This is a genomic window from Patescibacteria group bacterium (assembly GCA_024238995.1).
Lineage (GTDB): Bacteria > Patescibacteriota > Minisyncoccia > Minisyncoccales > JANBVM01 > JANBVL01.
In genome coordinates, this window is record JANBVL010000001.1 from 1 (window position 1) to 115,343 (window position 115,343).

At 32.5% G+C, this 115,343-nt stretch carries 118 protein-coding genes and 3 tRNA genes (1 of these 121 running past the window's edge); 70 read left to right on the top strand and 51 right to left on the bottom strand.

From position 1 onward, the window contains the following. The 3 genes from KJI70_00005 to KJI70_00015 all read left to right on the top strand — a co-directional run. Window positions 1-287, top strand: a 287-nt coding sequence (locus KJI70_00005; protein ID MCP6717918.1) for a hypothetical protein, incomplete at its 5' end; no start/stop codon positions are given. 894 nt (window positions 288-1,181) lie between these two features. Beyond that, window positions 1,182-1,817, top strand: a complete 636-nt coding sequence (locus KJI70_00010) for a hypothetical protein (GenBank protein ID MCP6717919.1) — start codon at window positions 1,182-1,184, stop codon at window positions 1,815-1,817. Between the two features lie 149 nt (window positions 1,818-1,966). Continuing rightward, on the top strand, window positions 1,967-2,296 hold the full coding sequence (locus tag KJI70_00015) for a hypothetical protein (protein MCP6717920.1): 330 nt from the start codon (window positions 1,967-1,969) through the stop codon (window positions 2,294-2,296). A gap of 64 nt (window positions 2,297-2,360) precedes the next feature. Here KJI70_00015 and KJI70_00020 read toward each other — a convergent pair whose 3' ends face one another. Continuing rightward, window positions 2,361-2,681: a phage holin family protein gene (locus tag KJI70_00020; GenBank protein ID MCP6717921.1), complete on the bottom strand. Its 321-nt coding sequence runs from the start codon at window positions 2,679-2,681 to the stop codon at window positions 2,361-2,363. Window positions 2,682-2,811: 130 nt separating this feature from the next. On the opposite strand from KJI70_00020, the gene KJI70_00025 reads away from it, so the two are divergent. The 8 genes from KJI70_00025 (at window position 2,812) to rplL (ending at window position 9,486) form a co-directional block, all read left to right on the top strand. Next, on the top strand, window positions 2,812-4,422 hold the full coding sequence (locus KJI70_00025) for an efflux RND transporter periplasmic adaptor subunit (GenBank protein ID MCP6717922.1): 1,611 nt from the start codon (window positions 2,812-2,814) through the stop codon (window positions 4,420-4,422). Window positions 4,423-4,434: 12 nt separating this feature from the next. Beyond that, window positions 4,435-5,136: an ABC transporter ATP-binding protein gene (locus KJI70_00030; protein ID MCP6717923.1), complete on the top strand. Its 702-nt coding sequence runs from the start codon at window positions 4,435-4,437 to the stop codon at window positions 5,134-5,136. After that, on the top strand, window positions 5,124-6,350 hold the full coding sequence (locus tag KJI70_00035) for an ABC transporter permease (protein MCP6717924.1): 1,227 nt from the start codon (window positions 5,124-5,126) through the stop codon (window positions 6,348-6,350). The genes KJI70_00030 and KJI70_00035 overlap by 13 nt, the downstream gene beginning before the upstream one ends. 22 nt (window positions 6,351-6,372) lie before the next feature. Then, a complete protein-coding gene (locus KJI70_00040) occupies window positions 6,373-6,675 on the top strand; it encodes a hypothetical protein (protein ID MCP6717925.1) in 303 nt (100 codons plus the stop codon). Window positions 6,676-6,693: 18 nt separating this feature from the next. After that, window positions 6,694-7,314, top strand: coding sequence for a protein-L-isoaspartate O-methyltransferase (pcm, locus tag KJI70_00045; GenBank protein MCP6717926.1), 621 nt, complete (start codon window positions 6,694-6,696; stop codon window positions 7,312-7,314). A gap of 6 nt (window positions 7,315-7,320) precedes the next feature. Next, window positions 7,321-8,358 (top strand): endolytic transglycosylase MltG, encoded by a 1,038-nt coding sequence (mltG, locus tag KJI70_00050; protein MCP6717927.1) that lies wholly within the window; start codon window positions 7,321-7,323, stop codon window positions 8,356-8,358. 150 nt (window positions 8,359-8,508) lie between these two features. Next, the gene (gene rplJ, locus KJI70_00055) at window positions 8,509-9,024 is read left to right on the top strand and encodes a 50S ribosomal protein L10 (protein ID MCP6717928.1); all 516 of its coding nucleotides are present in this window, start codon (window positions 8,509-8,511) and stop codon (window positions 9,022-9,024) included. A gap of 114 nt (window positions 9,025-9,138) precedes the next feature. Next, window positions 9,139-9,486 (top strand): 50S ribosomal protein L7/L12, encoded by a 348-nt coding sequence (gene rplL, locus KJI70_00060; GenBank protein ID MCP6717929.1) that lies wholly within the window; start codon window positions 9,139-9,141, stop codon window positions 9,484-9,486. Window positions 9,487-9,488: 2 nt separating this feature from the next. Here the strand turns inward: rplL and KJI70_00065 are convergent, their stop codons facing one another. Then, complete coding sequence (locus KJI70_00065) at window positions 9,489-10,676, bottom strand: hypothetical protein (GenBank protein ID MCP6717930.1); 1,188 nt, start codon at window positions 10,674-10,676, stop codon at window positions 9,489-9,491. A 34-nt stretch (window positions 10,677-10,710) separates the two neighbouring features. Then, window positions 10,711-12,753: a hypothetical protein gene (locus KJI70_00070; protein MCP6717931.1), complete on the bottom strand. Its 2,043-nt coding sequence runs from the start codon at window positions 12,751-12,753 to the stop codon at window positions 10,711-10,713. 61 nt (window positions 12,754-12,814) lie between these two features. Between KJI70_00070 and KJI70_00075 the strand changes: the two genes are divergently transcribed. The 19 genes from KJI70_00075 to KJI70_00165 all read left to right on the top strand — a co-directional run bounded on the left by KJI70_00075 (window position 12,815) and on the right by KJI70_00165 (window position 26,433). Continuing rightward, window positions 12,815-12,886 (top strand) — tRNA-Val (locus KJI70_00075). 27 nt (window positions 12,887-12,913) lie between these two features. Beyond that, window positions 12,914-13,264 carry a hypothetical protein gene (locus KJI70_00080; GenBank protein MCP6717932.1) on the top strand — a complete coding sequence of 117 codons (351 nt, stop codon included), beginning with the start codon at window positions 12,914-12,916 and terminating at the stop codon, window positions 13,262-13,264. Between the two features lie 139 nt (window positions 13,265-13,403). Beyond that, window positions 13,404-13,679: an acylphosphatase gene (locus tag KJI70_00085; GenBank protein MCP6717933.1), complete on the top strand. Its 276-nt coding sequence runs from the start codon at window positions 13,404-13,406 to the stop codon at window positions 13,677-13,679. An 11-nt stretch (window positions 13,680-13,690) separates the two neighbouring features. Next, window positions 13,691-13,912, top strand: coding sequence for a DUF167 family protein (locus KJI70_00090; GenBank protein MCP6717934.1), 222 nt, complete (start codon window positions 13,691-13,693; stop codon window positions 13,910-13,912). Further along, on the top strand, window positions 13,912-14,907 hold the full coding sequence (rlmN, locus tag KJI70_00095) for a 23S rRNA (adenine(2503)-C(2))-methyltransferase RlmN (protein ID MCP6717935.1): 996 nt from the start codon (window positions 13,912-13,914) through the stop codon (window positions 14,905-14,907). The genes KJI70_00090 and rlmN overlap by 1 nt, the downstream gene beginning before the upstream one ends. A gap of 142 nt (window positions 14,908-15,049) precedes the next feature. Next, the gene (locus KJI70_00100; protein MCP6717936.1) at window positions 15,050-15,385 is read left to right on the top strand and encodes a hypothetical protein; all 336 of its coding nucleotides are present in this window, start codon (window positions 15,050-15,052) and stop codon (window positions 15,383-15,385) included. A 110-nt stretch (window positions 15,386-15,495) separates the two neighbouring features. Then, the gene (locus tag KJI70_00105) at window positions 15,496-16,269 is read left to right on the top strand and encodes a hypothetical protein (GenBank protein MCP6717937.1); all 774 of its coding nucleotides are present in this window, start codon (window positions 15,496-15,498) and stop codon (window positions 16,267-16,269) included. Then, on the top strand, window positions 16,270-16,869 hold the full coding sequence (locus KJI70_00110) for a hypothetical protein (protein MCP6717938.1): 600 nt from the start codon (window positions 16,270-16,272) through the stop codon (window positions 16,867-16,869). Window positions 16,870-17,144: 275 nt separating this feature from the next. Continuing rightward, window positions 17,145-17,375 carry a DUF5652 family protein gene (locus tag KJI70_00115; GenBank protein MCP6717939.1) on the top strand — a complete coding sequence of 77 codons (231 nt, stop codon included), beginning with the start codon at window positions 17,145-17,147 and terminating at the stop codon, window positions 17,373-17,375. Beyond that, complete coding sequence (locus tag KJI70_00120) at window positions 17,365-17,904, top strand: MBL fold metallo-hydrolase (GenBank protein MCP6717940.1); 540 nt, start codon at window positions 17,365-17,367, stop codon at window positions 17,902-17,904. Before KJI70_00115 ends, KJI70_00120 begins: the two co-directional genes overlap by 11 nt. An 8-nt stretch (window positions 17,905-17,912) precedes the next feature. Next, window positions 17,913-19,112: a pyridoxal phosphate-dependent aminotransferase gene (locus tag KJI70_00125; GenBank protein MCP6717941.1), complete on the top strand. Its 1,200-nt coding sequence runs from the start codon at window positions 17,913-17,915 to the stop codon at window positions 19,110-19,112. Continuing rightward, window positions 19,112-19,372, top strand: a complete 261-nt coding sequence (locus KJI70_00130) for an MGMT family protein (protein MCP6717942.1) — start codon at window positions 19,112-19,114, stop codon at window positions 19,370-19,372. The genes KJI70_00125 and KJI70_00130 overlap by 1 nt, the downstream gene beginning before the upstream one ends. Continuing rightward, entirely contained in the window at window positions 19,369-19,968 is a 600-nt protein-coding gene (locus KJI70_00135) for a phosphatase PAP2 family protein (GenBank protein ID MCP6717943.1), read from the top strand. Before KJI70_00130 ends, KJI70_00135 begins: the two co-directional genes overlap by 4 nt. After that, a complete protein-coding gene (locus KJI70_00140; protein ID MCP6717944.1) occupies window positions 19,946-20,767 on the top strand; it encodes a restriction endonuclease in 822 nt (273 codons plus the stop codon). Before KJI70_00135 ends, KJI70_00140 begins: the two co-directional genes overlap by 23 nt. A gap of 4 nt (window positions 20,768-20,771) precedes the next feature. Further along, a complete protein-coding gene (locus tag KJI70_00145; protein MCP6717945.1) occupies window positions 20,772-21,749 on the top strand; it encodes a HemK family protein methyltransferase in 978 nt (325 codons plus the stop codon). 38 nt (window positions 21,750-21,787) lie between these two features. After that, on the top strand, window positions 21,788-22,120 hold the full coding sequence (locus tag KJI70_00150) for a hypothetical protein (GenBank protein MCP6717946.1): 333 nt from the start codon (window positions 21,788-21,790) through the stop codon (window positions 22,118-22,120). Then, window positions 22,117-22,512 (top strand): hypothetical protein, encoded by a 396-nt coding sequence (locus tag KJI70_00155; protein MCP6717947.1) that lies wholly within the window; start codon window positions 22,117-22,119, stop codon window positions 22,510-22,512. The genes KJI70_00150 and KJI70_00155 overlap by 4 nt, the downstream gene beginning before the upstream one ends. Beyond that, entirely contained in the window at window positions 22,490-25,030 is a 2,541-nt protein-coding gene (locus tag KJI70_00160; GenBank protein MCP6717948.1) for an ATP-dependent Clp protease ATP-binding subunit, read from the top strand. The genes KJI70_00155 and KJI70_00160 overlap by 23 nt, the downstream gene beginning before the upstream one ends. A gap of 14 nt (window positions 25,031-25,044) precedes the next feature. Beyond that, a complete protein-coding gene (locus KJI70_00165; protein MCP6717949.1) occupies window positions 25,045-26,433 on the top strand; it encodes an NAD(P)/FAD-dependent oxidoreductase in 1,389 nt (462 codons plus the stop codon). Window positions 26,434-26,540: 107 nt separating this feature from the next. Here the strand turns inward: KJI70_00165 and KJI70_00170 are convergent, their stop codons facing one another. Then, on the bottom strand, window positions 26,541-26,813 hold the full coding sequence (locus KJI70_00170) for a hypothetical protein (protein MCP6717950.1): 273 nt from the start codon (window positions 26,811-26,813) through the stop codon (window positions 26,541-26,543). Between the two features lie 273 nt (window positions 26,814-27,086). Here KJI70_00170 and KJI70_00175 point away from each other — a divergent pair, with 273 nt between their 5' ends. The 13 genes from KJI70_00175 (at window position 27,087) to KJI70_00235 (ending at window position 40,107) form a co-directional block, all read left to right on the top strand. After that, window positions 27,087-27,995, top strand: coding sequence for a glycosidase (locus KJI70_00175; GenBank protein ID MCP6717951.1), 909 nt, complete (start codon window positions 27,087-27,089; stop codon window positions 27,993-27,995). 272 nt (window positions 27,996-28,267) lie between these two features. Then, the gene (gene mraZ, locus KJI70_00180) at window positions 28,268-28,699 is read left to right on the top strand and encodes a division/cell wall cluster transcriptional repressor MraZ (GenBank protein ID MCP6717952.1); all 432 of its coding nucleotides are present in this window, start codon (window positions 28,268-28,270) and stop codon (window positions 28,697-28,699) included. Beyond that, a complete protein-coding gene (rsmH, locus tag KJI70_00185; protein ID MCP6717953.1) occupies window positions 28,700-29,566 on the top strand; it encodes a 16S rRNA (cytosine(1402)-N(4))-methyltransferase RsmH in 867 nt (288 codons plus the stop codon). 6 nt (window positions 29,567-29,572) lie between these two features. Next, window positions 29,573-29,887, top strand: a complete 315-nt coding sequence (locus KJI70_00190; protein ID MCP6717954.1) for a hypothetical protein — start codon at window positions 29,573-29,575, stop codon at window positions 29,885-29,887. 19 nt (window positions 29,888-29,906) lie between these two features. Beyond that, on the top strand, window positions 29,907-31,538 hold the full coding sequence (locus KJI70_00195) for a penicillin-binding protein 2 (GenBank protein MCP6717955.1): 1,632 nt from the start codon (window positions 29,907-29,909) through the stop codon (window positions 31,536-31,538). Beyond that, the gene (locus KJI70_00200; protein ID MCP6717956.1) at window positions 31,531-32,574 is read left to right on the top strand and encodes a Mur ligase family protein; all 1,044 of its coding nucleotides are present in this window, start codon (window positions 31,531-31,533) and stop codon (window positions 32,572-32,574) included. The genes KJI70_00195 and KJI70_00200 overlap by 8 nt, the downstream gene beginning before the upstream one ends. 39 nt (window positions 32,575-32,613) lie before the next feature. Further along, window positions 32,614-32,685 (top strand) — tRNA-Glu (locus KJI70_00205). 463 nt (window positions 32,686-33,148) lie between these two features. Continuing rightward, complete coding sequence (locus KJI70_00210) at window positions 33,149-35,797, top strand: HAD-IC family P-type ATPase (protein ID MCP6717957.1); 2,649 nt, start codon at window positions 33,149-33,151, stop codon at window positions 35,795-35,797. After that, window positions 35,790-36,941, top strand: a complete 1,152-nt coding sequence (locus KJI70_00215; protein MCP6717958.1) for an amino acid permease — start codon at window positions 35,790-35,792, stop codon at window positions 36,939-36,941. Before KJI70_00210 ends, KJI70_00215 begins: the two co-directional genes overlap by 8 nt. Beyond that, on the top strand, window positions 36,941-37,894 hold the full coding sequence (locus KJI70_00220) for a hypothetical protein (protein MCP6717959.1): 954 nt from the start codon (window positions 36,941-36,943) through the stop codon (window positions 37,892-37,894). The genes KJI70_00215 and KJI70_00220 overlap by 1 nt, the downstream gene beginning before the upstream one ends. Window positions 37,895-38,156: 262 nt before the next feature. Then, window positions 38,157-39,161 (top strand): DNA recombination protein RmuC, encoded by a 1,005-nt coding sequence (locus tag KJI70_00225; protein ID MCP6717960.1) that lies wholly within the window; start codon window positions 38,157-38,159, stop codon window positions 39,159-39,161. A gap of 1 nt (window position 39,162) precedes the next feature. Beyond that, window positions 39,163-39,471, top strand: coding sequence for a 50S ribosomal protein L21 (gene rplU, locus KJI70_00230; GenBank protein ID MCP6717961.1), 309 nt, complete (start codon window positions 39,163-39,165; stop codon window positions 39,469-39,471). A 366-nt stretch (window positions 39,472-39,837) separates the two neighbouring features. After that, complete coding sequence (locus KJI70_00235; protein MCP6717962.1) at window positions 39,838-40,107, top strand: hypothetical protein; 270 nt, start codon at window positions 39,838-39,840, stop codon at window positions 40,105-40,107. Between the two features lie 45 nt (window positions 40,108-40,152). Here KJI70_00235 and recR read toward each other — a convergent pair whose 3' ends face one another. Then, window positions 40,153-40,755: a recombination mediator RecR gene (gene recR / locus KJI70_00240; protein MCP6717963.1), complete on the bottom strand. Its 603-nt coding sequence runs from the start codon at window positions 40,753-40,755 to the stop codon at window positions 40,153-40,155. A 6-nt stretch (window positions 40,756-40,761) separates the two neighbouring features. After that, on the bottom strand, window positions 40,762-42,114 hold the full coding sequence (dnaB, locus tag KJI70_00245) for a replicative DNA helicase (protein ID MCP6717964.1): 1,353 nt from the start codon (window positions 42,112-42,114) through the stop codon (window positions 40,762-40,764). Between the two features lie 82 nt (window positions 42,115-42,196). On the opposite strand from dnaB, the gene KJI70_00250 reads away from it, so the two are divergent. Continuing rightward, on the top strand, window positions 42,197-43,420 hold the full coding sequence (locus tag KJI70_00250; protein ID MCP6717965.1) for a glycosyltransferase family 4 protein: 1,224 nt from the start codon (window positions 42,197-42,199) through the stop codon (window positions 43,418-43,420). On the opposite strand, the gene cysS is transcribed toward KJI70_00250, so the two are convergent. After that, on the bottom strand, window positions 43,417-44,820 hold the full coding sequence (gene cysS, locus KJI70_00255) for a cysteine--tRNA ligase (protein MCP6717966.1): 1,404 nt from the start codon (window positions 44,818-44,820) through the stop codon (window positions 43,417-43,419). The genes KJI70_00250 and cysS overlap by 4 nt on opposite strands. Before the next feature lie 101 nt (window positions 44,821-44,921). Beyond that, window positions 44,922-45,881, bottom strand: coding sequence for a cysteine synthase A (cysK, locus tag KJI70_00260; protein ID MCP6717967.1), 960 nt, complete (start codon window positions 45,879-45,881; stop codon window positions 44,922-44,924). A 222-nt stretch (window positions 45,882-46,103) separates the two neighbouring features. Here cysK and KJI70_00265 point away from each other — a divergent pair, with 222 nt between their 5' ends. The 6 genes from KJI70_00265 (at window position 46,104) to KJI70_00290 (ending at window position 51,496) form a co-directional block, all read left to right on the top strand. Continuing rightward, window positions 46,104-46,724, top strand: a complete 621-nt coding sequence (locus tag KJI70_00265; protein MCP6717968.1) for a GtrA family protein — start codon at window positions 46,104-46,106, stop codon at window positions 46,722-46,724. 2 nt (window positions 46,725-46,726) lie between these two features. Then, window positions 46,727-47,851 (top strand): DNA polymerase III subunit gamma/tau, encoded by a 1,125-nt coding sequence (gene dnaX / locus KJI70_00270; protein ID MCP6717969.1) that lies wholly within the window; start codon window positions 46,727-46,729, stop codon window positions 47,849-47,851. Between the two features lie 5 nt (window positions 47,852-47,856). Further along, window positions 47,857-47,927 (top strand) — tRNA-Gln (locus KJI70_00275). 179 nt (window positions 47,928-48,106) lie between these two features. Continuing rightward, entirely contained in the window at window positions 48,107-49,687 is a 1,581-nt protein-coding gene (locus tag KJI70_00280) for an ATP-binding protein (GenBank protein MCP6717970.1), read from the top strand. 16 nt (window positions 49,688-49,703) lie between these two features. Then, window positions 49,704-50,480: a hypothetical protein gene (locus KJI70_00285; protein ID MCP6717971.1), complete on the top strand. Its 777-nt coding sequence runs from the start codon at window positions 49,704-49,706 to the stop codon at window positions 50,478-50,480. Beyond that, window positions 50,477-51,496, top strand: coding sequence for a hypothetical protein (locus KJI70_00290; protein MCP6717972.1), 1,020 nt, complete (start codon window positions 50,477-50,479; stop codon window positions 51,494-51,496). The genes KJI70_00285 and KJI70_00290 overlap by 4 nt, the downstream gene beginning before the upstream one ends. 75 nt (window positions 51,497-51,571) lie before the next feature. Here the strand turns inward: KJI70_00290 and obgE are convergent, their stop codons facing one another. Further along, a complete protein-coding gene (obgE, locus tag KJI70_00295) occupies window positions 51,572-52,510 on the bottom strand; it encodes a GTPase ObgE (protein ID MCP6717973.1) in 939 nt (312 codons plus the stop codon). A gap of 149 nt (window positions 52,511-52,659) precedes the next feature. Between obgE and yihA the strand changes: the two genes are divergently transcribed. The 5 genes from yihA to KJI70_00320 all read left to right on the top strand — a co-directional run bounded on the left by yihA (window position 52,660) and on the right by KJI70_00320 (window position 58,145). Continuing rightward, window positions 52,660-53,250: a ribosome biogenesis GTP-binding protein YihA/YsxC gene (gene yihA, locus KJI70_00300; GenBank protein ID MCP6717974.1), complete on the top strand. Its 591-nt coding sequence runs from the start codon at window positions 52,660-52,662 to the stop codon at window positions 53,248-53,250. 77 nt (window positions 53,251-53,327) lie between these two features. Further along, the gene (greA, locus tag KJI70_00305; protein MCP6717975.1) at window positions 53,328-53,783 is read left to right on the top strand and encodes a transcription elongation factor GreA; all 456 of its coding nucleotides are present in this window, start codon (window positions 53,328-53,330) and stop codon (window positions 53,781-53,783) included. A 90-nt stretch (window positions 53,784-53,873) separates the two neighbouring features. Continuing rightward, window positions 53,874-54,284, top strand: a complete 411-nt coding sequence (locus KJI70_00310; GenBank protein ID MCP6717976.1) for a hypothetical protein — start codon at window positions 53,874-53,876, stop codon at window positions 54,282-54,284. A gap of 18 nt (window positions 54,285-54,302) precedes the next feature. Next, window positions 54,303-57,230 (top strand): UvrD-helicase domain-containing protein, encoded by a 2,928-nt coding sequence (locus KJI70_00315; protein ID MCP6717977.1) that lies wholly within the window; start codon window positions 54,303-54,305, stop codon window positions 57,228-57,230. 156 nt (window positions 57,231-57,386) lie between these two features. Then, window positions 57,387-58,145, top strand: a complete 759-nt coding sequence (locus tag KJI70_00320) for a prohibitin family protein (protein MCP6717978.1) — start codon at window positions 57,387-57,389, stop codon at window positions 58,143-58,145. Window positions 58,146-58,200: 55 nt separating this feature from the next. On the opposite strand, the gene KJI70_00325 is transcribed toward KJI70_00320, so the two are convergent. Next, on the bottom strand, window positions 58,201-58,392 hold the full coding sequence (locus KJI70_00325) for a hypothetical protein (protein ID MCP6717979.1): 192 nt from the start codon (window positions 58,390-58,392) through the stop codon (window positions 58,201-58,203). Window positions 58,393-58,605: 213 nt separating this feature from the next. Between KJI70_00325 and KJI70_00330 the strand changes: the two genes are divergently transcribed. The 9 genes from KJI70_00330 to KJI70_00370 all read left to right on the top strand — a co-directional run bounded on the left by KJI70_00330 (window position 58,606) and on the right by KJI70_00370 (window position 67,067). After that, window positions 58,606-59,823 carry a replication-associated recombination protein A gene (locus tag KJI70_00330; protein MCP6717980.1) on the top strand — a complete coding sequence of 406 codons (1,218 nt, stop codon included), beginning with the start codon at window positions 58,606-58,608 and terminating at the stop codon, window positions 59,821-59,823. Between the two features lie 79 nt (window positions 59,824-59,902). Next, complete coding sequence (locus tag KJI70_00335; GenBank protein MCP6717981.1) at window positions 59,903-60,592, top strand: NUDIX hydrolase; 690 nt, start codon at window positions 59,903-59,905, stop codon at window positions 60,590-60,592. 124 nt (window positions 60,593-60,716) lie between these two features. Beyond that, window positions 60,717-61,793, top strand: a complete 1,077-nt coding sequence (locus KJI70_00340) for a hypothetical protein (protein MCP6717982.1) — start codon at window positions 60,717-60,719, stop codon at window positions 61,791-61,793. Beyond that, window positions 61,777-62,676, top strand: a complete 900-nt coding sequence (locus KJI70_00345; GenBank protein ID MCP6717983.1) for a succinate--CoA ligase subunit alpha — start codon at window positions 61,777-61,779, stop codon at window positions 62,674-62,676. Before KJI70_00340 ends, KJI70_00345 begins: the two co-directional genes overlap by 17 nt. Before the next feature lies 1 nt (window position 62,677). Next, window positions 62,678-63,385, top strand: coding sequence for a citryl-CoA lyase (locus KJI70_00350; GenBank protein ID MCP6717984.1), 708 nt, complete (start codon window positions 62,678-62,680; stop codon window positions 63,383-63,385). Between the two features lie 50 nt (window positions 63,386-63,435). After that, complete coding sequence (locus KJI70_00355) at window positions 63,436-64,251, top strand: hypothetical protein (GenBank protein ID MCP6717985.1); 816 nt, start codon at window positions 63,436-63,438, stop codon at window positions 64,249-64,251. A gap of 404 nt (window positions 64,252-64,655) precedes the next feature. Beyond that, on the top strand, window positions 64,656-65,378 hold the full coding sequence (gene thyX / locus KJI70_00360) for an FAD-dependent thymidylate synthase (GenBank protein MCP6717986.1): 723 nt from the start codon (window positions 64,656-64,658) through the stop codon (window positions 65,376-65,378). A gap of 20 nt (window positions 65,379-65,398) precedes the next feature. Then, window positions 65,399-66,730, top strand: coding sequence for a serine hydroxymethyltransferase (locus KJI70_00365; protein ID MCP6717987.1), 1,332 nt, complete (start codon window positions 65,399-65,401; stop codon window positions 66,728-66,730). Between the two features lie 154 nt (window positions 66,731-66,884). Beyond that, window positions 66,885-67,067, top strand: a complete 183-nt coding sequence (locus KJI70_00370) for a hypothetical protein (GenBank protein MCP6717988.1) — start codon at window positions 66,885-66,887, stop codon at window positions 67,065-67,067. Between the two features lie 180 nt (window positions 67,068-67,247). Here KJI70_00370 and KJI70_00375 read toward each other — a convergent pair whose 3' ends face one another. Both KJI70_00375 and KJI70_00380 read right to left on the bottom strand, forming a co-directional pair. Continuing rightward, a complete protein-coding gene (locus tag KJI70_00375; protein ID MCP6717989.1) occupies window positions 67,248-68,711 on the bottom strand; it encodes a DUF5667 domain-containing protein in 1,464 nt (487 codons plus the stop codon). Next, entirely contained in the window at window positions 68,701-69,249 is a 549-nt protein-coding gene (locus tag KJI70_00380; protein ID MCP6717990.1) for a sigma-70 family RNA polymerase sigma factor, read from the bottom strand. Before KJI70_00380 ends, KJI70_00375 begins: the two co-directional genes overlap by 11 nt. Window positions 69,250-69,411: 162 nt before the next feature. On the opposite strand from KJI70_00380, the gene KJI70_00385 reads away from it, so the two are divergent. Beyond that, entirely contained in the window at window positions 69,412-69,603 is a 192-nt protein-coding gene (locus tag KJI70_00385) for a hypothetical protein (GenBank protein ID MCP6717991.1), read from the top strand. 181 nt (window positions 69,604-69,784) lie between these two features. Beyond that, the gene (locus KJI70_00390) at window positions 69,785-70,378 is read left to right on the top strand and encodes a hypothetical protein (GenBank protein ID MCP6717992.1); all 594 of its coding nucleotides are present in this window, start codon (window positions 69,785-69,787) and stop codon (window positions 70,376-70,378) included. Between the two features lie 139 nt (window positions 70,379-70,517). Here KJI70_00390 and KJI70_00395 read toward each other — a convergent pair whose 3' ends face one another. The 30 genes from KJI70_00395 to thpR form a co-directional block, all read right to left on the bottom strand. Then, window positions 70,518-71,474 carry a tyrosine-type recombinase/integrase gene (locus tag KJI70_00395; GenBank protein MCP6717993.1) on the bottom strand — a complete coding sequence of 319 codons (957 nt, stop codon included), beginning with the start codon at window positions 71,472-71,474 and terminating at the stop codon, window positions 70,518-70,520. Window positions 71,475-71,583: 109 nt separating this feature from the next. Then, a complete protein-coding gene (locus KJI70_00400; protein MCP6717994.1) occupies window positions 71,584-71,772 on the bottom strand; it encodes a hypothetical protein in 189 nt (62 codons plus the stop codon). A gap of 90 nt (window positions 71,773-71,862) precedes the next feature. Next, window positions 71,863-72,471: a hypothetical protein gene (locus tag KJI70_00405; GenBank protein MCP6717995.1), complete on the bottom strand. Its 609-nt coding sequence runs from the start codon at window positions 72,469-72,471 to the stop codon at window positions 71,863-71,865. A 17-nt stretch (window positions 72,472-72,488) separates the two neighbouring features. Then, the gene (locus KJI70_00410; protein MCP6717996.1) at window positions 72,489-73,538 is read right to left on the bottom strand and encodes a DUF262 domain-containing protein; all 1,050 of its coding nucleotides are present in this window, start codon (window positions 73,536-73,538) and stop codon (window positions 72,489-72,491) included. Between the two features lie 135 nt (window positions 73,539-73,673). Beyond that, window positions 73,674-74,438, bottom strand: coding sequence for a hypothetical protein (locus KJI70_00415; GenBank protein MCP6717997.1), 765 nt, complete (start codon window positions 74,436-74,438; stop codon window positions 73,674-73,676). A 5-nt stretch (window positions 74,439-74,443) separates the two neighbouring features. Further along, complete coding sequence (locus tag KJI70_00420; GenBank protein ID MCP6717998.1) at window positions 74,444-75,055, bottom strand: dockerin type I domain-containing protein; 612 nt, start codon at window positions 75,053-75,055, stop codon at window positions 74,444-74,446. Between the two features lie 33 nt (window positions 75,056-75,088). Beyond that, window positions 75,089-81,256 (bottom strand): DUF5011 domain-containing protein, encoded by a 6,168-nt coding sequence (locus tag KJI70_00425; GenBank protein MCP6717999.1) that lies wholly within the window; start codon window positions 81,254-81,256, stop codon window positions 75,089-75,091. A 438-nt stretch (window positions 81,257-81,694) separates the two neighbouring features. Next, window positions 81,695-82,228 carry a hypothetical protein gene (locus KJI70_00430; GenBank protein ID MCP6718000.1) on the bottom strand — a complete coding sequence of 178 codons (534 nt, stop codon included), beginning with the start codon at window positions 82,226-82,228 and terminating at the stop codon, window positions 81,695-81,697. Beyond that, window positions 82,225-82,410 (bottom strand): hypothetical protein, encoded by a 186-nt coding sequence (locus KJI70_00435; GenBank protein MCP6718001.1) that lies wholly within the window; start codon window positions 82,408-82,410, stop codon window positions 82,225-82,227. Before KJI70_00435 ends, KJI70_00430 begins: the two co-directional genes overlap by 4 nt. Window positions 82,411-82,508: 98 nt before the next feature. Further along, window positions 82,509-82,928 (bottom strand): hypothetical protein, encoded by a 420-nt coding sequence (locus KJI70_00440; protein ID MCP6718002.1) that lies wholly within the window; start codon window positions 82,926-82,928, stop codon window positions 82,509-82,511. A gap of 98 nt (window positions 82,929-83,026) precedes the next feature. Then, the gene (locus tag KJI70_00445) at window positions 83,027-83,929 is read right to left on the bottom strand and encodes a DUF2806 domain-containing protein (GenBank protein ID MCP6718003.1); all 903 of its coding nucleotides are present in this window, start codon (window positions 83,927-83,929) and stop codon (window positions 83,027-83,029) included. Window positions 83,930-84,259: 330 nt separating this feature from the next. Next, window positions 84,260-84,817, bottom strand: a complete 558-nt coding sequence (locus tag KJI70_00450; GenBank protein ID MCP6718004.1) for a nitroreductase family protein — start codon at window positions 84,815-84,817, stop codon at window positions 84,260-84,262. 16 nt (window positions 84,818-84,833) lie between these two features. Then, complete coding sequence (locus tag KJI70_00455) at window positions 84,834-84,989, bottom strand: hypothetical protein (GenBank protein MCP6718005.1); 156 nt, start codon at window positions 84,987-84,989, stop codon at window positions 84,834-84,836. Window positions 84,990-85,259: 270 nt separating this feature from the next. Further along, complete coding sequence (locus KJI70_00460) at window positions 85,260-85,682, bottom strand: hypothetical protein (protein ID MCP6718006.1); 423 nt, start codon at window positions 85,680-85,682, stop codon at window positions 85,260-85,262. Beyond that, window positions 85,679-87,268, bottom strand: coding sequence for a glutamate--tRNA ligase (gene gltX / locus KJI70_00465; protein MCP6718007.1), 1,590 nt, complete (start codon window positions 87,266-87,268; stop codon window positions 85,679-85,681). The genes KJI70_00460 and gltX overlap by 4 nt, the downstream gene beginning before the upstream one ends. A gap of 21 nt (window positions 87,269-87,289) precedes the next feature. After that, complete coding sequence (gene murG, locus KJI70_00470) at window positions 87,290-88,444, bottom strand: undecaprenyldiphospho-muramoylpentapeptide beta-N-acetylglucosaminyltransferase (protein ID MCP6718008.1); 1,155 nt, start codon at window positions 88,442-88,444, stop codon at window positions 87,290-87,292. Further along, window positions 88,445-89,563 carry a putative lipid II flippase FtsW gene (gene ftsW, locus KJI70_00475; protein MCP6718009.1) on the bottom strand — a complete coding sequence of 373 codons (1,119 nt, stop codon included), beginning with the start codon at window positions 89,561-89,563 and terminating at the stop codon, window positions 88,445-88,447. It abuts the gene before it with no gap. Further along, window positions 89,553-90,866, bottom strand: a complete 1,314-nt coding sequence (gene murD, locus KJI70_00480) for a UDP-N-acetylmuramoyl-L-alanine--D-glutamate ligase (protein MCP6718010.1) — start codon at window positions 90,864-90,866, stop codon at window positions 89,553-89,555. The genes ftsW and murD overlap by 11 nt, the downstream gene beginning before the upstream one ends. 67 nt (window positions 90,867-90,933) lie before the next feature. Then, window positions 90,934-92,331, bottom strand: coding sequence for a hypothetical protein (locus tag KJI70_00485; protein MCP6718011.1), 1,398 nt, complete (start codon window positions 92,329-92,331; stop codon window positions 90,934-90,936). Window positions 92,332-92,335: 4 nt separating this feature from the next. Next, window positions 92,336-93,418, bottom strand: coding sequence for a hypothetical protein (locus KJI70_00490; GenBank protein ID MCP6718012.1), 1,083 nt, complete (start codon window positions 93,416-93,418; stop codon window positions 92,336-92,338). Continuing rightward, a complete protein-coding gene (locus KJI70_00495; GenBank protein ID MCP6718013.1) occupies window positions 93,415-94,335 on the bottom strand; it encodes a serine hydrolase in 921 nt (306 codons plus the stop codon). Before KJI70_00495 ends, KJI70_00490 begins: the two co-directional genes overlap by 4 nt. Next, window positions 94,332-95,735, bottom strand: coding sequence for an aspartate--tRNA ligase (gene aspS / locus KJI70_00500; GenBank protein ID MCP6718014.1), 1,404 nt, complete (start codon window positions 95,733-95,735; stop codon window positions 94,332-94,334). Before aspS ends, KJI70_00495 begins: the two co-directional genes overlap by 4 nt. 51 nt (window positions 95,736-95,786) lie before the next feature. Then, window positions 95,787-96,173 (bottom strand): response regulator, encoded by a 387-nt coding sequence (locus KJI70_00505; protein MCP6718015.1) that lies wholly within the window; start codon window positions 96,171-96,173, stop codon window positions 95,787-95,789. Next, entirely contained in the window at window positions 96,130-97,779 is a 1,650-nt protein-coding gene (locus tag KJI70_00510; protein ID MCP6718016.1) for an ATP-binding protein, read from the bottom strand. The genes KJI70_00505 and KJI70_00510 overlap by 44 nt, the downstream gene beginning before the upstream one ends. Continuing rightward, complete coding sequence (locus tag KJI70_00515) at window positions 97,779-98,618, bottom strand: histidine decarboxylase, pyruvoyl type (GenBank protein ID MCP6718017.1); 840 nt, start codon at window positions 98,616-98,618, stop codon at window positions 97,779-97,781. Before KJI70_00515 ends, KJI70_00510 begins: the two co-directional genes overlap by 1 nt. 129 nt (window positions 98,619-98,747) lie before the next feature. Continuing rightward, the gene (locus KJI70_00520; protein MCP6718018.1) at window positions 98,748-99,551 is read right to left on the bottom strand and encodes a hypothetical protein; all 804 of its coding nucleotides are present in this window, start codon (window positions 99,549-99,551) and stop codon (window positions 98,748-98,750) included. A gap of 93 nt (window positions 99,552-99,644) precedes the next feature. Continuing rightward, window positions 99,645-99,896, bottom strand: a complete 252-nt coding sequence (locus tag KJI70_00525; protein MCP6718019.1) for a hypothetical protein — start codon at window positions 99,894-99,896, stop codon at window positions 99,645-99,647. Between the two features lie 151 nt (window positions 99,897-100,047). Continuing rightward, window positions 100,048-100,344 (bottom strand): hypothetical protein, encoded by a 297-nt coding sequence (locus tag KJI70_00530; protein ID MCP6718020.1) that lies wholly within the window; start codon window positions 100,342-100,344, stop codon window positions 100,048-100,050. A 46-nt stretch (window positions 100,345-100,390) separates the two neighbouring features. Continuing rightward, window positions 100,391-101,686, bottom strand: coding sequence for a UDP-N-acetylmuramate--L-alanine ligase (locus KJI70_00535; GenBank protein ID MCP6718021.1), 1,296 nt, complete (start codon window positions 101,684-101,686; stop codon window positions 100,391-100,393). A gap of 8 nt (window positions 101,687-101,694) precedes the next feature. Next, on the bottom strand, window positions 101,695-102,252 hold the full coding sequence (thpR, locus tag KJI70_00540; GenBank protein MCP6718022.1) for an RNA 2',3'-cyclic phosphodiesterase: 558 nt from the start codon (window positions 102,250-102,252) through the stop codon (window positions 101,695-101,697). Between the two features lie 80 nt (window positions 102,253-102,332). Here thpR and KJI70_00545 point away from each other — a divergent pair, with 80 nt between their 5' ends. From KJI70_00545 to KJI70_00560, 4 genes are read left to right on the top strand one after another with little or no spacing between them, the layout of a single operon-like run. Then, complete coding sequence (locus tag KJI70_00545) at window positions 102,333-103,502, top strand: hypothetical protein (GenBank protein ID MCP6718023.1); 1,170 nt, start codon at window positions 102,333-102,335, stop codon at window positions 103,500-103,502. 1 nt (window position 103,503) lies between these two features. Beyond that, a complete protein-coding gene (locus KJI70_00550) occupies window positions 103,504-103,803 on the top strand; it encodes a hypothetical protein (protein ID MCP6718024.1) in 300 nt (99 codons plus the stop codon). Further along, window positions 103,800-104,468: a hypothetical protein gene (locus tag KJI70_00555; GenBank protein ID MCP6718025.1), complete on the top strand. Its 669-nt coding sequence runs from the start codon at window positions 103,800-103,802 to the stop codon at window positions 104,466-104,468. The genes KJI70_00550 and KJI70_00555 overlap by 4 nt, the downstream gene beginning before the upstream one ends. A 7-nt stretch (window positions 104,469-104,475) precedes the next feature. Then, complete coding sequence (locus KJI70_00560) at window positions 104,476-105,036, top strand: elongation factor P (protein ID MCP6718026.1); 561 nt, start codon at window positions 104,476-104,478, stop codon at window positions 105,034-105,036. Between the two features lie 76 nt (window positions 105,037-105,112). Here KJI70_00560 and KJI70_00565 read toward each other — a convergent pair whose 3' ends face one another. The 9 genes from KJI70_00565 to KJI70_00605 form a co-directional block, all read right to left on the bottom strand. Further along, complete coding sequence (locus KJI70_00565) at window positions 105,113-105,448, bottom strand: hypothetical protein (GenBank protein ID MCP6718027.1); 336 nt, start codon at window positions 105,446-105,448, stop codon at window positions 105,113-105,115. Window positions 105,449-105,571: 123 nt separating this feature from the next. After that, entirely contained in the window at window positions 105,572-107,305 is a 1,734-nt protein-coding gene (locus KJI70_00570) for a cohesin domain-containing protein (protein ID MCP6718028.1), read from the bottom strand. Continuing rightward, a complete protein-coding gene (locus KJI70_00575; GenBank protein MCP6718029.1) occupies window positions 107,306-108,610 on the bottom strand; it encodes a cohesin domain-containing protein in 1,305 nt (434 codons plus the stop codon). It abuts the gene before it with no gap. Between the two features lie 36 nt (window positions 108,611-108,646). After that, a complete protein-coding gene (locus tag KJI70_00580) occupies window positions 108,647-110,074 on the bottom strand; it encodes a cohesin domain-containing protein (GenBank protein ID MCP6718030.1) in 1,428 nt (475 codons plus the stop codon). After that, window positions 110,071-111,429 (bottom strand): cohesin domain-containing protein, encoded by a 1,359-nt coding sequence (locus KJI70_00585; protein MCP6718031.1) that lies wholly within the window; start codon window positions 111,427-111,429, stop codon window positions 110,071-110,073. The genes KJI70_00580 and KJI70_00585 overlap by 4 nt, the downstream gene beginning before the upstream one ends. Before the next feature lie 15 nt (window positions 111,430-111,444). Continuing rightward, a complete protein-coding gene (locus KJI70_00590; GenBank protein ID MCP6718032.1) occupies window positions 111,445-112,692 on the bottom strand; it encodes a cohesin domain-containing protein in 1,248 nt (415 codons plus the stop codon). Beyond that, a complete protein-coding gene (locus KJI70_00595) occupies window positions 112,649-113,617 on the bottom strand; it encodes a hypothetical protein (protein ID MCP6718033.1) in 969 nt (322 codons plus the stop codon). Before KJI70_00595 ends, KJI70_00590 begins: the two co-directional genes overlap by 44 nt. 32 nt (window positions 113,618-113,649) lie before the next feature. Then, window positions 113,650-114,735 carry a DUF4215 domain-containing protein gene (locus tag KJI70_00600; protein MCP6718034.1) on the bottom strand — a complete coding sequence of 362 codons (1,086 nt, stop codon included), beginning with the start codon at window positions 114,733-114,735 and terminating at the stop codon, window positions 113,650-113,652. Between the two features lie 26 nt (window positions 114,736-114,761). Further along, a protein-coding gene (locus KJI70_00605; GenBank protein MCP6718035.1) for a hypothetical protein crosses the window boundary here: on the bottom strand, window positions 114,762-115,343 show its 3' portion. Its footprint extends 456 nt past the window's final position; the window shows 582 of its 1,038 coding nt (coding positions 457-1,038); the start codon falls outside the window, past its right edge; the stop codon is at window positions 114,762-114,764.

The window sequence follows — 115,343 nt, forward strand, 5'->3', positions numbered from 1 at the left end:
TAACTAATTTCAGGGGTGATGATCATGCTTGGTTTCCTAGATGTTCAGTTTATAATTCTAGATTTTCCAATCAAGTTGAACTATTTGAAAGGATGGCTTCCTCACAACATTTTAATCGTATAAAAGAGTTATTCCAAGTCAAAGATCTCTCTTCTTTCAGGAAAAAATACCAAGACTACTTATCTCGCATCGAAGAGGGAAGCCAGAAATATCACGTTTCTTTTGAGTATCAAATTCCACCCATGGAGAAAGTTATTAATATAGGCAAAATAGGAACCATTGAATAATTTTTTCTACGTGAAGTGTGAAAATTTTTCCTGGTTCGCATTAAAACCATTTAACTTTCCCATCAAGCAGGTTCTAACATCGTCCACGACCCGCAATATTTTTAAATATATAGTGAGTAGCGGGGTAGGGCAAACTAATCAATAAACTAAATCTACTGGTGTGAGAAGAGGTCTGGAATGTAAATATGTTCATCTGACTGCTGAAAAATAGTTCTAACGTTGTTCACGATGCCCTGCAATTTTCAGTTAAAAAAAAGCCCGAGATGTTTATTTCGGGTTTTGAGTTTAGAGGTGTCTGTAGATAGTAGTCTTTGACTTGTGTATAACTTTTTAGTATAAAAGTTGTATAATGTTTATAGTATCAATTTAAGAAAATTACTTGTAAATAATATTTAAAATTATTATAAAAAAAACAATAAAATTACTACGCCCTTAATCTTATCTTTTGTCAATAATAATCTTGATTATTTGTAAAATAATTAAGATTATTTTTTTAATAAAATTAATATTCTTTTGCTTTTTTCTCTGTTCTGTCATTTCTATTCATTCGGTAATTTATAGCCTGACGACCTTTGACTAATTAATTCAGGCCTGTGTATTTCCTGTTTTAACTAATCTAATCATCAGAAGCAAAAGTGGGCGTAGAATTTTACTGTTTGACTTTAATTTGATTAAAGTCACTAACATTATAATGATAAATCAATACAACGTCAATTTTCTGAATCCTTTTGTTTCTCAATTATATTAAATTGTCTTGGCTTAAGCAGCTAAAGCTTCATTTTCAACCACAATCTTGGTTCGAACATCCTCTACGAGCCCCTGCAATTTTAGGAAATCGCTCTCTGAGCGGTTTTTTGATAGAATAAAAATAGGATAATTAATAAATAAAAAAATATGGACTTCCGTAATACATTTTCATACCACCTTATTATAGCTTTAATGTCACTTCTTTTAGTATTTGTTCTTTTTTCCTCTGGGATTAATCTCAATAGAGCTACAGCAGGAGTTGCCTTTTTCCTCCTTTTCCTAACTCTTATCATAGGCCCCATAATGAGGTTTTGGAAACCGACTTTAGAGGCTCTGCCTTGGAACTTACCTTGGAGTTTGAGGGGTGAACTCGGTATTTGGTTTACGATTGTATCAATTGTCCACATATCCCTTGTTTTTTCCAGCAGGCAATGGGATGTAGTAGGCTATATGGCTGGGATGCGACTTTCGGACCTCGTCGCCTTTGTAGCTATTTTTTTAGCTTTTATTTTAACAATTACCTCTTTTGGCAAGGTAATTAAGTTTTTGGGTATAGCATCTTGGAAGTGGCTTCATAGCTTTTCTTACGTTGTTTTTTATCTTATAGGTGCTCACGTTATCAATCATGCTTTTCTCCGACCGGGTCGTCCCGAAGATTGGCTTCACTGGTCGTATTTAGTTATGATGCTTATTGTTATTACATTACAGGCAGGCGCTTTTGGAAAAACTGTTATAAATTACCGCAAGACTTTAAAGACTAAAAATAATAAAGATTTATCCTAAACCATAAACTTGGTTACCCCTATTTTTTCTAAATCCAATAACTTAATTTTTCTTTTTTGTTTAATTTAGCACAAAAGAGGTTCTAACGTCATTCATAATGCCCTGTATTGAGATTTGATAATGTTTTTTAATTATTGTAAGATTAATTTATGAAAAGATTTAGAATTAAATTACCCAAATTCTTATTAGGAGCTTCTTTGGCCTTATTATCTTTAAAAGTTTTCTTTGGAGGACTTTTTGGATATCTGTTAGCCCAGTTTTTATCAGGGAAAATGAATTCTATCATTTTAAGCTTAGGAAATTTCAAGCTTCATTTTCATCATTGGATAATGAGCGCTTTAGTTTTAGGACTTATTCTTTTATATGAAGTTTCTCCTTTCATGGACCAGTTGTTTTATGGTTTTTTAGGAGGAGTGATTTTTCAAGGGGTTTCAAGTTATTCTGACTGGCATAAGATATTTTTTAAAAAAAATAAATAGTAGTTATTTAATAGAACAAAAAACACACTGATTAATCGGCGTGTTTTTTGTTTTGCTATGTTTCCTATTTTTTTAAATATGCTGGCAATCTTAATCCTAGTCTTGATAAATTATTTAAAATTGAGCCAGTTAAAGCCAAAAGTACAAGTATATACGCGAATTGGCTTATTCTAGCCAAGGATGGAATTGCTGTTGGAACCAACATTAAGATTCCAAAACCTAAGACATAAGCTAAAACAGGTCTGAACATAAAGTCAGCTACTTTTCCTAAACGAAAGTCTTTTTTCACTAGGGCGGCAATAATTCCCAGCAGTACATCAACTGCTATTAAGGTAATAACCCACTTCATTTCAGATGTTTTAAGCAGAGTAAGTATATCTACCATAGTTTTTAACAGTTTATTTTTAAAGAGAGTAATCGCTTCGACCTTTAGAACATTAGTATATTGTAGAACATTATTTTAAATTTGCTAAATCAATTTTCCACAGCCCTAAAGTTATGATAAAATTATCAGCATGGAGAAGAAAAAAATTATTGGAATTATAGTTATTGTTTCTTTGTTAATAATTTTTGCTTATAGAACTATTTTTAAAAAAGCAGAAGATGGCTTTGTTTTTGCTGAAGTCAAAATTGGAAATGTCATTCAGGAAATTTCAGAAACTGGTCAGGTTAAAAAAGGAGAGCAAATTGAACTTAATTTTAAAACCTCAGGAGTACTTGAAAAAATTTATGTTGAAATAGGTGAAGAGGTAAAGGAAAAAGACATCTTAGCAAAATTAGAAGATGCTCAACTAAACATTCAGCTTGCAGAAGCTCAGGCAAGTTTGGAATTATATCAAGCTCAGCTTGACAAGCTGTTGGCTGGCGCTACTTCTGAAGAGATACAGGCCAGTCAAACTGATGTTGATAATGCCCAGATTAGCTTAAATAATGCAAAACAAACTTTAGAAGATATTGAGACTCAAGGGCAAGAAGATTTAAAGTCTGCTTATGAAGATGCCTTGAATGTTTTAGATGATTCATATATTAAAATCTTCAATTCTTTCAATGCGGCTGATTCAATTCAGAGAACTTATTTTACAAGCAATGATCAACAGTCAATTTCGGTAAGAGAAAATAAGGATAAGATTAAAAGTGTTTTAGATGGTGTAGAATCATATTTAGATACAGCAAAAACGACTCAAGAAAATAATGATATTGATATTACTATTGCTGACATGAAAAGCGCTCTAAATGACACTTCTGATGCTTTAAAAATTATTAGAGAGAATTGCGAGGCACTTAATTATAGAAATACAATTTCTTCAGCTGATAAAACCTTATTAGATACTCACAGGGGATACATTAATACAGCTTTAACAAACACTGTTAATTCCCAGCAAACTATTTCTTCAATCAAATTAGATAATAGCGTTAATACTAATACTTATTCTGCCAAAGTTGACACAGCTCAGGGCAGTTTAAAAACAGCTCAAGATGATTTAGCCAAGCTTGTTGCTCCTGCCAGAGATGAAGATGTTAGCTTATACCAGGCTCAAGTAAAACAGGCTCAAGCTCAGCTTTGGCTTTTACAAAAACAAATTGCAGACACTACTTTAAAAAGCCCTATTAATGGACAGATTGCTAAAATAGAGAAAAGAGTGGGCGAGTTAGTTCAGTCAGCTTTAGCAGATGCTATCATAACCATTCTTCCTGATGATCCTTTTAAAATTGAAGTTGATATTTATGAAGAAGATGTGACAAAAATGGATATTGGTAATCCAGTAAACATCACTTTAGTTGCTTTTTCAGAACAAGTTTTAACAGGAAAAGTAATTTCCATTGACCCTGCTGAAAAAATAATAGATGGAGTAGTTTATTATGAAGTTTCTGTTTCTTTGGATAACCCACTTGAAGGCGTAAAACCTGGCATGACTGCTGATTTAGTTATTAGGACAGCTTTCAAAGAAAATGTCTTAACTGTTCCGAAAAGAGCAGTAAAAAAGAAGAATGGAAAAACAATAGTTCGAGTTTTAGAAAATACAATTATTACAGAACGTGAAATAGAAATTGGGCTTAAAGGCACTAATGATGTTACAGAAATTGTTTCTGGACTTGAACAAGGTGAGCAAGTTATTTTACCTTAAATGTCAGAAAAAATTATTGAACTAAATAATGTTTGGAAGATTTATCAGTTAGGAAAAGTAGAATTAACAGCCTTAAAAGGAGTAAGCCTCGATGTAACTCGAGGTGATTTTGTAAGTATTATGGGACCATCAGGTTCTGGTAAATCAACTCTTTTAAATATGATAGGTTGCTTGGACATTCCAACTAAAGGAAAAGTTGTTTTAAATGGAAAAGATATTTCAAAATTAACAGATGATCAGCTTTCTCAGCTTAGAGGGGAAACTATTGGCTTTGTGTTCCAGACATTTAATTTAATGCCTCACTTAACGGCTCTTGAGAATGTAATGCTGCCAATGGTTTTTCAGGGTAAATTGTTAAAACAAAGAAAGACAAGGGCAAAACAGCTTTTAACATCAGTTGGTTTGGAAAAAAGAATTAATCATCATCCAGCTGAACTTTCAGGCGGTGAAAGGCAAAGAGTAGCTATAGCCAGAGCTTTTGCTAATGACCCAGAAATTGTTATTGCTGATGAGCCAACAGGTAATTTGGATTCAGTAACTGGCAAGAAAATTATGCAGCTTTTAAAACGATTTCATAAAGAAGAGAAGAAAACTATTATCGTTGTGACTCATGATCCTAATATTGCTGATTATAGTGAGAACATAGTTAATATTAAAGATGGTGAACTTATTATTAATCATCAAAAAGCATCCAAGTTTTTATGGAAGAAATGAGAGAATATTTCTATATTGCCATAAGAAATCTTAGAACAAGATCCTTAAGAAGCTGGCTTACTATTTTTGGTATTGTTATAGGGGTGTTTTTGATTATTAGTTTATTGTCTTTGTCAGAAGGGATTAAGGATAGCATTACACAGCAATTAAGGTCTTTAGGGGGAGAAACGATTTTTGTAATGCCTGGAGATATGTCTAATCCACTTATAGCTATGATGGGGAGTGAAAAGTTGGAAAAAGCAGATATTGAAACTATTAAAAGAACAGATGGAGTAGAAGAAGTAGTTTCTATGTCACATGCCAGCAGTATTATGAGATATGAAGAAGAAAGTAAACAAATTATTTTAATGGGTGTTGACTGGGAAGAAAGTTTAATAATTTTAGAAGGTTATCAAGGATGGAGTTTGGATAAAGGCAGATGGCCTACTGCAGGCAAGAGAGAGATTGTAGTGGGTCAACAAGTAGCTTATGAAATATTTGAACAAGAGATTGAAGTTGATTCCAGCGTAGTGGTTAAGGGTAAAACTTTTAAAATAGTAGGAATAATGAATTCTTTGGGCAGTCAAACTGATGATAGTGGGGTATATGTTGATATGGTAATTTATGGAGGCTTGACTGGAGAAAAAAAGGGAAGCGCTCAAATGGCAATGGTTAAAATAGAAGAAGGAGTTTCTTTAGATGAAACAGCTGAGAATATTAGAGAAAATCTTCGAAAAACAAGAAAAAGAAGAGCTGGAACAGATGAAGCTGATTTTAGTGTAATTACATCTGATACGATAGGAGATATTGCAGGCAATATATTAGCTGTTATTCAGTTAGCTATAATAGCTTTTGCCAGCATTGCTATCATCGTTGGAGGCATTGGAATAACAAATACGATGTTTACTTCAGTTAGAGAAAGAACTAAAGAAATAGGAATTATGAAAGCTATTGGCGCTAAGAATGTAGCTGTGCTGTCCATCTTCTTATTTGAATCTGCAATTATTGGTCTTAGCGGAGGAATAGGAGGTACATTGTTAGGCGTTGGTTTTGCCAAAGCGATTGAGTTATATGGATTAGCTAATCCATCGTTTTATTTCAGAGCATCAATAAGTATTGGTCTTATTGTTTTTGGTTTAGTTTTTTCTTTTTTAATTGGTTGCTTGGCAGGGTTTTTCCCAGCTAAACAAGCTGCAAAATTAAAACCAGTAGAAGCGTTAAGAAGGTTAGAATAATTAATTCATCTTATAATAATATATGAGCTATTTAATTTTAGGCGCAGGATTTTTAGGCGGAGCAGTTAGAGGGCTTACAGGTTTTATTAAACATCAATTTGCATATAAAAATGTGTCCTTTAAGTTGGGGTATTTTTTAGGAACAGTTGTAATTTCTGGAATGATTGGATTTGCATCAGCTTATGCAGTACAAAATGTGGGTTTTAGTTTAGAAGGTGCATTTAGCCCAGCTCTAAGCTTTATCGTTGGTTATGCCGGAGGTGACTTTATTGAAAATATTTACAAGATCCTTATTAAAAAATCTTCTCTTTATTCTGAAAAATAATTACAGTAGGGTAGTTATATGGCTTTGATTGATAATTTAATTAAACAAGGTTGGTTAAAAACGGCTAGAATTGTTGAAGCCTTCAGAAAAATTAAAAGAATTGATTTTTTACCTGAAGATTCAAAAAACTTAGCTGAATTAAATCAAGCCTTGCCTATTGGCTATGGCCAGACAATATCTCAACCAATGGTTGTGGCTTTTATGTTGGAACAGCTTCAACCTCAGAAAGGTGATAAGATTTTAGATATTGGTTCTGGTTCTGGCTGGACAACTGCTTTGCTTTCTGAAATAGTAGGAGAGGATGGTAGAGTTTTTGCCATCGAGTTTGTAAAAGAATTAAAGGATTTTGGAGAGAGAAATACAGTTAAATATAATTTTGTTAAAAAAGGAATTGCTAAATTTGTTTGTGCTGACGGTTCAAAAGGTTATGAAAAAGAAGCGCCTTTTGATAGAATTTTAGCTTCAGCATCAGCTAAAAAAATTCCTTTAGCCTGGAAAAAACAACTTAAAATAGGCGGCAAGATCGTTACTCCAATAAAAACTTCAATCTGGGTATTTACTAAAAATTCTGAAACTGACTTTGAAGAAGTTGAGCATTCTGGATTTGTATTTGTACCTCTTGTTACAGACGATGAATAAAAGAATATGATAAAAACAAAAAAGATAACAATTTATTTTCTTTTTTTTATTTTAATAATTTTTCTATTTGGAATTTTTTCCCCTAAAAATTCTATTGATACTGAAAACAAGTTTTTTTTAGTTGAAAAAGGACAAAACCTTTTTGAAATAGCTAATAACTTAGAAGACCAGGAAATAATAAAAAATAAATTCTTTTTTAATTTTTATGTGCTTTTAAAAATGAGTCAAAACAAACTTAAAGCAGGAGAGTATTTTTTGAGTTCTTCAATGAATATTAGAAGCGTTGCAGATAAAATTATTTCTGGAGATACAGCAAAAACCATAATAACAATTCCTGAAGGGTGGAATCTAAGAGATATTGGCTGGTATTTTGAAAATGAAGGCATGTTTCAAGCAGAAGAGCTTTTTGAATTAATTGGTTTTCCTTTGATCAATTATTCAATAAATACTGATCTGCCAAAGCCAAAAGATTTTAGCTCTGACTATATTTTTTTAAACGATAAGCCTAAAAACATTAGTTTAGAGGGTTATCTTTTTCCAGATACTTATGAGATTGCTTATGATGAAGAGCTTGAGGGGATAGTTGAAAAAATGCTTGATAATTTTAATAAAAAACTGAGTCAAAGCTTAAGAAATGAAATTACAAAACAAGGAAAAACAATTTTTGAAATTATTACAATGGCTTCTTTAATTGAGAAAGAAGTTCAAAGTTTAAATGATAAAAAAATAGTTTCTGGTATTTTATGGAAAAGGTTAAGCGCTGGAATGGGCTTACAAGTTGATGCTACTATTACATATATTACTAACAAAAAAAGCAGTAAAGTCTCAAAACAGGAAACTGAGATTGATTCTTTATACAATACCTATAAGTATCGGGGCTTACCCTTAGGCCCAATATCTAATCCTGGGCTAGAAAGCATTGAGGCTGCCATATATCCTCAAAATAGTGACTATTGGTATTATCTATCTGCTCTTGATGGTGAAACTATTTTCAGTAAAACTTTAGAAGAACACAATATTGCCAAGGCAAAATATTTAAAGTAAGAATTGACAGATTATTTAAACAATATATACTTAAAACATCCACAGACAGTAGGCATTTAAGTCCTGCCGAGGAAAAAATAGAATAAGCTTTATTCAGTCTGTGGTTCGCGCACAGATTTTTGCGTTAATAGATTCACATTTTTTAAAAAAATGGTAAAAACAAAAAAAGAAAAAAAGAAAGAATTAGAAAGCTTAAAGGAAAAGATTAAGAAACAAAAAACAATGATATTCGTTGATTTTTCTGGTTTAAAAGTAGAAAATATGTCTAAATTAAGAAGAACTTTAAAAAAATCAGACAGTGAATTAAAAGTTGCTAAGAAAACTTTGATGAAATTAGCTTTGAAAGAGGCTGGAATGGAAAATGATATTAGTGGATTGAAAGGTGAAATCGCTCTTGTGTTTGGCTATGAGGATGAAATTGTTCCTGCAAAGTTGGTTTATGAGTTTTCAAGAGGAAACCCTAGTCTAAAGATATTAGGAGGATTTTTTGAAAACCAGTTTAAATCTGCAGAAGATTTCATAGTTTTAGCTCAACTTTCATCAAGGCAAGAGCTTTTAGCAAGATTGGTTGGGAGTATTTCCTCTCCAATTGCTGGTTTTGTTAGAGTATTAGAAGCTAATTTAAAAGGTCTGGTTTGTGTATTAAGCGCAATTAAAAAACAATAATTAATAATATTTAAAAATATGGCTGAAGAAACAAAAAAACAAGAAGAAAAAAAAGAAGAGAAAAAAGTTGAAGTGCCAACAAAATTCAAGAAATTAGTTGAAGAAGTTGAAAAAATGAGTGTTTTAGAACTGTCAGAACTAGTTAAGGTTTTAGAAGATAAGTTTGGTGTTTCAGCTGCTCCTCAGATGGCAGCTGCAGCTCCAGTTGCAGATACTCCTGGCGATGCTCCTGCTGAAGAAAAGGCAAGTTTTAATATTGTCTTAACAGCAGTGGGTGATAAAAAGATTGAGGTAATTAAAGCAGTAAGAGATATTACCCAAAAAGGATTAAAAGATTCAAAAGATTTAGTTGATGCTGTTGCAACAGGCGAGCAAATGGTTAAAGAAAACGTTAAAAAAGAAGAAGCTGAAGAAATGAAAAAGAAGTTTGAAACAGCTGGTGCAAAAGTTGAATTAAAGTAAAGTTAGCTTTTTTTCTCTGGAAGTTTTGGATAAAAAGCATCTTTTTTCCAATAAAAATCTGAATTGACAAAGCTTTTATTGCAGGGCAGTTGATATAGTCCCACTGGTTTCTCTGATTTTTTTGGGGTAACTTCTAATTTTTTGCACTTTGAACAATATTTGATTTTACAATTCTCTGGACAATAAATGCATTTGAAAGATTCTATGAAATGAGAACAGCTTGTTTGGAGCTGTTTTCTTCTTTGTTTTACGCCCATGTACCTTTCCTTTTTTTCAGCATATTGTTTTTGCACTTCTTCAAAAGCAGTGGTTTTATCAACTTCAAACTTTTTACCAATTTTTGATTCAAACCATTGTGATTGCTCCTTTTCATAATCTTTAAAATTTTTAATGCTTGTCAGACCTAAGTCATTTAAAATGGTCATAAATCTTTTTTGAAGCTTTAAGGAATTTTTGTATTTTTGAGCAAGAATAGTGCCGTAAAGCCCTAGATTCAATTTGTTCTCCTCTTTTGCTTTTTTTTTGGTTCTTTCAATCCACCAGCTTGGCAAGTATATATATTTCACCTTGCCCTCTGTTAGGAATCTGATTAATCTGGTTAACCCATAAAAACTTGCCCTTATTCTGCCATAATCAAAATACCTATTATTAGGACTGTTTAGTGTAATTACGCCAACTGCGCTTATGGTGTCTCTTAAAGCTTTGTCAGTATGATAAAGGACCCAATATCCCCCTTTTTCTTTTGGCACTAATACTATTTCATTAATTGTTATGTCTCTGCTCTCTAATATTCTCCTAATCATTCTTTCATTTTCAGGAGTGCCTTTTATTAGTTCAATATCCCGATTATTCAGTTCAAACTCTATTGTTTTTAGTTTTTCTGTTAATTGTTTAGTTTTTTGAGTTAATGCTGGCAAACTTTTATTTTTTGTTCCAGTAAAGGTAAGAATTAAATCAATATCAGGCAATTCATCTTTTTCATTTTCCAAAGCCATATTTTTTTTAATTTTTCCTTCGTTTTTGAGAATCTGACCCAAGATTGCTTTGGCAAAGCCGCCTTTAATTATCATATTTTTTTCTTGGGATAAAACTTCTAAAACCTTGATAATCTTTTTAGGAAATAAACTTAAGGATTCTTTTTTGTCTATTTCAATTCTTGATATTTTTCTTTTGAGGGGTAAAAGATACATATTAATTTTATTGTTATATCACTTTAAAGATTATTTACAAGTTTATTTTATAAACTTTTAAACCATTTAACAGATAAATGGTTTCTCCATTTTCAGAGACTGAAAAATCTAATAAGTTATCAAATTTCTCACTTTGCAATTGCTTTATTACCTGGCCGTCTTTAGCTAAAACAATTATTCTTTTTTGCAAGGGTTCTAAGATATATAAATAAGGAATATTGGGCGAGGTGTAGATTTTACTAAGGTCTTTTGTTTCAGGAAAAATATTAATTTTAAATTCCTGATTAAATTCTCCTTTATAATATTTATAAATTAGGTTTTCTTTTAAAATCCAGATTGAAGAATCAATGGTCATTGATTGAGCTCTAATTGTTTTTTCTGGTTTTTTATTCAGCCATGATAGGGGATTATCCCAGTTGAGATTTTTTAAAAATCCATATTTAATTATTTGGCCCGTTGTTCTATCAAGAAAATAAAGATTATTATAAAAAGGAACAAGACTATTAAAATTAGGCTCTTGATAGGCTGGTTCAAGTTGGGATTTTAAAACTTGATCATCTTTCAAAACAATCAATTTGTCCGGCTCTAAAAAGAACAATATTGAATCATTAAGGCGTGTTGCTAAGTTTACTCCCTTTTCAGTTTCAATAATCTTTTTTTGGTTATCTGATTTTAGAATAAAAACATTGGCTAAATAAGGACTGAAAAAATAAAGATCATTGTTCTGGCTGATTAGGTTATTGGGGACAAATTCTTTTCTATTAAACTCAAAAAGCAATTCAGGGCTTTCAATGTTTTCTAATTTATTTAATTCATAAAGCTTGCTTAAAATTTCATTCTCTAACTCAATAACTTGATTGCTGAATTCTTTTGGTAAAAAAGACAGGTTTTTTGAAAGAGGCAGAATTTTATTCCAGCTTTCTTCTAAAAGGGAATTTGATTTTTTAAATGCTTCTGGGCTTGTGTCTTTTAAAATCAAAAAACTTTCTGATAGTTCTAATATTCCTTGGATTTCTTTTAATTTTTGAGCATAAATATCAATTTTTCTTTTTTGTTCAAATTTAGAAAAAGCAAAGCCTAAAATTAAAATAATTATTAAACCAGAAACTAATATTGTGTTTTTATGAAACGGTAATCCTTTTTTTTGATTTAATTTGTTTATCTTTAACAAAGCACGATTTTTTTTTGGCAGTTCTAATTTAATTTTTGGAACTTCAAATTTAATTTTGGGAATTCGAAAACTTTTTAATCTCTTTCCCCCTGTTGATTTTTTTCTGGACGCAATTGGTTTTTTAAAAGATAGTTTTGGTAATTTTTCAAAAACTTTTAAAACAGGGCTGAATATTTTTTTGAAAGAAAAAGCTTTCAAATCATCTTGAGAAATTGTTTGTTTTTCTCTCAAAGATTTTTCTCTAATAAAATGGATTGTTAAAAAAATACCGCTTGATTCATTTAGAGATTGTTTTTTTTCATTTAAAATTCCTTTTAATTGGTCATTGTTAAAGGAACTTAGCTTTGTGATTTTCTTTAATATTTTTTCTTGTTCGAAAAACTTAAAAAGCTCATTTGTCAAAATACAAAGAAGATCATTTTCAGCTAATTTTCCTGAAACAATGTTGGCAAATATTTTTAAAGGATAGGGCTCTAAGCCTTCAAGCTGGACTTTTTCTTCAATGTCTGTTATTTGACCGTCTCTTATTAAAAGAGGCTTTATATCTCCTACTTTGGAAAAGTTTAATTTAGAATCTTTTATTGAGAGAATAAAGAAATCTAAATTTCCCAGCCAGCTAATATCTCCTGATTTTGATATTTTATCCAAGAACTTGTTAGCTTCTTTTAAACTATTTTTTAACGCTCTTTCAGCGCTTCCAGTTCTTGAACTGTAATGTTTCTCTTTTATAACTTCTGCCAATTTTTTTAATAGTCTTTTATTCTGAGGCAAAGCATTTTTTAAAGAACCCACTATATACAGATTTCCCAGTTTTTTCTCATAGCCTTTTTCCGGCTCATAACAAAAACTATCTAAGATTAAATCCTCTTTTAATTTGGGATTAAAATGAAACTCAAAAACTTTCATATTAGACCTATTTTAACAAACTTTACCTGCTTAATGAAATTGATTACTATTGAAAATACTTGGGCTCGTGGCTCAGTGGCAGAGCGTACGGTTCACATCCGTAAGGTCATAGGTTCAATTCCTATCGAGCCCACAATTTTATTTACAAAGCATTTTAGATATGACATTATTAATAAAGATGAGAAAAAAGGCTTTTTTCGATCAAGAATTATATTCCAGAGTCTCTATTAATGACTTAATTGTTTTTGCAATGCATTCAATTAAAAATAAACAAAAAGAATGCAATTTTGAAGATCTAGTTAATGAATGCTTTAATTTTTTTCCAAAAACCTTTGCTTTTTTTAAATATCCTGATTGGCCTGACAGCAGAAAATTAGACAGACCCCTAAGAAATTTGAGGAAAAAAGGATTAATAAAAGGAGGTCCGCAGGTTCATTTTTCTTTAACCCAGAAAGGAATAAAAAAGTCCCTAGAAATTGTTAAGGCTTTTCGCCAAATAAAATTATTGTAATTAAAAATAATTACTATGTTAGAGCTTATAGTTAGCACAGTTGATTCAATAGCTTTTTACGCTTTAATAATATTGCTTACTTTTGCATTTATTGGTGCAGTTTTTTATGTGATTATGAAAAACTTACGAGGTTTTTAGCATGGAAAAAGTTAGGGCTCATATCATTGTTTCAGGCAGAGTGCAGGGGGTGGGTTATAGAAACAACACTTTTCAACAAGCTCAAAAGATTGGATTAAGCGGTTGGGTTAAGAATTTAGAAGATGGAAGAGTTGAAGCTGTTTTTGAGGGAGAGAAACAAGAGGTTGAAAAAATAATTAACTGGGCAAAAAAAGGTCCTTTATTGGCCAATATATCAGATTTTAAGATTGACTGGCAGGAGCATAAAGGAGAATTTAGTAATTTTGAAATTAAATAAAAAACAAGGTAATGTTGCTTAAGGTTAAGGTTTTTCCTGGTTCAAAAAAACAAGAAATAATTGAAAAATCAAAGAATAATTTAGAGATTAGGGTAAAGGAAAAGCCAATTCAGGGAAAAGTAAATAAAAGATTAATTTTTCTTTTGTCCTTATATTTTAAAACAGAGCAGTCAAAAATAAGACTGATTAAAGGTTTTAGACAGAAGAATAAGATTTTTGAAATATTGGAATAATGAATCTTTCTTGCATTGAAAAAGTTTTAAAAAATGAACCTAAGTTCCGTTTAAAACAAGTAAAAAGGCTTGTTTTTTTTGATTTGATTGATAATTGGAGCAAAGCAACAACACTATCTCTTGATTTAAGAGAAAAATTAAATGAAAAGTGCTCTTTAGAAATTAATTCAAAGATGTTTTTTTCAAAAGATAAAAAAACCATTAAAGCACTTGTTGAATTAAAAGACGGATTAAAGATTGAGTCAGTACTTATGAAGCATAAAGATCAAAGAAATACGGTTTGTGTGTCTTCTCAGGTTGGCTGTGCTTTGGGTTGTTTATTTTGTGCCACAGGGAAAATGGGATTTAAGAGAAATTTAGAGGCTGATGAAATTATTGAACAAGTAGTGCTTTTCGCCCGTTATTTAAAAAAGAAAAAACAAAAAATTACAAACATTGTTTTTATGGGAATGGGAGAGCCCTTTTTAAATTATGATAATGTCATTGAATCAATCAAGGTTTTAAATGATAAACAAGGTTTTAATTTAGGGGCTAGGAGTTTTTCAATTTCAACTGCTGGGATTATTGATGGAATAAATAATCTGGTTAAAGAAAAACTTCAAATTAATCTTGCCATATCTTTACATGCTCCTGACGATAAACTACGTTTAAAGATTATGCCAATGAGCAAAAAATATCCACTTTTTAAAATTTTAAAATCAGTTGATAATTATATATTGAAAACCAAACGTAAAGTAATGTTTGAATATTTAATGATTGATAACGTTAATGATAAAGATGAGCATGCCGAAAGGCTAGCAAAGCTAATGAAAAAACCATTATATTTTGTAAATTTAATATCATATAATCCAACAGGAGATTTTAAGCCGTCTTCAAAACAAAGAATTAAAAAATTCAGAGAAATTCTAGAGAAAAAGGGGGTGCATGTAAGTCAAAGATATAGTTTTGGACAAGACATTAAAGCTGCTTGCGGTCAGTTAGCAGTAAAGATGTAATCTTTATTAAAAAAAATCGCCGAAGATAATTTGGCGGTTTTTGGTTGACAAACGTTGATATATATGGCAATAATAAATAGTTCAATAGAAGGAACAAACAAGAGTTCTTTTTAAGAACAAAGAAATAAGGGATGAAATCAAAATGTCAGCAATGCAAGAATTATGGAATGAACTTCTTAGACGAAATTCAGACAATGACTATCTATGTCATGTTATTGGATGCGCAGAATCTCTAAAAAAAGAAGCCTGGCAGAAACTTCTTGGGCAAGATCCAAGCAATGACAACCTTCATTTTATTATTGATAACGCAATATCTCTAAGAAAAGAAGTAGGAAAGAAATTTCTTGAACAAAACCCAGGCAATCACGATCTGCGTGATATTATTCAATACGTAGAACCTCTAATAGAGGAGACAGAAAAACTATTAAAAAGATCAATAAACGAAATCTTAAAAGGTAAGAGTAATGGAAAAGGATAAGTTTTCTTAACCACATTACTCTTTTTTTATTTAAACTTTGACTGAAAGAAGTTCTTCGGTTTTACTCAGTATAATCGCCTTATTAGCGGTTTTTTGATAAGATTAAATACATGGTCCCTAATTATTTTAAATCAAAACATGGTTATGAGATAAGTGGTATTTGGTATCCACGGGTAACTTCAATTTGTAATATTATTGCCAAACCTGCCCTTGAAAGATGGATTGCCAATCAACCCAGCTTTGCTGTTATGGAAAAAAAGAAAGAAAAGGCAGCTCAGTGGGGTACACTGGTTCACAACACAATAGAAGAAATACTTTTAGAAAAGAATCCAAAAATTGAAAATATGATACAACCTTCAATACAAGCTTTTTCTGATTGGTTAGATAATAATAAAGTCAAAGTTAAAGAAATAGAAAAAAGAGTTGTCAGCAATAAAAATACTTATGCTGGAACTTTTGATATTTTAGCAGAAGTTAATAATGAATTAGGAATTTTAGATTTAAAAACCAGTAGAGAAATTTGGGATAATCATTTTATTCAAAATTCAGCATATTTTAATGCATACAATGAAAAAAACAGAAAAAAAGCCAAAACTCACTGGATTTTAAGAATTGACCAGTATCAAAAATGCAAGGTTTGTGGTGGAAAAAGAAGAAATAAATTGGGTGAGATTAATATTAAAGGCGCGAAAAGGCTCTGCAGACATGTCTGGGATAGTCCTAAAGGCGAGTGCGAACTTCAAAAAGTCAAAAGTCATAGATCTTTTATTGATACTTTTTTAGCTGCAAAGAAATTATGGGAATTTTCAAATAGGAAGTTACTTTCTCGGATAAGTAATTATCCAAATAAAACAAAAACACATTTAACACTTTTTAATGTTTAAATGCAGGAAATAATTACAAAACAACTTGCTGATGAATTAATGAGAATAAAAGGAGAGGTGAGAGGAATTGCGCCCAAAGCTCATGTCCAGTTTGTAGTTGAAGAGAAAGGAGAAAGTATTTTTGAAAAAGTAGAGGATAAAATGGCAGAACTTGGTCATCCTGTAAACTATAAAAGCCTAAGACCAATGAATTTTTATCCAATAGGAATAGAGGCTATAACTTTATTAGTTATTAAGCAATTGTTTAATTATGATGATGAGAAGTTTAAAGAAATTGGTAAATATCAATCAAAGATTTCATTAATAATAAAGTTATTTACGAAATATTTTGTTTCTATAAAGATAATAGCTCAAAAAGCGCCAGAAATGTGGAGGAAGTACTATACAGTCGGAGATTTAAAAGTAACAGAGTTAAATGAAAAAGAAAAATATACTGTTGTAGAAGTTAAAGATTTTAAAATGCATGAACATCACTGCAGGATGCTTGAAGGCTATTTTGCCAGTGTTATAAAAATGGTAGTAAAAGAAAATACAATCTGCAAAGAAACAAAATGTATTTTTAAAGGCGATGATTATCATGAGTTTTTGATAAAATGGTAAATTAAAACAGCCATGCATTGCACGGCTGTTTTTGGTTAATCCTTTCTTCTTTTTTGAACCCGCAATCTAAAGGTGATTTTTAAAAAGTACTGATTAAGATTAAACTACGGGCTCGAAAAAGAAGAAACTATTTTAATTATAATTTCATTATAACATATTACTATGATTTGTCAATAGTTATGCCAAGTGTTTTTAACTATTTTTTAAGAAATGATATAATAAACAGGCCGCATTAAACGCTCTAAAAAGCAATAAAACTTACGAAATATATTAATATGATGAACGAATTAACATTGTCACTTTTAGACAATCCATGGTTTCTGTTTTTATTTCTTGCATGGACCATGCCTTGGAAAGCAGTAGCCATGTGGAGAGCATCAAAAAACAATCACAGGAGATGGTTTGTTGTTTTGCTTGTATTAAACACTTTGGCAATTGTAGAGATTATATACATTTTCTTTTTTAGCAAGCCAAAGAAAATTGAATTAAAAGAGCATGAAGGTTAAGCAATTGGCAGTAGGCGAGCTAGCAGGTAATTGCTATTTACTGGCTTCAGAAAATGAATTAATTGTTATTGATCCTGGAGATGAAGCAGAAAGGATTTTAAAAGAGATTGAACAGTTAAAAGCAATTCCAAAGTACATTATAATTACACATTGTCATCCTGATCATGTTCTGGCTATGCCAGAAATTAAAAAACAAACAGGAGCCAAGGTTTTAATCCACGAACAAGAAAAGCAGTTTGGGAATTGTGAAGCTGATGGGTTTTTGAAAGAAAAAGATGAAATAAAGATTGGGAATACTGTTTTAAAAGTTATTCATACGCCAGGACATACTCCTGGAAGCATATGTTTATTGGGAGATAACTTTATTTTTACTGGTGACACGCTTTTCGAAAATGGTTATGGTAGAACTGATTTGCCTGGTGGTTCATATGAAGAAATGGAAAATTCTCTTAACAGATTATCACAATTATTAAAATCAAAAATGGTGGTTTACCCTGGTCATGGTAGACCTTTTGATGTTAAAAAATAACATAATTTATGGTTAAAAAACTTAAAACTTCATTAAGGGCATTTAATACGCCACTATCTCCAATAAGAAAATTTGTGCCACTTTTACAGCTTGCCAAGAAAAAAGGATTAAATGTTTTTGAACTTCACATTGGTCAGCCTGATTTAAAAACGCCTTCTCAGATTTTAAGCAAAATAAGGAATTTTAATGAGAAAATAATAAGATACACTCCTTCTAATGGGATTCCTGAAGTTCAGTCTGCCTGGAAAAAGTACTTTAAAGGTTTTGGTATTAATTTTAATGAATCTGAAATTGTTGTTACGATCGGAGGAAGTGAAGCAATATTTTTTGCTCTTTCTGCGATTTGTGACCCAGAAGAAGAAGTTATTGTTTTTGAGCCGTTTTATACAAATTACAATGGCATTGGATCAATAGTTAACGTGAAGTTAGTTCCTGTTAGAACCTTTGTAAAAACTGGCTTTCATTTACCTGATAAAAAATCTATTGAAAAAAAGATTAGTAAAAAGACAAAGGCAATTTTAATTTGCAATCCATCTAATCCTACTGGCACTGTTTACAGTAAAAAAGAACTTCAAATGATTGTTGATATTGCCAATAAGCATAATCTTTTCATCTTAGCTGATGAAGTTTATCGTGAGTTTGTTTACGATGGACAAAAGCATTTTTCAATAATGGACTTTAAAGCAGCTCATAACAAAGCAGTGATTCTTGACAGTATTTCAAAGAGATTTAGCGCTTGTGGTGCCAGGATAGGATGTCTGGCTTCAAAAAATAAAGACATTATTGCTGGAGTGACAAAGTTTGCCCAGGCAAGGTTGTCTTTACCAATGGTTGAGCAAATTGCAGCAGTTCCACTTTTATTGAATTCAAAAGCATATACTAGGAAAATTGTTAAAGAGTATAAAAAAAGAAGAGATGCTGTTTATGAGGGCTTGCAGGAAATCCCAGGGATCCAGTGTTTAAAACCAAAAGGAGCATTTTATATAACAGTCAAACTTCCTGTTAAAAGTGCTGAAGATTTTACTCGTTGGCTGTTAACTAAGTTTTCATATAATAACCAAACAGTAATGCTTGCTCCTGCTGCTGGGTTTTATGCAAGCAAAGGATTAGGAAAAGATGAAGTAAGAATTGCTTTTGTCTTGTCAGCGCCAAAAATGAAACAAGCAATGAAAGTTTTAAGAATTGCTTTAGAAAAGTACAAAAGTTAATGAGCGAATTTAAAAAAAGAATCTATAATATTGTTAGTAAAATCCCAAAAGGCAGCGTTATGAGCTATAAAGAAGTGGCAGAAGCTGGCGGTTATCCAAAAGCATGGCGGGCAGTTGGTAGTGTTTTAAACAAAAATACAAGTTCTAAAGTGCCGTGTCACAGGGTGATTAAATCAAATGGTAAAATTGGTGGATTTGCTGGTGGAACAGAGAAGAAAATCGCTCTACTTAAAAAAGAAGGAGCAATAAAAATAAAATGAATAATTATATAAATAAAGCCATTGTTGGATTCTTTATTGGACTGATTATTTTCTTGATGATCATTGTTCTAGTTGGAAACGAAAGTTTGTTTTTATTCATTAACCAAACTTTAGGCAATCAATATCTAGATTTTGTTGTTTTATACATTTTTATTCCTTTATTCATTTCAATGGGAGTAATCCCTGGAATGCTTTTTGTTTTTAAAAAAGATGTATCAGGGTTTTTTACTTTGCTGTCAGGAGGACTTTGTTATCTTGCTGGTAATTTAGTTAAGTTGATTTTTAAAATGCCAAGACCATATACAGTGCTTCCTGATGTTAGAATTATTGGTCCTTGGCATATGAGCCAGTATTCTTTTCCTTCTACTACCACGATGCTTGCTTTTGGCCTGGCATTTGCTTTTTTTCTTGAAAAAAGGAATAAACTCAGCTATGTTTTTTTAGGCTTGGCAGGTTTGGTTGGATTTACAGTAATATATACTGGATTTCATTTTCCTTATGATGTTCTTTTTGGAATATTACTTTCTTTGCTGTTTGTTTATTTATTAAAGAAAATTAAAGACAAATTATTCAATGAAAAAAGATTACATAGTTAATTCAAGGGGGGAGAGAGAACTTTTTTCTTTTGACAAAGTTTATCGTTCTTCAAAAAGAGCAGGCGCTTCAGATTCTTTGGCAAAAAAAATAGCTTCTAAGGTTGAAAAAAACATATATCCAGACATCAAAACTTCTAAAATATATAGCCAAGTTAAAAGGCTTTTAAAACAATCTCCAGCTTTGTCTATGAAGTTTTCTTTAAAACAGGCAATGAGGAAACTGGGACCTAGTGGTTTTGATTTTGAGAAGTACATCGCGGGAATATTTGAGAAAAATGGCTACAAGACTAAAATAAATCAAATCATACCTGGCAAATGTATTGCTGGTTATGAGATAGATTTTTTAGCTGAAAAAGATAAGTTTTTTCATATTGGTGAGTGCAAGTATCATACATTTGCTGGAGCACGGGTTGATTTAAAAATAGCTTTGTATAATTACGCAAGGTATTTAGATATTTTCAACAATTCTAAATTCAAAAACTCTAAAACAATAATAGTAACAAACACTAAATTTACCAGCGAGGCAATCAGTTATTGTGAGTGTTATGGTGTTGGTCTTTTGGGCTGGAGATATCCAAGGGACAAGGGGCTTGAGCATTTAATTGAAAAACACAAGCTTTATCCTGTTACAATTCTTCCTTCGTTTAAAGCTCATTACAAGAATATTTTTGCTGAGAATAGAATGATGATGGCTTTAGATTTGTTAAAATTTTCTCCAAGCCAGATTGTTAAAAAACTAGGGCTTTCCTCAAATGAGATTAAAAGACTGGTTCAGGAGGCAAGTGTTCTGTTAGAATAGTTTTATGAAGCTTGTTTTTAAAATTGAAAAGCTGTATTGGACAAAACACGTTAAAGGTAAAATGCGTTTTTACGGATTATCTGAAAGTAGGTTAAAAAGAGTGCTGCGAAAACCAGACAGAAAAGAGCTTGGCATTACGCCAAGAACTGTAGCAGTAATGCAGAAGGCTGGGACCAAAAAACGGCCAACAGAAATTTGGTTAATGTATCAAAAGCATAAAAGCATAACAAAGATAATTACTGCCTGGCGTTATCCTGGCATTAGTCCTAAAAGACAGCCTCCGCCAATACCAGAGAATATCTTATGGGAATTAAAACACGATAATTTTAAAGTAGAGATTCCTGAAGAATACGTTAAAGGAAAAGTAAAGTTTTTAAATTGTGAGATTGATTTGTCAAAACGTGTGTTTATTCCAAGAATTGAAACAGAGTTCTGGGTTAAAAAGGCAATCAAAGAAATTAAAAAAACAAGGAATTTAGAAGTTCTAGACATGTTCGCTGGTTCTGGATGTATAGGAATATCAATTTTGAAGAATATTAAAAAGAGTAAAGTTGATTTTTCTGATATTGACAATCGGGCAGTAGAACAAATTAAGATTAATTTGAAATTGAATAAAATTCCAAAAAAAAGATACGAAATATATCAGTCAGATTTATTTGAGAACTTAAAAAACAAAACATACCACTATATTTTTGCCAACCCTCCTTATGGAGCTGAGAACAGAATAAGTGAAGTAGGGCAGTCAGTTTTAAAATATGAGCCTCATAAAGCTGTTTTTTCAGGCAAACATGGTTTGATTCATATTAAAAAGTTTTTAAAACTTGCTAAAAAGTTTTTGAAAGAAAAAGGAATTATTTATCTTGAATTTGATCCAGAACAGAAAAGCGATATTGAAAAGATTTTAAAAAAAGAAAAGTATTCTAGCTTTAAATTCACGAGAGATCAGTTTAAAAAATACCGTTTTGCAAGAGTTATCAAATAACAGTAAAATATATTAATAGTTAAAAAATCAATAGCAGTATGGATATTAGTAAAATTATAGGGTGGCTGGTTTTTTCAGCTGGCATGTTAATAATAGTATTCACAGTTTATACAACTTACAATATTTTCACAGGGAAAGACCTGCCTCCTCAGATTATTAAGCTGGATATTGGCCAGCCTAAAACATCAACTGAAACTGATTTTGGCACTGATCAAATTGGTCAGATAATATCAGAACAGTTATCAGGACTTTTACCCTTAGATAGCTTGCCCTATATATTGAATCTAGTTGCCTGGACAATAGGAGCAGGTATTTTTATTCTAGGTGGTTTTAAGATTTCTGAATTAGGAATTAAATTGATTAACAAATGATCGCTATTATAAGGCAAAATATTGTTTGGGAATATATCAGGTGGCACTATTTTCATGCTTCAAAAACTATTTTAAAGAATTGGACCAATTACCTTAAGTTTGGATTGGATTATTTTTCTGTTGGCTTGCTTTTGAAAACACTTTTTTCTCCTTGGAGAAATTACAGATGGTTTTATCCAAAAGGCTTTGATTTTGGAAAATACTTTGAAGTTGCTTTTTCAAACTTAATTTCCAGGGTTCTTGGTTTTATTCCAAGAGTGATTTTAATAATTATCGGTGTTTTATTTGAAGTATTAGTTGTTTTTTTTGGTGTTTTGTTTTTTATAACCTGGTTAATATTACCTGTAATTTTAATCTTTGGGATTTATCATGGGATCAGACTTTCAATTTAATTTAAAAAAGACAGAGATATATAGGGCAGTGGTTTTAGAGAGAAACATGTTTTTTAAATTTAGGAATATTTTTAGAAAACTGTTTTTAGTTTTGTTTTTTATTTTCCTGGGCTTGCTTATTTACCTCTCTTTTACCAGCAGAAGGCTTCTTGGTTTTTCAATTTTGTTTTTTGTTTTATATATTAGTGCTGTTATAAAAAGTCATTTCTTAGATTTTTTTAAAAAACCAAAACAACTTGTTCCTATTGAACAAGCTTTATCAAACCTTAAAGAATATAATTTAGCAGAGTTTTTAGGATTTGAAACAGCTAAGGCAGTTTCAAGTGCAATTAAGCTTTGCCGTTCTAAGGGGCTTTCTAAAACAACTTCATCAGCCTTACTTTATTTTTTAATAAAAAATAATCCTAAGTTGAATTTTGTTTTTTCTCGGGCACTTTTAAATATTAAGGATATTGAAAAAAAGCTGCTTGATACAGTTGAAAAAAGCGAGAAAGGTGAATTTAAGCCAGCTTATTGCGAACTTTTTAAACATTCAATGTTAGAAGCTTTAGAAAATGCTAAGAATAAAAATCATTCTAGGATTAGGCTTTTTGATATATTAGCTCCTTTGTCAAAACATAATTCAGTTTTTAAACAAGTCTTAATTGATACTAATTTAAAATCAGAAGATATTTCTAACTTATCTAATTGGTTAGAAAGAGTGGAAAATGAACTAGCTGAAAGGAAAAAGTTTTTTGAATGGAAAAACTTAATAAGGTCTGGTTCTTTAGGCAAAGAATGGTCAACTGGTTATACTGTTAATTTAGATAGATTCTCTGCTGATTTATCAGAAAGGGCTAAGGCAGGAGTTTTTTCTCAGATAATTGGCCATGAGAAGGAAATTAAAGCAGTAGAAAGAACTTTAGCTAAAGAAAAGGAAAATAATGTTTTGCTTGTTGGAGAACAAGGAAGCGGAAGAAGAATTATAATTGAAGACTTGGCTAAAAAGAGTTTTCTCGGAGAAAGCATAAAAGAACTGAATTATAAAAGAATAATAGAGCTTGATTTATCATTACTGCTTACTCAAGTCACTAATTCCCAGCAAGCCGGAGAGGTTTTAAACTTAATATTTGATGAAGCTGTTTCAGCTGGCAATGTGATTTTAGTTATTAATGATTTCCACAACTTTGTTGGTGGAGTTCAAAGACCTGGAGCCTTAGATATTACAAGCATAATAAGTCCTTATTTAAATCTGCCTCAGTTTAGAATAATAGCTGTCACTAGTTTTAAGGGGCTTCATAAATATATTGAACAAAATCCTTCAATCTTGACCTTTTTCGGAAAAGTTGAGGTAAGGGAAATCTCTCAGGAACAGTCTTTAACAGTTCTGGAGAATTTAGTTTTTCAAAAAGAAGTAAAATACAAACAATTTATTTCCTATCCAGCCCTAAGAGATATTATTAAGTTTAGTGAAAAATATTTAGCAGAATCTCCATTCCCAGAAAAAGCGATTGACCTATTAGATGATGTTGTTTCTTATGTGTCCCAGATAAAAGAAAAGATAGTTTTACCAAAACACGTTGCAGCAATTGTGTCTGAGAAGACTGAAATTCCAGTAGGAGAAATTGAAACAAAAGAAAGGGAAAAACTGCTTAATTTGGAAGCTTTGATACATAAACGAATAATTAACCAGGAAACAGCTGTTAAAGAGGTTGCAGAAGCTCTCAGGCGCGCTAGGACTGATATTTCTATACGCAAAGGGCCAATGGGTGCATTTTTGTTTTTAGGGCCAACGGGAGTAGGTAAAACCGAAACAGCTAAATCTTTAACTAAAATTTATTTTGGCAAAGAGCAGAAAATGATTCGATTAGACATGTCAGAATTCCAGGAAATTTCAGACATAGAGCGCTTGATTGGTTCTATTGATAAAGAAGGTTTGCTGACTACTAAAGTAATAGAAGATCCATTTTCTTTAGTTTTACTGGATGAAATAGAAAAAGCTCATCCAAATATTTTGAATTTGTTTTTACAGGTTATAGATGAAGGGCATCTTACTGACGGACTGGGAAGAAAGGTTAGTTTTAAAAACACAATTATCATTGCTACTTCTAATGCTGGATATTTAGTAATTCTTGACGCCTTAAGAGAGAACAAAAAAATGGAAGAAATCAGAGAAGACCTTATAAATTATCTGTTTAAAGAAAAGATATTCAGGCCAGAATTCATTAATCGTTTTGATGCCGTTGTTTTGTTTAAAGTATTAACCAAAGAAAATCTTTTAGCTATTTCAGGACTATTACTTAATAAGCTTAAAAAGAATTTAGCTAAAAAAGACATTGAATTTATTATTACTGATAGTTTAAAGAAAAAAATTGTGGAGCTAAGCTATGATCCTAAGTTTGGAGCTAGGCAGATGAATAGGGTGATTCAAGACAAGATTGGTAATGTTTTTGCCAAAGCCTTGCTTAGCAATGAAATCAAAAGAGGGGATAGAGCAGAATTAGAAGCTGAAGATTTTAAATTAAAAGTTAATCCTTAACATTGCCATAATTTATGAAGTATGACGTTGTAATTATTGGAGCAGGTCCAGGGGGCCTGTTTGCTGCTTATAAACTTGCAGGAAAAGCAAGGGTTGCTATTTTTGAAATGGGAAAACCGATTGAAAAAAGAACATGTCCTAGCGATTTAACCAATACTCATTGTCCCAAATGTTCACCCTGTAATATAACTTCTGGTATTGGAGGGGCAGGCGGTTTGTCTGACGGAAAGCTGAATTTTGTAAACCCTAAGTATTCTTCAAGCTACACGGTTGGGGGAGATTTTAGTCTTTTTGACAAAGATTATCTAACAGGAAAAATGGAAGAAGTAGAAAATATTTTTTTAAGACATGGACCTCCTAATGAGATTTATGGCGAAGACAAAGTAAAAATTAACAAGTTGCTTGAAAAAGCCAATCGGGTTGGAATAGAGTTTGTGCCAGTAAAACAAAGGCACTTGGGAAGTGATAGGCTGCCTAAAATTATAAAAAGCATTGAGAATTATTTAAGAGAGAAAAATGTTGAGATATTTAGTCAAGAAACAGTTTTAGACATTAATCCAAGAGAGAAAAAAATAAGAACAGCAAAAGGAAAAGAGTATCATTACAAGACCTTAATTATTGCCGTAGGAAGAGAAGGGTCAGAATTTCTTGAAAAATGGACCAAGAAATATGATTTTGAAGTCAATAACAAGGTAAAGTTTATTGATGTTGGGGTTAGGGTTGAAGTGCCAGCCTCAATAATGAAAGAAATAACTTCAGTAGTCTATGGCCCAAAGCTTAGAATTGTTACCAAAAAATACGATGACTGTTTAAGAACGTTTTGTGTCTGCCCTCATGGCTGGGTGATAAGAGAAAGTTATGGGGACTTTTGTTTAGTTAATGGACATAGTAGAAACAAAGAAAAATCAAATAATACAAATTTTGCCTTATTGGGAAACTATAGATTTACCGAACCTTTTAAAAACCCAAATGAATGGGGAAGAGATTTGGCAAGATTAACAACAAAACTTGGTGGAAATAATCCGATTGTTCAAAGGTTAAAAGATTTAAGGATGGGCAGAAGAAGCACTGAAAATAGAATTAAGAATAATAAATTAGTTCAGCCCACCTTAAAGACAGCCATTCCTGGTGATATAAGTTTGGCTTATCCTGGAAGAGTAATAGAGAATATTTTAGATGCCCTGGAGCAGCTAAATAAATTTTTACCAGGCGTGAATGAAGATTCAACCTTGATTTATGCTCCAGAAATAAAGTTTTATTCTTTGAAACTAAAAATTGATAAAAACATGAGAACAAGCACTCCTTTTGTTTATGCAATTGGAGATGGAGCTGGAGTAAGCAGGGGAATAGTGGGAGCCGCAGTTACTGGATTAATTGCAGGAGAGAATATAATGAAAATTTAGTTGTTGTTTTACTTAATATTTAAAACAGAGGGTTGCTATCTTGGGCTTAATTTTCTCATAAAAAAATACCGATATGGAAAAAACCATATCGGGGTGGGTGAGAGAGTCTAAACTCTTTCGCCTTTGAAGTTGATGAAGAATTCCTCTCCATCTTTTTTTACGCGAGCTACTCCTTTTTTATTAAAGGTACTCGCGTAATCAAATGCTTGTGGGTATGCCTTGGTTCCGTTAAGGTAGATATGGAATTGTTTATATTTACACTCTACGAGAGCCAAAACCTCTCCGCTTGGAACCTTAACGAATTCTCCTATGAATCCGTAGTTTCCGTTTTTTTTCATGATTGCTTCTCTGATTTTGTTGTGATTCAGTCTTTCTTCCATCTTTTTCACTTTCTGTAAACTGGTATTAGTTTACTTAGTAAACTATAACTACAATATATCAAAATGTCAAGTTTTTTATAAAATCTAACTTTTCAACTTGCCATTTGACATCTTTTCAGGACAGGACTATTGTTATTTTAGTGAGCTAATTTATTAGCTCTTTTAAATATAAAACAAAAGGAGAATACAGATTTGAAAAAAACAATACGAATTGAAAGATTTAAGAATAATCCTTTGTTGGTACCAGACCAGATTCATTGGAAAAATAAGAGTATGTTTAACTGCGGGGTTATTATTGATGATGACGGCCTATACAAAATGCTCTTTCGTGCTGCTCATACTGAAGATCAATCAATGTCTAATTGCGGATTAGCTTTAAGTATTGATGGAATAGAGTGGTATGTACTGGACAAGCCAGTACTAAAATGTGGATTTAACGACCATTGTACAAAGGGAATTGAAGATCCACGAATCGTAAAATGGATCGATGGTTGTTACTACGTTTTCGCAACAGTTTGCTCAGAAAAAGGTGGAAGAGTGGGTATCTGGAAAACAAAAAACTTCCTTGAATTTAAATGGATTGGTATTCCATTTAACCAAGAGGATAAAGATGCTTCTATTTTTCCTGAACCAATTAAAGGTTTTGTATATCTAGTCCACAGAAAAACTCCGCACATATGGATATCTCGGACAAGAGAATTGTCATTAAAAAATGGCTGGCAGAATAGCCAAATTCTGATAAGAAAAGAAGATTGGTATCCTGACCCTAATACTGGCAATATTCCCGACAAAATTGGGATTGCTGGGCCACCAATAAAAACTCCCAAAGGTTGGCTCTTGATTACCCATATTGTTCATCGTTGGGACAAGGAAACAACAAGATATTCTTATCTTCTTCACAGGTCGTATTCTCTTGGGTTTGCAGTGCTTGATTTAGAAAATCCTACAAAGATTCTCTATATTCATCCAGAACCCATACTGTGGCCAGAAGAAAGATATGAAATTGTTGGTGCTATTCCTAATGTTGTTTTTAGCTGCGCTGCCGTTGATCCTGGTGAAGACTCCCTTTATATTTATTGGGGAGGAGCTGATACCGTAATCTGCGGTGGTAGGCTTATGAAAAAGGATCTTGTGATGTCAATCAATGGACAAGAAACACCATTATTTCCAGAACACTATTGAACATATTCCTATATATAAATGTAGCACGTAGAATGTCATTAATTGATAGTTTATTACTACGTGCTTTTTTCTTTCTAATTTTACATAAAAGCCCTAAAATATTAATTTTAATATCATACCTGTGGATTTCCTGTGGAAAATTCACTGTTTTTATATTCATTTTAACATAAATTGATTTTCGCTTGACCTGTATATATTTTTAAAGATAAAATACAATCAGGTGGGAAATTGTGGATAAGTATGTTAATAAACACCCATCTCTGTGGATAACTATGTTTATTGGTGAATACTTGTACACAATTGATCACAAGAAGAGATTAGCTATTCCTTCTAAATTTAGAAAAAGCTTGGGTAAAAAAGCAATTGTTACTAAAGGAATAGATACCTGTTTAGTTGTTTATCCAATTGCAGAGTGGGGTAAAGTAGCTAAAAAACTAGAAAGCTTGCCAAGCAGCAAAACAGATGCCAGGGGATTTATAAGAATAATGTTGGCTGGAGCAGTTGATGTTAATCTTGATAAGCTTGGAAGGGTATTGATCCCTGATTATTTGAAAAAATACGCAGGTCTTAAAAAAGATGTAATTATATTGGGTTTGTCTAATAGGGTTGAGGTCTGGGACAAAACAAAATGGAATACATACAAACAGAAGACTGAAAAAGACATTGGGGACATGGCATCAAGATTAGAAGAACTAGGAGTGTAGATGCACAAAAGCGTTCTTAAAAAACAAGTTTTAAAATACTTAGATTCTAAGTCAAATGAAAACTTTATAGATTGCACATTTGGTCTAGGCGGACACAGCATAGATATTTTAAAAGAAAACAAGCCAAAAGGAAAAGTGCTGGCAATAGAATTAGACAAAGAATTGCATAGGAAGGCAGTTTCTAAAAACATTGATAGATTAGTTTTAATAAATGATTCTTATAGCAATTTAAAAAAAATTGTTAAGGAAAATAATTTTGAATCAGTTTCTGGAATTTTGTTAGACTTAGGATTCTCAAGTTGGCATTTGGAAAAATCAGGCAGGGGATTCAGCTTTAAAAAAAATGAGCCACTTGATATGAGATACAATATTGATTTAACAAAACTAACAGCTGAAGAAATTGTAAGCCAATGGTCAGAAAAAGATATTGAAAAGATTTTAAAAAAATATTCCCAAGAAAAGTTTGGTAAAAGAATTGCCAAAAACATTATAGAACAGAGAAAAACAAAACTCATTAAAACAACATTTGATTTAGTTGAAATCATTAAAAAAGCCGTACCTTTATGGTACCAACATAAAAGAATTCATTTTGCAACCAGAACTTTTCAGGCATTAAGAATAACTGTTAATGACGAGCTGAATAATATAAGACAAGCTTTACCCGATGCATTAGAAGTTTTAGAAAAAGGAGGAAGATTAGTTGTAATATCGTTCCATTCTTTAGAAGACAGAATTGTGAAAAACTTTTTTAAAAATCAAAAATCATTAAATATTTTAACAAAAAAACCAATAAAGCCGAGCAAAGAAGAGATAATTAATAACCCGCGCTCAAGAAGTGCCAAACTTCGAGCAGCAGTAAAAATTTAAAAATATATGACTAAAATACTTGCGTTAAAAACAGGTTTGAAAAATTACCACATTATTTTAATTGCTTTAATTTTCGCTTTAGTTTCAATATACATTGTCCAGGTAGGAGGTTTGGCCAAAGACAGATACCTGCTCGGTTCTTTTCAAAAACAACTTAATTCTCTTTCAAACAACAATAAATTTTTGGACATAGATTTTTCAAAAATGAATTCTTTGTCTCACATTGATCAAATCCTGGCAAAGAACAGTGGTTTTGTAAAAACAAATAATGTAAAATATATAAAGATAGTAGAGGGTTCTATTGCAAGCAGGCTTCGTTAATTTAACCTTTTAACATTAAATGAAGAACTGGAGGATTAATTTCATCTTTATATTATTTTTATTTGTTTCAGGCGCTGTTACTGGTCGCTTGGTATCTCTTCAGATTTTAGAGGGTGATTTAAATAAAGCCTTGTCTCAAGGGCTTTTTGCTTCTTTCGAAAATTTTCAGGCTGATAGAGGAGAGATTTTTTTAAAAAACAAAGAAGCTTTAGCTATTAACATTGACCTGCCTTTTATTTTTGTAAACCCTAAAAAAATTCAAGACATTGAAAAAACAGCTCAAGTTTTCAGTGAAATACTTGGCTTGGAAAAAGACTTTATACTTGAAAAATTAACAATAAACAGCTCTTATTCTTTAATTAAAAAAAAATTAACTAAAGAAGAGGCTCAAAAAATAACTGATTTAGATTTAGAGGGTGTTTTTCTTAGCGAGCAAAAAGAAAGATATTACCCTCAAATAGGATTAGCCTCGCAAGTGATTGGTTTTTTGAGCGCTGAAGGAACAGGCCAGTACGGATTAGAACAGTTTTATGATGAAGCTTTGCAAGGGAAAATAGGGCTTGACCAAGATAAAAAAGGAGATGATTTGGTTTTAACAATTGATTATAATATTCAGTATGAGGCAGAAAGATTGCTTGAAAAAGTAAAAAAAGATTTAGATGCTGAAAAAGGCCAGATAATTGTTATAGAACCTTATTCTGGTAGAATTTTAGCAATGGCTGATGTTGATAATTTTGACCCTAATTATTATCAGCAGTATGCAGGAGATCTGGCTGTTTTTAAAAATAGATCTACTCAGGCATTATTTGAACCAGGTTCTGTTTTCAAACCAATAACAATGGCAGCAGCTTTAGAAGAAGAAAAAGTAACGCCAAAAACTACTTATACTGATACGGGTTCAATAACAATTGGCAGTGATACTATTTACAACTATAACAAGAGAATTTATGAACATGAACCTACTATGACTGAGGTGCTTGAAAAATCAATTAATACTGGAGCTATTTTTGTTCAAAGAGAGCTTGGCCCTAATTTATTTTTAAAATATGTTGATAAATTCGGGTTTTTTGAACCAACTAAAATAGATATACAGGAAGTTTATTCACAAAATAATGAACTTAGAACAGCCAGGGACATAAATCTAGCTACAGCTTCATTTGGTCAGGGAATAGAAATGACGCCAATTCAACTGGTAAGAGCATATTGTGCTATTGCCAATGGCGGTAAATTAATAAATCCTTATTTAGTAGAAAGTTCCATATCTTCTGATAAGGAAATTAAGAATCATGCTGAGACTGAACAAGAACAAATTATTTCTTCTAAGACAGCATCTCAGGTTACTGCAATGTTAGTAAGCGTGGTTGAAAATGGTTTTGCCCAATCAGCTAAAATTCCAGGATATTTTGTTGCTGGCAAAACAGGCACTGCCCAGGTTGCTTATTCTGCTTTAGGTGTTAAAAAATCAGGTTATTCTGACAAAACAATCCAGACTTTTATTGGTTTTGCTCCTGCTTTTAATCCTAAATTTCTAGTTATGGTTAAGCTTGATAATCCAAAAACAAGAACAGCAGAATATTCTACTATTCCAGTGTTTAAAGATTTAGCAGACTATATTATTAATTATTATCAAATTCCACCAGATTATGAATAATATTATTTCAAAAATTAAATTCATTTTTAAAAAGCAAAAGATTGTTTTAGTTGTGGGTAGAACGAATCAAAGTGTTTTTAATACGATTATAAAGATTTTAAATCCGTATTTTAAAATTGGGAAAGAAGTTTTAGTCTTTAAAACAGAAGATAAAGAAATATTTGATTATGAGTTTTTTTTAAAAAATTCAGAACAAGCAATATTGGTTATTACTAACGTAGGTGATATTCCTTGTGATAGTGATTTTTTTGCTGGTGAAAGAGAACCTATTGAAAATACTAGGAAATTAGTTGAAAACCTGCCTGAAAATACTAATTTGGTTTTAAATTTTGATGATGAAACATCACGAGAAATAGGGGATTTAAAGAAATTCAATACTTTAAGGTTTGGCTTGCAGAAAGAGGCAGATTTTAGAGCAAGTGATATTAAATTAAATGGTGGAACTAATTTTAAAATAAATTATAAAGGCAAAATTGTTCCTGTTTGGTTAAAGAATGCATTTGGTAAAGAACAGATTTATTCTGCTTTGGCTGCTGGATGTGTGGCAAGCGTTTTTGATTTGAATTTAGTAAAAATTTCAGAAGCTTTTAAAAACTATCTGCCCTTAGATGGAAGGATGAAATTAATTAAAGGAATCAAAAATAGTTGGGTTTTAGATGACAGTGCATCATCCAGTGTTTTTTCAATGATTGAAGCAATTGAAGTTTTAGGCAAACTTCAAGGATATAACCGCAAAATCGCGGTTTTAGGGGATGTTCTTAATATTGGGAAATACACAATTGAAGCTCATGAAGCAATAGGGGAAAGAGTGGCTAAAAATGCGGATTTATTATTTGTATTTGGCCAGCGCGCTAAGTTTATTGCAAAAGGCGCATTTGAAAAAGGAATGAAAAGTGAACAAGTTTTTGAGTTTGATGCTGTTGACCAAGGCAAATTAAAACTCCAAGACATAATTGAAGAAAATGACATTATTTTAGTTGATGGTTCAAGCGAAATGCAGATGAACAAGATTGTTAAAGAAATAACAGGACAATAGGTTTGAAATTTTAAAATGTTGTGTTAGATTGGGTTAAATGGCCCCATCGTCTAGCGGCCAGGACGCCTGGTTCTCAACCAAGTAACAGGGGTTCGATTCCCCTTGGGGCCACAAGTATCTGCTTAAATCTACGTTTATCTATATTAAATAACAACACAATAGTGTGAACATATGAAAATAGGAATTGTATTGCAATCAAACAAACCAGAGCATGTTTGAAACACTTTCCGTTTCGGTATCACTGCCCTTAAGGCAAACCATCAGGTAAAGGTTTTTTTGATGAATGAAGGAACAGAAATTGACAGTGTTCCTGACACAGACAAATTTGATATTTCTCATAGGATTGCTGAATATCAAAATCTGAAAGGAGAAATCTGTGCATGTGGAACCTGTTTAAAAGTTCGTAAAAAAAAGGAACTAAAGTCTGTCCAATATCTACAATGTCAGACTTACTCAAGATGGTTGAAGAAAGTGAAAAGATATTGGTGTTTGGTTAATTAATATTTGATGTTTTAAAAAGCTTAAGAAGTTTAATCCGCTTTTTTTTGTTTTCACTTTAAGCTAAAATGGTTTAATGGCTAATTTTTTCTGGCACAATTTAAAAATAAAAGAGATAGAAAAGATTTTAAGAACCAACATTGTCAAAGGCTTGGATGAAAAAGATGTGAAGCTTCGCCAGTTAGAATTCGGAAAAAACAAACTCCCAGAAGAAAAACCCTTATCCAGACTTGCTATCTTTTTAGAACAATTTAAAAGCCCTCTGGCATATATTCTGGTAATCGCAGGGTTTGTTGTTTTATTATTAAAGGAATTCACTGACGCAGTGGTGATTTTCGGCGCTGTTTTTTTAAACATAATTATTGGTTATTTTCAAGAACATAAAGCTTCTCAGGCTTTAGCAAAATTAAAAAAGATGGTAGAACACCATGCGGAAGTTTTACGAGAGGGAAATTTAAAAATTTTAAACTTAGAAGAATTAGTTCCAGGAGATGTCGTTGTTTTAAATCCAGGAGACATAGTTCCAGCTGATGGAAGAATAATAGAATCTAACGCTTTAAAAATTAATGAAATGGCTTTAACTGGTGAGTGGCTTTCAGCAGAAAAAAAACAAGAAGTGATGCCCAAAGAAACTCCTTTAGCTGACAGGGACAACATGGTTTATATGGGAACAATTGTTGAAGATGGAAAAGCGAAAGTATTGATTGTTGAAACAGGGGCCCAAACTGAAATAGGGAAAATAGCTGAAATGATTAGAGAGACAAAAGAAGAGAAAACGCCTTATCAGAAAAAATTAGCAAGTTTTTCAAAGGTTGTTGGTGTAGTAATTGCATTAATTTGTGTTTTTATTTTTATTGAAGGAATTATAAAAGGATTTGATTTTATTGAAATGTTTATTACTGCTGTGGCAGTTGCTGTAGCAGCTATTCCCGAAGGTCTGCCAGCAGCAATGACTGTTGTTTTGGCACTGGGCATGCAAAAGATTTTGAAAAAAGGAGGATTAGTCAGGAAGCTGTCTTCGGCTGAAACATTAGGAAGTACTTCAATTATATGTACTGATAAAACAGCAACCTTAACTGAAGGGAAAATGGTAGTTTCTGATGTGTTAACAGTAAATCAAATTCTGCAGAAGGATCAAAGTAAAAAAACAGAATTTTTCCCTTTAAAGATTGCCTCTTTCACTTCCGAGGCATTTATTGAAAATTCTAAGAGTCCAAAAGAAGAATGGATTTTCAGGGGAAGACCTACTGACAAAGCTCTTCTTAAAGCTGGCATTGAAAAAGGAATTAAAGCTTATGGATTAAATTTTCGCAAAAGCAAAATAGCTGAAATCCCTTTTAATCCAATTAATAAGTTTGTTGGAGCAGTAATTCAGAAAAAAGACGGAAGATTTCTGTACGTCTCTGGTGCGCCAGAGAGAGTTTTAGACCGTTCTCAATACATTGAATTAAAAGGCAAGAAATTAAAGTTAACTGAGAAAAGATTAGAAACTATTAATGAACAGCTTGAAAAATTAACTGGCGCAGGCCTGAGAATAGTAGCATCAAGTTACAGAAAAATTAAGAACATTGATTCAATGACTGAAAATCTAGAAAAAGAAGTTCACAGCCTCATTTTCACTGGTTTTGTCACCATAAAAGATCCTTTAAGAAAGGATGTAAAAGAAGCAATCAGGGTTTGCAAACAAGCAGGAATAAAAACAATTATTATCACTGGTGACCATAAGCTAACAGCAAAAGCAGTAGCCCGTGAATTGGGCTTCCCAACAAAAGAAGAAAATATTTTAGAAGGAAAAGAGCTGGATAAATTAACAGATGAGAAATTCAAAGAAGTTTTAAAAAAAATCAGAATCTATGCCCGGGTTGAACCAAAACACAAAACAAGGATTGTTGAGGCTTGGCAAGAGCAAGGAGAGGTTGTGGCAATGACAGGGGATGGTATTAATGACGCCCCAGCTTTAAAAAAAGCAGACATTGGAATAGCGATTGGTTCTGGCACTGAGGTGGCGAAAGAAACTTCAGATATGGTTCTTTTAAATAACAGTTTTTCAGTAATTGTAAAAGCAGTTGAAGAAGGAAGGTTAATTTTAGACAATATTAGAAAGGTAATTACTTATCTTTTAAGCGACAGCTTTACAGAAGTGATTTTAATTGGATTCAGTATTTTTCTGAATTTTCCTTTACCTATCACAGCTGTTCAGATTTTATGGGTTAATTTAATTGAAGACGGCTTGCCAGGTATTTCTTTAGCTTTTGAGCCGAAAGAAAAACATTTAATGAAGCGAAAATCTCATGGCCACAATGCCCCTCTTTTAACCAAAGAAATGAAAGTTTTAATTTTCATTATTGGATTGATTACTGATATTTTACTTTTAGGTCTTTTCTTGTGGCTGATAAAATATTCTGGCTATGAAATTCCCCACATTAGGTCAATAATCTTTGCTGGATTAACTATTGACTCGTTATTTTATGTTTTTTCCTGTAAAAGCTTACGAAGAAATCTTTGGCACATTAATCCCTTTTCCAATAAGTTCTTAGTCTTTGCCTGGATTTTTGGTATTGCAATGTTATTACTTGCTCTTTACCTTCCCTTTTTACAAATTCTTTTAAAGACAGTTCCTTTAAACCTTTTTGACTGGCAGATAATTTTAGGACTGGGAGCGCTTAATGTAACTTTAATTGAAGCTACCAAGTGGTATTTTATAACAAAAAAACAATATGACTAATTCATTTAAAAAGATTATTTATCCAGTAGCTACATTATCGGGCACTATTATAGGGGTTGGCTTGTTCTCTTTGCCCTATATAGCCTCAAAAACAGGCTATTTATTGATACTTGGTTATTTTTTAGTTTTAGGAGCCATTGTAATGACAATTCATTTAATCTTTGGAGAATTGGCATTAGCCACGCCTGATTTTAAGCGTTTGCCTGGGTTTGCAAAATTGCATCTAGGTGAATGGGCAAAAAAAATAACCATGTTCTCTACGGTTTTTGGAATATCTGGATCAATCTTGGCTTATCTTATTGTGGGCGGAGAGTTTTTAAACAGCTTACTTTCTCCAGTTTTTGGAGGCAGTGCTTCTTTTTACAGCTATCTTTATTTTTTCTTAGGAGCAGCTTTAATTCTCTTTGGCATTAAAGCAATAGCTAAAATAGAGTTTTGGTCATTAATTTTATTCTTTTTGATTCTATTTGCAATTTTTTTGAAAGCTAATGATTTCATAAACGTGGCTAATTTTACAGTTTTTCCCTTGAATTTTAAAACAGATTTTAAATTATCAGCATTATTTTTGCCCTATGGTCCCATTCTTTTTTCTTTGTGGGGGGCTGCTTTGATTCCTGAAGCCGAAGAAATGCTGAGGAAGAATAAAAAACTGCTTAAGAAGGTAATTATTATTGCTACTATAATTCCAATAATAATTTATCTTTTTTTTATCTATCTGATTTGGGGCATTACAGGCCCTCTGACAACAGAATCAGCATTAATAGGATTAAAAAATTATTTGGGCGATGGAGTAGTCAGCCTGGCTTTGTTTTTAGGAATTTTAACAACTTTCACTTCTTTTATTGCCATAGGACTGACTCTTAAAAAAATCCTCTGGTATGATTTTAGAATGGATAAGAATTTAGCTTGGTTTCTAACTTGTTTTATTCCCCTGGGACTTTTCATTTTAGGATTTAAAAGCTTTATTCACGTTATAGGTTTGGTTGGAGCAATAGTTCTTGGCATTGATGGAACTTTGATTTTATTAATGTATAGGAGTCTTTTATTGAAAAAAAAGGAAGTAAAAAAATCTTTGTTAGTTTTTCCTTTAGTTTTCGTTTTTGTTTTTGGTATAATATATGAATTAATATACTTTTTAAGATAATGACCTGGATATATATTTCTATTTTTATTGTTTCTTCTTTTATTTTAGTGCGCTCTGGAATGTGGGTAGTTAAAGCGCTTATCAGAATTGCCCAGTTTCTAAAATTAAGAGAATTTATAGTAGCCTCCTTTTTAATGGCTTTTGCAACTTCTTTGCCTGAGATTTTTATTGGCATTACGTCAGCTATTGCTAAAAAGCCTGAACTCCCTTTTGGGGTTATCATCGGCTCTAATATCGTTGCCCTTACTGTTATGGTGGCGCTTGGAGCGCTATTTGGCAAAGATTTGCATGTCAAAGGAAGGGTTTTGCAAAAATCTGCTTTATACGTTGCGCTTTACAGTCTTTTGCCTTTGTTATTGATACTTGACGGCATGTTTTCTAGAGTAGACGGACTGATTTTATTGGTAGCTTTAGTTTTTTATTTTGCTCGGCTTATAGCTGAGGAAGAAAGATTTAGAAAAGTGTTTAATAATCAATTAAAAGGATGGCATCATTTCAAAATATTTGTAAAAGACATGTTTATTTTTTTAGCTGCAACTGCCATGCTTTTGTTAAGCGCTGAAGGAATTGTTTTTTCTGCTTCACAATTAGCTGAGACTTTTAACTTATCATTAATGGTTATTGGAGCGTCTTTGGTGGCTTTAGGGACCTCTCTTCCTGAAATAGCTTTTGAAATAAAGGCAATTAAAATGGGACACAAAACAATGATTCTCGGCGGTATAATGGGATCAGTTGTTATTAATGCTACTTTAGTTTTAGGCCTTGTAGGATTGATTTCACCATTTGCAATTATTGATTTTTCCCCTTATTTGATAGGAATTATTTTTACCTTAATTGCCAGTTTATCCTTTATTAGTTTTGTAAGAAGTGAACGGAAAGTGACTGAGCTAGAAGCTTTGTTTTTACTTGGAATCTATGTTCTTTTTGTGATTTCTGAGCTTTATTTTAGGTAAAACAAAGACCTTGACAAAATTTTAAAGATTTGCTATAGTGTAAATACTAGACAGATGGACATGTAACTAGTCAAGTCAAAAAAGACAAGCGACTAGTAAAAACGTTGGGCAAAAGAAAACCCACAGGGACTATCTTTTCGACAGATAAGATCAATAGATTTATCAGAAAAGATAGTCCCACTTTTTATAATTGTTGTATTTACTACAACTATTTTTTTTATTAAAATAGTTGACTCAGCTTTATCGGTGGGGTAAAGTATATATGATGACTGATCTCTTTTTTATTTTAATTGGACTTTTAGCTTTCATTGGCTGGTCAGGAGCTATTTTCCTTTATATTAAGACAAGCAAAGTTGATCAGGGACAGAATAATGAGATAAGGGATATTGAGAGACGCTTGACTGACCTGTTGACTAATCAAATGAAAGAAGTGAAAAACAGCCAGATTAAGTCTTCAGAGAGCTTTCATGGCCAGATAAAGTCCTTTACAGAGCAAACCACTCATCTTCGCGAAGATTTAAAACAAATCTATAAAAAAGTAGAAAGTGTTTCTTCTTTTCAGGAAATCTTTAAATCTCCAAAATTAAGAGGTCAGTGGGGAGAAGCATCATTAAATTACATTTTAACCCAGCACTATCCTGCTGAATTATGGAAAAGCCAGCACACATTTTCGTCAGGAGAACAAGTTGATGCAATTTTAAAACTTCCTGATAATAAATTGTTGCCAATTGATTCAAAGTTTTCTTCAGATAATTTTGAAAGAATGATTTATTCTAATACAGATGATGAGAGAAAAAGTTTTGAGCAAAGTTTTTTAAGAGATTTAAAATTAAGGGTTGATGAGATAAGTTCAAAATATATAATTCCATCTGAAGGCACAGTTGATTTTGCTCTGATGTATATTCCAGCCGAAGCAATCTATTATGAGATAATGTTTAATTTAAGAGAACGAGGAGTTGCTGATTATGCTTGGAAAAAGAAAGTAGTTTTAACTTCACCAAACACAATCTATTTAACGCTTCGTGCATTTGAACAATGGTTTAAAGATACTCAGATTTCAAAGAAAACTCAAGGTATTTTAAAAAGATTAAACAGAATTAATCAAGATGCTTCAAAGCTTATGAATGATTTCAGAAAGCTTGGGAGTCATTTAAAAAACGCAACTTCTTCATATGATAATTCTGAAAAGCGTCTAAATTTATTTTCAGACAGGGTTGAAAGATTATTAGAAGTTAAGCAAGATAAACCTAAACAATTAAAAGACTAATATGTTAGCAGTAATTAAAACTGGTGGAAAACAATATTTAGTTTCACCAGGAGATAAAATAAAAATTGAAAAACTTGATAAAAAAGAGGGGAGTGAGGTAACTTTCAAAGAAGTTTTATTATTGGAAAAATCAAAAAAACTAGAGATAGGCGATCCTTTGGTTAAAAGCGCCAAAGTTGTTGGAAAAATATTAAAGCAAGGAAAAGGGAAAAAGATTGTTGTTTTTAGAAAAGGAAAAACATATAAAAAGAAAAAAGGCCACAGGCAGCGTTATACTGAAGTTGAAATAACTAAGATAGAAACAAAATAATAAAAGTAATCCACATTGACACCCTTTTTTATTTTTGATATTTTTAAATATGTTGAAAAAATTAGTCAATAAAATAAATAGTGTTTTAAATCCTTTGATACAGAAGACTCTGTTAAATGTTTTTACTATTATCCTGACAATGTTGGGAGGTTTTAGAACAAACAGAAGATATCAACTTGTAAGAATATAAAAGAATAAATTACTTCTGAAACTGAACCTCCCAGCTAAAAACTGGGAGATTTTTTTTAGCACAGAACCTTTAAAAATTAAAAGGAAAAGAAAAACCTTTGAGTGGGCGAATTAATTATTAGCCATTAATCTGTTGGGGTTAGTAATTAGTTCGCCCATTCAAAGAATGGGTAAGAGATGAAAAAATTGAAAAAAAACAAAAACAAAATTATAGCAACTAGAACTAGATATATTGGAAAAGATGGTAAAATCGAAGCTACCTTTTTTTTAAAAAAAGAGGAAGCAGATACGCTTGTGTTAAATTCTGAACAAGCAACACCACAGAGAGAAATAAAGCATGTCGAACTAATAAGCCGCGATGAACTGGTGAATCTAATGTCAATGAAGATCGACAAAGAAATAGTTGACGATGAAGAATATGAAATAATCACTTTTCCTCATTTCTAAAGAGCCTTGATTAATCTTTTTTAAGAAATAACATCAAGGCTTTTTTTATTTTCTATCTTCCAAAGCACTTTTGAGGGTTGCCCCATCAGCGTATTCTAATTCTCCTCCCACGGGCAATCCTCGTGCTAAACGAGTGATTTTTTTATTTAAGGGATTGAGCTCTCTTTCTAAAAACAAAGCAGTTGCTTCTCCTTCAGTGTTTGAATTAGTGGCAATGATAATTTCTTTAATTTCAGAATTATCTTTTATCATCTTTTTGAGCTGTTCTATTTTTAGCTTTTTATCCCTTTGCTTTTTCAAAAGTGAAACTGTTCCTCCTAAAACAAAGTATCTTCCTTTATATTTTTTAATTTTTTCTAAAGCTTTTAAATCAGTTTCTTTTTCAACAATACAAAGCAAATTTTTACTGCGTGAAGGATTTGAGCATATCTCACAAAGCTGGCTGTTTTTTGATTCAAAAGAATTAAAACATAATGAACAAGTTTTAATGTTTCTTTTTAAGTTTGAAATCGACAAAATTAATTCATCAACTTCTTTTTTGTCAGTTTTTAAGAGATAAAAAACAAAACGGGCAGCTGTTTTGGGCCCGACTGTCGGGAAATTAGAAAGCAAATCAATCAGTTTTTGAATTGTTGGCGAATAATTCATAGTTTATTATTCTTCGTGGATTTTTTCCAAGGTTCTAAAGCTTACCCTTGCTTCATCAAAGTACAGCTCAACTCTTCCAATAGGGCCATTACGGTGCTTGGCAATAATTAAATCAGCAATGTTTTTGCGTGATGTTTCAGGCCTGTATCTATCTTCTTTATAAATAAACATAACAACATCAGCATCTTGTTCAATTGTTCCGCTTTGGCGCAAATCAGATAATCTTGGAATCTGAGGAGAACGTTGTTCAACTGCTCGTGACAATTGTGATACAACTAAAACAGGAATGTTCATTTCCCGAGCTAAAGATTTTAAAGCTCGGGAGTTTTCTGATACTTGCTGTACAGGGTTGGCGTATGCATCCATTGGCTCCATAAGCTGTAAATAATCAATTATAATCAATCCTAATCCTTTTTTAGCTTGAAGTCTTCTAGACATTGCTTTCATTTGCAGAACATTAGAACATAGTGAATCATGAATATAGATTGGAGCATCTGATAAAACCGCTAAAGCTTGCTGGATTCTTGTAAAGTCATTATCTTCTCCTTCGCTTGATAGTCTTCCTGTTCTTAATCTCCAGAGATCAACTCCAGAAATACTTGAAATCAATCTGTCAATTACTTGGTCTTTTGACATTTCTAAAGAAAATATGCCAACAGGAATTTTTTGTTGAATTGCAATATTATAAGCAAAGTTTAAAGCTAGAGCGCTTTTTCCTAAACTTGGCCTGGCAGCTAAAATTAACAAGTCAGATTTTTGAAAACCAGCTAAAAGATTGTCTAAATCAGCAAGCCCGCTGGCAAGCCCCCTTAACCCTCCTTTGTGTTTTGATAGCTGGTCAATTCTTTCAAACGCTTCTTCTAAATCGTCTTTTACTAATACAAAATCCTGGGACAAACTTTTTTGGGCAATGCTGAAAATCTCTCTTTCAGCCTTGTCCAAAAGAGTGTCTGTATCTTCTTTTTCGTCATAACCCAAGCGGGCTATTTCTTGTGATGCATCAATTAAATCTCTTAAAACCTTTTTTCTTGAAACTATTTTGGCATAATTAAGAACATGAGCGGGTGTTGGAACCGTATTTATAAGTTCAGTTAAGTAAACGTTTCCTCCAATGTCATCTAAAAGCTTTTTGTCTTTTAACCTGTTTGATATTGATAAAAAATCAATTGCCTCATCTTTTTCAAAAAGGTCTAAACATACTTTATAAACTTCTTGGTGAGATTTTTTGTAAAAATCCTCTGGTTTTAGAAAATCAGCAACTTTAATAATTGTTGATTTATCAATCATTAAACATCCTAAAACCGATTGCTCTGCTTCAATAGATTGAGGAGGTAATTTACTTGGTAATTCATTTGCCATGCTCAATTCATTTTTAACATGATAGCTATTAATTGGCAAGAATTTGATTTTTTTGATAAAATTTTCTATTAACTTGTTTAATATGAAAATAGGATTAATTAGCTTTCATACATTTTCCCAGCCCGGAGGGGTAAAAAGACATATTTTGGGACTTTCCAAAGAGCTTAAAAGCAAAGGCCACAGTACAAAAATTATTGTTCCAAGAAGAAAAAGGTCAGAGAACTATGGGAAAGACGTAATTTTATTGGGAACTTCTATTCCAATGGATTTTAGCGGCACTCAGGCTGATTTTGATATTAATTTTAATCCTATTTCAATTGAAAGAGTTTTAAAAAGAGAAAAGTTTGATGTTCTACATTTTCATAATTTTGGTTTTCCTTCAGTTCTTCAGATTTTAATCAGTCCTGCTGCTTCAGGCACTTTAAACGTCTTAACTTTTCATGCCAACATGGAAGGAAGCACATTTTTAAAACATTTTCCTAGTTTTTTGTATCTTTTAAATAAAATCTGTCAGTGGAAAATAGATGGGGTAATAGGAGTAGCTCCTTTAATTCTAAATTATTTTAAATTCTATAAAGGACCTAAGATTGTTATTCCTAATGGCATTGATTTAAATGAGTTTAATCCTAATGTTTCAAAAATTGAAAAATATTCTGATGATAAAATTAATCTTTTGTTTGTTGGAAGAATCGAAGAAAGAAAAGGATTAATATATCTTTTAAAAGCTTTTAAAATTTTAAATAAGAATTTTTCTAATTTAAGACTGATTATTGTTGGGGATGGACCTTTAGAGAACGAGTGTAAAGATTATGTTAAAAAACATAATCTAAAAGAAGTTATTTTTGAAGGAAGAATTACAAAAGGAATAGCAAGATATTACAAAACAGCTGATATTTACATCAGCCCAGCACTTTTCAGAGAAAGTTTTGGTTTGGTTTTGTTAGAAGCAATGGCATGTGGAACTCCCGTTGTTGCTTTTGGAAATCAGGGATACAGAGAATTATTGAAAAATAAATCATCAGGCAGGTTTTTAACCAAGCCAAGAGATTATGTTAATTTGGCCAAGAAAATAGAGTTGTTAATTAGGTATCCTGATTTAAGAAGGAAAATATCAGAAAGAGGAATTAAAGAAGTAGAGCAATATTCATGGCAGAGCGTAACAAATGAAGTTTTAGAATTTTATAAAGTTTGTGAAAAGTATAGGGCTGAGAAAAAAGATAATGGTTTTTCACTTGAGAAAAGCTTTAAAAACATTCTTACCAAAGACATCTTAAAATGGGTAGAAAAAGTAATTGAAGAAGATTAAAGTTTTTTTACTTTAGTTCCTTTGTTAGTATCCTCAATCTTATAACCTAACTTTTCTATTCGTTTTCTGATTTCATCAGCTTCTTGCCATTTATTTTCACTTCTTAATTGTTCTCTTTCTTTAGCTAAATCTTTAATTTTTTTAGGAACTTGTATTTCTTTTACCTTGTCTAACCCTAAACCAAAGATTTTATCAAAATCCAACAAAAGCTTGTATTTTTCTTTTGAAGAAATATTTTTATCTTTTACGAGATCCCAAGTTAAAGCTAGGGCTTTGGGCATGTTTAAATCATCGTTAATGTTTTTTAAAAACTCTTCTTTGTAATCAGTTTCAATCTTTGCAGTTGGTTTTGTATTCTCTGATTTAATTATTCTTATCTTTTCATAAAGATTGTCTAGTGCATTTTGAGCTGATTTTAAGTCTTCAAGTGAAAAGGTAAGCTTTGAACGATAGTGGGCGTTTAAAGTTAAATACCTGTAGGCTAGGGGATTAAAGTCTTTTTTAATTAAATCATCTAAAATAATAATGTTTCCTTCTGACTTACCCATTCTTCCTTGTTTTAAGATTAAAAACTCACCATGCATCCATATCTTTACTGCTGGTTTGTTTAAAGCACCAATATTTTGAGCACGTTCATTGCTGTGGTGAACTGGAATGTGATCTATTCCACCACAATGAATATCAAATTCTTTTCCTAAATGCTTTATACTCATTGCAGAACATTCAATATGCCATCCAGGAAATCCTTTGCCCCAAGGAGAATCCCAATTCATAATATGGTTTTTGTGTTCTCCAATAAGCTTTAACCATAGGGCAAAATCAGTTGGATTTTTTTTATCTGTTTTTTTATCAACACTTATACCTTCCTGCATTCCTTTTAAATCTAGTTTTGCCAGCTCTGTGTATTCTTTTAATTTTAAAGTGTCAAAATATACAGCTGAATTAGTTTCATAAGCATAGCCATTTTTAACAAGCTTTTTTATCATATCAATTTGTTCTTTGATATAGTCTGTTACTTTGCACCATATATCGGGCTCTGAAATGTTTAAGTTTTTTAAATCTTTTTTAAAAGTTTTTGTGTAAAAATCAGCTATTTCAAACATTGATTTTTTGTTCAGTTCTTTGCCTTCTCTTTTCAAAGCTTTTAACATTTTATCTTCTCCTGTGTCAGCATCAGAGGTTAAATGTCCAACATCAGTAATATTCATTACATGCTTTACTTTAAATTTATTGTATTTTAAAACTCTTTTTAAAATGTCTTCAAAAATATATGTTCTTAGGTTGCCAATATGAGCAAACAAATACACTGTTGGACCACATGTATAAAGCCCAACTCTTCCTTGTTTCAAAGGTTTAAAGACTTCTTTTTTGCGAGAGAGTGTATTGTATATTTTGAGCATAGTTTAACTTATTTTATCAGATTAATTAAAATTAGAATAGGTTTATGCTTAGATATTTTTTCTTATTTACTATTAATTATTATTCTTTCGGGGATTTCTCGCTATAAGAAATCGTTTTTAAGCATCCACTCATCATTAAAAATGGTGCTTAGGTAATTCCTTCCAGTATCTGGAAAGAGCACAACGATTACATCATTTTTATCTAAATTCTTTGCTATTTTAAGAGCTGCAAAGGCAGCGGCACCCGATGATCCTCCTACCAGCAAGCCTTCCTCTTTTGCCAGTCTCCTGGTTGTTAAAAATGCATTTTTATCGTTTACCGTTATAATCTCATCTACTATTTCAAGGTTAATTGTGTCAGGAATAAAATCTTCGCCAATGCCTTCTGTTTTATATGTATGGATTTTACCCTTTGTTTTGTAAAATTCGTGATGAAATATAGAGCCTTCTGGATCGGCACCAATTATTTTGATATTTGGATTTTTGTTTTTTAAGTATTTACCTGCACCACTTATCGTGCCACCAGTTCCCATACCCGCAACAAAATGCGTTATCATTCCGTTTGTATCTCTCCAAATTTCAGGACCAGTGGTCTCATAATGAGTTTTTGGATTATTCTGATTATAATACTGATTTGGGCAGAATGCATTTTTAGTTTCTTTTGTAATTTTTTCAGCAACTTTGTAGTAGCTTCTAGGATCTTCTGGCAAGACGGCTGTTGGAGTTCTTATAACTTTTGCTCCATAAGCCCGTAGTAATGATTCTTTTTCCTTGCTCATTTTATCTGGCATTGTAAAAATCATTTTATATCCTTTTAAGACGGCCACTAAGGCCAGTCCAATGCCAGTGTTTCCAGAAGTGGGCTCAACGATCGTTCCTCCGGGCTTAAGCAATCCTTTTCTTTCTGCATCCTCAATCATTGTTATTCCTATTCTATCTTTAACGCTCCCTCCGGGGTTAAAAAATTCCAACTTAACCCAAATAGCAGCGTTAATGTCCTGGTTAATTTTGTTTAGCCTTACCATTGGAGTATTACCGATGGTATTTAAAATGTTTTTCATAAGATTAATGGTTTTAATTTACTTAAAATTAAAAAACCTCCTTTGGGGAAGAAACAGACTGATTCAATATTTAAAACTTGAGGAATCGTTTATTTCTTCCCTAAAAGAGGTTTGTACAGCAATTGTTGGCATAACTAATGATTTCCATACCTGCCTTTAAAATTATCAGGGGTGAAAGTCATTGTCAAATTTCTTTAAATTACCAATGATTTATGTTAAGATATGTTTATGAAAAAAGCAGACATTATCCTTGCTATCATATCTGGAGAAGGGGTTGCCTGGATAGCTTATGGCTTGATTACAGGAGCAGGAGTGAATAGCATTTTAGGATTGGAAGTTGCTGATTTATTGTGGTTTTTATTTATTATTTTCCCTATTCTGGCATTATTAGGGCTTTGGATTAGTTATTTGATAGGGAAGAAGTACTTATTTGTTCCTCAAGTTGCAAAATTTCTTTTAATCGGAGTGTTAGCAGTTTTAATTGATTTGGGAATTTTAAATCTTTTCATGTCTTTTTTTGGTGTAGCTGCAGGCTGGGGTTTTGTTTTATTTAAAGCAATATCTTTTATTGTTGCTACATTTTCCAAGTTCTGGGGCAATAAGTTCTGGGCTTTTGAAAAAGCTGAAACAGAAAAAATGGGGAAAGAATTATTGCAATTTTATATTGTCACTCTTGTCGGAATGACAGTAAATGTAGGAGTTGCCTCATTTATTGTTAATATTGTTGGAATTCAGTTTGGATTACCTGCTTCAGTATGGGCTAATATCGGAGCGATTGTAGCTGCCGTTGCTGGTGCTGCCTGGAACTTCTTAGGTTATAAATTCGTAGTGTTTAAAAGGTAATTATGTCACTTGTTTTATATAGAAAATACAGACCACAGAGTTTTTCTGAAATCATTGGGCAGGAACACGTTGTTCAGACTTTAAATAATGCAATTTCCAATGAAACAATTTCTCATGCTTATTTATTTTCAGGACCAAAGGGAACAGGAAAAACAACAATAGCCAGGTTATTAGCAAAAGCTGTTAATTGTGAGAACAGAAAACAGGGAGAATTTGAACCTTGTAATAAATGTTCCTCTTGTAATGAAATTGTAAAAGGAAGGGCAATGGATTTAATTGAGATTGATGCAGCATCGCATAGAGGAATTGATGATATAAGAGAATTAAAAGATGGCATTCATTTTGCTCCAGCAAAATCAAAGTATAAGGTATTTATTTTAGATGAAGCTCATCAGCTTTCAAAAGATGCTTCTAACGCTCTTTTAAAAACATTGGAAGAGCCTCCTGCTCATGCAATCTTTGTTTTAGCAACAACAGAGATCCATAAAATGATTTCAACAATTATTTCAAGATGTCAAAGATTTGATTTTAGGAAATCAACTTTAGATGAAATAATGAAAAGACTATCTATCCTTTGTAAAAAAGAAGGCATTAAAATTGAAAAGCCAGCAATGGAACTTATTGCTTTGAATTCATCAGGCGCATTAAGAGATGCAGAAAATTTATTGAATCAGGTTGCAATACTTTATTATGGTTCAAAGTCAGAAATTAAAAAACAAGACATCAAAGATTTACTTGGTTTAGTAGAGATTGAAATGGTTAGTAAATTCACTGAGTTTATAACCAACAAACAAGCTCATAATGCAATAAGTTATTTAAATGAAATCACTGATAAAGGTTTGGATTTAGAAGAGTTTTCAAAAGCATTGATTAACTATTTAAGAAAAGGTTTGATTTTGAAAATAATGGGGGAGGGGAATCCTGATAGTGCTTCAGAGTTTTTATCAGGATTAACAAAAGAAGAAATTTTAAAGCTTAAAAACCAAGTTTCTTCATTTGGACAAGCAAACTTAAGAAAGATTCTAAACACCTTTCTTGAAGCGCAAAATAAAATAAGATATGCTGCGATACCACAATTGCCATTGGAGTTAGCGATTGTAGAGATAGTAGAGTTTTTAAACGTTTAATATATTGCGGGGTCGTCCAATGGTAAGACAACGGCCTTTGAAGCCGTATATCCAGGTTCGAATCCTGGCCCCGCAACATTTTATGTTTTGTATATATTTAGATGAAATTATATAGAATCCGAACTTTTGTTCGGGTTTTTAATTTTGTTAAAAATCGTAAAAAATCATTTGATAAAAATATAGAAAAAAGATAGATTAAAATAATATGAAATTAAAAACTTTAAAGAAAAAATTAAGAAGAGAATTTAGAAAATTATGAAAATTAGAAAAGTAAGGCTCAAAAATTTTAAGAGATTTGACGATCTTACGATCGATTTGGGTGATAATCCGAAGAAAATTGTTGCTTTAGTTGGGCCTAATGGTTGTGGAAAAAGTAGCATCTTTGATGCATTTGAGGAGAAGCTAAAAAATTACAAAGGCGCTCATAGGAATCCTCCTCCGAATTTTTTTTCTAAGCTGTATTATTCAATTCTCCCTGATAAAAAGTCAGAGGCATACAATAGAAATGAGGCAGTGCAGATAGAAAATAATGAAGGGAGAGAATTCGACAAAAAGAGTTTTTATGTTCGTTCGCCATATAGGTTTACACCCAGCTTGAATGTAACAAGTATCACGTCTCAGCCAGATGCTCTTGAGGATGTATCACGTCCAGGAAGTAGTATAGACATAGATGGTAGACTCAAAGAAAACTACGAAAGACTCCTTGGACAGGCGTGGAATGAGTATCAATATGGGAGTAAATCAGGCCCGAAGATGCGAGCGAAACTTTTAGGGCACATTAACGACATAATTTCCAAAATACTAGATATTAGAATTTCAAACCTTGGAGATGTGATTGGTGGGAAAGGACAGTTATATTTCGAGAAAGAATCGTCGAAAGACTTTCCTTTTGAAAATCTTTCATCTGGAGAAAAAGAGGTAGTCGATATAATTATTGATTTAGTGGTCAAAACTCCAACATACAACGACACGGTTTTTTGTATAGATGAACCAGAGCTCCACTTAAATACTGCGATTCAGCGAAAGCTTCTTATTGAAGTAGAAAAGTTAATACCAGATACCTGTCAGCTTTGGGTAGCAACACATAGCGTGGGCTTTCTCAGAGCTCTACAGGAAGAGTTGAGAGAGAAATCGCAAGTGTTAGATTTTTCAAGGCATGATTACTTTAATAAAATACAGAAAATCGAACCCATCAGAATGACTAGAGGCGACTGGCGGAGAATTTTTCAAACAGCGTTGGAAGATATAACTGGCTTAGTCTCACCAAGAGTGATTATTTACTGTGAGGGCAAACCACAACCTAACGATTCAGGCGAAGAGCAAGGACTGGATGCACTTGTTTATAATCAAATATTTGAAGAAAAACTTCATGATGTTTTGTTTATTTCTAGTGGGGGCACTGACGTAAGCAGTAATCTTTCATTGGCATTAGCTATTTTGAGTAAGGCATTCAATGGTGTAAATATAATGCAACTAAGAGACAGAGATGGATTATCTGATACAAAAAGGAAGGATTTTTTAGATAAAGATTCCCACAGGAGAATACTGCTTAGACGTGAAATAGAAAATTACTTATTTGATAAGGAGGTTCTGAAACTATTTTGCCTAGCAAGGAATGTAACCTTTAATGAGCATAAATATGATAGTGTTGTAGATGGTGTTGAATTGCAAGATTTAAAACCCATCCAACAAAAAATCAAAGAAGTCTGTTCTTTCAAGGGTAATATAGAAGAATTTAAGCTCAAGTTAACGGGGTTTGTCCTTCCAAAAACAAATATCTATAAAGAATTAAAGGAGTGTATTTTCTTACCAAAAGAAAAGAAGCAAATAAGTTAAAAGAGTTTTTAAAAAAATGAAAAAAATCAGTGCATTAGCACAACTTTTTGCTAAATATAAAATCTATCCCAAAAGTTGTTACAATGATTGTTCGCCTGTAAGGGTTTTTCAAAGAATGTTTCCTAAGAATCATTACAGTAAAGACTTAGAAATATTTCTTTCGTATCAAGACTATAAACCTACTCAAAGAGGTGCGGATTTACCTTGGTGGGGTAAAAGTTTCTTTTTGAGAAGTCCTGGCTTCAGAACACTAATAATTGGCCAAGATTCCATATATAAGGATGCGGGTAGCATAGTTTTAGCTGCAGAGTTTTTTCCCAACGTCAGTCAGGAAAAATATCAGGAATTTATTGATAGAATGAAAGTAAATAGATATTTTGGGTTTAATAAATGGAAAAGAGTAAAGGATCAACTTATCGATTGGGGAATAGATTTTGATTTTTTATATATGACTGATGCATCAAAGGTTTATAAAGAAGGATCTTGGAAGGATTGGGATTTTGATAGGAAAAAAAGTAGGGAAGTACTGAGAAATGAAATAGAACTCTGTAACCCAGACTTAATTATTCTTTTGGGAACTTCTCCGTTATACCTTTTAGATAACACTATAAATTACGCATCAACTGTTGAAGCCAGAAAGCCTATTTTAGTTCTAAAAAGAAGTTGTGTGGTTGCTCCCTTTTTTCTTGGAAATGGTTGCACTCAACCAAATTTTAGAAAGAGATTAGACATAGCAACAAATTTAATTAGATATGAGCTTGAAGAAGATTTAATTAAATTAGTTAAATTATGAATATAGATAAAAACATTCACAAAGAAACTCAAGAAATAGATAAAAAATTAAGGGGTTATCTAAATATAAAAGATCTGTGCATGTACCCAGATCATTCTTCGTGTTCCGGACCAATAATTAGATGTCACTCTATTCAAAATAGTAGATCTTTAGATTCTATATCTAAAAATGGACATGTTCTTAGTTTTGTTCTATTAAGTCTTTTTGAGCTAGAAAAGAACAAAGGAGTCATTGAACTTAAAAAAGTTAGTAAAAATAAAGTTACTACATTTTTTGGTTTTTGCCAAAAGCATGATTCTGAGTTATTCAAGCCAATAGAATTATTTGACTATAAAGGAGAAGAAATCCAAAATTTTTTATTTGCTTATCGAGCCCTCTCAAAAGAGGTATATGTTAGAATTAATATGTTAAAAGCTATGCAAGAATTTTCCGGCCACCCATTTATGGAAAAAAATATATATGATTTATTTATGTTAGGATTTCGTGCGGGCACTAGAGATTTAGTAGGACATAAAGCACTTTTTGATAATAGCTTAATGGAAAAAAATTATGGAGATGTTATGTCTTATAGGATAAGTACTAATTTAAAGCCAAATATTCTAGTATCTTCAATTTTTTATCCAGAATATACTGTTAATGGCCTATCTATTCAAAATTTAGCAGATATATCTAGATTCAAAGAAGGAATACAAATTACTATTTTTCCGAATAGAGGAACGACAGAGATATTATTTACTTGGCACAAAAATAAAAGTCAGGCACCGGAAATATTAATCGGTTCGATTGATAAACTTAACGAGGAGGAAAAGCTTGAAACTATTACACAAATGATTTTTTCTCATTGCGAAAACATAGTGGTTTCCCCTGAATGGTGGGAAAATATTTCCAGCGATAGAAAGAAGAAATTAATAGAAACCTTTAACGAATCGATGGATATTAGAACCGAAAGAAAGCCTGATTATTTAACGCCACACGGGTTTAACATATTTAGCAAACCAGCACGAGGCTGGAATTAGTTTTTTGATGAGACGCTAACGGGTTCTTAATTTGAGAAAGATGAAAATCAATGCTCTTTAAAGAAAGTTTTTAATTTATGAAATAAAGGTTTTTAGTTTTTCCAAACTATCTTGATCATGAATAGAAACGGGCAATATTTGTTTTTTCAGTTTTTTCAAAACTTTAAGGATTAACTTAACTTCTTTCTCTGATTTTAAATCTGTTTTGGTAAGAAGAATAATCTCTGGTATCTTTAATAATTTTGGATTATAACTCTTTAGCTCGTTCCTAATTTGTTGATAGCCTTTTTCAGGCTCTTTAAGTTCGCAAGAAAGACAATGGAATAAGAGTGAAACTTTTTCAATATGTTTTAAAAACTTGATCCCTAAACCTTTTCCTTTAGAAGCCCCCTCTATAAGTCCTGGAATATCAGCAATAATTTTACTCTTTAATTCTCCTAAGTTAGGTTCAAGAGTAGTAAAAGGGTAATCACCGATTTTTGGATTAGCGTTTGTTATCTCTTTAAGCAAACTGCTTTTACCAGCATTAGGGAGGCCGATAAGGCCATAATCAGCAATAAGCTTAAGATTGATATGTAAATGCCTTTCCTGGCCTTTAAAGCCTTTTTGAGCATGCATTGGCGTAACATTCTTAGAAGAACGATATTCCCAATTGCCCTTGCCTCCTTGTCCTCCCTGACATAAGAGAAAAAGATAGTTTTTATCAACTAATTCAAGAACCTCTTTAGAGCCCTTATCAGTAATAATAGCTCCAATAGGAACTTTAACTATTAAATCTTCACCAGACTTACCAGCTTTTTTATTTGACATCCCATGTTCACCGTTTTCTGCTTTAATTTTGGCACCTTTTGAAAGATTAGAAAGATCGTAAATGTTTGAAGTAGAGGCAATAAAAATACTGCCACCCTTTCCTCCATTTCCTCCATCTGGACCTTTTCTTACTTTATAAAAAGAAACCTTTCCATTTCCTCCAGCTCCAGCCTTAAGCTTAATGTTTATTTCTGTAATTAACATAGGTTTTCTTCATTATATCAGGCAACTTAAGATCTGTGAAAGTGCTTTAGCTATTACGTTTTGAAGGTTCTACCTCCATAATAAGTGATAGAAAAGGCCTGGGTCTAAATCGCTAATCAGGCGGTTTTTTGATAGAATTAAATAGGATTATGAAAATATTAAAATCAGAATTTGTTAAAGGTGTTATCGGGGGTGATTATGATATGAAAGATAATTTACCGCACATCGCTTTTTTCGGTCGCTCCAATGCGGGGAAATCAAGCGTAATTAACTCTTTAGTTGGTAAAAAAAACCTTGTAAAAACAAGTAAGACGCCAGGAAAAACACGTGAAGCGAACTTTTTCTGTATTAATGACTCTTTCTATTTTGTGGATTTTCCTGGATATGGATATGCGAAGCGTTCAATATCAGAGCGTAATAAAATAATCAAAAGGATTTTTTGGTATGTGGAATCTTCCAATGCCAGGCCTAAAGCAGTTTTCTTAATTATTGATGCTAATGTTGGCTTGACTGTTCTTGATAAAGATATGATAAAAATTCTTGAGGAAAATAAACACCAAATCATTATTGTTGCAAACAAAATTGATAAATTATCTAAAAGCGTTGCGGAAAAACAGCTTTTGTTAATCCAAAAAGAAGCGCGAGATATATCAGTTCTGGGATATTCAGCTAAAACAAACCAAGGAAAAGACGAATTAACTAAAAAAATTGCAAGCTTTGTAATGAATAAGCCTGATTGAAATGGATCGGCGAAGGAGTTCAAAAAAAAGAGTATTGATTTTTGAAATTGATTTAGATAATATAGAAAATCAATCATATGACAAAATATCTAACCCCAGAAGGGTTGAAAAAAATAAAAGAAGAATTGGATTATTTGAAAAATGTGAAGAGAAAAGAAATCGCAGAAAGGATAAGGCATGCTGCTTCTTTTGGCGATCTCAGCGAAAATGCTGCTTATGATGAAGCAAAAGATTCTCAAGGCTTTTTAGAAAGAGAAATCTACAGATTAAAGACAATCTTATCTAAAGCTCAAGTGATAAAAAAGAAAGAGAACGGAAAAGTTCAGATTGGCTCTATAGTTCACTTAAAATCAGAAAATAATAAAAAACAAAAATTCCAAATTGTAGAATCAGAAGAGTCTGATATTATAAAAGGAAAAATATCTCAAGAATCACCCATAGGAAGTGCTCTCTTAGGTAAATCCAAAGGGAAAAAGATAAAAATCAAAACACCGGAAGGAAAGATAGAATATGAAATTTTTGAGGTTGAATAATTGTGAATCTAAAAATTAAGCTTAAATTTTCATTCAAAAGATATCTAAAAAAATCGCTTTGATAGCGGTTTTTTGGTAGGATAAGAGAATATGGAAGATAAAGAAATTTTAAAAGTTATTGAGCCGAGTCCAAAACCTATTCGTTTGTTCTTTTTTGGAATGGGCATAATCGCCACTATTGCATACAGAATAATTATTGTACTAAATTTATATAGTCCTTCATGGGTAAAAATCGCTTGGTATATTGGCACTATTGGTTTTATCTTTTATTTTGGTCATCGTTTTAATATTGCTAGAAAGAGATCAAGCTTAGTCAGGGATTATAAATTAGTTGAAGCTGTAGATAAAGCTGATTGTATTGAATCTCAAAAAAAATTAGCTCTTCATTACTTAGTTAAAACTAGCTTAACTTCAAAATCACAATGGAATTCAGGATTGATTTTTATCCTTTCTTTTTTAGCTTTATTGATAGGTATTTTCATAGACATTTATAGTATTTAGGGGTAAATTGATAGTGAAATGGACCTATCATTACTCAACAATTTAAATCAACAGCAGAAACAAGCGGTTACTCATGACAAAGGACCGCTTTTAATTGTAGCAGGAGCTGGTACAGGTAAAACCACAGTTATTACAAAAAGAATCGCTTATTTAATTGAGCAGGAAAAAGCTAAACCAGAAGAAATTTTAGCAGTTACTTTTACTGATAAAGCGGCTGGTGAAATGGAAGAAAGAGTAGACAGACTATTGCCTTATGGATATATAGATTTATGGATATCAACTTTCCATTCTTTTTGTGAAAGGGTTTTAAGAGACCATGCCTTAGACATTGGTTTGCCAACTGATTTTAAATTAATAGACCCTACAACAGCTTGGACGCTGATTAGTCAAAACTTAGAAAAGTTTAGCCTTAATTATTATCGTCCTTTGGGAAATCAAACCAAGTTTATTCATGCTTTAATAAATCATTTTTCCCGCTGTAAGGACCAGGGTGTTTACCCTCAAGATTATTTAAAGTATGTAGATAGTTTAAAAACTAATCTTACTGATTTGAAAGAGTCTCAGGAAACAGAAAGATTAAAAGAAGTGGCTGGAGCTTATCACGTTTATCAGAGATTGCTTTTAGAGAACAGTTCTTTGGATTTCGGCGACTTAATTAATTATTGCTTAAAGCTGTTTCAAGACAGACCGATTGTTTTAGATAAATTCAGAAAAAAGTTTAAATATATTTTAGTTGATGAGTTCCAAGATACCAACTGGGCGCAGTATGAATTGGTTAAATTATTATCCTTACCCGATAATAATCTTACAGTTTGTGCTGATGATGACCAGGCGATTTACAGGTGGAGAGGCGCTTCTTTCAACAACATTATTCAATTTAAAAAAAGCTTTCCAAAAACCAAAGAAGTCTTTTTGATTGAAAATTACCGTTCAGTTCAAAGCATATTAGACTTATCTTATAAATTTATTAAGACCAATGACCCAAATCGTTTGGAATATGTCAGTAAAATAAACAAGAAATTAAAAGCTACTAAAACAGGTGAAGGAATTATAGAGCATTTGCACTTTAAAGATTTATATGAAGAAGCAGGAGGCGTGATTAATAAAATAGCTGAAATATCTAAGGATAATAAAGAAACTTCCTTTAGTGATTTTGCAATTTTAGTTAGAGCGAATAACTATGCCAACACTTTTACCAGAGCCCTAGAAAGAGCTAACTTTCCTTATCAATTTTTAGCTTCCAGAGGATTGTATTCTAAGCCAATTATTTTAGACATAATTTCTTATTTTAAACTTTTAGACAATTATCATGAGAACTCTGCTTTATACAGGATTCTCAATTTCCCTTTTTTCAATATTTCAGTTCAAGATATTGCAAAGATTAATCAATATGCCAGACGTAAAACAAAATCTTTATACGAAGCTTTAAATGAACTTCAACTCATATTCGGCATTTCTCCTTCAGCTGGGCAGGCAATGAATTTAGTTTTAAGCCTGATTCAAAAACATACTGAAACAGCAAAGAACAAGAATGTTTCAGAAGTTTTAATTTCATTTTTAAAAGATTCGGGTTATTTAAAGTATTTATCAAATAAGGAAAGCAGACAAGAATTAGATTTAGTTAATCAATTCTATCAAAAGATAAAAAACTTTGAAGAAGCTAATATAGACGCTTCTCTTAAAAACTTTATGGAAAGTTTAAATATGGAGCTTGAGTCGGGTGAAGAAGGCAAACTCAACTTTGATCCAGAGCAAGGTCCAGATATGGTTCGCGTCATGACTATTCATTCGGCCAAGGGCTTGGAATTTAAATATGTCTTTTTAGTTAATCTAGTTGATAGAAGATTTCCTACTTCAGAGCGGAAAGAGCCGATTGAAATGCCAGAAAATTTGGTTAAAGAAATTATTCCAGAAGGTGATATTCATTTAGAAGAAGAAAGACGGCTTTGTTATGTAGCAATGACCAGAGCTAAAGAAAAGCTGTTTTTAACTTCTGCTGATAATTATGGCGGAATTAGAAAGAAAAAACCCTCCAGATTTTTAATGGAAATGGAGTTTGTTAAAAAAGGCGACGAATTGGCTGTAAAAGCTGTGAACACAGTTGCTGCGAGAAAACAGAAGAAAAAAATAATTGCTCCTTTAAATTTACCTTCTCATCTTTCATTTTCACAGTTTGCAGCTTTTGGAAAATGCCCTTTACAATATAAATTTGCTCATGTGTTAAAGATTCCAATACAGGGTAGGGCAGTGTTTTCTTTTGGTAAAACAATGCATAATACTTTATATGATTTTGTAAAACTAATAGACAGAAGGAAAAATACTGTTCAATCTAATTTATTTGCATCAGATAAACAGGCAAAACAAGAAACAGAAAAAAAGGGGTTAAATCTGCCTGATTTAGTTGAGTTATATAAAAAGAACTGGATTGATGATTGGTATGAATCAAAAAACCAGAAACAAGAGTATTACAAATTGGGTCAAAAAATAGTTAAAGCTTTTTATGAAAAATTTATTCAAGAACAACCTAAGGTTTTCAAAATTAATGGAGATCCAGCTTTAGAAGTACCGTTTAAATTTAAAATAGCTGGCAATACTTTAAAAGGCAAAATAGACAGAATAGATGAAATTAAAGAAGGAATTGAAATAATAGATTATAAAACAGGGCGATACAAAGAAAAATTATCTTCAGAAGATAAACAACAGCTTTTAATTTATCAGATGGCGGCTGAACAGTCTTTAGGATTGAAACCCGTTAAGCTTAGTTATTATTATTTAGAAGAAGGTAAAAAAACTTCATTTTTAGGAAGCGACCAGGAAAAAGAAAAACAAAAACAGGAGATAGTGGCTATGGCTGAAAAAATAAAGAATAGTAGTTTTAATGCAATTCCAGGCTGGCAGTGTAAATACTGTGATTTCAGAGATATTTGTAATTATGCTCAGAAGTAAAAAATTAAAATCGCTCTTTAAGCGATTTTTTGGTAGAATGGAGAAAGTCGAGATGGTTAAAAAAATAATTACTCAATCAAAATGGAACATATAAATATAAATCCACCAAATACGAGCAGGATTCCAAGAATGCCAGAGATAAATCTGGATAAAATTATGTCAAAGATAATTATTGTACTAGTTGCGCTTATAGTTATTTTTGGTACTTTTGGCACCATAGGGGCTGGCGAGCGAGGAATACTTTTACAGTTTGGAGCAGTCCAGGATAAAATTTTTAATGAAGGGCTTTATGTTAAAATTCCTATGATCCAAAAAGTAGTGAAAATAGATGTGAAAATCAAAAAAGACGAAGTTCCTGTTAGTGCAGCTTCCAAAGATTTACAGACAGTAACTTCTAGAATCGCTTTGAATTATCATCTAGCCCCAGAATCAGTAAATAGAATTTGGCAGGAAGTAGGAAAGGATTACAATACCAAAATTATAGCTCCTACTATTCAAGAGGTGGTAAAAGCTATCACAGCAAAATTTACCGCTGAAGAACTTATTACTAAAAGAGAAGAAGTAAAAGAACAAATAAAAAGCAGTCTTTTTGAAAGATTATCAGAACGATTTATTGTTGTTGATGAATTTAATATTATTGACTTTGAGTTTTCAAGTGCCTTTAATGATGCCATTGAAGCCAAAGTTACTGCTGAACAATTAAAACTTAAAGCTGACAGAGATTTAGAAAGAATAAAAATTGAAGCTGATCAGAAGATAGCAGAAGCTCAAGGAAAAGCAGAGGCTATTAGAATTGAGGCCCGAGCATTAATGCAAAATCCTAAAGTGGTAGAGCTGCGCTGGATAGAAAAGTGGGATGGAAAAGTTCCAACTTATTGGGGAGGGGCGAGCCCGTTTATTGGAATAAATCAATAATCATGAAAAACTAAAACCCCGTAAAAATTTTACGGGGTTTTAAATTCATTCTAGTTTATCGTCTGAAGTCCCTTCTTGGGGGCCTTCTTTTTGCATGACAGTCTCTGCAGTAAATTGGTCTGTCTTCTGATGGTTCAAAAGGAAGTTCTTTTATTTCCTTTGCACAATCAGCACATTTCCAATCTCCCTGAAACATTTGTCTGTCACCAAAATCTCTTTTTGGACGATCTTTAAAATCATTAAACATGTATATTAAGATCACGATTTAAGCTTCAATTGAAACTTATCCGAAACGTTTAAAATTTATAATGAAACGACCTTTCGATTGTTAAGTCGCTCTATCTAAATCCTAAATATTTCGACTTATAATCTAATAACAAGATAATAAGATATTGCTTTAAAAATGTCAATAGCTTACAGGTTGATTTTTTGGTAGAATGACATATATTTTGAAGTGCTTATGAACGCTGAAAACAAACACAAACCACTTGCTGATAGAGTGAGGCCAGAGTCTTTGGCTGGTTTTTTTGGCCAGGAAGAAATTATTGGCAAAGGCAAGCTGTTAAGGCAGGCTATTAATTCTGATAAATTACCTTCAATGATTTTTTGGGGTCCGCCAGGAAGTGGCAAAACCACTTTAGCATTCATTATTGCCAAACAAACCAAATCAGAATTTAAACAAATAAGCGCAGTTTCAAGCGGATTAAAAGATCTACGTGAAATTATAAAACAGGCAGATTATAATCAAAGTTTGGGTAAAAAAACAATACTTTTTATAGATGAGATTCATCGTTGGAATAAAATACAACAGGATGCACTTCTTCCTTGTGTTGAAAAAGGAATAATTACGCTCATTGGAGCAACAACAGAAAATCCTAGTTTTGAAGTTAGGGGAGCACTGTTATCACGCTGCAGGGTTTTTGTCTTAAAACAATTAACTAAAGACGAAATCTTAAAAATTATTAACAAAGCTTTGAAAGACAAAGAAAAAGGCCTTGGCCAGCTGGGTCTGAAAATGAATAAAAAGATAGCTAATGCCATAGCACAGATGAGCAATGGTGATGCCAGAACAGCCCTTAATGTAATTGAATACGTAGCATCTGTGTCAGGTAAAAAGCAAATTACTTTAGACATTGTAAAAGAGGCTTTTCAAAAATCACATTTGTTTTATGACAAGGATGGTGAAGAGCACTACAATATAATCTCAGCTTTGCACAAATCAATGAGGGGTTCTGATGTTAATGCTTCTTTGTATTGGCTAGTAAGAATGTTAGAAGCAGGAGAAGATCCTTTATATATTGCCAGAAGAATTGTTCGTTTCGCATCAGAAGATATTGGATTGGCTAATTCACGTGCATTAGAGCAGGCAGTAGCTGCTTACAGAGCATGCCATTTTATTGGTATGCCTGAATGCAATGTTAATTTAGCTCAGGCAGTAGTCTATATGGCAAAATGCAAGAAATCTAATGCTTTGTATAAAGCATATAATAATGCTGCAGAAGATGTTAAAAAATATGGTAATTTACCAGTGCCTTTGCATATCCGCAATGCTCCAACTCAATTAATGAAAGATTTAGAATATGGGAAAGACTATAAATATAGTCCTGACCACAACTATAAAGAAGAGCAGGACTATTTGCCTGAAAAGTTAAAAAGAAGAAGATATTTAGACATTTAATTAGTGAAGTTAACTTCACTAGACATAAGGATTTAATTATATATATTATAAAAATGAATTAAGTAATTGATTGAATAATATGCACCACATACAAAAGCTCATTCTTAGAAATTTACTTTTTAAAGAAGGGGCGCGTTTTTCAGAATTAAATACCAAAAATGTTTCTAATGATCATTTTACTTTTCATGTTAAAAAACTAATGGGAAAAAGATTTGTTGAAAAGAATCAGAATGGTTTTTACGATTTAACTGCTTCTGGCAAAGAATATGCTAATCGATTAAATACAGACATTGAGAATATTGAAATAGAAAAACAGGCAAAAACAGGTGTACTGGTGGTTTGTGTAGATGATTCTGGAGATAAAAGAAAGTATTTATTTCAACAAAGATTAAAACATCCTTATTATGGATTCCATGGATTTGTAACAGGAAAGATTCAATGGGGAGAAACTATTTATGAAGCAGGTGCTCGAGAATTAGAAGAAGAAACAGGATTGTCAGCTAAGTTAGAGCTAGCTGGAATAGAGCATAAAATAGATTATTCTCAAAATGGAGATCTTTTAGAAGACAAATATTTCTATATCATGAAAACAAACAACTTAACAGGGGGATTAGTAGAGAATTTTGAAGGAGGCAGAAATGTATGGATGAGGAAAGAACAATTAAAAAAAATCTCTGAAGTGTTTCAAGATGTGCCAAAAATAATAGAAGTTATTGATGGAAAAGAGTTTGTTTTTTTTGAAAAAAAATACAAAGTAGCAAGATATTAAAACTTATGAAGAATTAAAAATCGTCTGCAAGGCGATTTTTTAGTAGGATAAATAAATAATTTGCACAAAATTTTAAAAATTTATATCATAGAACTATTATCAATAATCCATTGTTTTTAGCTTTATGAAACTATTAGAATATCAAGGAAAAGAAATCTTCAAGCAATATGGAATTGCAGTTCCCAAAGCAAAGCTCATTGACAAACACACACCAGAACTTTGTTTCAAAACCCCTTTTATTTTAAAGTCCCAGGTTCCAGCAGGGGATAGAAAAAAGAAAGGGGGAATTTTATTTGTAAAAAGTGAAAAAGAATTTCTTTCAAAAAAAGATCAATTGTTTAAAAAATCAATTAATGGATTTCTTCCAAAAGAACTGCTGGCAGAAGAAATAATTCCTTACAAAAAAGAACTTTATGTGAGCTTTAGTTATGATACTCAAACAAGAAAACCTGTTCTTTCTATTTCTAAAACAGGAGGCACTGGTATTAAAAAAGCAAACATATTTCCAATTGAGCTTTCTTTTGGTTTGTCAGATTTTTATTTAAGAGACATTATTTTTCAATCTAAGATTGGCTCTAGTTCAGAATTAAAAAAAATAATTAAATCTCTTTGGCAAATCTTTGAAAAAGAAAAAGCTTTATTAGTAGAGATTAATCCTTTGTTTCAGCTTAAAGATAATAGCTTCATAGCAGGAGATGCAAAAGTAATATTAGATGATCATGTAGTTAATCCTAAAAAAAGACCTTTTTTAGAATTGCCAGGTGATATTGCTATTATAGCTTCTGGAGGAGGAGCATCTATGATTAATCTTGATGCTTTATTAAAGTGCGGTGGAAATCCTGCTAATTATGTTGAATATTCTGGAAATCCTCCTGCTTCACTAGTAGAAGAATTAACGATCAAAATCTTATCAAAACCGCGGCTGAAAGGATGCTGGACAGTGGGAGGAACAGCTAATTTCACTGATATTTATGAAACTATGCTTGGCTTTGTTCAAGGTTTAAAAAAAATAAAACCAAAACCAGCTTATCCTATCGTTGTAAGAAGAGATGGTCCAAGAAGAGAAGAAGCTTTTGAAATGTTAAAGGATGTTGCTAAGAAAGATGGATATGATTTTCATTTATTTGGCCCTGAAATACCAATGTCAGAAACAGCTAAAATATTAGTTAATTTAATTAAAAAAAATGAGCATTCTAGTTGATAAAAATACAAAAGTATTAGTTCAAGGAATTACAGGAAAAGAAGGCTCTCGAGCAACTAAAGAAATGCTTTCTTACGGCACTAAAGTATTAGCTGGAGTAACGCCTGGCAAGGGCGGTATGGAGGCAGAAGGAGTTAAGGTTTTTGACACAGTCAGAGAAGCACTAGCAAAGCATCCTGACATAAATACTGCTTTGATTGTAGTGCCAGCACCATTTGTTTTAGATGCTGCGTTAGAAGCTATCTTCAACAAGATTCCTTTGATTAACATATTAACAGAAAAGGTTCCTGTTTTTTCAGTTGCCAAGATGATACAGTCAGTTAAAGAACACGATGTAAGAATTGTTGGACCAAGCTCTATCGGCATTATTTCTCCTAAAAAAGGCAAGGTAGGAAGTATTGGCAGTTCTGGTATAGCTGACAGAGTTTTTAGTCCTGGTCCTGTTGGGATCATTTCAAAAAGCGGCGGTATGACAGCTGAAATTTCCCGTATTCTGACTGATGCTGGATTAGGGCAGAGCACTGTTGTAGGAATTGGAGGGGATTTGTTTGTAGGATCTGATTTTTTAGATATTGCTTTAGAATTTGAAAAAGATAAACAAACAAAAGCATTGGTTATTTTTGGAGAGGTTGGGGGAGTGTATGAAGAAAAATTAGCTAACGCTATGGAACAAGGTATCATTACCAAACCAATAATAGCTTTAATTGCTGGTCAGTTTTCAAAAAACCTGCCTCAAGATACTGTTTTGGGCCATGCTGGAGCTATTGTAAGTGAAGGCAAGGGTTCTGCAGATTCAAAAATTAAACATCTTAAAAAAGCAGGAGGCTTAGTTGCCCGTACTCCAGAAGAAATACCAGTATTAATTAAAAAAATATTAAAATAATATGAAGTTTAGAACTAAAATCAGTCAAACAAAAGATGGCAAACACTTAATCAGAGGCCATGAGTTAGTTGAACTTATTAAGAATCATTCCTTTTCTGAAATGATATTTCTATTAGTAAGAGGAGATTTGCCAAAAGAGAATGAAAAACAATTATTAGAAAGTATTTTAGTGGCTGCAGTTGAAAATGGAATTTCACCTCCTTCAATCTTTATACCAAGAATCGTGGCTTCAACTGGCAACTCCTTTAATACGGCTTTAGCTTCTGGTGTTTTGGCTATAGGAGAAAAACATGGAGGAGCTGTTGAAAAAGCAGCTCAAGTATTTGGTTCTGGTAAATCAGCAGAAGATATTGTTAGAGATTTTCAAGAGAGAAAAAAGTTTATTCCAGGATTTGGACATAAGGTTTTTAAACGAGAAGATCCAAGAGCCAGAGCAATCTTTGAAAAGGCAAAAGCACTAGAACTTTCCTCTCCTTATTTTGAGTTAGCTTATAATATTGAGAGAAAAATAGAGGAGAATAAAGGTAAAAAAATTCCTTTAAATATTGATGGAGCTATGGCAGCTGGAATGCTGCAGCTTGGTTTTAATTGGAAATCTGGAAAAGCATTTTTTATTATTTCCCGGCTTGTTGGTATGACAGCCCATGTCTTAGAAGAATTTGAGCAAGGAAACAGATATTACCGTTTAGAAAAGGAAGATATTGAATAAATATTATTTCTTTTAAAGAAGCAAAATGCTACCATAAAAATGAGGATATTATGAACTTTAAGAATATTATTATCTTAATTGTTATTATCGTAGCTGGATTTTTTATTTATGAGCAGATGTTTAATTCACCTGAAGTTGTTTTTGATCCTTTAAATGCAAGTTATACTATTGAAGGCACTTCATACACATTAATAGATGGAAAATCAGAACAAGAGATTACGCCTGGTTCAGCAACAAAGATTAAAACAACTGCATGGGGTAAGCCTGCCATTGGTGATTTAAATAATGATGGTTTTGATGATGCTGCTTTTCTTTTGGTTCATGAACCAGGAGGCAGTGGCACATTTTTTTATGTTGCAGCTGCTTTGAAAGATTCTCAAACAGAACAGGCAATTGGTGCAAATGCAGTTCTTTTAGGAGACAGAGTTGCACCACAAAACATTTCTGTTTATGAAGGAAAGGTTGAGCTTAACTATGCTGATAGATATCCATGGGAACCATTTTCTGCACAACCATCAGTTGGAAAAACAAAAGTTTTAATAGTTGAAAATAATGAACTTAAAGAAATTTCTAGACCTATTTTATCACAAGAAACTGCCCACAATTTAATTATCCAAACCTGGGGAGATTGTACTGAAGATATTTGTGAAGAATTAAAGATTAGTGTATTAGATGGAAAAGATGGTGTTTGGTTTGTACAAGCTATTTATGAAGGTCTAAGAGATGATTCTGTCAGGGTTAGAAAGAAAATTGCTCAGGCTCATTATGCGGATGAGAGTTGGGAATTAGGAGCAGTTATTGTTGATGAGTATAAGTGCCAGCCGAATCGTGGTCACCAAGACTTTTCTGACGAGCTTTGTTTTTAAATAAATTTATTAAAATCAAAAGAGGCATTTTTCAAGAGCCTCTTTTTGACTTGTATAATCTGTTCTTGACAATAATATTGGGTGAAATATAATCCTGTTGAGTAAAGGTTTTGCGAGTTAGTCGCGCAGAATTTTTTATAAACCAGACCTTGTTAATAAGTTGCAAAAAATCTTTAAAATGGTTTTCTGCAAATCTCATTAATGGGTCTTAAAACAATGGTTTTAAAGTTTAGATTTCTTCAAGACGAAGAAGAAGAAAACGAAGAAAGTAAAGAAGAGTAGTTAAATCTTCTTTGAATTTTAAAACAAAAATCGCCATTGAGGCGATTTTTGGATTAAGGACAATTTTTTGACATAATGAAAGGGGTTGATAAAATGAAGCATATTATTTAAAAATTCAAAATATGAAAATACTTAAAAATGCGGGTAGCTTTATAATTTTAACTCCAGAAAAAGAATTAAAAGAGCAATTATTAAGAATTGAAGAAGGGGGCAGGACTTGTTATCAGTCCAAGAAAGATGAAATTAATGAAGAAACAGCAAAAAAGTTTATTCAAATGATTCTTAAAAGAGGCCATGAAAGTGTGATCGAACATAGTAATATGACAGTTCAATTTAATAATGTTTCCCGTGGATTTACTCATGAATTAGTTAGGCATCGTTTGTGTGCGTTTTCTCAAGAATCAACTCGTTATGTTGATTATTCTAAAAAAGGCGAGGGTGTGGATTTGAAAAAATTTCAAGTAAAATTTGTAGTTCCACCTCATAAAAATGAAAATGAAAAAGTTAAACTAGAGGATGGAAAAGAAATGTCTATGACTGATATGTTTAATGAGTGTGAGAATTTTTATAGATCTCTGCGAAAAGCTGGTTGGTCTCCCCAAGATGCTCGCCAAATTCTTCCAATTGGGACTAAATCCCAGATAATTGTTTCTGCGAATTTCAGGCAATGGCGCCATATATTTTCCTTAAGAACTGACAGGGCAGCGCATTGGGAAATTCGGAAAATTATGTGTGATTTATTAAAACATATTCAAAAAATTGTTCCAGTGATTTTTGATGATTTTGTTTACAAAGGTGTAGACCAAGACAATGTATCATATTTTAAAAAAACTGCTTTAAGATAAATAATATTCAACCTAAAAATGTGGAGTATTTAAAAAAAACAGATTTTCAAGTACAAGAACTTATTAAAAAAGAAATAAAAAGGCAGGAAACCACTTTAATGATGATTCCTTCAGAAAATCATAGTTCTTATGCAGTTAGAGAAGTGGTTGGTTCAATGCTTCAAGATAAATATTGTGAGGGTTATCCAAATAAACGTTATTATCAGGGCCAGGAAAACTTTGATAAGTTAGAAATATTGTGCCAAGAACGGGCTAAAAAAGCTTTTAAAGTTCCGTTTGTTAATGTCCAGGCTTTATCTGGCAGTCCTGCAAACTGCGCAGTATACATGGCTGTTTTAAATCCTAATGATAAAATCATGGCTTTAAGAATGGATCAAGGCGGCCATATTAGCCATGGATTAAATATTAACTTTTCAGGAAGGTTTTTTGAAAATGTTTTTTACAAGACAAACAAAGAGGGACTTATCGATTATGACGAAATGGAAGGATTAGCTTTAAAAGAAAAACCAAACCTTATTATCGCAGGAATAACGTCTTATCCTTTAGCTTTAGATTTTGCTCGTTTCTCAGAGATCGCTGAAAAATGCAATGCCTACTTAATGGCTGATATTGCCCATGTTGCTGGACTCGTTTTAGCTGGAGCTTATCCTGATCCAGTGCCTTATTGCCATATCGTTAATACAACAACTCATAAAACTTTAAGGGGTCCAAGAGGCGCCTTGATCATGGTAACTGAAAAAGGTTTAGAAAAAGATTCTGAATTGCCTCAAAAAATAAACAGGGCTATTTTCCCAGGATTGCAGGGCGGTCCCCATGAGAACAATATTGCTGGCATTGCAGTTGCTTTAAAAGAAGCTCAAAAACCAGAATTTATTGAATATGGCAAGCAGATTGTTGAAAATGCCAAAACATTGGCCCAATCCTTAAAGGAACAAAGAATAAAGCTTTGTTCCGGAGGAACTAATACCCACCTTATAATGATTGATTTAAGAAATCTTGAAATATTGGGCAATACAGCTGCTGAAGCTTTAGAAACAGCTGGTATTGTTACTAATAGAAACATGATTCCCAATGATCCAAATCCGCCATTCTATCCTTCAGGTTTAAGACTAGGAACTCCTGGAATAACTAGCAGGGGAATGAAAGAGGAAGAAATGAAGCAGATTAGTTCTTTTATAAATGCTGTTTTAAAAGATATTTCAAGCTTAAAAAAACAAGCAGGTATTTCTTTTGAACAAGAAAAAGACCTTCAAACAAGGCAAAACATTATATTAAAAAGCAGCAGGATTAGAGAAACTAAGCAAGAGGTTGAAAGATTATGTGCAAAATTTCCTATTAAAAGAGAATATTAGGTCTGATTTACGAGTGTTCTACTTGACAATAGCTTTAAACTCACGATAGAATCTAGATATATAGTACTAGGTTAAATGGGGTTAGTCTTCCATTGCCGTTTAGGAAGGAAATGATTTATTTTCCTTTTAAGTTAAAAATAAGTGAATTAATAGTATGAACAAGATTTTACTAATGCAAGAAGAAGAAACTAAAACTCCTGAACAAGAAACAGGAACTGAAGGAACAGAAGAGAAAACCCCAGAGACAGGAACAGAAGAAGGAGAAACTAAGGAAGCTGAAGGAGGAGAAACTAAGGAAGCTGAAGGAGGAGAATCCTCTGAAGGCGGAACGCAGTAAATTAAAAGACTTAGAAAAAGCACCCAAAAGGGTGCTTTTTTACTAAATCTAAATATCCATATAGTCATAATTTAGTTTTTAGCAACATAAGCTCTAATTCTAATCAGCAAAACCACTGCATAGAATGTAGTGGTTTTCATTTATTATTTTTAAAAATATTAATCTTGTTTGATTTTTACTTTAAAGCGTTGTAAATGATGATTCTGTTGAGGTTGCTTCATTATCAGATATATCACTTGAACTAATAATAAAGTAATGGGTTGTGCTGGCATTAAGACCTAATAGAGAAATAGTGTGGTCTGTAACCAAATCACTTGAATCAACAGATAAAGTATTGTTCGAAATAATTAATGGGGTAGTAGTGCTGTACCAAACCACTGAATCTGATTCTTCATCTGTTTCCCAGATTATATCTGCAGTGTTTGTAGAAACACTTGAACTGATGCTGGAAATGATTGGCGCTGTGGTATCTGGAGTTAATGTTGTGAACGAAGATTCTGTTGAAGTTGCTTTATTACCAGATGAATCAAACGAACTAACAATAAAATAATAAGTTGTGCTGGAATTTAAGTTTGATAAAGAAATGCTGTGAGTTGTTACAAGATTACTTGAATCAACAAATAAGGTATTGTTTGAGATAATTAATGGAGTAGTTGTACTATACCAAACCACTGAATCTGATTCTTCATCTGTATTCCAACTTATATCTGCTGTGTTTGTAGAAACGCTTGAGCTGATATTGGAAACAACTGGTGCTGTAATATCTAGTGTTGAAGTGGTGTTATTATCATCATCGTTATCATCTTGATCTTCATTTTGATCTCCATTTTCACATTCATCAAGATAGTCACCATGATCAAGGTGAGCCAGTGCAGCTGGTTCCGCTACTTCTATTGTATGTGCGTTTCCAGGATTATCTGGAGGAATATGACAAATTACAACCTTTCCTTTATTTTTTGAATGATTTAACTTAAATCTTACTTTGATTTTATCACGATGATTCTTTATTTCTAATTTTCTTCCATTCCCATTTTCAATTTCCATCTCAAAATCATCTAGATCAGATACATAATTTTCTGCAAGATCTGTTAGCTTTTCTATGATATCATCTACATATTCAGCAGCTTGTCCATTACCTTTTCGTTCAAGAAGGTCTTTGGTTTTTTCTAATCTTTTAAGGGCAGCTGGTAAAACTTTATTAGCTTTTTTTATTCTTTTAAAATTGTTTTCTGTTGATGTTGAAATAGTAATACTTTCTGAATCATTATCATTTTGAAAGGTTAAAGCTCTTTGAGCTTCCATGAGCCTTTCCTGGGCAAATTTCAAACGTAAATTATCTTTATTTTTTTCTTTTGACAAAGCAATCCGCACTCTTTCTATTGCTAAATCAATAGGGTAGAGAAGATCTCCTGGCCCAGCATCATTTGAAGCTACTACTGTTGCAGCAGAAGCTCCTATAACAGCAACGATCATTAACAGGGCGAAAATAAACTTTGGAGTTAGATTAACAAAAATTGATGGTTTAAAAACATTGATCTTGTTAATGCTGGTTTCAATTTTTGCCCAGAGCGTGTTTTTTTCAGCTTTAGTTAAAGGATTGGTTTTTGCTGTTTCTTTTAGTTTTTTTTCAATATTAGATGACATAGCTGTTTTTTTTAAAATTAATCTTTAATTTTTGTAAAGCTCTGTGATGCCTTACTTTAGCAGCTGATTCTGTAATATTTAGGACAGCTGCAATTTCATTAAATGTCATTTGAGACCAATAACGCAATCTTATAATGTCTTGGTTCCCAGATGTAAGTGTATCTATATGTTGCAATATGTATTCATAGTCATTTTGTTCTTCTATTGGTTGAGCTAATTGTTTTTCATCTAGTTTATCTAAGGAAATGATTTTTTGCTTATTCTTGTAATAGTGATAAAGCTTGCGTTTGATTATTGTGAATATAAAGCCATTAAATGATTGATCTGACTTGTATCTAAATCTTTTTAAAGATTTCCAAAGATCAATAAATGTTTCCTGACAAATATCTAGCGCATCATCTCTATTTGAGGTACGAGAAAAAATATAGGCAAAAAACCTGTCACTCAAGCTGTCGAATATCTTTTTAAAAGCATCTTTGTTGCCATTTTGAGCTTGTTCGACCAATATCTTTAATTCCTGGTTGCTTTCTTGATACATTGTATTGTGTATACACTAATATAATATGTAACTTTAACCAAGAAAGGTTACATAATCAAATTGGTTTTATATATTGATTCATGAAATCAGTATTTTATTCTTCCTTGACATTTTTGGAAAAATATCTATAATATAGACAGCACATAGTGCAAGTGAAAAAAAATGACTGAACCTGATATGGAAATAGCTCTTTTTCTGGCTGCTCATTTAGATAACCCTTGTGGTATTGAAATTGATGGTGAGTGGCATGATATCAGGGATTTTTACGAAAGGCTTGCTCGAAAGCTTTTAGCTTCAATGACCAATCCTGGCGCAAAAGAATTCTTAGAAAAAAAGATAAAAAAAGAGATTTAAAAAAATTTCAAATAGAAACCGTTACAATAAAGCTAACGGTTTTTTTATTTTGATTTTTTAACATAACGCTAGGGTAGAAAACTAGTGCTTTTCTATTATTATTTGCAATAATCTCTTGAGCTTGTTAAACTGAACAAGATTTTTAGAACATTAAAAAAATCAAAAATAAGAGGTATGAAAAATGACAAAAAATGGAAAAATAGTGGTTTTTACTGGACCCATGTTCGCTAGTAAAACTAATAGGATTATAGAAGAACTGGAAAAAGCAGAAATTGCAGGACTAAAGATTCGAGCCTTTAGACCTAGCACTGATACAAGATCTAAAGGATCTTGCCTTAATTCTCATTCAAAACGAAAAATAGAAGCGGTGATTATAAACCCTTATTTATCACTAGAATTAAGAACAAAAATAAAAACAGATTTGGAAAATGATGGAATTAAGGTTGCTGCTTTTGATGAAGCACAATTCTTTTCAGATGAGATTATTGATTTCATTGATGAACTTGCTTGCCTTGGCATAAACATAATCGTTGGTGGGCTTGATACGGATTCCAATAGAAAACCATTTGGACCAATGCCATCCATTCTTGCCAAAGCGGAAAAAGTCTTCAAATTAAAAGCGGTTTGTGAAGGCTGTCATGAAGAAGAAGCTTCATTTACTTCATGGCGAGAAGCTAAAGCTGACAAGAAACAGGTAATAATTATTGGGGGGAAAAAAGAATATGCTCCCTTATGTAGGTCATGTTGGTATCATCGCAATGGAGTCAAAGAGTAATCCAAAAACATTCTCAATTTTGTAATTCACAATTACAGGCAGATGCTTAATCTGCCTTATTTTTTTCTTTATACCCACTTAATATTGTGCGACGTTTATTGGATAGAGAAAAATACTAGAGTAGAGAACTAGCGTTTTTTTATTCTTTTAGCTTTTTCCCACTATGGAACTTGCGGTGAATTTCTTTTAAACGCTTACTTGTTACATGAGTATAGATTTGAGTTGAAGTAATACTTCTGTGACCTAAGAATTCTTGAATAGTTCTTAAATCAACGCCTTGGTTTAAAAGATCAGTTGCCATGGAATGTCTAAGTGTATGAGGAGTAGTAAAAACAGGAATGCCTGCTAAAATTGCATATTTTTTAACCAAGCGCTGAATAGAACGAGAGGTGAGTCGGCTATCTGCATCCTTCTTGGCCCTATAATGGATAAATAGAGCTTTTTCTTTATCTCTACGATTATCTAAATATTTTTTAATCCAATCTAAGGCTCTTTCTGAAAAATACACCGTTCTAGCAGATCCACCTTTTCCAATGACTGAAAGTTCTAAATCCTTCTTTTTTTGAATATTAGAAAATTGCTCTTTGTTTAAAGCAACAAGTTCTGCGATTCTAAGTCCAGTTGAAAATAATGATTCTAGAATGGCCCTATCCCTTAAACCAATCCTGGTATCATTGTTAGGGGATTTTAAGAACTTTTCAATTTGCTCTAAATTAAGAAATTTAATAGCTGTATCCTTTTTAGTGCCTTTAGGAAGCTTTATCTTATCTGCGGGAAGTGATTGTATGTCTTTTGATGAAAAATAGCTTAAAAGGGCTCTGAGAGCGATAAGATAGTAGTTCTGAGTGATTTTCTTAAGGCTCTTGCCTTTGTTTGTATTAAAGCGAGATAGGAATAGGCGATACGTCCAAACATCATCAGCTGTAAATTGGTGAGGTAGTAGTTTTTCATTTTTTGTCTTTTTCAACCAAAACACAAACTTATTTAAATATCTCTTATAATTTTCCTGTGTCTTATTAGCCAAACCTTTTTCAACTTCACAATAATCTAAAAAATCAGGAATATGGCTAATAATTGGAATCTTTGATTTTTTCATTTTTTAAGGGGTCTTAGAGAAGTAGTCTAGTTTATATACACAATACGTCGCTTTACCATCATTGTGCGACATTGTCTACATATATAATAACGTGGGGTAAAACCTCACGTCAAGTGGAAAACCCATACTTCCCCATGGGTACATTTACATTTTTTAGTTTATGTCCTTCTGGCAGATTAAAAACAATTCTTTTTTGTAAGAATTCAGAACGAATAAGATTCGCACCAATATTTTTCAACTTTAATCTTATCTCGTCTTTATCAATATTTGTAAATTTTGCTTCGTATTCTATTTTCATAATATTTTATCCTACCAGAAACTTAGATAATTAAAAACACTAGCTCTCTACTCTAGCGTCTGTGTTCCACTCAATAAATGTCGCACAATATTATGGAATAATAATCCTGCTGGTTACTGTAATGATTCCAACATAATAATCAAAAAATGTGATATGTGAAGAAGAACTAATTGGTCTTAGCAATAATCTTCCAGGTGTCATTCCTTGGATTCCATGTCCGAATTTTCCTAGAATTAAATCATTAAACTTCTCTCTTGATTTTTTAGATTTATGTGCAATTCTATTACGAATTGTATTCATCTCGTCGCTGTCACGCGTAATTGTAATCATGGCTGTTTCATAAGGTTCGCCATCCTTAAAGTAAATTTTGGCTCTATTTCTCACTTTGCTCGCAGAGTTCCAACTAGCATAATCTCTATTTTCTCCTAATATAATTTCAATTGCTTTTTTTATATTTGGGGGTTTTACGAATCTCTTTGGAGTATACCCAGAAGGTGACTTTGCTTCCAAAAGGTATCGTATAAATGATTCTTCTAAAAAACATTCCCACGCCATAAACACCCTTAAAAAAGCTAATTCAGCTACTATTTCTACCTGAATGCCCGGTAAACCCGCTCTCCTAACTTTCGTTATTAAATTTCGACTACTGGCTATCTGCTTTGCCAGTTCTCTTAAAACATGTAAAAGATTGACTCGCATAATAAACCCAAGGTATTTTAATTGACATTTAGTTCTTCCAGAATTTCTCTAATAATTGTCTTGTGCCTTATTCTCCTTCTAGACAGATCAGTAGTGTGGCGAGTAGAGGCATCTATAAATTTTAAGTACTTTGATGAAGGTTCTTCGACTACAAGTTCTTTTTCGAGGATAGATAGTGCTTTTCTTATGGCCCTGTACTTATTTGTTTTAATTTGAACCCGTGGTGTTGTTGATTTTGGAAAGCCATATGTTATATCGTAAATTGCACAAAAAAGACTATAGAATAGGGTTGTTTTTCGAAATTTTGATTTTGCCAAACTATCTCCAAATATTCTTGCGATCATGTCAATGCATTTTTTGAAGCGGACTACAACTTTTTTTTCTTGAACGAAATCATCATCGTATTTTTCATAATACGATTTTATTTTTTTTCTATCCTGAAGGCCAGCAATCATTGCTATAACCAACTCTGAACAAAGTTCAGCCTCTTTCATTCTCATTATGCTTTGATGGGTTAGGATCTTATTTTGCCGCCAAAACTCTAAGTGATCTCTACCTAATTGAAAAACTATCTGTTTAAATTTTCCAGAAAAATCTGCATTGAGTTTTTCTTGCGCGTTTAATACTATAGTATAAGAATTTATTCGCCCGAACACCTCTAAAACATTTCTATCATTAGCACCAACTAGAAAAACTACTGGTAAGTCATACTCTAAAAATTTCTTTTTAAGCCTGTTTGAAAGTCCGGAGAATTTTAAACCTCCATAAGCTTTACTATGCACTTTTAATAATGAGAACTCATCGTTAATATAATCTAAGATTGCCCTTATACGTTGTTGACCGTCAACCACTTCTCTTATTGTTTTTTTGGTTCTGAGATCAATCTTTTGTCTTATATGAATAGAGGGAACAGGAAATCCATTTAATATGGTATCAACGAGATAGGAGCGAGCCTTTATACTCCACACTTTTCTTCTTTGAAACTCTGGCGCTAGAATTAACTCTTTCTTATTACTCCACTCCCTAAAATCGTTAATGCCGATTGTTTTAATTTTAGGATTCTGCATAATGTTTTGAATTATTGAAAAATTTGAAACCGACCTTTTTTTTGACGCACAAGATAACTTGTACGACTATTTTTCCTATCATAATTTCATCCTATCAAAAAACCGCTCAAAGAGCGATTTTTATGAGTTTTTCCTTTAAGATTTTTTACGACGTGATTTTTGAATAAAATAGATTGAAATTGATAAAATTATTCCTACTACGAAAAGACTTATCCAAGCATTATTAGTTCCAAGGGATAAAATATTGCCAATTGCTGCTAAGAAAGTTGTTTGTTCTGTCAATGTTAAGGTTTGTTCCTCACTTGGTTCTTCTTCTTGAATAGTAGATGTAGAAACAGTTTCTGTTATCACTTCTTCTGATGTTGTTTCAGAAACAGGTACAACTACTTCTTCAACAGTTACTTCTTCTTCAGGAATAACTTCTTCTTCGGGAATAATTAAAGTATAAGTGCCGCCAGAAAAAATAGAAGAAATCGAAACGCCTTCTCCTATAATATCAATCCCTGAAAAATTTGCCGTAGCAGTACCAGCGTTTTTTGCTTTTACTGTTACCGTAAATAATGTTTTATTCTCTGTCGTGCATGTTGGAATTCCAAGAGAAAAATAAAGATTGCTGCAAGTTAATTTATTATCGGGTGAAGCCATTAAATCACTATTAGGAGAAACACTTTGACAGGAAAGCTTATCTAATAATAATGTTCCTTCAACCATACAAACTTTTTGTCCAGCAGGATTAACCTTTACAGATATATTAAACGTGTCCCCTACTTCTTTGCTTTGACTTGTCGGTGAAACATAAATTGAAGGATTTGCCGCTTCCACTGAATTAGTAAAACCAAATCCAGCAATTAAAATTCCGACACATCCTAAAGTTAAAATTGTAATTTTATTTTTATTCATATATTTTATATCGTGCTCCAATTTAACATTAAAAGCGCAAAATCATATTTATCTACTTTATTATCACTATTTAAGTCTGAATTATTTGCTCCGATTTTTCCCCAGGCAGCCATAATTAAAGCAAAGTCATATTTATCTACTTCATTGTCTTTATTAACATCTCCAGCTTTATAAGTTGGTGGAGGCGTTGCTCCTCCGCCGCCGCCTCCTCCTCCACCACCACCTCCAGCAGAAGGAGTTGGAGTTTCCTCTGAAGATGAAGTAGTAATGGCCAAATCAAAGTTAACAGTAGGGATTGTATCAATATTAACAGCCGAAAGCTGATTATTGTCATCAATAATTCCATTAACTTTGAACATTATAGTTTTACCTTCATTAGCTTTACCATCAGGAATTTCAATAAAATATATGCCTTCTCTTATCATAGTGGCAATAGCAACCTCCACATTGTCTATTTCTGCTGAAATTTCTGTATTAAGAGAAGCCGATTGTCCATCTATAATAACACTGCCATATACCAATAAAGGTATTGACGGTAGTGATGATATAGCCAAAAGCGTCGTAGGACAAACTAATGTAAAAATCACCAAAAATAATTGTAATTTATTAATTTTCATAATTATTTCTTTTCTCTCTTGTACAATACCTCGTTAAGGCACTATATTGCCTATTGCGTTAGCATAAAGCCAATAACCAGAACCTGGGTTCATATTATTGTCTATACCTGAGACTGGATGGGCTACTGTAGAATAATTCCCATCATAACCATATACTGTTATATAACTTATTCCTGAAAGATAGGTTGAACTCTTTACTGAATCTACTGACTTAAATCCTATTAAATTCCATCCTGAAATTACAGGATAAGTAGGTAGGGTTTCTTCTGGTCCTGGCATTTCCACACCATTAACAGTTAAAATATCATCATCATCTTTCATAAATATCCAATAACCTTTTCCATCTTCCATTGTGATTAAATCGCCACCGATACCAGGAATATAACTTAACCAATCTTCAATTGAAGGATCATAATATTTCACTGTATCTATGTTAGTGCTTATATCAGCTAAAACATCTTCAATAACAGAGCTCTCTGGTATCAACGGCAATGAAATTAAGTTCCAACCAGCAGATAAAGGAATATTATAAGTAGTTACTGGATCAGGTGTCATATCCATCATAACCTCTGTAAGGCTTACATTAATCGTTCCTTGAATTAATCCATTGTTTGAATTATAAGAAGCAGTTACGATAGTCTGTCCTGCTTCATTTGAAGTCAATACTGCCGTAGCTCTTCCATTTATATCTGAAAGCGTAATATTAGATAAAGTTCCAATTATAGCAGCAAAATTAACTACAGCACCTTCTACTGGAATACCATTATCTAATACTTGAGCTATTATCAATGCTTGGCTTGTGCCGTCAGCAGGTAAACTTGCTTTATTTGATGATACCGTAATGCTTGCTATAGTTGGATTTACTATAAAACTCCATATTTTTGTGGTCGAATTGCCAGCATTATCAGCAACAGTCACAGTTGCTTCGTATGTGTTGGGATTTAATGGAATTTGAGGTGTATATGTTACGCTGGCAGTGCTTTTAGTAGCATAATCATCAGCGTATTCGTCACCGCTAAAAGTTAAACCCACACTGTTAATATTTACTCCTGATCCGTTTTCGTTAAATTGTGCACTAATTTCCGGCGTTGCGTCTGAAGTAGTATCGTGAAGTTCAGGAGTTAAATTAGTAATTTCCGGCGCGGTTGAATCAACTACAAATTCTGTAACACTTAATTCCGTACTTGCGTTTCCGGCGGAATCAGTAACTGTAATTGTGCAATCGCTATATGTGCCGTCCTCTAATTCGTTGAAAGTGATTGCATTCTCGCCTATAATTGCGCTAGCAGTCGCACTTAAACAACTTCCTCCGTAAGTTATTGCTCCTGTTTCATCCGAACTAAATGTATAATCAGGCGTTGAGTCGTTTGTTAGGGTTGATACTGGAGTTACTTCTTGTAATTCTGGCGCGGTTGCATCTAGTTTTGCTAAATTTGTAGCGATCTTTACTGTTTCAGTATTACCAGCCGCATCAGCAGTAAAATATTTAATGCTATATTCTCCATCTAAACTAATATCTATAATTGTTCCTTGCGCTGAATCTGTAGTCGGATTATTACCATCAGTTGTGTAATAAGTTTTTATCGGAGATAACTCATCGTTTGTTACGGTTAAAATAATGTCAAATGTGGCTGTCTGCCATTCTAAAGGAGTATTATCAGAAGTTGAAGGAGTTGTTTTGTCTAACAATACTGTCACAGAATTTATTTCTTCGTTGTTCCCAGCATTATCTGTAGAATAATATCTGACATAATTAGTGCCTTCGGTGGTAACTAAAACTTCTGTTCCTGCTGTGTTCGGCGTACAAGCGTTCGCCTGATCAACACAGTAATAGACTGTAGCCACGCCGCTAGTATCGTCATTAGCAGTTAAAGTAAATATCACATTCGTATTCTGCCAATCTGTCGAAGCATCATCAGTGGTCGCTGGAGCAGTTTTATCTAACTGTAGAGTATCAGATGCTGTTTTAATCTCCTCTAAATTGCCGGCGTTATCTTCACCTCTGTATTTAATTGCATACTTTCCATCGGTTGAGACAGTGAATTGCCAATTACTATCTTCGTCAACAAAAGATGAGGCGGTTGTTGGGTTTGTGGTATCAATTGTGTAATAAACTTTTAAGCAACCTGAATTACCGCCTGCTGTATCATCACAACTCAAAGTTACAGTGACATCAACTGCTTGCCAACTAGCCGGTACATTGTCTATTGTTGCCGGCGCTTTTTTATCTATTTTAACTGTTCTTGAAACTGTTTCCTGAACATTTCCAGCATTATCTGTAGAAGCATATCTAAGATAAGTTATGCCTTCGTCACTAATTATAACGGGATTAACATAATCAGTTGCGGGATCGCAATTATTATTCGTATCAGTGCAATATTTGGTTGTTGTTACTCCTGACATTGCGTCAGTTGGAGTTAAGGTAATAGTTTGATCTTCACTCTGCCAAATATTATCTTTAGCAACGTAATTATCTGATGTTGTTGGCACAATTGTATCTTTAACCACTGTATCAGTAACAGCATCGCCTTGATTGTCAACTTGGTCGGTTAAATAAACAGTTAAAGTTAATGTGCCGTCATTTAAACCAGTAACATTAATATTTATAATTTGTTGATTAGTAGCTGTAATTGTTCCAGTGCTTGTTATAGTCGTGCCTCCTACCGAACTCTCTATTGAATAATTATAGCTTGCATTTTCTTCAGCGCCAGTAAAAATAAAGGAAAGTGCGGTTTGGTTGCTGTTGTTAATGTAAGATTGGTCAATGGCAACAGTATATCCCGTTGGCGCGACTCCATCGGTAATATCCAAATTTGTTGATCCAACGGCAGAAACAACACCTTTGGTGAAATCGTACATTTTGAAACTTATAATGTAATTTGCTTGTTTGCCAATTTTGGCATTAAAAGTTGTTGATAAACCATTAGCGCTTTCATAATCGGATTCATTAACGCCGATTAGAAATCCACCTTCTGGTCCCCAAGCTAAAACTAAATCACCTGCGCCAGCACTTACATAACTACGCTCTGTTGCATCAGTTACCTCTGCCGGAATATTATCACCTGAAAAAATTATTTCATTAACGGCTAATCCTGGAATTACTCCATAAAATCTTACTAAATTATCTTTTTCCGTATCCTTTACATTTCCTTGCGTTGTCACAGTTAATGAAAATTCTGCATTCTGTTTGGCAGTAGCGCCCTCAGAAGTCATTTGAAGGTTTGTGGCGTCATCAAGAATTGTTAACTGCATTTTTTCGTTGTCACCGTTTATTTTCTTTTTATCGTCAATATCATAAAACACAAATTTAATATCATAGACGCCAACTTCGGAAATTTTGGCCTTAAAAGTTGTGGTTAAACCAACATCACTTTCATAGGCAGTTTCAGCGTCACCGATTAGAAATCCACCTTCTGGTCCCCAAGCTAAAACTAAATCATCTGCGCCAGCGCTTACATAACTACGCTCTGTTGCATCAGTTACCTCTGCCGGAATATTATCACCCAAAAAAGTTATTTGACCAATGTCTAATCCCGGAATCACGCCATAAAATCTTACTAAATGATCATTTTGGCTGTCGCGAACATTGCCTTTGGAATTTATTTCAACGATGAACTCCAAATCCTGCTTTCGGCTAACATCACTGGCTGTCATATGAATTAAAGTCGGAAACACAACATTGACTTTTCTGGTTACTTCTGTTGCATTATTGCCAGCTGAATCTTTAATATTATAAGTTATGGTATAAGTACCCACCATACTTGTGTCTACTGGATTGACTATAATAATGTTTGCTGTGATGTTTCCATCTGTATTATCTTCTGCTGTTGCTCCTGCGTCTGTATAAGTCTCCCCTGTTTCAATTTCCACTGAAATATTTCCTGATAATGTTATCACTGGCGCGATATTATCAATAATAAATGTATTATTAGTTGCCGTTTCGTTTGGATTACCCGCTATATCTGTACCTAAAATCATTACTGTCGCATTTCCGTCGCTTCCGGCTGGAACATCATATTGGTGAGTCCATACCATTCCACTACCAGACATTGCTGTCTCGATTAAATCTGTATCAGTTGTATCAATAGCGATTGTCGGCGCACTAACCATTGGTTCGTTAAAAGTTGCTGTAATTTCTATGGTGTCATCATCTCTTACGGGCCTATTAGGATTATAAGTTAACGCAACCGTTGGTGCGATATTGTCAATTATATAAGAAGTTTTACCAGTGGCTGTATCATTTGGATTACCAGCCACATCAATAGCAGTGATAGAAATATCAACATCAACATCATTACTAGATGGGACATCCCAAGTATATGTCCATACTAAATTATTTGTCTCTGTCATAGCGGCACCTGTCACAATACTGCCAATAGTAATGGCTGGCATTGGGGTTTCATCAATATTATTTGCTTCAGTAAAGGTAGCCGTAATTCTCACTATATTAGCATCTCTAACGATGTTGTCAGGGTGGTCATCTGATAAAATGACGGTTGGATTTTTAGTGTCAATATCAAAAGCGTTTGATAAATTGCCATCCACCTGTATATTTCCCGCTACATCTGTTGCTCCGCTTACGCTTACATTAATATAGTTCATTTCTACGCCTGCATCAGCCATATTATAAGTAGCTGTATAAGTCTTATTTGAGTTTGACCATAAGTTACTTACTAATGTTAAAGTAGATTCAATTATTGGATCAAAAACAATTATTGGAACTGAATCTGAATTCATTGTTTCGTTGTAACCAATAGCAACTGTGAATACTGTAGATATTGTAGTGTCATCAGTAATTAAATTTATGCTTGGAGTTATTGTAGTTACTATTGGATCAACTGTATCAACCTTAAAATTTCCTGCCTCATTATCAACAACCATTACATTGCCTGCAACATCTTTTGCGCCTGTTACAGAAATTGTCACAGTTTCTTCTTTATTGTTATCCGAAAGAGTAAAAGTCTCTATCCATGTAGTTCCCGATGGCCAAACACCGTCGTTTTTAGTTGTTATAGTTTCTGTTATTCCTGTAAATCCAAGAGTTGGAGTTACTGCATCCATTATTTCGCTAAATAAAACGGTTATGACCACATCTCCTGCTTTGGCAGGATTAGGATTCGCTATTGCACTGACAATAATTGGATTTAATGCATCAATATCAAAAGCGTTTGATAAATTGCCATCCACCTGTATATTTCCCGCCACATCTGTTGCTCCACTAACAGAAATATCTACATCAACAACTTCTATACTTGCGTCAGTTACATCATAAGTAAATTCATAAATATTTGAATTTAACCAGCTTCCACCGTTATTAAATGATAAGGTAGATGAAACTTCTGGAGTAAAAGTAATTATTGGAACTGAAGTTTGATCCATTGCCTCGTTGTAATTAATTGTAACTGTAAATGTGCCGAAACCTGCATCAACATCTGTGATTTGAGTTAAATTTGGAGTTATTAAAGATGTTTCTGGCTTTATACTGTCAATCCTAAAATCTACGTCACTTTCATCGCTCGCTGTATTACCTGCTAAATCCGCGACCACAATTTTTACTTTGACTGTTTCTGAATTAATAGCAGGCACTGTCCAAGAATATGGACTGGTGTTTGCCAAACCTTCCTCAATAGTATTCCAAGTAGCTCCGTTATCAGTAGTGTAATGTAAGCTAATTGGATTATCTTCCAAGTTTGTATCATTAATTTTTGTAGCGTCCCATGTAATATCTTTAGAAACTGCTCCTGCCCAAAATTCTCCCCCAATAGGCGAAGTAATAGCGCTAGCATCTACGGTCGGATCAATATTATCAATTGTAAAAACTCCTGAGACATTATAAACATCTGAATCAAAAGTATCTCTTACTTTAATGTAAGCATTGCCATCTGCTACTTCTGTAGTGTCCCAAGGATATAAATAATTGCTACAAGGCACACTGTCAGCAAGTCTGTCAGAAACATTTCCAAAATTGTCAGTAGAATAATAAATATTAACTGTATCCCCTCCTTCACAGTTAGCGGTCCAAGTTATATTCTGTGTTTCGTTCCAATATTCCCCATTAATCGGAGAAGTAACAGTAATGCCTGTTACGGCCAAGGCATTAGAAATAAAAAAACCGCTAACGATTAACATTGCGGCTAAAATAATAAAAGACCCCTGTTTAAGAATCTTTGGTTTGTTATTAATAAATATATTATTGGTCATATTTATTTATTAACTTGATTATTAAATTTTATAATAGTAACCGACTAAGTCACTATTGCTCTTAATAAAATATTGAGCCTTTAGAAAACCCTATCACAATGCAAAGAAGGCTGTCAAGTATGCTCTTTTTTAGCTTTTATAAACCAAAATATTACGGCCAAATTAGATTTTAGCTAGGACATAACATATAAATTAGGAAGGTAGGACATAATATTCCATTTTTTTTAAAAATCCAATTTAAAATAAATTGAAATGAATATTTAATGAAAGAGTAACGAAAAATCTTAACTTTTCTTAACATTTTTAACAGGAAGCAACGTCGTACAACATAGATTATGCGACACAAAACAGGGCTTTGAGTCCTCGCTCATAGATTGTAAGACATAAAATCATACAATTTATCTTGTGAGAAGTATACAGATCTAATTGTATTTTAGGTTAAGCTTTCTTTGACAATTTAGAGATAATCTTTTTAGAAAGCAAATCTGCTGGTTTAGAAACTTTTTTTAATTTATTTATTGTATATCCAGTATCTCTTGTGTCTAAACTTTGCAGGTGTAGTTTATTCCTTTCGATTCTAACATAGTTTATTTGTTTAAATTCGCTGGGAGTTATAATTTTATTTCTTTTTAAATAGCGATTTAAAATTTCAAAGGTGACCCCTTTGTCGTCTATGTTTATATTTTTTTTAATTTTTTTACATATAAAAACAGCGTCTTCCTTGAAGACATTGCGGGGAATTTGATGCAAACCTTTAAATTCATCTTTTACGCCAACTATATTTCCTGTCTTTTTACTGTACATCTTTACTAATTGATAAACCATTCCTTCTATTATTGTACAAATCAATACAGTTGCTGATCTAAAATAGGCGGACTTTGCTACATTACTTATTCCTTTTTTATTAGCTTGTTCGAGATAAACAGCAATAGCGGTTGCTCTCCTTTTTATATTTTGCCAGAAAGTCTTCATTTTTTAATGCTTTTCTCTGCACGAGATAATGCCTTACTCAAGGAAGGAAGACCTTTTTCCTTAAGGTAGTTCCCGAGTTTTTTATCAGAACGTGCAGCAAAATCGACGCCATATTGTTTCTCAATGGTACCTATTTTAGTATCGGCTCTTTTTCGCCTAAATTGTGATTTTTTACTAGCCATATGTTTTACTTTATCATAAAAATTCTACTTCTCACAAGATAAATTGTACGACTTTCATTATCCTATCTTAAATATTGTTTCGGATAAAAATATGGGTTTTAAAAATTTTGTAGTTCTCTTAGCTCTTTTTTTCCATTTTTACTTAATACTCCTTCTCCATATAATTTCCATAGCAAAACTTTATTCTTGAGATAGTTGTGGTGATTTTCGTTAGTTACAGAATATAATATTTCGCCGATATCTGCTTTCGGACCTATAATCTCGAAAGGCATGTCTTCTAAGTATAGGGAATCTTTTCTTCTGACTTCAAACGTATTACATTCTTTACCACCTATAACTTCTGAATGTTTTTTAATTCTATCGTTTGAATTCCAATTAAAATAAGGTAAAATTTTTATTTTTAAAACAAATTCCCTAATAATTTCTTCCTTGGAGAAATCTTCTTTATCTATTCTTATAATTAGAGAATAAATATGCTCATCTTTATCGCGTTTTTTTGTTTTATATCCTATATACATAATATAATTTTATTTCTTTTAGTTAATCTCTGCTTGGGTTTTTCGGTATACACCATCAATCTCTCTTAGTCAGAATTATTCTTATTAATTAAAATGAATTATTTTATTTTTTCTTGACGAACAATTTTAAATCCTTTTTCTTGTACTTTTTTGATAAAATCATTCTTATATTCTTCTGATTTCTCGTTAACCGCTTGATTTAAAAGCAATGATCTCAATTCTGTTCCTGTATTAGAAAATACAAGCAAGCCGAAGTCAAATTTTTTTGTCTTTTGTGGACCATCGTAAGTTATTAAAAATAAATCACCAGCAATATTTAAAGATAGAGGCTTTGAAACTAACAGATCTATGTCATATAAAAGACTAGATGATTGATTAAATATTCCTACATTTGACAAATCAAGGTAATTCATAAAATCAAGATTATACTTTTTTAATGATTCTTCAGCTGTGAAGCCTAACCTTATAACCCCTATCTTAGTAGAAATAGCAATAAATTTTAAAAAATCTTGTAAATTTTTTTGAGAAAGATATTTAACTATCTCTAAAGTTTGATAAGAAAAGCTTCCTGGTTTTTGAATTTCGCCTGATAGGATTTTAGCTAAAACGTCTTGTAGTCTTTCTCTACTTACATTTTGTGCCACATCTAGAAATCTCATAGTCCAATCTTTTTCAACCGGCGCTTCAGAGACGGCTTTTCCTTCTAAATCGTTTCGTGTTTTAACTATAATATTTTCGAGATTAATTTGTTTATTATATTGTTCTAGTGCAAACCTTTTCTCTGCGCGCCCAAGTATCTTAATTGCTTTTTCTTGTCCCTCTGCTTGGGCAATAATTTTTTGTTTCTCTACTTCGGCTTCTGCTTGTCCAATCCTTTTTATTTTTTCAGTATCAAATTCAAATATACGATTACCAACAACGCCTATTCCTTCAGAGATAGTCTCAATTAATTTCTTTAATGGTTTTTCTAAACCAATAATATCTTTTATCGACGTATTCATATTTTTTTATATTTTAGCACTTTCAAACCATCTTTAAAAATACAGAAATTCAATGTAATAAGCGTATGTCGATTATCGAAAAAATATAAGATTTTGGTGTAATTTTGGCGTAACTCTAATTAAGGTCGCACAACATAGAAAGTCCTCATTCGTTAATGTTGGTATATTCATTTTTTTTAAGGGCTTTGATCCCTCGTCCATAGATTATGCGACACAAAACAGGGCTTTGAATCCTCGCTCATAGATTGGTCGCCAAAAATATACCTTACGCGACATTTATTTCCTCAACTTCGGGCTAAATTTTATTATTATGATTTTTGTTCCGCGAGTTTACCATTTTTCCCAATGTATATTGTTTTCCTTGAATTTGTCTTTTGGCGATTGGTTTTTTTTAACCGGTACGCCAATCGGAATAACATTTAAAGGAATAACATATTCAGGGACTCCTAGAATATTCTGAACATTTTTAACTAATGCCTCGGCGGGAAAAACCGCGGTCCAAACCGCGCCATAACCCAAAGCATGAGCGGCTAATAAAATATTTTCTGAGGCGGCTGAGCAGTCCTGAACCCAAAAATCTTTAAGTAATGACTTAATTGTCACTTTGAGCACAAAATTTAAAAGCTTTGATTTGTCGGGTAGACCGCAAACCACAATGGCCGCGTCGGCTTTTGAAAGCATTTTGGCGTAAGGCAGTTTTTTACAAAGCGCGTCTAAAGTTTCCCGTTTGGTCACAACGACAAATGACCAGGGCTGTCGATTAGCGGCCGATGGCGCCGACATCGCTGCTTTTAACATCGTCAACAAATCCTCTTTTTTAATCTCATCCCCCGTGAATTCCCGGACGCTATGGCGAGTAAGAATGTTTTTTAAAGCTTCGTTTTCCATAAAATATTAAACGTGATTATTTATTTTTCCAGTTATTATATTCTTCCCAAGTTATAGCATACTTTTCTCTGCATTTTTCAGAACATTTTTCTTCGTCTTCTGAAAAGATGCTAAACCTATTTTCAAATGATGCTCCAGAGCAAGTACCAAGACAAGCATCAAATCTAATCATATTTCTATTATAAACGTTTTGATTTTGTAAATAAAAACTACAACATCTAAAGCTGCTGTAGTAGAAAAGAAGATAACTAACGCTTTCTTGTTCATATTATTACTTTTTATGTTTTAAAAAGTGACTTGTCAATAATGAAAAACGTCGCACAACATAGAAAGTCCTCATTCGTTAATGTTGGTACATTCAATTTTTTTTAAGGGTCTCAACTCCTCATCCATAGATTGTACGGACTTATTAAAAAACCACTGACCTCTAGCCAGTGGCTTTTCACCTCCACAACAGCTTAATTTTATGAATAACATCCCTAATAAACTGCCAGAGCCTGTCAAGAAATCCTGGTAATTCTTTTTTTACTTCTTCTTTCTCTTGTTCAAACTCTTGTTCAATAATTTCTTGTCTAATTTCTATCTCCTGCTCTATCCTAGGACCAAAAAAGTTTTTAACTTTTAACCAGACGTTTGTGTAAGCCCAGTCATACATTTTCTGCCACATTGGCAGAACTTTTCCATACCAAAGCTCTTTAACGACACCAGGTAAATCTCTTTTGCCAATTTCCAAAACCTCCTCCCCCATTTGCTGAGCTTGTTCAAAAGTTTCTGGCACTTCAATAATAATATCATCCTGGGCAAAAGAAAAGCCTGATAAAACTAGATTAAAAAGTATAAAAAGTGTTAAAAATCGTTTTTTCATTGTAATAATTCTTTGGCTTGATTAATCCTTTTTAAAGTCTGCTCTTTCCCTAAAATCTCAGCAATTTCAAAAGGTGGAGCTGAAGACTTCTGGCCTGTTAGAGCAACTCTTAAAGGCCAAAGCAAATATCCCCTATCTTCAATGCTTTTTATCTTTTTACCAAATTTTTCTGATTCTTGTAAGAGAATATCTGTTAATTTCTGCAAATCAAACTCTTCTTCTTTTAAATCAGACAATATTTTATTACTCCTATCCAACGCTCTTAATACTTCCTGCTCTGACATGTCTTTCCATTTCAATAAATCTTTATCGTAATCAAGATTTTTTTTGAAAAAGAAATCAACAAATTCTGGAAGATCAGAAAGTTTTTTTAATCTTTCCTGATAAATTGAAACGATCTTTGATAAAACATCAAAAGTAATCGGTTTTTTTGTCTGAGTGATTTTAAATTTGTTGATTATTTCTTTTCCTCCATAAGCAGGTGGAAATTGAATTTGCTTGAATTCTAGTTCAATCAAACTATTTTGAATTAAATGTGGAATGCAAAGTTCTGTTAATTTATTGATAGGTTTTTGCCTGATATAGACACCGTTTAAGAAATCTAATCTTTTCGTGTTAAACACTGCTCCTGATTTTTGAACTTTTTCCAAAGAAAATTCTTTAATCAAAGCATCCAAAGAAAATATTTCTTTATTAGTATCAGGATTCCAGCCTAAAAAAGCTAAAAAGTTATTCAAAGCTTCAGGCAAATAGCCAAGCTCTTTATACTCTATCACTGAAGCTGCTCCATGTCTTTTTGAAAGCTTGCTTTTATCAGAACCTAAAATCAAAGGCAAATGAGCATATTTAACTTTTGGAAAACCTAAAGCTTTCTGAAGAAGGATTTGTCTTGGAGTATTAGAAATATGTTCCTCTCCCCTTATGACATGAGTTATTTTCATTTCAAAATCATCAATAACACAAGCAAAATTATATAAAGGCATAGCATCATCTCTGGCAATAACAGTATCCCCCATTAAAGCACTATCAATCTCTATTTTCCCTCTTATTAAATCATTAAACTCTATTTTCTTTGGAGCAATCATGAATCTGTAAACAAACTTCTTTTTTTGTTTTAAATTATCTTCAACTTCTTGTTCTGATAAACCAGCGCATTTTCCTGAATAACGAGGAGCTTGGCCTATTGATAATTGATATTCTTTTTGGATCTTCAATTCTTCCTCTGAACAAAAACAATGATAAGCTTTTTTTTCATCTAAAAGCTTCTCCAAATATTTCTCGTAAATCTCTTTTCTTTCTGACTGCCTGTATGGTCCATAATTTCCATCAATAGCAGGGCCTTCATCAGGCGAAATGCCAAGCCATTTTAAACTTTCAATAATATTATCTTCATAAACAGGCTTTGACCTTTCTTTATCAGTGTCTTCAATCCTTAAAACAAAAATCCCATTGTTTTGTTTGGCAAATAAGTAATTAAATAAAGCAGTCCTTGCTCCTCCAACATGGAAAAAACCAGTAGGAGAAGGAGCTATCCTTGCTCTTACTGCGCCTGCTTTAGTTAGCTTTAATTCTTCTTGAGAGTTCATTAATTTAAATATGAAACAAGGCTATGATTTAGTCAAATAACCCATCATATAGCCAGCAATTATTTTTGCTGCCATTGGTTTTGAAAACTCTTTGGCAGCAATTTTCATTTTTTCCAACTGCTCTGAATGAGAAAACAGATTTTTTAGTTTTTCAAGGAAAAATCGGGAAGTAAAGTTTTTTTCCTCTAATACTATAGTAGCTCCTTTTTTTGAATAAGCATAAGCATTTTCAACTTGATGATTTTGAGCTGATTCTGATAAAGGAATTAAAATTGAAGGCTTTAGCCAGGCAGCTATTTCAAAAATACTTCCTGAGCCTGCCCTAGATACTACTAAATCACTTGCGGCATAAGCTTTTTTAAGCTCCTGTTCTTTTAAAAAACCAAATGCATGATAATACTTTAATAAATATTCAGGGATTACTACTTTTGCTTCTGCTTTTACTTGTTTTATGTTCTTATCACCACACTGATGTATTATTTCAAAATGCTCAACTAATTCTGCTAATACTTCTAGAATCTCGTCATTAATGCGCTGGGAACCTTGAGATCCTCCCATAATAAAAACAACTGGTTTTTTCCCTGTAATTTTGAAAAACTGCTTTGCTTCCTGTTCTGAAATATTTAAAATCTCCCTTCTTATTGGATTTCCAGTTAAAATCATTCTTTTGGTAAAGTATGGTGTTTTCGGAAAAGAAACAAAAATCTCTGTTGAAAACCTGCCTAATATTCTATTAGCCAAACCAGGAACAACATCTGATTCCTGTAAAAATATGGGGACACCTAACAGCCAGCCAGCAATTACTGCTGGAAGTGACCCAAAACCTCCTTTTGAAAAAATGACATCAGGAGCCAAAATGAATATATATATAAATGCCTGCAAAAGACCGATTGGAATTTTAAAAACTAAATCAATAAAATTATTTAAAATACTTTTAGCATTAACGTATCTTCTAATTTTACCAGCTGAAACATGCCTGACTTTAATATTTTCTTGGGAAAGAAGAATATCAGCAAAATTATCTTTTGGTCCAAGATAAGAAAAATCAATTTCTTTATTCTTTTTTTGCTCAGAAGGAAGCTTTCTGATTTCTCTCACTATGGCAATAATTGGGAAAATATGTCCCCCACTGCCCCCTCCAGTAAACAGAATTTTAATTTTTTTACCTTTTTTCATTTAAACTTTAGATGTTTTTGAAATATTTAATAAAATACCCACTGCAATAAGTTCTATAATTAAAGCTGTACCTCCATGACTGACAAATGGCAGCGGTATGCCTGTTAAAGGAATAACGCCAACCATAGCGCCGATATTAACTAAAGCCTGAATCAAAATCCACGAAGTAATGCCTAGGGCTGTTAAATTAGTGAATTTATTCTTGCTTTGTTTTCCAATTTTAAATCCTCGCCACAAAAAGAGTAAAAACAGGAAAATCAAAACAACTGAACCAATAAACCCTGTTTCTTCTGCTAAAACAGCGAAAATTGAATCTGATATCGGATGAGGCAAAAGGCCAAGTTTTTGCTGGGACATTCCAAATCCTAATCCCCAGATCCCACCTGAGCCTATTGCAATTAAAGATTGCTTGATCTGATAACCTGCTCCCATGGGGTCAGTGCCAGGATTAAGAAATATCAATATTCTTTCTAAACGATAAGGTGAAAAATGAATAAGAAGTGAAATTCCCACTATCGCAATTAGCCCTAATATTATTGTATGCAAAACAGGATTATTTGCAAAAAAATACATAAGAAACCCAGTAGCTAAAATTACAACCAAAGTCCCTATATCAGACTGAAACCACAAGAGCAGGCCAATTAACCCGAGAACTATAATAAAAGCAGCTAAATTCTCCTTTAAGTCTTTTTGGGTCTTTGGTAATTTAAATTCCTTTTTCTTTCTGCTTTCCATCCAGCTGGCAATATACAGAATAAAAGTAAGTTTTAATATTTCAGAAGGCTGGAAAGAAACTGGACCCAATGAAATCCATCTTGCTGCTCTCCCAACTTTAATTCCAATATGGGGCAAAAAAACAAAAGTCATAAGCATTAAATTAAATAAAAGGAAAGCTGGCGCCCATTTTTTCAAGAGTCCAAGGTCAATTTTTGAAAATATAAAAGCTAAAATAATCCCTGGGATTAAAGCATAAATCATTTGGTGATTAAAATAATAATAAGTGCTTCCAAACTTTATTTGAGAAACAGATGTAGAAGCACTGGCAAATATAATAATTCCAAAAACAATTAAAAAACCTGTAATAATTATTAGAGCGTGATCAAATTTTCTACCTGCCATATAGTTTTACGTATTTTTTAAACAAATTACCTTTCTCTTTATAATCCTTAAAAAGACTGAAGCTGGGCGAAGCTGTTGATAGAAGACAGATTTTTCCTTTTTTTGTATGTTCATACGCAAGTTTTACCCCGTCTTTCATGTTTAAAACCATAATTGCCTTGAATTTACTATTTTTATCTAGTTCAACAATCTGTTTATAAATCTTTCCTCCTGTGTCTGGAAACAAAATCAAGACTTTGATTCTGCTTTTTAAAATTCTTTTTGCCAAACCTTTAAAATCAATTCCCCTGTCCAGCCCTCCTAAAAATATTGTTTCAACATTATTTCCTAACGCATCTAAGGCAGCTATTGTTGCTTCTGGAACGGTTGACAGGGCATCATTGTAAAACTTAATTCCCTTATATGTTCCAATGCACTCTAACCTATGTGCTAATGGCTTAAATGTTTTAATAGCTTTTAATATGTCTTTATCCTTTATTTTAAATAACCTTGTTGCAGCAATTGCTGCTTTAATGTTTTCAACATTAAATTCGCCCTTTAATAGAGTTTCAATTCTTTTAATTTTAACTGAACTAATTGGAATCTTTTGAGCTTTTGATTTTTTAGCAACTTGATTTATAAGTTTATTCTTTGAATTAAAAACCAAATAATCATTTTTCCCCTGATGCTTTGTAATGTTACTTTTGGCTGACAAGTATTGCTTAAAATTCTCATAATAATCAAGATGTTCTGAATAAATATTTAAAAAAACAGCAATATCAGGGCTTTTTTTAAGGCTCACAAGCTGATGGCTTGATAACTCACAAACATAAACATTTTCTTTTTTATCAGACGATAAAAGAGATAACATTGGTTTTCCAATATTGCCAACTAAATATGCTTTCAATTTATTTTTCTTTAAAATCTCATAAATTAACGAGGCTGTTGTGCTTTTTCCTTTTGTTGCCGTAATACCAATAATTTTTCCTTTACAGTTATTAAAAAAAATCTCTGTTTGAGAAGTTATTTTCTGTCCTTTTTCTAAAAATGGTTTTAAAACTTTGGGCGGAATTCCAGGGGTTTTAATTATAGAATCATAGTATTTTAAAAACCCAAGGTAAGATTCACCTAAATGAAGCCTTAATTTCTTGTCCTTTTTTATTGTTGTCTGGGCCTCAGAGTTAAGCTGATTAAACCTAAGCTTATCTCCTATCGCAATGACTTTTTGAGGAAAACTTTTCCTTAGAAATTTTAAAGTATCCATTCCTTCAATTCCTAATCCCAAAATCAGTATTTTTTTGTTTTTTAATTTATTTAATTTCATCCTAATATATTAAAAATAGCACAAAATGTGCTTAAAATAAACTACTATAAAAAGAAAGGGTCGGAGATTATCTAAATAAAAAATCATCAAACACCTTAAGAAATTTGTTTTGCAGATTATGATTTTTATTCCAAGCTTCTAACATGTGTTTGGCTTCTTTCCCTAAGTCTGAATGTTCGGATAAGACTTCATCTTCAAAATGCTTTAAAAGATAAGGTAGCTTTTTATTATTTTTATTTACCTTCTTTAAACTTAAGTAAAGAGCAATCAAACTTTCTTTAGTAGTTCCAACGCATTCAAAAGGTTTAAACTTTCTCTCCCCTATTAACTCTTTCATTAAACCAAGTAGTTCTTTTTTTTCAAAAAGATTTTTTCCAAAAGCTTGAATAAGCTTCTTAGTTTCAATAAATGGATATAGAATTAAAAAAACAAATAAGCATTTTGAGCACTTCCCACACCACTTTTTAATCGGTTCTCTTTTCCCTGAGTATGTTTTATGGGCTTCATTGCAACTTAAAAAAACATTGCCATATTTATTAAAATATTTAGAAAATAATTTTCCAATTTGAATTTCATAAAAAGGTCTTAAAAAACTAAAATATTCAATATCTTTAGCCAAATATTTTTTAGAGTATTTTCTGAATTTTTCTTCAAAATTAAATGTTTTTGAGTATTGATGATTAATTATTTTTCCAAGATGCTCAACATTCCCTTCATTAGAACTTCTCTCATTAGAAAAAGCAATGTATTTATAATCATAAATCACGCCAATAAGTGCTGTTAAAAAAGCAAGATAAGCTGAAAAAGGAGTGTGGCCATTTAAATATTTTTTTCTATTTAATTCTAAAAGCTTTGAATCAATTCTTCTTTTAACAATAATTGTTTTTTTACACCCACCAATTTCAAAGATCTTTTTAACATTGTTATTTGGATTTAGAGAAAAACAAGTTAAAAGATGTTTTGACTTTTTTAATATTTCTAAACTAACTATTGAATCTTTACCTCCCCCGATTGGAAGCAAAATATTATTACTTAATTTTTTGTTAAAAACATTAAAATCTTTTTTATTGCTTGATATTATTTTTAAAGAATCAGCGATCTGCCAATTCATCTTATTTTCATAAAAAAACTGACCCATTCCATTTTTAATTAAGTTTTTCAACCATTTAATTTGAAAACTATCTAACTCACCACACTTGATTTCAATAACCTTTGAACATGTTGCTTTCCAATAACTAATAAGCTCAACTAACCCCAAATTAAATATTAAGTTATTTAATATACCCTCCCCTATTTTCTCAATTCTTGACTGGTCAATATTTTCAATAATTATTTTCGGCTTAAAAAAAATATCTGGTTCAATCTTAAAATTAAAGAATATCTCCAAATTCTTTTTGGAGATTTTATATGAATAATCAATATAAATAAACTTAGGATATTTTTTTCTTAAAACCTCTGGCTTCATATGTTTAACTTGTAAAAAGTTTAATTGCTACTCCTAAAAACACAAAAACCAAATTTAAAATCCAGAATCTCATAGTAACCTTATAGGGGGGCCATCCTTTTGCTTCAAAATGATGATGAATGGGAGTGCAAAGCCAGACTTTTTTCTTAAAAAACTTCTTTGAAAAAAGCTGGATTAATATTGAACCAACCTCTATTACCATTATTCCAGCAATAATCGGCAAAACCATTATTGAGTCGGTTAAAAAGGCAACCACTGTCATAGTTGACGTTAAGCCCAAAACACCGGTTTCCCCCATATAGAATTTAGCTGGCGGAATATTGAACCATAAAAACGAAAATAATGTTCCAGCAATAATTGCGCAAAATGTAGCTAAGTCAGCTTTGCCTTGGGTAAAAGCAATTACAGAAAATCCAGCAAAAATTGAAGCGAAAATACCTCCTGCTAATCCATCAATCCCATCAATAACGCCTCCCGACCAAGAAGCAAGCATTACTAATATGAATAATGGTATATACCACCAGCCAATGAAAAAGTTTATTCCTTCTGGAAAATTATACATCAAAGGAATATGAATTGTGCTTTTGCTAAGCTTGAAGTAAAACCACAAACTTCCAACTAAACCAATTAAAACTACAATCATTAATCTTCTTAAAAAACTCATTCCTCCTCCGGCATATTTTCCCTTTCCAAACACAGTCAAAGCATCATCTACTAGTCCGACAATAGAGCCTGCTACTAAAGTAAATAATGGAAGCCAGGTTTCACCACGAGATAGGAAGTTAAAGTTTTTCAGCCACCAAGGATCTTTAAAATGTGATAAACCAAAAAAGAGGAACACCATTATTAGAACTGAAACCCAGATTAAAATTCCACCCCCTCTTGGTGTTTTTATTTCATTGTCTTTATGTAAAGAATGAAAAACTTTAGCTTCTTCATTAGTAATTGTTCTTGTTCTTGCAGTTTTCTTCCAGAACTTAATTCTTCTTAAAATCTTTATTAAAAAAGGCGCCCAAATAAAAGAAATTGCAGCGCTTATTGCTGATAATATTAAAAGTCTAATAACGTAGAATGTAAAAAGTGTCATGAATTAATCCAGTTAATTAGTTTCTGTATTTCTTCTATTCTTGTATCTGGTGATTCAGCGCCCAATAATATATTTATGAAATAATTTCCATTCTCATCAGAAAACACAAAAACCACACATCCTCCTGCTTTTTCTGTATAACCGGTTTTACCTCCAACAATAATCTGATTGTTTAAAATATAAATTCCTGAAATCCCATTTTCTGATAAATATGGGCCGTTTTCTAAAGAGAATTCAAATATTAAGCCATGGTTGCTTAAAACATATTTTGAAAGATTAGCTAAATCATTAACAGTAGAATAATTTGGAACAATATCTATATCATTAGGATCAAGACCCGTTGGATTAATAAAATAAGTATTATTAAGACCTAATTCTTTAGATTTTTGGTTCATTTTTGCAACAAAATTATCCAGCCCAATTACTTCGGCTAAGGTAAAGGCTGCATCATTGCTTGAATAATAGAGCATGTACTTTAAAAGCTGCTCTATTGTAATAATCTGACCAGCTTTTAAATTACCATAAATAGGAATATTGTATTGAGATGCAGCTTTTTGAGAAACTATTGTTGTTTTTGATAAATCATAATCATTAAGACGCGTATTCTCCATAACAATTAAAGCAGTCATGAGTTTGCTTAAAGACGCAATTGGCAGAGTTCTATTAATATTTTTTCCAAAAACCATTCTTTCTTTTCCTATTTTATTAACTTTAATAGAAATAACAGAATTAGCTTTAATGTCTGGTTTTTGTTTTTTTGGCCTGGCTGAAATATCTACAGCTGCTAAATTCTTGAAAGGTTGAGTAATTTGAGCATAAAAAAACTGCTCCGTTCCTTGCTGAAAGAAGCTTATTCCCCACCAAAACAAAGAACTCATAATAAAAGACAGTAAAAAAAACTTAGTATTTTTATTCATTTACTTTCTTTCTTTTTTTCAAATTGAATCTTTAGATCCTTGAGCTGCTCTTTACTAACTTCAGAAGGAGTGTCCATCATCATTCCCCGATTTTCTCCTGTTTTAGGAAAAGCTATTACTTCTCTAATATTTGGTTCTTTTTGAACTATTGCCACAAACCTATCAATCCCTGGAGCAATTCCGCCATGAGGAGGAACGCCATATTCAAATGCTTTTAATAAATGACCAAATCTTTTCCTTATACCTTCTTTTTTATGGCCCATTATCTCAAAAATGGTTTCAAGCATCTTAGGATCATATATTCTTAAACTTCCTCCCCCAATTTCATAACCATTTAAAACTAAATCATACTGATAAGCCAGCATGTCTTTAGCATTCTTTTTAACTTTTGAAATATCTTGCTCCTGGGGCCTGGTAAATGGATGGTGCACTGCATCAAGTCTTTTCTCAGACTCTTTCCATTCAAACAAAGGAAAATCAACAACAAATCCAAAAGCCAGCTCATCATCATCTTTTTTATTTTTTCTCAAATCTGGCTTATCGCTACTATACTTTTCCATTGCCTGCTTATAAGTAATTCTAGGAAATGGTGATTTTGTTATTTTCTTTTTTGGAAATAACTTCTTAACTAAACTTGTAAAAAGCTCTTCAATTAAATTCAAAATATCATCCTGGCCGACAAATGACATTTCAATATCAAGCTGAGTAAATTCTGCCTGCCTATCACCTCTTGGATCTTCATCTCTAAAACACCTTGCAATTTGAAAATACTTTTCAATTCCAGCAACCATTAAAAGCTGTTTGTATTGCTGGGGACTCTGAGGAAGAGCATAAAAATTACCAGGATAAGTTCTTGAAGGAACTAAAAAATCTCTTGCTCCTTCAGGAGTAGATTTTGTCAATATTGGAGTTTCAACCTCTAAGAATCCTTTTTCAATAAGAAAATCTCTCATAAACTGAATTGTTTTCTGCCTCATCTTTAAGTTTTCCTTTAGTCTTTGCCTTCTTAAATCCAAATAACGATACTTCATCCTTATTTCTTCATTTATCTCATAACCATCAGTGTCAATTGGAAAAGGTAAAGTCTTTGCCCTTGAAAAAACCTCAACTTTTTCTACACCAAGCTCAATTTCTCCTGTTTTAATCTTAGGATTAATCATGTTTTTTGGCCTTTCTCCAATACTGCCTTCAACTAAAACAACCCATTCTGGTTTTAATTCTTTTGCTATTTTGTAAATTTCTTTATTCTTAGGAGTAAAAACCAACTGCAAAATACCTTGTTTGTCACGAAGGTCAATGAAAACTATCTTCCCATGAGATCTAATAGTATCAACCCAACCGCAAACCTTAACCTTTTCTCCAATATGTTTAATTGTTTCGCTTATTAATATTCTTTTCATAAATAATTAAAAAAACTTTTTTGAAAAAAAGCAAATAAACTGAAGCTGATTTCATTTCAAATACTTTTTTACTTTTTCAACAAACTGTTTGGGAGTAAAATCTGCTTTAATAAGATAATCTTTTACCCCAAAGTCAATTGCTTTTCTTCTTGCCTCTACTCCATCATAATTTGTAAAAACAATTACTGGTATTGCTGCAATTTCAAGATCTTTTTTAAGCCATTTTAAAAAAAATAACCCACTTTCCCTAGGAAGTAAAAGATCAAGAATAATTAAATCAGGTTTTTCCTTTTTTGTAATTTCAAGCGCTTCTTTTGATTCAATAGCTGAAATAACTTCAAAACCAGCTTTTACAAATGTATCATAATACATTTCTGCTAATACTTTCTCGTCTTCAACGATCAGTATTTTCTTTTTTAAAGATTTTCCTTTGCTCATATTTAATAGGAATCTTTATGTTAAAAGCAGAACCTTTTTCCCTTCCAGAACTTTTAACACTAATACTTCCATTATGCATTTCTGCAAATTCTTTTGCAATGTATAATCCCAATCCAGCGCCTTCTACCCATGTTCTTTTGCCAGCAGACCCCCTTGAGAAGATTTTGAAAAGTTTGTCTAATTCTGATTTAGTCATGCCTGCCCCAGTGTCAGAAATTTCAATTTCACAAGCACCATTTTCTTGAGCATATTCTATTGTTATTCCCCCTGTTTCAGTGTATTTAATTGCATTATCAATAATATTTAAAATAACCTGCCTTATTTTCATCCTATCTAACAACACTCTTTCTAGTCTTGTTTTTGGCTTTTCCCATTTTAAATAAAGATTTTTTGCTCTGGCCAAGTTTTTAAGCTCTATTATTATACTACTAATTAAATCTTCTAAAGCAAATTCTTCTGTTGCCACCTCCATTTTCCCAGACTCAATCCTTGAAATGCTTAAAAGATCATTAACTAATTTTATTAATCTTTCGACAGAAGTGTAAACATTTTTCAAAGGTTTTTTCATTTTCAATGGAAATTCTCCATAAGTCTTATCCTTTATCAACGACACATAGCCCTTAATAGCTGTTAAAGGAGTTCTTAATTGATGAGATGCAATAGAAATAAACTCTGATTTAGCAATATCAAGTTTTTTAAGCTCTTTATATGCTTTTTCTAAATCTTGACTTATCTTTTCAATCTGCTCTCTTCTTCTTATCTCGTCTATTGTAGCTCTAATTAAGTAATAACCAAAAATACAAAATAGGATAAAAACACTAGAATTTAAAACCTTTAACCAGAGAATTTCATTTACCCAAGCTTGAACAAGTAAAATTAGCGCTATTACCACTACAAAAAGCTCAACAAGAACTACTTTAATTTGGAAAAGATGGTGCTTGGCAATAGCAACAGTAACAAAAATAGAAAATATAATAGTGGCTAATGGACCATAATTGGCAATATTAAAAAAACCAAGATAAGGAAATACAATATTAGTAGTAAAACCAAAGATTAAAGATATTGTTAAACCTGTTAACACATACTTAATCTGAAGCTTTTCAATTGTTTTGTCATATTTTCTCAGTTTTAAAAACAAGACAGCTCCAACAAAAAATGAAATCAGAGAATAATTGATAACATAAAGGTTATATAATTGCCCGTAAACAGTTTCTCGTTGTCCAGGTCCAATTATGATCTCTTCGCTAGCTACCAGCGGCGTAAAAGTTGTCAGGATAAAAAGAGCCAAAAACAAGGGGATTAGATACTTACTTATCTTCTTGAATTCAAAAAGAGATTCGGTAGGAAAAACTACTGCGAATTTCAATAAATAGTACAAAATTGGAATAACCATTGCAAAATTAATTCTTCCCAGCCACAACACCCATTGAGGACTTTCAAGGCTGTAGTATAAAAAAAGAGAAATCAACCAAGCATTTGCAGATATTACGCTAAGAAAAAAAGTTTTATTTACTTTTTCCTTTCTGCCTTTTAATAATACAAAACCAGCTAATAAAAAATTAGAAAAAATTGATATAAAGTAAGTTAAGCTCTCTGTTATGGACATTAATTATGTAAAAAATGTTTTCTGCTTTTCTCAGTCCACTCTGATATACTCTGTTCAGTTAACTCTTTATTAAAAGCTTTTTTAGCTAGTTGAAAATAAGGTATGGCTACCAAAACGCAACCCATATCCCCTTTGTTAATTTTTTTTGATACAAGATCTACAAAAATCTCTTTATACTTTACTCTCTGATTTTTTCCTATTTCTATAATGCTCTGAACTGTATTGAAATAAACTCTTTCTTTAATAGCGTCTATATTCTGTTCTTCGGTGATTATTTCTCCAACATCCTCCATGAACAAGCATGCAGCACTACTTCTATCTTCAGGTATTCCAATAGCTACTGTTCCATATAAATAAGCAGGGCCTGATTTATAATAGGACTTTACAGCGCAAGGAACATGAGTGCCTGGTAAAAGTGGAAAGTGGCGCTTGTCATTGGTGCCAAAAAGCGCTTGAGCTGCTTCTCTTAAATTTTCTCCACTCTTAATCTTTATTCCACCAAATTTTTTAAGGCTTTTTTCCGACAAAAAAGAAGGCAATCCTATGCCTTCCTTTTTTGCAACATCATAGCCCCAAATTAAACCCTGGGGTCCGCAGAATGAAGATACTACGCTCATATTTATCTGACCGATATAAGCACTGCTAACTTCTGCTTTGTCATAAGCTAATATGGAATCAAGTTTTTTTGAGCCAGGATGGCTAAATACCTGCTTAAAACTCTCTATCCCCACAACTAAAGCAGTTAAATAGCTGTCTTGGCCTGGATATCCTGCACAATATTGCTCAAAAGGAGAGATAGCTGATTCTAATATTTTCTTTTCCGAAAAACTAACTTTCATAGATAATCTCAATTAATTCCAATTTACTGATTTAATCTAGAGAAATTTATTATATTAAATTATATAACATTAATAAAATTCAAGCAATAAAATAAAAAAGGGCCGGAAAGCAATTTCCGGCTAATTATGTTATGAGAAACGAGAAGCTATTGACATAACGCTCTTGACCTTTGCTGTTGTCACGCTCTGAGCAATCTTTAATACTGATCTGAAATCAGCGTTGTAAAGAAAAACTATCTTTTTTCCGCCAACTTCAATCTTTCTTATTGGCTTGAACCCCATAAAGATTGCCAGAGGAACGATATTCGACTCTGGAGTGCTCCAAAAAATAGTCTGTTTCACTCCTTGTTCAAATGCCATCTCCAGGCCAGGCCTGAAAAGAAAACGGATTGGGTCTATCCCGCCTCTGAACTCTTTCAAAATAGCAAATTCATCATAGAAAAGGATTTTATCACTTTTTTCCCTCAATAAAGTTTCTATGCTTTGAATTTTTTGTTCATCTACTGATTCAGCTTTCATTAACAGGCTTGCTTTAATTCTTTCTGCAACACTGCCAGTCTCAATTAGAGACCCCCAACTGAATCCAGCAATAGGATTTTCAGGATTACCGTCCATCATAGTAAGAACAGGTTCGGATTCTCCAGTGATGTCTCTTTCTATCTTTTCTCTTGTTTCAACCTCTTCCCAAGTTTCTTCCCAAGGTGGTTCAAGAAATACACTTTGATAAGCTTTAACAAGAGCTTTCAGCATATTTTCAGGAATAATTTTGGAAAAGTAACTATAGTATCTTTGATTTTCTTCGGGTTGAATTGAAGATCCGCCTCGTTCTCTTATTTTTATCCTTATGGTCCATAGCCGTAAGAACTTTCGTATTATCCAGTATTTCATTTTCATTACCTCTTTTTCAACATGCAACATCGTTGCATACTGCATTGATTATACAAATAAATTTATTTTTGTCAACATGGTTGTTAAAATAAAAAAGTGCGTGATTTTAAGCTTTAAAAAATTTTAAAACTATATAAATCACGCCGAATGTTGAATAACTTTTTCTTCTGTATCACGATCCAGAAAGATTATGAAAGACAGAAGCAAGGGAACGAGCCCAATTATAATGAGTGCCCATCCTCCCAAGATGTGGGTATCATATTGGGTAGTTGCTGGTTCGCTATCTGGTGGAATATCTATATTCCACTCTACTATTGTTGGCTCACCAAAAATCATTAAGCCCAAACCAGCAGCTATCAGGAACAAACCTAACATCAAAAGAAACAACATTATTTTCTCTCTTATTTCTATCACCTCCTTGAAAGAACTTAAGATTTATTATAATAACAGAGATAACAATTTTGTCAATGTGTCTATAATATTAGGATATAAATAAAAAAAATGCGTGATTTTAAGCTTTAAAATTTTAAAACTATATAAATCACGCTATTGGAGGAATTTGTTCTTCTTTATAGTGTTGCGACAAAGGACTTGCTAACATTATAAATATTAATCCAGTTACAACCATCCCTAATCCCATCTGGATGTGATGGCTGTATTCATTATTTGTGTCTTGCGGGATATCTATATCCCAAGTTGCTGTTGCTGGCTCACCAAAAGACATGATGGATATCCCAACAATTATCAGGATTAATCCTGATAAGAAAAACAAATCCAGATTATTGGTTCCTATTTTTCTATCACCTCCTGATATACAAAAGAACTTAGAATTTATCACGATAACAAAACTAATAATTTTGTCAATAAATCCTGCTTCCGCCCCTTTATCCGCCCTTCAGCTTTAAACTCACATCATCATAAATGTTGCCAGCACCCATAATTATAATAACTTCTTGTCCATTTAAATTCTGCCTTAAAAATTCGATTATCTTCTCTTTTGCAATATAAATCACAGAGTCTTTATTTACAGCTTTAACTAATTTTTCAGAACTTATTTCTTCCCTTATTTCTTCATCTTCCCTGCCAACTACATCGTAAATGTCAGTAATAATCAATTTATCTACTGGTGCATTTTTAAAAGTTTCAATGAAATCATCAAATAAATAATGAGTTCTTTGATATTGATGAGGTTGAAAAAAACACCAAATCTTTTTTTTAGGATATTTCTCACGAGCTGCTTTTAAAGTAAGGTTAATTTCTGTTGGATGATGAGCATAATCGTCAATTAGGGTATATGGTTTAGGGTTTAATATTTCAGTAATTTCAAATCTTCGCCAAGATCCTTTATATCGTGACAATACCTTATGAGAATCTATATCTTTAATTTTTAAAATTCTTGCAACTTTTAAAGCCGCTAAAGCATTAGAAACATTAAAATCGCCAGGAATCTGCAGAACATCTTTCATCCCTACAGCTTCTTTATCCTTTAAAGAATACCAATCTGCTTCTTCAACAATCTTATGAATGTTTTCATCATCCTTGTTTGCAACTATAATTCCATCTTCTTTTAAATTAGCAATAAACTTTTTAAATCCATTTAAAACGCCTTGTAAATTACCATAATGGTCTAAATGATCTGCTTCAATTGTTGTTAAAACAATTATATTAGGATAGTAATTTAAAAACGATTCAAAATGTTCACAAGCTTCAATAACTAAATACTTTGAATTTCCCACTCTACAGCTTGAGTTGTCAAATTCTTTAAGCTTTGTTCCCACAATCACAGTTGGATCCAAGCCTGCTTCAATCAATAACAAACCTATCATTGCAGTTGTTGTACTTTTCCCATGAGTTCCAGTAATAGCTATAGTAAAATATTTCTTACTTAACTCTCCAAGAGCTTGAGGGTAAGTCATTATCTTTAAACCATTTCTTTTAGCTTTTTCAAGTTCAGGATTACTTTCTGGTACTGCAGGACTATAAATTACTAAATTAATATTATCAGCCATGTTTTCAGATTTATGCTTTCCTATAAAAATCTTTACTTTTCTTTTTTCAAACCAATCAGTGATTTCTGTTGAACCTAAATCAGAACCAGTTATATTGTGGCCTTTTTCAAGATAATATTTAGCTAAAGCTGATACTCCAATTCCACCAATTCCAATAAAATGAATTTTCATAGCAAAGCTTATGGTTTTAATGGGAATGATTGCATCACTGAATACTCTGCGTCAGTTCGTTTTAATTGACTTTCCATTATTTCAATTGAGTTTACTTCAAAACTTAAATTAATGCCTTGTTCAATCTGCAGTCTTTCTTCTGGCTCAATATTTCTAAACTCCCATTGCCTTAACCTAGCTAAAGTTATATGGGGACTATATGCTCTTTTTTCTTTTTTAAAAGAAAGATTAGACAATGAATTTTCTAAATCCGCTCGTAATTCTCCCAATTGCTCTGATATCTCACCTACTGCCCAAATCATTCTTGGTGTTTTTTTAGGCGGACCATAACAGATTTTATTTAAAGTTAAGGAAAAAAAATTATGATTTTTAACAACTTGTTCTGTATTTTTTAGTATTTCAGATATTTCATCTTCTTGAACATAACCTAAAAAAAGCAAAGTAATATGAATATTTTGTTTTTTTGTCCATCTTGCTGGCAATTCCTGGTATTTTAAACTATAACCATTAAGCTTGTTTTTAACTTTTTCAGGCAAATTAATAGCAATAAAGAGTCTGTGGCGCATAATTTTACTATAACACAGGTTTAAATTTAATAAAGCTATAATTGATGAATCTTTCTAAATAGTCTAAAATAAAAAAACACATGAAACAAAAACTTTTAGAGGTAGGAATAAGTGAGATAGCTGTTTCCATTCCAAAATGGCATATTGGCGTGGAAAAAATAGCTCAACAAGGCAGTCTGTCCAAAGAGTATGTAAGTGGAGGACTTGGCCTTATTCAAGCCAGAATCCCCTATCAAACCTCTCTAGAACAGCTAATAACCAGAGCGCTTAAGAAAATAAACCATCAAGACATTGATAGGTTTTTTATTGCAACTGAATCAGACTATGATATTTCCAAAGCAGAAATAGGAATAACAACTATTAAAAACCTTAATCTTACTGCAGTTCCATTTCAATTGAAGTTTGCCTGTCTTTCAGGAGTCCAGGCATTGCTTTTAGCATGTGAATATACTGTTGCCCACAATAAACCTGCTATTGTCATAGCAGCAGACCGTTCAGTTTATGAAGATGAAAAAGCAGAAGTTACTCAAGGGGCAGGAGCAGTAGCTATTAGGATTGAACAAAACCCAAAACTATTAATATTAGACTTTAAAAACATTGGGCAATATTCAAAAGATATAAATGACTTTAGAGTGCCGATTAACACTGCTCCATTTCCAAAAGTTGATGGTCCTCTAACAAAACCAGCTTTTATAAAATGTATCATTAAAGCAACTAATGACTACAAAACAAAAAATCAAGGATGTGATTCAATAGTAAAAACAGCCGACCATATTGTTATGCATACTCCATTTCCTAAAATGATTGTCTGGGCCTCAGCAGCGCTCTGGTATTATGAAAAATACAAAAGCGGATTAGATCTGCTAAAAGAATGTTTAATTAATCCTCAGTTATTTACTAAATTTAAAGAAATATTAGACAGGACGAGAAAAGCTCTGGATTTTCAGACATTCTTTCAGCAAAAAGTAAGACCCGGGCTTCGTTACAACCCCTATATTGGAAATTGCTATACAGTTTCTGTTTTTATTTCCTTAATTTCCGCTTTAGAGCAAGCTAAAAACAATCAAAATATCTGTATTATAGGCTATGGAGGTGGCTCAGGATCTTTAGCTTTAATGGGTAAATCAGTAAAATCTAACTTCCAAAGTGACTTAATTCATCAAATAAAAAATGGCAATGAATTAACCTTCCAGCAATATCAAGAGTGGCGAACTAATGCTGTAAAAAAAATAAGGGGGTCTCTGGCTTAATATGAGATTTTCAATTAAAAATAAGAATAAATACAATTTTGCTATGTTGCTTAGAAAGATCGGATATAAGTATCTGGGCAAAACTGACAAGCAAGAGTATAATCTTGTTAAACCTTTTGAAAGAGGCGGTTATCCAAGATTTCATATTTATTTAATAATCAATGAAAAAGAAATGGTTTTTAATATACATTTAGATCAAAAAAAACCTATATACAAAGGCGCTCCAGCTCACGGCGCTGATTATGAAGGCAAAGTTATAGAACAAGAAGCTCAAAGAATAAAACAAGCTTTATTAGAATGATTAATAAAAAAGTAGCTCAAATATTATACGAGATAGGAGACTTATTAGATATTCAGGGAGTAGCTTATAAACCTAAAGCTTATAGAAAGGCTGCCAAGACTTTAGGGGACCTGAAAGAAAATATTTCCCAAATTTATAAGAAACAAGGAATTAAGGGAATTAAAAAGATTCCAGGTATTGGGGAAAGCATTGCCAAAAAAATTGAAGAATATTTAAAAAAGAAAAGGATTAAATATCATGAAGAGCTAAAAGAAAAATCAACCATTCGACAAATTATTACTCATTATTTTAAAACCAAAGGACTGAGCTTAGCAGAACTTAAAAAAAACGCTAAAAAAAGAAAAATAGTTTACTCCCGCTTCACTAAGCCGGCTAAACAACTTCTGACACTAGCAGGTTCTGTGGAAAAAGCTAAAGCTGCAATTTCCAAAGTGGCCGGATGGGCAAAATCTAGGAATTTAGATTATGCGATTGAAACAGTTTTTAAAAAATGGCTGGAACTTGATAGATTAAAACCAAAAGAAATTGTCAAAAAACCATATTATAGAAACGATCCAATGATCTGGTCAGAAACAAAAAAAAAGTGGTATGTTATTGATAGAAACGGCGATTGGCTTGAATTTGCTGATCAAGAATCAAAAATTGAATGGCGTATTGTTAAATAATAGAATTATGCTCTCTTATTCAGAATTAAAAAGAAAATCAAGGATTATTATAGATAAAGAACCATATGAAATAATAGAAGCAAACTCTACTGTAAAAGCTAGGGGCTCCTCTGTTTTGCAAACCAAGTTAAGGAATTTAAAAACAGGGAATGTAGTTTCTAAAACATTTCATCCTTCAGATTCTTTAGAAGAACCTGAAATTTCAAAATTAGAAGTAAAATTCATTTATTCTCATAAAGATAAATTTGTCTTCACTAAAAAAGATAATCCATCTGAAAGATTTGAATTAACAGCTGGCCAGATTGGTGAACAAGTAATTTTTTTAACACAAAATTCTATAGTAGAAGCTTTAGTCTTTAATAATGAAGTAATTAATATTTCCCTGCCCATTAAAGTGAACTTAAGAGTCAAAGAAGCTCCGCCAAGCGTAAAAGGAGAATCTCAATCTGGGAATAAAAGTGTTGTTTTAGAAACTGGAGCTAAAATCACTGTCCCCTCTTTTATAAAAACTGGGGATGTTGTTGAAGTGAATACTGAGAGTAAAGAGTATGTAAGAAGGATTGAGTAAATAGTAATTTAAACCCCAAAATGGAAAGAGGAAGCAATATATTATTGCTTCCTATAAATTATTTAATCTACCCTATTTACAGAGTAAAGTGTTGTTTAATCAGCTCTAAAAAAATGTCTTTTTCAACTGGTCCTACATCCAGGCCCCTTACTATCAACATGATAATATTTAGGGTATTGATGGATAGTTCACTAAGATGATTTTTAGCAAACTCGGAAAGAATTTCTTGCTTATTCATTCCTATGCCTTGATCTTCAACCATTTTCATAGTTACATCTATGCCCAGTGCCTCACCAACACTGATTTCGGACTTCTCAAAGAAATCTGGACTTTCTTTTAGAGTTTTTCTCAATTGATTTGCTTGTTTTTGTAGCTGTTCTATAAAGATATCTTCTTTCGTTTTCTCTTTCATTTTTATCGCCAGATGGTATTAGCCATCCAAATAAAGTATACAACTATTGTACTATTTTGTCAATATTACTTAAGCCAGTGAACAAGCGCGGGCTGATAATTTTAACTACTATTAAAATATCGTTTATTCTAATTCTTTTTCTATGTCTTCAATCTCCTTGCCAATGAAATCCTGAACAATTTTAAAGTCTTCTCTTAAATCATCGTAAAGTTTCCTTTCCTTTTTATTAAAACCAGACCGTGAATCAAACATCTCAATTTGACTCTCAACCTCCTTTTCTAGCAATTCAAATCCTCGAAGAACGCTCTTTCTTACTTCCCGAGTCTCTTTTCGCAACGTCTTTTTTGTCTGCCCGACATTATAAACAAGGTATCCTATAAAAAGAAATCCTAGGAACAAAGATAAAGATAAAAACAGAATTATGCTTTTAAAAGAAATTGTGAATATGCCTAAGGATATGCCGCTTAATGATACTTCAATTTTATGAACATCTGAATCATTGCTGAAAACTCCTCTTTCATCCTGTACTTTAGCTGATAAGGAATAAATGCCTGACTGGACTAGCTCTTTTGTAGAAAAAGACCATTCTCCTAGTTGATTGCTTCTGCTGTACCATTCTTTCACATTTTGGCCATTTTTTTCCAAAGAAATTATGATCTTAACTTCAGGCAGCGCTTGGCCCTCAAGATAGAATATTTCTTCTCCAGCAATATATTTTTCCGGCCAGACACTAATAACAGGAGTTTCAATAGGCTCTATGTCAACCAAAGTATTTGCTTGAGCGCTATTACCAGCCCTATCTACTGCTCTGACTATGATTCTGTGACTGCCTGGAACCTGAAAAGGCATAGAAAAAGGATTAATCTGGGCAAGCAGCACATTATAAAAGTCTCCTTCTCCAATTTTAAGCTCATAACGACTGATTCCTGAAACGTCATCATCTGTTTCAAAATACAAGTCTGGTTCAGGATTAGTAACATCTCCTTTATTATCAATTGTCACTTCAAATGGATAAGGCGACAGGTTGTCAACTTGAATCCTATAATGAACTGATTGAGTCCATTCTGTTTCATTTTCTAATCTAAGATGGAAATACCATACACCATCAGCAACTCCTTTATAGGTTTTAGATTGAATCAAACCTTCAGATTTAGTATCAGGTATGGTTTCTGAATTTTGATCTAACAAGAAGCTAACTCCAGTAGTGTCAGGTGTTAACACCCATTGGAAATAAGGGTCATTGTTGTTATACCATTCGTCTTGCTGGACATGGGTTGGACTAAAAATCTGCAAAGGAGCAGTTTCTAATTCAGATTGAGAAATAACTGTTGTTTGTTGAATAAAATACTTAGCTTCCTTAAGAAAGAGTAAAACATTTGTTCCTTCTCCATCATCAGCTAAAATCTTACCCTCACCAAAGGCAATATGAACTATTCCTTGTTTTTTCCCTTTAAAGTTTATGGTTATTATGTTTCCTATTTGCTGAAAACCAGGATGCGGCAACCCTCCAGCAAATGAAATTGTACCGTCAGAATTAGAAAAAGCTGGTTCTTCTGGCCAAAGAGCAAAAACAGAATCATCTTGGGAAATACTTAACACCTCTAGTGTATCAGCAGGAAAATGAATAACAGCTTGAGCAGAATTAATAGGGATATCTCCTGTCTTGATTTTCACTTCCACAGAAAAACTATCTCCTAATTTAAAAGTTTCACTGCCAGGAGAAAGAAAAAGTGAAGATCCTTTAACCTCAACAGCCTGGCTTATTCTTACACCTAAAACCAGCACCAGAACAACACCAAGAAGAAAAACAACAATACTGACTATGCTTTTTTTACATTTGTTAATATTTTTAATCATCTACATTTTATGTATTTTTCTTTTTAATTCTTCTTCTTTTTTCTTCCATTCAGTCTTAACTTTATCTAAAACATCCATCCTTTTATAAATGTATTTATGGCTTTTCCACCAGCGAGAGATATTTATGGCAATGAAGATTGATAAAGGAACAAGAAACAGAATCGCCTTCCACCAAGAAAGGAAAATAGTAAATATGCTTATCCCGCTTTTTGAAATGTAAAATAATCTTGTGCTGGGAATAATTTCTATTCTTTCTGAAGCATCCTGCCAATTCATAGCTTGGTCATAGGCTCTTACTACTATCTCATATTCTCCTAAGTCAAGATTATGCAGCCGGTAAGGACTATTCACTTCTACAAAGAAACTGGCTTCTTTGTTCTGAACAGTTTTTCTAAGATTAACTGCTTTCATTTCATAATGATCTAAGCCAGAAAGAGCATCAGTAGTAATAAAAGAAACAACTGGCGCTCTGGCAGCAGTAACTGGTGAGTTGGGGGTAGGTTCAAAGCTAAGTTTAAAAATGGCTGGTGGAGTTGTATCTATTTGAACAAGATAATGAGTAACCCCTCCCCAACCTCCTCCTTTCTTGGCTTTTATGTGAAAATACCATATTCCATCTTCTAAATCGACGTAAGAAACTGACGCATGACTTCCCTCAGAAATATTATCTGGTACTGTATGAAAATTCTGGTCAATACTATAGCTGAAATCAGTTACTCCTGTTTCTTTTTGCCAAGCAAAAGCTGGATTATTGTTTTTGTACCATTTATTTTGGTCAGTGTAAGTAGAAGAAAATACTTTTGGTCCTGCTGGCGGAGGAATCTTTAAACTATAAAAGCCCTCTCCCATTGAAGTTAAAATATTAGTTCCTTTGCCATCGTCTAAAAGAACCTGAGAAGAATCTAAGAATTCAATAAAAGTTTCTCCTGGAGAAATGACTCTAAAAGTAATTGTAGAAACCAATCCCGAAGAAGTGTTGATTCCTGGAGATGGCACTCCTCCTTGAAAAGAAACAGTTCCTTCAATATTAGAATAAGTGGGTTGAGCAATCCAGACTGAAATGAATGATTTTCCAGCAACCGGGCTAGCTACCTGAAGTTTTCTAGGATCAAATTTCAAATCTACTTCTACGGCATTAATATCATTTCCTCCAGTATTAACAAAAATAGAAACATTAAAAGTGCTTCCAATGAAAAAAGTGCCAATATTAGGAGAGAAATACAAAGAAGCACCTTCAGCACTAACGACAAAAGGCACGAAAAAGGAAAATATTATAATAAATACTATATAAAATGATTTTTTCATCGCTAATAATATAATTATAGCATACTCTAAAGTCTGCTAAATTCCTTTATTTGATTCATTATTATTGAAAGGAGGTTTTTCACCTCTTAATTTTCTTGCTAATCTCTCTGCTTCTTCTACTTCTTTTCCTTCTTCAGGCTTTATTTTACGGATTTTCTCCTCTAATTTCTTAACATCTTCAATCTCTTTTTCAGCTTGTTCTACTTCTTTGCGCAATCTTACTGACAAGTCTTTTCTTTGCTTACGCTGATATATTAAAATTCCCGAAACAATACCTATCAATAATATCATATAAGCTAACCACCAAGGAAAGAATAAATCCCTTATCCTTAATCCCTGACTATCGTAAAAAATAAAAGAATTAACAATATTTAAAGTTGTTTTAGCTTCAGTGGAATTTCCAGCTTTATCATATGTCATAACAATAATAGCGTATTTCCCTGCCCTCTCAAACGGAATTCTATAAGGTGAAACCACTTCTATGAAAAATGGATTGGCTTCACTTTTAGAATCAGAAAGATCAACTATGCTAACTTCATAATAATCAATGCCAGAAAGCAAATCATCAGTAGAAAAATAAGCGAAGAATCTTGATCCAGTTACCCCGCCTATTGTTTCAATATCAATTTTAAATTCTTGAGGAGGGATAGCATCAATATGCAAAGGATAATGAGTGGTTCCTCCAAAAACACCTCCTTTTTTTGCTTTTATATGAAAATACCAGATTCCATTTTTAACATCATTAAAAGTAACTGAATTCTCTTTACCTTCAGAAATATTGTCTGGGATTCCTTGAGGGTCTTGGTCTAAACTATAACTAAAATCAGTTACTCCTGGTTCTGTACTCCAAAAAAAACTTGGGTTATTGTTTTTATACCAAGTAGTAAGGCTGGGATGAGTGGGCGAAAAAAGCTTGGGTCCTTCAGGCGGAGAAAGTACTAAAGTATAGTTTCCAATAGCAGTGCTTTTAAGAATATTTGTGCCTTTTCCATCAGCCAGTAAAACCTTTGAAGAATCTGAAAATGAGATGGTAACTATTCCTGGAGCTTTGGCTCGAAAACTAATTGTTGACACCAAACCAGCTGAGGTTTTGATTCCAGGAGAAGGCACGCCTCCTTTAAAACTAATAATGCCTTGTTTATTTGAATAAAACGGCTGGTCAGCCCAAACTGAAATAAAAGAAGAGCCAGCAGTTGGACTGGTAACTTGAAGAAGACCTGGTGAGAATTCTAAATCTACTTGAACAGCATTAATACTGCTTCCTTCAGTATTTACAAAAACAGAAACATCAAAAGTAGTGCCAACAAAAAAAGTGCCCTGATAAGGAGAGAGATACAAAGAAGCACTTTCTCCTTCTGCTTTTGTTGGTTTGATTAAAAAAGCTCCTAATAGAAAGACCACGATAAACAAAGCTATAATCTTAATAAGCTTTCCTGTTTTTTCTAATATAAAATTCTGCTTCATTTTTCTTCTTGTGATGATTTTTCTTTTTCCTTTAATTTCTTTTCCAATTCTTGTTTTTTTTCTTCAAACTCTTCTGCAAATTCTTCTGTAGCTTCTTCTGTTTTTCTTTTTCTTTTTTCAATCTTTTTAATTTCAGACAAAGCTTCTTCAATTTCTTTTGTCGCTTTTTTAAATCCAAGCTTACCTCTTCTCTTATAGGCCGCTACAACCAAATACCCAATCCCAAATCCAATTGCATAAATTAAACTCCGTGGAAGAAGAAAGTTTTTGAATTGAAGTCCTTTACCTTCAATGTAAGAAAGAACTGGACTAATCAATCGAAAAGTAATTTGCTCCTGTCTTAAATTGCCTGATTTATCAAAAACCCTGACAATAATGTTATATCTTCCAGATTTCTCATAAGGAATTTTATAAGGAGAAACAGCTTCAGTAAAAAAAGGCTGTGAAAGTTCAGGCTCTCTAAGATCTCTCAAACTAATTTCATAATAGTCTATGCCTGAATAAATATCTTTGGTTTCAAAATAAATAAAGCGGGAATAAGTATCAATCTCTGGATTAAAACTTTGAGGCGGATTATTATCTATCTTTATTATATAATGACTAGTCTTACCCCAAACTCCTGACTTTTTAGCCCTTAAGTGAAAATACCAGATGCCGTCTGCAACATCTGCATAAGATTTAAAGTTAATGTCTCCCTCAGATACTTCATCTGGCTCTTCTTGCGGATTTTGAGAAAGACTAAAGCTAAAATCAGTCATGCCATACTCCCTTATCCAATTAAAAGAAGGGTTATTATCCTGATACCAGACATCAAGATCTGGATGCGATGTCGATAAAAGCCTTGGTCCTTCTGAAGGTGGTACTGAAATCTGATAACTGCCTCCAATTAATATAGGAGAAATTGATGTGCCTTTCCCGTTATTAAGCAGAACTTTTGAAGAATCTAAAAATCCTATATTCGCTTTCCCAGGCATCTTGGCCCTGAAAGTAATGGTTGAAATCAATCCTGCAGAAGTAGTAATTCCTCCTGGCATTCCTCCTCTGAAAGAAATCTTTCCTGTGGCATTAGAATAAGTTGGAGGAGAAAGCCATTGAGAAACAAAAGATTCTCCACTGACTGGGCTAGTAACCTGAATTATGTCTGGAGGGAATGTTAAATCCACATCTACTGCATTAACCTCTTCGCCTTTAGTATTTATATATATAGATACATTAAAAGTGCTTCCCATGAAAAAAGTGCCGCTCTTGGGAGAAAGATATAAAGTGGCAGTGTCAGCTTTAACCATTATGGGCACCATACCAATCATTGCTGATACAAAAGTAAATATTAATAAAGTAATAATGCTTTTTTTCATTCTTTAATTTGAGAGTTATGGATAACCTTTCTTAGTATATTTTTTCCGCAGCCACCATATTAAAACACCTGCTCCGCCTAATAAAACAAATGTTAAAAGCCAAACCAACCACCAGGAAAAAAGAGTTCCTCTGATTTCCAGACCACTGCCTTCAATATGAGTTATTAGAGGGGTCATCAACCTAAACCTGATTTCCTGTTCCCTTATATTCCCTGCTCTATCTACTGCTTTAATAATAACATTATATTTACCAGGTTTTTTGAAAGGAACTTTGTAAGGTGATGTTTCTTCTGTTAAAAATACCCGGGATGGTTCTGGCACACTTAAATCAATCAAACCCACCTCATAATGGTCAATGCCTGAATAATCATCGCTAGTTTCAAAATAAATCAATGTCTGGTAGCTAACCAAACGATTATAGCTTTTAACTTCAGGCTTAAATTCCTTTGGAGTATTAACATCTGCGCGAATCTGAACATGACTTGTTTGTCCCCAGACTCCTTGTTTTTTTTGCCTTAAATGAAAATACCATATTCCATCAGAGACATCAGTAAAAGAAACCTGGCCTTCATTTCCTTCTGAAATGCCGTCTGGTCTTTTACTAGGATTTTGGTCGAAACTCCAAGAAAAATCAGTTACTCTGCTTTCTTTTTCCCAGGAAAAAGCTGGGCTTGAGTCTGAATACCAAACATTTGGATTAGGATGAGTTGGAGAAAAAACTTCAGGACCTTCTGGCGGAGGAATTAGAATCTGGTATTTTGCATTAATAGTGCTGGTTAAAATATCAGTTCCTTTGGCATCATTTAAAAGCACTTTTGATGATTCTGTAAATTCAATTCTAGCAGTTCCAGAAGTTACTGCTCTAAAAGTAATGGAAGAAACCAAACCAGCAGAAGTGCTGATGCCTCCTGGGATCCCTCCTTGAAAACTAATAATTCCTCTTTCATTTGAGTAACTGGGAGGAGTAATCCATTCAGTAATCAAAGAAGTGCCAGCAGTAGGAGATGTAACTTGCAAGATGTTTGGAGGAAACTTCAATTCAGTTTGAACAACATTGATTTCATTACTTTCAGTATTAATAAAAATAGAAACACTAAAAGTACTGCCCACTAAAAAACTGCCTGACGAAGGAGAAAGATAAAGTTGAGCACTGTTTGATTGGACAGCTTGAGGAAATCCCAAAACCCAGGAGAGTAAAACACCAAACAACAATAATTTACTATTCACCTTCTTCATAATGGTTTCTTGAAGCAGACTCATCATGAAACAAGGCGGAATCTTTATGTTGTCTTTTCTTTTTTAACCATATCAGTCCTGCTCCAATGAGAATGCTAAAAGTAATTATCCAATAAAACAAAGCTTTATTCTTTTTAATTACTGGAATATGTTCAGCAATATATTCATTACCTGCTTTGTCAATTGCTTTTACCCTTATTGTATCATTTAATCCCTGGTCTTCCAGCAAATAGGGGCTGTCAGCTCTTTTCCATTCCCTTTCTCCTTCCTGAACTTCATAATGAGCAATACCTGTTTGTTTATCAGTAGTAGAAAATGTAATAAAATATTTACCTTCAAAAACACCAGGGCTCTGTTCAAGTATTATTAGGAATGATTCTGGAATAGTAACATCACCTTTTAACAGCTCCTGCCACTCTTGTCTTGGAAACTCTGGTATTCCAGACAATATGCTTAAAAGCGCTCCATTTGTAATAAGAGAAGCTTTTGTGCCTAATCCATCATGAAGCAACACATAGGAATTTTCTGAGAATTCTATTTTGGTAGAAATTGGTTTATTTACTAATGGAGTTTGATATACCTGAAAGATCATTCTTCCAAGCAGATTACTTGTTCCAGGATCACCAGCTAACTCACCACAATATCCTCCTGGAATCCCGCCTGAAAAAGAAACTAAACCTGTTTCATTAGAAAATTCTGGTTCCTTTGCCCAAAGAGAAAGCAATGAATTTCCTTGACTAAAATCTTTAATTTCTAAAACATTGCTGGCAAAACTTAATTCAACTTTCACTGTATTAATACACTCTCCTTGTGTATCTATTTTTGCTTCTACTATAAAGGTGTCGCCTTGATAATATCCACTGCTGGACGGTTCTAGATATAAAATAGCTGCCCCACTTGATAAGGGGAAAAATAATAATAGTAGAAGTATGAATAATGAATTACGAGTCATGAATTATGATAAATTTGTTTTTAATTCTTAATTTATCCTGTCCACCAATACATAAGTATTGAGAAATCAATTAAATCAACAATCCCATCTTTATTTTGGTCAACACAAGCGTCATATTTCCCCCACCAATAAAGCAGAATAGAAAAATCAACAAGACTGGTCCTTCCGTTTTTATTAAAATCAGCTCTAGGGCAAAATGCTGGCACTATTGCTTCACCAATTACAAATTCTAAAGCATGGGAAAAACTACTCACAAGCCCCTCAGGAGACAAAGCACTGGCTTTGATATAGTAAGAATCCTCGTCTAGTAAAGAGGTGTTAAAAGAAAAAGTGTAATCTCCTCTTTGGTCAGCTTTAACTTTATTTATAATAGTCTCTTGGGTATCCAAAGATTTAAGATAAAGACTTATTTCACTTTGAGGAGCAGTCTGGCCTGAAACATGCAATAACTCTCCTTTTTCAAGCTGGTTTTTCTCTATCTTAATAGTAGGAGGAATAAGAATATCACCAATAACTACTGTCATGCCAAGAGAAATAGTTACTGTAAGAGAAAAAGTAATGGATTTTCTTCCTGCCTTATCTTCAGCCCAAAGTCCAAAAGTATAAGTACCGCCTGTAAGACTATTAATCTCTATTTTAAATGCAGCTAATGAATCAGCTCGTGCAGTAGCAATTATGTTTCCATCTTTTAATGTGAAAATTGAGGCATATGGGTAAGCTTTTCCCTGAAGAATAACTTTGGTCACTGGCTCTCTTGGATAAGGAAGTCCAGGTGGAGTTGGCGGAGGAGGCTCTATTAAACAAGTAGAACTACAACCATCGCCAGAATTAGCATTACTGTCATCACATTCCTCTCCTTCTCCGTCTTGAATAATCCCATCACCACAACGAGGACCTAAACCACTGCAATCATTTTTACAGAAACCGTATTCTCCGTTATTCACTCCATCATCACATTCTTCTTCTATTTCAAGAATATCATTTCCACATACCCCTAATATCTTAGCACTAATAGAAACTCCGCTCTGGGCTTGAACGGAGTCAAAGCTAAAAGCCAATATTAAAAGTACAGAACTAAGTATTGAAATAATTAAAAATAAATTTAGCCATTTTTTCATTTTTCATTCTCTTTAAAATTGAAGAGTTACTTTATGCCCATTGCTTTCTTCTTTTTTACTATTCTTTTTTTTGTTTTCGTTGTTTCTCTTCTTTTTATTTGCATCCCAGCTTTAGCTAATATCCATTTATTATACCACTTAATTACTTGAAAAATAATAAATAATATTATTATTGTAATTAAAGAATTTAATAGCATCAACCTCCAAGGAAGAATCCAAAAACTTAAGCTGTCTTGAGCGCTTTTTTCCTCTTTCCCAAATTCTATATCTAAAATAGCACGATAATAACCAAATCCAAGGCTATTTTTCTCTTTTTTTAATTCTTCAAAAAATCCCTGCGCATCCGCTTTATCAATAGGATTTTCTGCATTTAACGTAATAGAAAATGCTCTTTCAGCTCCTGGCAATGCATAATATTTATTTGGGTTAGCTGAAAGAACAGATATTGCTTTGCCAAAAATATTTTTAATTGTTATTTTTCCTTCAGGTTTTAAATGTACAGTTCCATTGTTTTTTAATAGATAACTAAAATCAATTGGCAAATAATTAAAAAATTCTTTATTGGTTTGAAAGTTTTTAATTTGTCCATCTTCAATTACTTCTCCTGA

Bases quoted from the DNA above. Each gene is read 5' to 3' on its own strand.
- KJI70_00010 (MCP6717919.1), top strand. From the start codon at position 1,182: ATGGACTTCCGTAATACATTTTCATACCACCTTATTATAGCTTTAATG.
- KJI70_00015 (MCP6717920.1), top strand. From the start codon at position 1,967: ATGAAAAGATTTAGAATTAAATTACCCAAATTCTTATTAGGAGCTTCT.
- KJI70_00020 (MCP6717921.1), bottom strand. From the start codon at position 2,681: ATGGTAGATATACTTACTCTGCTTAAAACATCTGAAATGAAGTGGGTT.
- KJI70_00025 (MCP6717922.1), top strand. From the start codon at position 2,812: ATGGAGAAGAAAAAAATTATTGGAATTATAGTTATTGTTTCTTTGTTA.
- KJI70_00035 (MCP6717924.1), top strand. From the start codon at position 5,124: ATGGAAGAAATGAGAGAATATTTCTATATTGCCATAAGAAATCTTAGA.
- KJI70_00040 (MCP6717925.1), top strand. From the start codon at position 6,373: ATGAGCTATTTAATTTTAGGCGCAGGATTTTTAGGCGGAGCAGTTAGA.
- pcm (MCP6717926.1), top strand. From the start codon at position 6,694: ATGGCTTTGATTGATAATTTAATTAAACAAGGTTGGTTAAAAACGGCT.
- mltG (MCP6717927.1), top strand. From the start codon at position 7,321: ATGATAAAAACAAAAAAGATAACAATTTATTTTCTTTTTTTTATTTTA.
- rplJ (MCP6717928.1), top strand. From the start codon at position 8,509: ATGGTAAAAACAAAAAAAGAAAAAAAGAAAGAATTAGAAAGCTTAAAG.
- rplL (MCP6717929.1), top strand. From the start codon at position 9,139: ATGAGTGTTTTAGAACTGTCAGAACTAGTTAAGGTTTTAGAAGATAAG.
- KJI70_00065 (MCP6717930.1), bottom strand. From the start codon at position 10,676: ATGTATCTTTTACCCCTCAAAAGAAAAATATCAAGAATTGAAATAGAC.
- KJI70_00070 (MCP6717931.1), bottom strand. From the start codon at position 12,753: ATGAAAGTTTTTGAGTTTCATTTTAATCCCAAATTAAAAGAGGATTTA.
- KJI70_00080 (MCP6717932.1), top strand. From the start codon at position 12,914: ATGACATTATTAATAAAGATGAGAAAAAAGGCTTTTTTCGATCAAGAA.
- KJI70_00085 (MCP6717933.1), top strand. From the start codon at position 13,404: ATGGAAAAAGTTAGGGCTCATATCATTGTTTCAGGCAGAGTGCAGGGG.
- KJI70_00090 (MCP6717934.1), top strand. From the start codon at position 13,691: ATGTTGCTTAAGGTTAAGGTTTTTCCTGGTTCAAAAAAACAAGAAATA.
- rlmN (MCP6717935.1), top strand. From the start codon at position 13,912: ATGAATCTTTCTTGCATTGAAAAAGTTTTAAAAAATGAACCTAAGTTC.
- KJI70_00100 (MCP6717936.1), top strand. From the start codon at position 15,050: ATGTCAGCAATGCAAGAATTATGGAATGAACTTCTTAGACGAAATTCA.
- KJI70_00105 (MCP6717937.1), top strand. From the start codon at position 15,496: ATGGTCCCTAATTATTTTAAATCAAAACATGGTTATGAGATAAGTGGT.
- KJI70_00110 (MCP6717938.1), top strand. From the start codon at position 16,270: ATGCAGGAAATAATTACAAAACAACTTGCTGATGAATTAATGAGAATA.
- KJI70_00115 (MCP6717939.1), top strand. From the start codon at position 17,145: ATGATGAACGAATTAACATTGTCACTTTTAGACAATCCATGGTTTCTG.
- KJI70_00120 (MCP6717940.1), top strand. From the start codon at position 17,365: ATGAAGGTTAAGCAATTGGCAGTAGGCGAGCTAGCAGGTAATTGCTAT.
- KJI70_00125 (MCP6717941.1), top strand. From the start codon at position 17,913: ATGGTTAAAAAACTTAAAACTTCATTAAGGGCATTTAATACGCCACTA.
- KJI70_00130 (MCP6717942.1), top strand. From the start codon at position 19,112: ATGAGCGAATTTAAAAAAAGAATCTATAATATTGTTAGTAAAATCCCA.
- KJI70_00135 (MCP6717943.1), top strand. From the start codon at position 19,369: ATGAATAATTATATAAATAAAGCCATTGTTGGATTCTTTATTGGACTG.
- KJI70_00140 (MCP6717944.1), top strand. From the start codon at position 19,946: ATGAAAAAAGATTACATAGTTAATTCAAGGGGGGAGAGAGAACTTTTT.
- KJI70_00145 (MCP6717945.1), top strand. From the start codon at position 20,772: ATGAAGCTTGTTTTTAAAATTGAAAAGCTGTATTGGACAAAACACGTT.
- KJI70_00150 (MCP6717946.1), top strand. From the start codon at position 21,788: ATGGATATTAGTAAAATTATAGGGTGGCTGGTTTTTTCAGCTGGCATG.
- KJI70_00155 (MCP6717947.1), top strand. From the start codon at position 22,117: ATGATCGCTATTATAAGGCAAAATATTGTTTGGGAATATATCAGGTGG.
- KJI70_00160 (MCP6717948.1), top strand. From the start codon at position 22,490: ATGGGATCAGACTTTCAATTTAATTTAAAAAAGACAGAGATATATAGG.
- KJI70_00165 (MCP6717949.1), top strand. From the start codon at position 25,045: ATGAAGTATGACGTTGTAATTATTGGAGCAGGTCCAGGGGGCCTGTTT.
- KJI70_00170 (MCP6717950.1), bottom strand. From the start codon at position 26,813: ATGGAAGAAAGACTGAATCACAACAAAATCAGAGAAGCAATCATGAAA.
- KJI70_00175 (MCP6717951.1), top strand. From the start codon at position 27,087: ATGTTTAACTGCGGGGTTATTATTGATGATGACGGCCTATACAAAATG.
- mraZ (MCP6717952.1), top strand. From the start codon at position 28,268: ATGTTTATTGGTGAATACTTGTACACAATTGATCACAAGAAGAGATTA.
- rsmH (MCP6717953.1), top strand. From the start codon at position 28,700: ATGCACAAAAGCGTTCTTAAAAAACAAGTTTTAAAATACTTAGATTCT.
- KJI70_00190 (MCP6717954.1), top strand. From the start codon at position 29,573: ATGACTAAAATACTTGCGTTAAAAACAGGTTTGAAAAATTACCACATT.
- KJI70_00195 (MCP6717955.1), top strand. From the start codon at position 29,907: ATGAAGAACTGGAGGATTAATTTCATCTTTATATTATTTTTATTTGTT.
- KJI70_00200 (MCP6717956.1), top strand. From the start codon at position 31,531: ATGAATAATATTATTTCAAAAATTAAATTCATTTTTAAAAAGCAAAAG.
- KJI70_00210 (MCP6717957.1), top strand. From the start codon at position 33,149: ATGGCTAATTTTTTCTGGCACAATTTAAAAATAAAAGAGATAGAAAAG.
- KJI70_00215 (MCP6717958.1), top strand. From the start codon at position 35,790: ATGACTAATTCATTTAAAAAGATTATTTATCCAGTAGCTACATTATCG.
- KJI70_00220 (MCP6717959.1), top strand. From the start codon at position 36,941: ATGACCTGGATATATATTTCTATTTTTATTGTTTCTTCTTTTATTTTA.
- KJI70_00225 (MCP6717960.1), top strand. From the start codon at position 38,157: ATGATGACTGATCTCTTTTTTATTTTAATTGGACTTTTAGCTTTCATT.
- rplU (MCP6717961.1), top strand. From the start codon at position 39,163: ATGTTAGCAGTAATTAAAACTGGTGGAAAACAATATTTAGTTTCACCA.
- KJI70_00235 (MCP6717962.1), top strand. From the start codon at position 39,838: ATGAAAAAATTGAAAAAAAACAAAAACAAAATTATAGCAACTAGAACT.
- recR (MCP6717963.1), bottom strand. From the start codon at position 40,755: ATGAATTATTCGCCAACAATTCAAAAACTGATTGATTTGCTTTCTAAT.
- dnaB (MCP6717964.1), bottom strand. From the start codon at position 42,114: ATGGCAAATGAATTACCAAGTAAATTACCTCCTCAATCTATTGAAGCA.
- KJI70_00250 (MCP6717965.1), top strand. From the start codon at position 42,197: ATGAAAATAGGATTAATTAGCTTTCATACATTTTCCCAGCCCGGAGGG.
- cysS (MCP6717966.1), bottom strand. From the start codon at position 44,820: ATGCTCAAAATATACAATACACTCTCTCGCAAAAAAGAAGTCTTTAAA.
- cysK (MCP6717967.1), bottom strand. From the start codon at position 45,881: ATGAAAAACATTTTAAATACCATCGGTAATACTCCAATGGTAAGGCTA.
- KJI70_00265 (MCP6717968.1), top strand. From the start codon at position 46,104: ATGTTTATGAAAAAAGCAGACATTATCCTTGCTATCATATCTGGAGAA.
- dnaX (MCP6717969.1), top strand. From the start codon at position 46,727: ATGTCACTTGTTTTATATAGAAAATACAGACCACAGAGTTTTTCTGAA.
- KJI70_00280 (MCP6717970.1), top strand. From the start codon at position 48,107: ATGAAAATTAGAAAAGTAAGGCTCAAAAATTTTAAGAGATTTGACGAT.
- KJI70_00285 (MCP6717971.1), top strand. From the start codon at position 49,704: ATGAAAAAAATCAGTGCATTAGCACAACTTTTTGCTAAATATAAAATC.
- KJI70_00290 (MCP6717972.1), top strand. From the start codon at position 50,477: ATGAATATAGATAAAAACATTCACAAAGAAACTCAAGAAATAGATAAA.
- obgE (MCP6717973.1), bottom strand. From the start codon at position 52,510: ATGTTAATTACAGAAATAAACATTAAGCTTAAGGCTGGAGCTGGAGGA.
- yihA (MCP6717974.1), top strand. From the start codon at position 52,660: ATGAAAATATTAAAATCAGAATTTGTTAAAGGTGTTATCGGGGGTGAT.
- greA (MCP6717975.1), top strand. From the start codon at position 53,328: ATGACAAAATATCTAACCCCAGAAGGGTTGAAAAAAATAAAAGAAGAA.
- KJI70_00310 (MCP6717976.1), top strand. From the start codon at position 53,874: ATGGAAGATAAAGAAATTTTAAAAGTTATTGAGCCGAGTCCAAAACCT.
- KJI70_00315 (MCP6717977.1), top strand. From the start codon at position 54,303: ATGGACCTATCATTACTCAACAATTTAAATCAACAGCAGAAACAAGCG.
- KJI70_00320 (MCP6717978.1), top strand. From the start codon at position 57,387: ATGTCAAAGATAATTATTGTACTAGTTGCGCTTATAGTTATTTTTGGT.
- KJI70_00325 (MCP6717979.1), bottom strand. From the start codon at position 58,392: ATGTTTAATGATTTTAAAGATCGTCCAAAAAGAGATTTTGGTGACAGA.
- KJI70_00330 (MCP6717980.1), top strand. From the start codon at position 58,606: ATGAACGCTGAAAACAAACACAAACCACTTGCTGATAGAGTGAGGCCA.
- KJI70_00335 (MCP6717981.1), top strand. From the start codon at position 59,903: ATGCACCACATACAAAAGCTCATTCTTAGAAATTTACTTTTTAAAGAA.
- KJI70_00340 (MCP6717982.1), top strand. From the start codon at position 60,717: ATGAAACTATTAGAATATCAAGGAAAAGAAATCTTCAAGCAATATGGA.
- KJI70_00345 (MCP6717983.1), top strand. From the start codon at position 61,777: ATGAGCATTCTAGTTGATAAAAATACAAAAGTATTAGTTCAAGGAATT.
- KJI70_00350 (MCP6717984.1), top strand. From the start codon at position 62,678: ATGAAGTTTAGAACTAAAATCAGTCAAACAAAAGATGGCAAACACTTA.
- KJI70_00355 (MCP6717985.1), top strand. From the start codon at position 63,436: ATGAACTTTAAGAATATTATTATCTTAATTGTTATTATCGTAGCTGGA.
- thyX (MCP6717986.1), top strand. From the start codon at position 64,656: ATGAAAATACTTAAAAATGCGGGTAGCTTTATAATTTTAACTCCAGAA.
- KJI70_00370 (MCP6717988.1), top strand. From the start codon at position 66,885: ATGAACAAGATTTTACTAATGCAAGAAGAAGAAACTAAAACTCCTGAA.
- KJI70_00375 (MCP6717989.1), bottom strand. From the start codon at position 68,711: ATGTCATCTAATATTGAAAAAAAACTAAAAGAAACAGCAAAAACCAAT.
- KJI70_00380 (MCP6717990.1), bottom strand. From the start codon at position 69,249: ATGTATCAAGAAAGCAACCAGGAATTAAAGATATTGGTCGAACAAGCT.
- KJI70_00385 (MCP6717991.1), top strand. From the start codon at position 69,412: ATGACTGAACCTGATATGGAAATAGCTCTTTTTCTGGCTGCTCATTTA.
- KJI70_00390 (MCP6717992.1), top strand. From the start codon at position 69,785: ATGACAAAAAATGGAAAAATAGTGGTTTTTACTGGACCCATGTTCGCT.
- KJI70_00395 (MCP6717993.1), bottom strand. From the start codon at position 71,474: ATGAAAAAATCAAAGATTCCAATTATTAGCCATATTCCTGATTTTTTA.
- KJI70_00400 (MCP6717994.1), bottom strand. From the start codon at position 71,772: ATGAAAATAGAATACGAAGCAAAATTTACAAATATTGATAAAGACGAG.
- KJI70_00405 (MCP6717995.1), bottom strand. From the start codon at position 72,471: ATGCGAGTCAATCTTTTACATGTTTTAAGAGAACTGGCAAAGCAGATA.
- KJI70_00410 (MCP6717996.1), bottom strand. From the start codon at position 73,538: ATGCAGAATCCTAAAATTAAAACAATCGGCATTAACGATTTTAGGGAG.
- KJI70_00415 (MCP6717997.1), bottom strand. From the start codon at position 74,438: ATGAATAAAAATAAAATTACAATTTTAACTTTAGGATGTGTCGGAATT.
- KJI70_00420 (MCP6717998.1), bottom strand. From the start codon at position 75,055: ATGAAAATTAATAAATTACAATTATTTTTGGTGATTTTTACATTAGTT.
- KJI70_00425 (MCP6717999.1), bottom strand. From the start codon at position 81,256: ATGACCAATAATATATTTATTAATAACAAACCAAAGATTCTTAAACAG.
- KJI70_00430 (MCP6718000.1), bottom strand. From the start codon at position 82,228: ATGAAGACTTTCTGGCAAAATATAAAAAGGAGAGCAACCGCTATTGCT.
- KJI70_00435 (MCP6718001.1), bottom strand. From the start codon at position 82,410: ATGGCTAGTAAAAAATCACAATTTAGGCGAAAAAGAGCCGATACTAAA.
- KJI70_00440 (MCP6718002.1), bottom strand. From the start codon at position 82,928: ATGTATATAGGATATAAAACAAAAAAACGCGATAAAGATGAGCATATT.
- KJI70_00445 (MCP6718003.1), bottom strand. From the start codon at position 83,929: ATGAATACGTCGATAAAAGATATTATTGGTTTAGAAAAACCATTAAAG.
- KJI70_00450 (MCP6718004.1), bottom strand. From the start codon at position 84,817: ATGGAAAACGAAGCTTTAAAAAACATTCTTACTCGCCATAGCGTCCGG.
- KJI70_00455 (MCP6718005.1), bottom strand. From the start codon at position 84,989: ATGATTAGATTTGATGCTTGTCTTGGTACTTGCTCTGGAGCATCATTT.
- KJI70_00460 (MCP6718006.1), bottom strand. From the start codon at position 85,682: ATGAAAAAACGATTTTTAACACTTTTTATACTTTTTAATCTAGTTTTA.
- gltX (MCP6718007.1), bottom strand. From the start codon at position 87,268: ATGAACTCTCAAGAAGAATTAAAGCTAACTAAAGCAGGCGCAGTAAGA.
- murG (MCP6718008.1), bottom strand. From the start codon at position 88,444: ATGAAAAAAGGTAAAAAAATTAAAATTCTGTTTACTGGAGGGGGCAGT.
- ftsW (MCP6718009.1), bottom strand. From the start codon at position 89,563: ATGGCAGGTAGAAAATTTGATCACGCTCTAATAATTATTACAGGTTTT.
- murD (MCP6718010.1), bottom strand. From the start codon at position 90,866: ATGAAATTAAATAAATTAAAAAACAAAAAAATACTGATTTTGGGATTA.
- KJI70_00485 (MCP6718011.1), bottom strand. From the start codon at position 92,331: ATGAAGCCAGAGGTTTTAAGAAAAAAATATCCTAAGTTTATTTATATT.
- KJI70_00490 (MCP6718012.1), bottom strand. From the start codon at position 93,418: ATGACACTTTTTACATTCTACGTTATTAGACTTTTAATATTATCAGCA.
- KJI70_00495 (MCP6718013.1), bottom strand. From the start codon at position 94,335: ATGAATAAAAATACTAAGTTTTTTTTACTGTCTTTTATTATGAGTTCT.
- aspS (MCP6718014.1), bottom strand. From the start codon at position 95,735: ATGAAAAGAATATTAATAAGCGAAACAATTAAACATATTGGAGAAAAG.
- KJI70_00505 (MCP6718015.1), bottom strand. From the start codon at position 96,173: ATGAGCAAAGGAAAATCTTTAAAAAAGAAAATACTGATCGTTGAAGAC.
- KJI70_00510 (MCP6718016.1), bottom strand. From the start codon at position 97,779: ATGTCCATAACAGAGAGCTTAACTTACTTTATATCAATTTTTTCTAAT.
- KJI70_00515 (MCP6718017.1), bottom strand. From the start codon at position 98,618: ATGAAAGTTAGTTTTTCGGAAAAGAAAATATTAGAATCAGCTATCTCT.
- KJI70_00520 (MCP6718018.1), bottom strand. From the start codon at position 99,551: ATGCAGTATGCAACGATGTTGCATGTTGAAAAAGAGGTAATGAAAATG.
- KJI70_00525 (MCP6718019.1), bottom strand. From the start codon at position 99,896: ATGTTGTTTCTTTTGATGTTAGGTTTGTTCCTGATAGCTGCTGGTTTG.
- KJI70_00535 (MCP6718021.1), bottom strand. From the start codon at position 101,686: ATGAAAATTCATTTTATTGGAATTGGTGGAATTGGAGTATCAGCTTTA.
- thpR (MCP6718022.1), bottom strand. From the start codon at position 102,252: ATGCGCCACAGACTCTTTATTGCTATTAATTTGCCTGAAAAAGTTAAA.
- KJI70_00545 (MCP6718023.1), top strand. From the start codon at position 102,333: ATGAAACAAAAACTTTTAGAGGTAGGAATAAGTGAGATAGCTGTTTCC.
- KJI70_00550 (MCP6718024.1), top strand. From the start codon at position 103,504: ATGAGATTTTCAATTAAAAATAAGAATAAATACAATTTTGCTATGTTG.
- KJI70_00555 (MCP6718025.1), top strand. From the start codon at position 103,800: ATGATTAATAAAAAAGTAGCTCAAATATTATACGAGATAGGAGACTTA.
- KJI70_00560 (MCP6718026.1), top strand. From the start codon at position 104,476: ATGCTCTCTTATTCAGAATTAAAAAGAAAATCAAGGATTATTATAGAT.
- KJI70_00565 (MCP6718027.1), bottom strand. From the start codon at position 105,448: ATGAAAGAGAAAACGAAAGAAGATATCTTTATAGAACAGCTACAAAAA.
- KJI70_00570 (MCP6718028.1), bottom strand. From the start codon at position 107,305: ATGATTAAAAATATTAACAAATGTAAAAAAAGCATAGTCAGTATTGTT.
- KJI70_00575 (MCP6718029.1), bottom strand. From the start codon at position 108,610: ATGAAAAAATCATTTTATATAGTATTTATTATAATATTTTCCTTTTTC.
- KJI70_00580 (MCP6718030.1), bottom strand. From the start codon at position 110,074: ATGAAGCAGAATTTTATATTAGAAAAAACAGGAAAGCTTATTAAGATT.
- KJI70_00585 (MCP6718031.1), bottom strand. From the start codon at position 111,429: ATGAAAAAAAGCATTATTACTTTATTAATATTTACTTTTGTATCAGCA.
- KJI70_00590 (MCP6718032.1), bottom strand. From the start codon at position 112,692: ATGATGAGTCTGCTTCAAGAAACCATTATGAAGAAGGTGAATAGTAAA.
- KJI70_00595 (MCP6718033.1), bottom strand. From the start codon at position 113,617: ATGACTCGTAATTCATTATTCATACTTCTACTATTATTATTTTTCCCC.
- KJI70_00600 (MCP6718034.1), bottom strand. From the start codon at position 114,735: ATGAAAAAATGGCTAAATTTATTTTTAATTATTTCAATACTTAGTTCT.